We start from the raw sequence: 112,214 nt of genomic DNA on the forward strand, positions 1-112,214 counted from the left end.
ACGACGCGGCCTTGGCGGCGGCCACGGCGCTGTTGAGGTCCTCGACCGAGCCCTGGACGTATTCGCCGACCACGTCGTTGGTGTTGGAGGGATTGATGTTGCGCGAGGCATTGGCCCCGCCGGCCCACTCGCCGGCGATCAGGTTCTTGAAGGGCGCGTTCATCTCGTTCTCCCACGAACAGGTCCGTGGGAGGGTGTTAGCGCCTTTGGGGCGGGAAGGCCAATGCCCGACGGTCGGGGAGCCATCCGCTGACCGCATCGCCGGAGAGGCGGCGGCAGCAACCTCACTTCTCCTTGATCGACAGCCCGTTCTTGCCGACCGAGATTTCGACGCCGTCCGGCTGCTTCTTCTCCTGGTAGAGCGAATAGCCGGTGACAGCGAGGGCAGCGACCAGCACCACGACCAGAACGACCAGAAGATTGCGCGAAGCGAGCATGAGACATCCTTGGAGAAGCGGCCGGAACCGCGGCGCGCTGCCAACGCCCGACGCCCGGTCAAAGTTCCGCGAGGACGGAACGTTCCGCCGCCGACTGCGTTCTCATCGGGCGCGAGCCATGAGATGATCGTGCGAGCTGGAGCAAGTGATGCGCGAGACCGAAGTGCAGGAGCGAATTTGGACCGCGCTGGCCGCGCACCCCGTCTATATGGTCTCGCTGTTAGCCGAAAACACCATCAAGACCCGGCCGATGTCGGGGCATCTCGACCGCGACCATCATCGGCTGCTCTTCATCAGCCATCGCCATACCGGCATTATCGGCGCGGCCCTGCGCTCCCCTTCCGTCTCCCTCGCGATCAGCCTTGAGGACCGGAACTTCTACGCCGCCATCTCCTGCTCGGCCTCGGAAGTGCCGGGCCGGGAGGAGCTGCGCGAGATCTGGACCCCGCTGGCGAGCGCCTGGTTCCCCAATGGACCGGACGATCCCGACGCGACGCTGCTGGAGCTGACACCGATCTCTGCCGAAATCTGGGACGGCCCATCGAGCAGCGTCGTCGTCGCCTTCAAGCTGGCGACGGCGAAGATCCTCGGGCGCACGCCCGATCTCGGCGTCAACGCCACTATCGACATGCGCTGAGCCGGCTCTGAGGCCGGACGCCGACCGAGCCAGCCGGCCTCAGGCCGTGTCGGAGGCCGCCATCCTCCGCCCGAGCCAAGCGATCGCGGTGCTCGACCAGGCAACGCCGAGACACCAGCCGCCGATGACGTCGGTCGGCCAGTGAACGCCGAGATAGACCCGGCTGAGACCGATCAGCACGATCATCACCCAGGCCAGCGAAACGCACAGCCGCTTGATGTCGTCACGCCGCGAGGCGAGGCCGACGAAGCCCGCGATGCTCAGCAGCGTCACCGCCGAGAGGAAGGCATGCCCGCTCGGAAAGCTGGCAGTGAAGGTCAGCGCCGCATGGGCGACGATGTCGGGCCGTGGGCGCCCGATCGCGATCTTCAGCCCATTGCTGACCAGCAGGGCCGCGAGCAGGCTGACGACGAGGCCCACAGCCAGGTGCCGATAACCACAGAACCAGAGCGCCAGCGTCGCGGTCGTCGCCATGAAGAACAGGCCGACAAAACTGCCGAGCGCAGTCATGTCCCGCACCGCCTCCTGAAACCAGGTCGGCCCGACCGGAGCGGCGGGATTGGCAGGGTCGCGGAACAGCTGGACCAGCGTGGTATCGAAGGCGAAGCTGTGACCCGAGGCGATGAAGGCAGCAAGCGTCACAAAGACCAGCGCGGCGGCAACCGGCACGAGAATGCGCGGCTGCCACCAGGGGGCAGACACCTGGCTCAGAGCGTGCCCAGGCTGAGACATGGCGACTTTCAACTCCGGAAGCGGGGCGGGCGAGCGGCGATAACCGTCAAGGCCCTGGGCAGCAAACCATATGCCAACGGCCCGACCTTGCGCTCGACCTCGCCATCGAAAGTGATGTGCCCGCGCCGCTTGTCGCGCCGGGAAAGCGTCACGGCATTGCCTGTGAAGGAACTGAGATTTCGCGACGAGCGCCAGAGGCCGGAAGCGACGGACAGGGCCGCCTTGCTGCGCGAATAGAGGCCGCCCGCATTCAGGACATGGACCTCGAAGACACCGCCATCGAGACAATCGCGCCGCCATTCCGCACCGTTGAAACGATTGACGGTGACCAGCACGGCATCCGCCTCGACGACGCGGCTTTGATTGCCGACGGCAATCTCGACGGTGATCGGGCGCGTGAACAGGATCGAGCGCGTCGCGGCGACACCGAAGGCAGCAACCCGGCTGAAGGGGAAGCGGCGGCGGGCATATTCGCGCTCGCGCGCCATCAGGCTGAAGAACCCCATGCCGGAGATGGAGTGGAACAGCCGATCGTTGACGCGGCCGACATCCATCGCGACGGGCTCGCCATGACAGAGCGCCTCGACCTGCTGTTCGAGCGGGCCGAACAGGCCGAGGTCACGCCCCAGCACGTTCACGGTTCCCATCGGCAGGATGCCGACCGGGCGGTCCGACTGAATCAGGACTGGCAAGGCGCCGTTGATGGTGCCGTCGCCGCCGGCCAGGACCGGTATCGTCCTGTCTTTTTCGATCGCCAGCGACAAGGCGCTGCCGATCTCGCGCGGCGGGACCAGCTTGACTTCCGCGTGGCAGCTATGGGCCTTGAAAGCAGCCTCGATGCGCGTTGCAAAAGCATCGGCACCGGCTTCCAGCACAGCTCCCGCGCGAGCGTTGACGACAACGGTATGGCGCATGTGGAGCCCAAGATAGGTGCACCCCGCAGCGGTGCAAGACCGGCCTCACGCCGCCGCCGGGCGCGCGTCGAACTGCGCAGGCTGCGGCGGGGCCAGCGGCATGGGCGTCTCCGCGACTTCTTCGGTGATCACCTCGAAGCGCTGCAGCGTATGCATGCCGAAGGAACACATCATCGCGGTATCGGTCGCGTCACGTCCGCGGGCGATGACGATGCGGCCGATGCGCGGCTCGTTGTGGCGGGCATCGAAGGTGTACCAGCGGCCGCCCAGGAAAACCTCGAACCAGGCATTGAAGTCCATCGGCGCCGGGTCAGGCGGCACGCCGATGTCGCCGAGATAGCCATTGCAATAGCGTGCCGGGATGTTCATGCAGCGGCACAGGGCGATGGCGAGATGCGCGAAATCGCGGCAGACGCCGATCCGCTCCTCGAAGGCCTCTGCGGCCGTGCGCGTGCTGCGAGCGAAATGATAGCCGAAGGTCAGGTGATTGTGGACGAAGTCGACAATCGCCTGGACGCGCGGCCAGCCCGGCGCCACCTGCCCGAACAGCGACCAGGCCTGATCGAAGAGCTTGTCGGTTTCGCAATAGCGGCTGCCGAGCAGATAGACGAGCGCCTCGTCGGGCAGGCGCGAGGGAGCAACCTCGCGCGCCGTCGGATGGACACGGTCGGGCTCGCCCGAATCGTGCACGACCCCTTCCGATTCAAGGCGGATGCCGCCGGGAGGCGCCACCATGCGCCGGCAGATATTGCCGAAGGCGTCGAGATGCTGTGCGACAGCGATCGGGAGCGACGGATCGGCCAAAGCGCTAACCCGCATCTCGTCGGGCATCGTCAGGTCATGGCGGCGTGAGGGATGGACGTCGAGCAATGTGAAGAGGGGCATGTCACGCGCGCAAACCAACTCGATCCGATAGCCGTAACGGATACGCATCTCGCTTTCTCCTGATGTGAGGGACGGCTGCCTCGCGGCTATGCCGCGGTAGCTCATCGAGTGTCGAATTCCCTCTCGGAGCAGACGCGCGAAGGCGCCCTCCGGTTCCCAAGCGCTGGAGAAAAAGCCCCGCGCTCTTCAGGCCTTCGCCGCCTGCGAGAACACGCAAGCCAGGCTCAAAAAGAAGATGCGGGCCTTTCGGCCCGCATCCCGCCGCCACGGCGGTTCGGCTGGGGGGATAGCAACCGCCGCGACCTGCGTCTGGCAGCCGCTACATCATCCAGTAGGGCATCGTGCCGTAATAGTCGTGGACACGCTTGCCGTAAGCCTTGTCCTCCCAGTCGGGTTCGCCCTCGCTGTCGTACATCGGCGCAGCTTCGAGCTTCTCCTTCGTCAGAGGCACGACGTAGCCGCCGCGTTGCGGGTCGTAATCGAGAACGCTCCACGGAATCGGATGGTACTTCTCGCCGAGGCCGAGGAAGCCGCCGAAGGACATGATGGCGTAGGCGACCTTGCCGGTCTGCTTGTCGAGCATCACGTCGTAGATCTCGCCGAGATGCTCACCAGCTGCGTTGTAGACGTCCGTTCCGGCAACGCGGGCCCCTGCAATCAAGGGATTGGCAGTGCTGGTGGTGGGCGTGGTGGACATCGCCATGTCGGTTCCTCCATGTGTCAGCGGCGCATCGCTGCAGCGCCAGAAACTCGTCTCCTCAACGTCCTGCGGAAGCCAAAGGTTCCAGCTTTTTCAGAGCCTTTTTGTGCAATCTTCCGGCACCACATTTCCGGCCCATCGTCATGTAAATGGAGGTTGCGCTTCGCATCGGAACCTTTGCCGGCACGGCGGGTTTCGGAGTGCGAGCGACATCGCCGTTTTGTGAAGAGGAGAACAGTCGGCATGAAGAAGTTCATGGTCATCGTGGGTCTTGCAGCCGCCTTGGGCGCCTGCACCGCGCGTGAACAGAATGCAGGTACTGGCGCTCTTATCGGCGCGGGCGCGGGTGCGCTTATCGGCGGCGCCGCGACGGGCCGGGCCGGCGGTGCCTTGGCCGGTGCAGCCATCGGCGGTGCCAGCGGCGCCATCATCGGTTCCGCCGCCACGCCGGATCAAGTTTGCTACGGCCGCGACGAGTGGGGCCGGCGCGTGCGTTACGCCTGCTGACGGAAGCTCCAGCGAATTCTTGGGAGGCTCGCCGATCCGGCGGGCCTTTTTTTTTGCAGCCTGGCTTGCCGCGTCAGACCTGGCCGTAGGGGCCGAAACGCCCGACGAAGCGATGGCGAAAGCCGGGATAGAGCAGCCGCACGGCGGTGACCGGCTTCGACTGGTTCCAGGTCCGGCGCTCGACCAGGAGGCAGGGCTCGCCAACCGCGATGTCGAGCAGGCCAGCCTCTTCCTCTCCCGCCCCGACGGCGCTGATCGCGTGCTCGGCCTGCGACCAGAGACTGTGCCTGAGCAGCCAGTCGCCGGGCGGTGTCAGCGCGAAATCCTCCTCGGCGAGACCGGACACGGCGGCAGCGTGGATGACGCGCTCTTCCAGCACATGCGGCTTGCCGTCGGCGCGATGCAGCACGACGAGATGAGCCACCTTGTCCGAACGCTTCAGGCCGAAGCGCTCGGCGACTTCCGGAGCAGGCCGGCCGTCGCTGCGTGAAAGAACGTCATATGCATACGCTTGGCCGAGTTGCTCCACCTCCTCCGGGATCGAGAGAATGTCGAGCATGGCGTGACTGGCCGGAGGGCTCGCGACGATGGTGCCCGAGCGGCGGCGGCGGACGATGAGCCCCTCACGGGCGAGTTGCACGAGCGCGCGATGCACCGTCATCCGCGAGGCGCCGAGCTGTTCCATCAAGGCGTGTTCCGGCGGCACGCCGGTGCCCGGCGGCCATTCCCCGCTGACCACCAGATCGCGGATCGCGCGCCGGATCTGCTCATAGACCGGCCCGGCGCCGTCCAGCTTCACCGCGTCGAGCCGGGTCTCCGTCATCCTGTTCCCTACGCTGCAGCAAGCAGGCGCCGCATCACGCCGGCAAAGCGCGCGCGCACCGAATCGCGGGCGACATGCTGCCCTTCGGCCACCACCCTCCTGCCACCGACGACGACGTCGCGCAAAGGCAGAGCGTTGGCGGCGAAGATCGCGCTGTCGACCGCCTCGGCACCGGCCTTGCCGACGATGGCCGGGTGATCGGCGTCGAGCGTGATGAAATCGGCACGGTGGCCCGGCGCGATCGCGCCGATGGCGCGGCCGCAGGCCTGCGCACCGCCGGCACAAGCTGCCTGCCAGAGCGCCAGGCCAGTCGAGGCCTGCTCCTCGGCGAAGAGGGCGCGGCGGCGATCGCGCAGGCGCTGCGAATATTCGAGCTGGCGCAGTTCGGCACCGGCATCGATCTGGATGTTGGAATCGCTGCCGACACCGAAGGCGCCGCCGGCATCGCGGTAGCGGATGCCGTCGAAGATTCCGTCGCCGAGGTTGGACTCGGTGATCGGGCACAGGCCGGCGACCGCGCCGCTGCGCGCAATGCCGTCGCGCTCTGCATCGCTCAGATGCGTCGCATGGATCAGGCACCAGCGCCGGTCGAGCGGGATCGTGTCCATCAGCAGTTCGACCGGGCGCTTGCCGGTGATCTTCAGACTGGCCTCGACCTCCGGCACCTGCTCGGCGACATGGATATGGACCGGGTTGCCCGGACGCAGGGAGGCCACCCACCCGAGATCGTCGAGCGCGACGGCACGCAGCGAATGTGGGGCCACGCCAAGCCGCGCATCCGGCAGATCGCGGATCGCCACCGCACTGTTCTCCAGCAGACGCTGATAAGCGTCGCGGTCATTGACGAAGCGGCGCTGGCCATGGACCGACGGCGCCTGCCCGAAATTGCCGAAGCGATAGAGCACCGGCAGCAAGGTGAGGCCGAGCCCGGTTTCTCCTGCCGCCGCGGCTATCGCCTGCCCCATGGCCGCGATGTTCGCATAGGGGCGGCCGTCCTTATCGTGATGCAGGTAGTGAAATTCTGCGAGCGCGGTGAAGCCGCCTTCCAGCATCTCGACGAAAGCCTGGGCAGCGATGGCCTGCACATCCTCCGGGTCGAGCCGGTCGAGAAAGCGATACATCACCTCGCGCCAGGTCCAGAAGGAATCCTCCGGCGCGCCGCGCCGCTCGGACAGGCCGGCCATGCCGCGCTGGAAGGCATGGCTGTGCAGGTTCGGCATGCCTGGCAGCGCAATCCCGCCGAAACTCCGGGCTTCCCCCGCCGGCTTCCGCCCTGCTTCGACGGACATGATCACGCCGTCGGCGACGGTCAGTTTCACATCACCGGCAAAGCCCTCGGGCAGAAGAGCCTCGGCCAGATGCAGGGTCTCGGTCACCGTTTCGCTCCCTCGGTCGTTGGCGCCTAATTGCATATGCAAATAGCGCTTGCCATTTGCATATGCAATTAGATATCATGTCCGGAGATCAAAGAGTAGCGGGAGGATGCGCGGTGGCCATAGCGCCAGGTGAAACGCTGGCTTGCGACAAGCTCTGGACGAATGCGCGGCTGGCGACGATGTCACCCATCGTCAACGCAGCTTATGGCGCCATCGAGGACGGCGTCGTCGCATCCCGCGACGGACGCATCATCTTCGCCGGCCAGCGCGCGGAAGCTCCGGCCTTCGCGGCGGCCGAGACCATCGATTGCCAGGGACGCTGGATCACGCCCGGCCTGGTCGATTGCCACACCCATCTCGTCTACGGCGGCGACCGCGCGCATGAGTTCGAACTGCGCCTCCAGGGCGCGACCTATGAGGAGATCGCACGCGCCGGCGGCGGCATCCTCTCCACCGTCAAGGCGACGCGCGAGGCGAGCGAGGACGACCTCCTCGCCTCGGCCGATCGGCGCCTCGCCGCACTGATGGCCGAAGGCGTCACCACCGTCGAGATCAAGTCCGGCTACGGGCTGGAGCAGCAGGCCGAGCTGAAGCAGCTCCGCGTCGCGCGCCGGATCGGCCGTGAGCGACCCGTGACGGTGCGCACCACCTTCCTCGGCGCCCACGCCGTGCCGCCGGAATATAAGGGCCGCTCGGGCGACTACACCGCGCTCGTCGCGGGACCGATCCTCGACGCGGTTGCGGCCGAAGGACTTGCAGATGCCGTTGACGTCTTCTGCGAGGGCATCGCCTTTTCCCCCGAGGAGACGAAGGCTGTCTTCAGCGCCGCCAAGGCGAAGGGCCTCGCGATCAAGGTCCATGCCGAGCAGCTTTCCAACCTGCATGGCGCCAAGCTTGCAGCCGAGATGGGCGCGCTGTCCGCCGACCATCTCGAATATCTCGATGAGATCGGCGTCGAAGCCATGGCCAAGGCTGGCAGCGTCGCGGTCGTGCTGCCCGGCGCTTTCTATTTCCTGCGCGAGACGCAGAAGCCGCCGATCGAGCTGATGCGCAAGCACGGCGTCGCCATCGCACTGGCGACCGACGCCAATCCCGGCTCGTCGCCGCTGACCTCGCCGCTGCTCGTGCTCAACATGGCCTGCACGCTCTTCCGCATGACGCCGGAGGAGGCGCTCGCCGGCCTCACCCGCCACGCCGCCACCGCGCTCGGCCTCCAGGACGAGGTCGGCACGCTCGAAGCCGGAAAGCGCTGCGACCTCGCGATCTGGGACATCGAACGCCCGGCCGAGCTCGCCTATCGCATCGGCTTCAACCCGCTTCACACCCGCATCTGGAACGGACAATGACGACGGTTTCGCTTAACCCGGGCGCAGCCCGCCTCACCGACTGGCGCGCCATCCTCGACGGCGCCGTGGCCTCCCTCGCCGGCGACAGCGCCACCTCCATCGCCTCCGGGCAGAAGATCGTCGAGGAGATCGTCGCCGCCGGCACCGTGACCTATGGCGTCAACACCGGCTTCGGCAAGCTCGCCAGCGTGCGCATCGCCGATGCCGATCTCGCCACGCTCCAGCGCAACCTCATCCTCTCGCATGCCGTCGGCACCGGCCCTGCCCTGCCAGACGGCGTGGTGCGCCTGCTGCTCGCGATGAAGGCGGCGAGCCTGGCGCGCGGCGCCTCCGGCGTGCGGCCGGTGGTGATCGAAGCGCTGACCGGTGCGCTCAAGGCCGATGCCCTGCCGGTCATCCCCGCCAAGGGCTCGGTCGGCGCCTCCGGCGATCTCGCGCCGCTGGCCCATATGACCGCAGCCCTGATGGGCTTCGGCGAGATCCGCCTGAAGGGCGAGACTCTGCCCGCAGCCGAGGCGCTGAAGCGCGCCGGCCTCAGCCCGCTCGCGCTCGGTGCCAAGGAGGGCCTCGCGCTGATCAACGGCACGCAGGTCTCGACCACGCTGGCGCTCACCGGTCTTGCCGCTATCGCCCGCGTCTTCGACGCCGCGCTGGTCGCCGGTGCGCTCTCGGTCGATGCACTGAAGGGTTCCGACACGCCCTTCGACCCGCGTATCCAGACCCTGCGCGGCCAGCCCGGCCAGATCAAGGTCGCCAAGATCCTGCTCGACCTGATCGCCGGCAGCGCCATCCGCGAGAGCCATCGCCATGGCGATACCAAGGTGCAGGACCCCTACTCCCTGCGCTGCCAGCCGCAGGTGATGGGCGCGGTGCGTGACCTCATCGGCAACGTGGCCGCCACGCTTGGCATCGAGGCCAACGCGGTCACCGACAACCCGCTGGTGCTCGGGCCGGGCGAGATCGTCTCGGGCGGCAACTTCCATGCCGAGCCGGTCGCCTTCGCCGCCGACATGCTGGCGATGGGCGTCTGCGAGATCGGCAATCTCTCCGAGCGGCGCATGGCGCTGCTGGTCGACCCCGTCATGAGCGGGCTGCCGCCCTTCCTCGCCCGCGACGCCGGCCTGAACTCCGGCTTCATGATCGCGCAGGTCACGGCCGCGGCGCTGGCTTCCGAGAACAAGCAGAAGGCTTACCCTGCTTCGGTCGACACCATCCCCACTTCAGCCAACCAGGAAGACCACGTCTCCATGGCGACGCATGGCGCCTTCCGCCTGATCGACATGGCGAAGAACGCCGCCAGCATCATCGGCGTCGAGCTGATGGCGGCGGCGGAAGCGATCGAGCATCATCGCCCGCTCAAGACCAGCGCGCGGCTGGAACCGGTGCTGGCGCTGCTGCGCGAGAAGATCGCGCCGCTGACCGAGGATCGCTATCTCGCTCCTGATCTCGCAGCCGCGACCGAGTTCGTGCTGTCCGGAGCGGTCGGCAAGGCAGCGGGCCTCGACAGCTTCGCGGAGTGCGGGGCGTGAGATCGCCTCGCGTCCCGCGAGCCCTCATCCTGAGGAGCGCCGAAGGCGCGTCTCGAAGGATGCTCGCCGAGGCTCCGCCGCACACTGGAACATCCTTCGAGACGGCGCTGACGCGCCTCCTCAGGATGAGGGCAGGAGGAAACGCGCTCAAATGACCATCATCAGCGTCACGCGGGGCTCCTCCCCGTTCATCCTCTCGATGCCGCATCCCGGCACGGGCCTGCCGCCGGAGGTTGCGGCGGCGCTGAACGAGCGCGGCCGGCTGGTCGAGGACACCGACTGGCATATGCGCCGGCTCTACAGCTTCGCCGCGCCGTTCGAGCCGACGATCGTCGAGGCGCAGCTCTCGCGCTTCGTGATCGACCTCAACCGCGATCCGGCCGGCGTCTCGCTCTATCCGGGCCAGGCGACGACCGAACTCGTGCCGACTACGACCTTCGACGGTGCGCCGATCTGGCAGAACGCGCCGGACGCAGCTGAGATCGAGCGGCGCAAAGTTGCCTATTTCCAGCCCTATCATCAGGCGCTCGCGGCCGAGATCGCACGGGTGAAGGCCGAGCACGGCTATTGCGTGCTCTGGGACTGCCACTCGATCAAGTCGGAGATCCCGCGTCTTTTCGATGGGACGCTGCCGACGCTGAACCTCGGCACCAATTCCGGCGAAAGCTGCGCTGATAGCGTCGAGGCGGCAGCTGTCGCCGCCATGGCAGGCCAGCCCTTCACCCAGATCCTCAACGGCCGCTTCAAGGGTGGCTGGATCACGCGCCATTACGGGCGCCCCTTCGAGCGCGTCCATGCGCTCCAGATGGAAATAGCGCTCTCCGCCTATCTGGCTGAAGAATCAGCGCCCTGGGCCTTCGACGAGACTAAGGCCGCCAGCCTGCAGACCGCCTTGTCAGCCACAATCGAAGCCGCGCTTGCCGCAGCCGCAGCCATCGAACGGAGCCGTTCATGACCCGCCTCGACAACACCCGCACGATCCGCGCCGCGACCGGCACCGAGCTCACCGCCAAGAGCTGGCTGACCGAAGCGCCGCTGCGCATGCTGATGAACAATCTCGACCCGGACGTCGCCGAGAACCCGCATGAGCTCGTCGTCTATGGCGGCATCGGCCGGGCCGCGCGCTCCTGGGAGGATTTCGACCGCATCGTCGCGGCCCTGCGCCAGCTCGAGGCCGACGAGACGCTGCTCGTCCAGTCCGGCAAGCCGGTCGGCGTCTTCCGCACCCACAAGGATGCGCCGCGCGTGTTGATCGCCAACTCCAACCTCGTGCCGCACTGGGCGAACTGGGACCATTTCAACGAGCTCGATAAGAAGGGGCTCGCCATGTACGGCCAGATGACGGCCGGCTCCTGGATCTATATCGGCACCCAGGGCATCGTGCAGGGCACCTACGAGACCTTTGTCGAGGCCGGGCGCCAGCACTACAACGGCAGCCTCAAGGGCAAATGGGTGCTGACCGGCGGCTTAGGCGGCATGGGCGGCGCGCAGCCACTTGCAGCGGTGATGGCCGGCGCCTCCTGCCTCGCCGTCGAGTGCAATCCCGACTCGATCGATTTCCGCCTGCGCACCCGCTATCTCGACGAGAAGGCGCAAACCCTCGACGAGGCGCTCGAGATGATCGCCCGCTGGACCAAGAACGGCGAGGCGAAATCGGTCGGCCTGCTCGGCAACTGCGCCGAGATCCTGCCTGAGATGGTCCGTCGCGGCATCCGGCCCGACATGGTCACCGACCAGACCTCGGCCCATGACCCGGTCAACGGCTACCTGCCCAAGGGCTGGACCATGGGCGAGTGGAAACAGCGCCGCGAGGGCGATCCGAAGGCCGTCGAGAAGGCGGCGCGCGCCTCGATGCGCGAGCATGTCGAGGCGATGATCGCCTTCCAGGACATGGGCATCCCAACCTTCGACTACGGCAACAATATCCGCCAGGTCGCCAAGGAAGAGGGGCTGGAGAACGCCTTCGCCTTCCCCGGCTTCGTGCCGGCCTATATCCGCCCGCTGTTCTGCCGCGGCATCGGCCCGTTCCGCTGGGCCGCGCTCTCGGGCGATCCGGAGGATATCTACAAGACCGACGCCAAGGTGAAGGAGCTCACGCCCGGCAACACGCATCTGCACAACTGGCTCGACATGGCGCGCGAGCGCATCTCGTTCCAGGGCCTGCCGGCGCGCATCTGCTGGGTCGGCCTCGGTGATCGCCATCGGCTCGGTCTCGCCTTCAACGAGATGGTCAGGACCGGCGAGCTCAAGGCGCCGGTCGTGATCGGCCGCGACCATCTCGACTCCGGCTCCGTCGCCTCGCCGAACCGCGAGACCGAAGCGATGAAGGACGGCTCGGACGCGGTATCCGACTGGCCGCTGCTCAATGCCCTGCTCAACACTGCGGGCGGCGCGACCTGGGTCTCGCTGCATCATGGCGGCGGCGTCGGCATGGGCTTCTCGCAGCATTCGGGCGTCGTCATCTGCGCTGACGGCACCGATGACGCGGCTGCCCGCCTCTCGCGCGTGCTCTGGAACGACCCGGCGACCGGCGTAATGCGCCATGCCGATGCCGGCTACGACATCGCGCTGGACTGCGCCCGCGAGAAGGGGCTCAACCTGCCGGGGATTCTGGGCTGAACTCCCTGTCATTGCGAGCGAAGCGAAGCAATCCAGTGTCGTAGAGCTCTACGCCCCCTAGATTGCTTCGTCGCTACGCTCCTCGCAATGACGACGCCACCCCGTCCCCCCGTCGAGGACCCATCCCATGCGCATCATCCGCGCCGCCGACTGCAAGGTCATGCCGTGGAAGAACGGCGGCGGCACCACGACCGAGATCGCGGTTTTTCCCGAGGGAGCCCCCCTGAGCGATTTCGAATGGCGCATCTCGATGGCGCATGTCGGGCAGGACGGGCCGTTCTCGTCCTTCCCCGGCATCGACCGGACCCTGTCGGTGCTGACCGGCAACGGCATCCGCCTTGCCTTCGGCGGCGGGGAGACGGTGGCGCTCGCTCGCTCGACCGCCCCCTTCTTCTTCGCCGCCGACCGGGCAGTGGACGGCGTGCTGGTCGACGGGCCGATCGACGATCTCAACGTGATGAGCCGGTGCGGGGCATGGAGCCACGGCGTCGAGCGCCTGGGCGGCGGATGGCATGAGGTCGCGTCGGAGCGTGGATTGCTGGTTCTCGTGGCGTGCCATGGCAATTGGCAGGTGAACGGGACCGCGCTGGCCGCCGGGGACAGCGCCGTGCTCGAAGCTCCCGTCACGGCCGAACTCGCCGCCGGGCGCGACGGCGAGCTGTTTGTCGTGAGGCTGACTCCAGCGTCGTAAAGCACGCTGTGTTGTGACGGAACCACGCCGTCATTCCGGGGCTCGCACAGCGAAGAGCCCGGAACCCATGAACGCGCGGATTGCCGTCATGGTCGGGCTTGTACCGGCCATCCACGCCTTCATCGGTGCAGTGCGGTGTTCAAGACGTGGATGCTCGCCACGAGGGCGAGCATGACGGAACAGGAGCAGCCTCGTGTCCATAAGTTCCGGGCTCGGTCCTACGGCCGGCTCCGGAATGACGGCGCGCTAGGCCGCCTGCCGCGGCTGCGGGCCGACATAGACCGATTGCGGGCGGATCAGCCGGCMGCCGGCGATCTGCTCCTTGGCATGGGCGAGCCAGCCCGTCGTCCGCCCCAGCGCGAAGACGCAGGTGAAGGAATCCGGCGTGAAGCCGAGTGCCTCCAGCAGCAGCGCCGTGTAGAACTCGACATTCGTTTCCAGCGTGCGGTTGGGCTTGCGCTCGCGCAGGATGGCGAGCGCCGCCTGCTCGACCGCCTCGGCCAGCGCGAGACGCCCGCTATCGGCGCCGAGCCGGCGGATCGCGCCCTTCAGCGCATCGGCGCGCGGGTCGCGCACGCGGTAGATGCGGTGGCCGAAACCCATCAGCCGGTCGCCGCGATCGAGCGCGGATTCGAGCCAGCTGCGGGCATTCGCCGGGGTACCGATCGCATCGAGCATCTCGATCACCGGACCGGGAGCGCCGCCATGGAGCGGCCCCTTCAGCGCGCTGATGCCCGCGAGCGTGGCCGAGACCAACCCGGCCCGGGTCGAGGCGACGACGCGGGCGGCGAAGGTCGAGGCGTTGAGGCCGTGATCGGCGACGGTGACGAGATAGGTATCGAGGGCAGTCGCCTGCTGCCTGGTCGGCGCCTTGCCGTGCAGCATGCGCAGCGTATCGGCGGCCTGCGACAGCGCAGGGTCGGGCGCGATCGGTGCAAGTCCCTGCCGCAAGCGCAGGGACGCGGCGGTGAAGACGGCGGGCGCCGCCAGAAGCCGCAGGATCGTGCCGGCGTCCTCGCCGTCCGGGATCAGCGCAGTCATTGCCCTGATCATCTCGACCGGCTCGAGCGTCACCGGCACCGCAGCCCTGGCGACGACCGTCTCGAACAAATCCTGCCGCGCGGCGCCCAGCGCCGCCGGAAGATCCTTCATGGCGGGCAGATCCGGCACGAAGCCGTCCAGCATCAGCGCAGCCATCTCCTCGAAGGAGGTGTGCCCCGCCAGTTCATCGAGGCTATGGCCGCGCATCACCAGCCGGCCAGCCGCTCCATCGACTTCCGAAAGGACAGTGTGCGCGGCAACGACATCTTCAAGGCCATCGGACATGGCGATCTCTCCTCAACATCTGAGGACTTGAGGATCGGTAGCTTCATCGCTAGAATCAATCTTGAACAATATAATCAATGTATTTCGATGACCGACTGGCTGACGGCGCAACAGGTGATGGTGCGGCTCGGGCTGAAGCCGCAGACGCTCTATGCCTATGTCAGCCGCGGGCTGATCGAGGCGCGTGGCGATGCGGGCGATTCGCGCCGGAGGCTCTATCGGGCGGAGGATGTGGCGCGGCTGGAGCGCCGCAAGGCGCGGGGGCGGAAACCGGCGGCCATCGCCGAGGACGCGATCGCCTTCGGCGAGCCGATCCTGGCCTCGGGCATCGCTACGATCCAGCGCGGCAAGCTCTGGTATCGCGGGCAGGATGCCGAGCAGCTCGCCGAGACGGCGAAGCTGGAAGATGTCGCGCGGCTGCTGTGGGATTGCGGTTCGCAACGCTTTCCGCCGCTGTTCACGATCGTGCCGGAGGCGCCGGCCCGGCAGCGCATGTTCGCGGTGATCGCGGCGCGTGCCGCCAGCGATCCCGCCATGGCCGGCCGCACGAAGAAGGCGCTCTATCTCGAGGCGGCGTCCGTCATCGATGCGCTGGTCGATGCGATTGCCGGGCGGCCGGGCCAAGGCCCGATCCACCACCGGCTGGCGCTGGCCTGGGGTTGCGATGCTGATGGCGCCGACCTGATCCGCCGCGCGCTGGTGCTGCTCGCTGACCATGAGCTCAACGCCTCGACCTTCGCGGTGCGGGTCGCCGCCTCGACGCGCGCCTCGCTCGCGGCCTGTGTGCTGGCCGGGCTGGCCACACTCTCCGGCCCGCTGCATGGCGGGATGACACCGCGCGTGCTCGGGCTGATGCGGGAGATCGCGAGCGAGGGCGTGGAGATGGCTGTCTCCGCCCGCCTCGCCACAGGCATGCCCCTGCCCGGCTTCGGCCATCCGCTCTATCCGGATGGCGATGCACGGGCCCTCGCGCTGCTAACCGCGTTCACGCTGCCGCCGGCCTATGAGGAGACGCGCCGGGCCGTCACGGCGCTGACCGGTGAGGAGCCGAATATCGATTTCGTGCTGACGGCGATCGCGAGCGAACTCGGGCTTGCGCCGGATGTGCCGTTCCAACTCTTCGCCGCCGCGCGCTGCGCGGGCTGGATCGCCCACGCGCTGGAGCAGAGCGAGACGGGGCGGCTCATCCGGCCCCGTGCCCGCTATGTCGGCCCGGAGCCGGCCTAAACCGGCTCGGCGACATACATCGTCGATGGCTTTTGCCCGAGCGTGTCTTTGCGCTCCTCGATATAGCCACGCGTGATCGGCAAGCCGTCGAGCTTCTTGGCGAGCTGGAACTGGAACACCACCAGATCATCGTGCCGGAAGCTCGCCTCGGACGCAGCGAGGTAGAACTCCCACATCCGGGCGAAGCGCTCGTCATACATCGCCACCGCCTCGTCGCGCCGGGCGAGGAAGTTCTCGCGCCAGGCCTTCAGCGTCTCGGCATAGTGGATACGCAGCACCTCGACATCCGTGATGACCAGCCCCTCCAGTTCGATCGCGGCCGCCACCTCCGACATGGCGGGGATGTAGCCGCCCGGGAAGATATACTTGGCGATGAAGGGATTGGTCGCGCCCGGCGGCGTCGAGCGGCCGATGGTGTGGATCAGCGCCACGCCATCGTCGTTGAGCAGCTCGCCGACCTTGCGGAAGTAGTCGCGGTAGTAGCCAACGCCGACATGCTCGAACATTCCGATCGAGACGATACGGTCGAAGGGCTCCGTCAGGTGGCGATAATCCTGCAGCCGGAACTCGACCGGCAGGCCTGAATCCGCGCCGCGCTGCTTCGCGATGGCAAGCTGTTCCTCGGAAAGCGTGATGCCAGTGACGGAAGCGCCGGTCTCGCCGGCGATCGACAGGGCCATGCCGCCCCAGCCGCAGCCGATATCGAGCACGCGCAGGCCCGACCGCAGATCGAGCTTGCCCATGATGTGCCGCTTCTTGGCGAGTTGCGCCTCGGCGAGAGTCATGTGCGGCTGCGCGAAATAAGCGCAGGAGTACTGCATGTCCGGGTCGAGGAAGAGCCGGAAGAAATCGCTCTTCAGGTCGTAATGATGCGCGACGTTGCGCTTCGCCAGTGCCGGCGTGTTGTTCTGGTGGAAACGGCGCACCGCGGTGCGCAGACCCTCCAGCGTCTTGCCCCAGCCCTTCGGGCGGGCCTTGTGGACGGCGGCAACCAGCGCGTCGAGCAGATCATAGAGCGAGCCCTGCTCGACCACGACGCGCCCGTCCATGACGGCTTCACCCAGGGCGAGTTCAGGATTGAGCGCGAGTTTCAGTTCGGTCGGCGAATCCACGATACGCATGCGCAACCGCGGCGCAGAGCCCTGTCCGATGGATTGAAGCGTGCCATCGGGAAAAACAACATCGATACGTGGCTCGATCGCGAGCCGAGACAACATCCTGGCAATCAGCGAGTGCATTGGCCCCACCTTCGGCAGCGCCCCTTTCCATCAACATGGCAAGTCGGATCGCTGTCGTAACCGCCCCTCGGCGCAAGGCAGGCACTCGCCTGCGACATGACAACGCAGGCGGCGCGGCTTGGTTCCCCTACGGAAGCATGACTGGTTTTGCCTTTACGCCGCAGCCCCTTTCGTCATTGCGAGCGCAGCGAAGCAATCCAGGGAGACGTAGAGCTCCGCCGGCCCTGGATTGCTTTGTCGCTTCGCTCCTCGCAATGACGAGGATGGTCAATGATCGGCGGCGATCACCTCGGCACGGATCTCCTCAACCAGTCGCTCCTTCAGGGCGACGAATTCCGGGGTCGTCTTGATGGTGTAAGGACGCGGGTGTGGCAGATCCACGGCGATATCGGCCTTGATCCGCCCCGGGCGCGCGCTCATCACGACGACGCGGGAGCCGACGAAGATGGCCTCCTCGATATCATGGGTCACGAAGAGCACGGTCTTCTTCTCGCGCTCCCATATGCCGAGCAGCATCTCCTGCATCAGCGCGCGGGTCTGGTTGTCGAGCGCGCCGAAAGGCTCGTCGAGCAGCAGGATCTTGGGGTCGTTGGCGAGTGCGCGAGCGATCGCCGTGCGCTGCTGCATGCCGCCCGAGAGCTGCTTCGGAAAATGGTCGACGAAGCTGCCGAGCCCGACGCGCACCGCCCAGTCGCGGGCGATCCTCAGCCGCTCGGCCTCGGGCACCCCCTTTTCGCGCAGGCCGAACGCGATGTTCTGCTGCACCGTCAGCCAGGGGAAGAGCGTGTAGCTCTGGAAGACGAAACCCCGATCGGCTCCCGGCCCCGACACAGGCGTGCCGTCGAGCAGGATGCGCCCCTCGCTCGCCGTCTCCAGCCCGCCGATGATGCGCAGCAGGGTCGACTTGCCGCAACCGGACGGGCCGAGGATCGTAATGAAGTCGTTGTCGGCGACGTTGAGCGAGGTCGGCATCAGCGCCCGCGTCGGCTCAGCACCGCGCTGGCCTGCGAAGATCTTGCCGACATTCTCGATGACAAGCTTGCTCATGCGCGCGCCCACGGAAACAGGCGCTGGTTGATCGCCTTGAAGAGGAAATCCGAGACCAGCCCGATGAGGCCGATCACGATGATACCGAAGATGATCTGCCCGGTGTTCAGCAGCGCCTGGCTGTCGGTGATCATGTGGCCGATGCCGGAAGAAGAGCCGATCAGCTCGGCGACGATGACATAGGTCCAGGCCCAGCCGAGGACGAGGCGGAAGATCTCGGCTATCTCGGGCGCGGCGTTCGGCAACATGACGCGGCGCACCACCGACCGGTCGGTGGCGCCCAGCGTATAGGCGGCATCGACCAGATCGCGCCGGATCGAACCGACCGAGACCGCGATCATCAGGATGAGCTGGAAGACCGAGCCGATGAAGATGACGAGCAGCTTCTGCGTCTCGCCGATACCGGCCCAGAGGATCAGCAGCGGAATGAAGGCCGAGGCCGGCAGATAGCGCGCGAAGGAGACGAAGGGCTCCAGGAACGCCTCGATAGGCTTGTAGGCGCCCATCATGATGCCGAGCGGCAGAGCGACGATGACGGCGATGATGAAGCCGCCGACGACGCGCCAGATCGTCATCATGATGTCGAAGCTGAAGCCGTAGCGCACCATCAGATTGTAGCCCTCGCCGACCATGGTCAGCGGGTCGGCCAGGAAGAGACGCTGGACATAGCCGCCGAAGGTCGCGACCGACCAGAGCGCGACGAAGAGCGCGAAGAAGGCCAGGCCATAGCCGATGCGGGCCGTGGCCGAGACGGGTTGCAAGGGTCTCATCGCGATATCGTTCCGGTCACGGCCATGGCCAGTTGCTTCCAGGGTTCGATCGACCAGAAGCCGGCTGCGGCGCCTGAGGTCGAGGGGAGGACATAGATCTCGGCACCGGCCAGCTTCTCAGCCTGCCGCCCGTAGGAAAGCCGTCCCTCGCTGATCCCGAGGACGGCCTGTGCCGCGCGCTTGCCGTTGAAGGCGAGGATATCAGGCGCGCTTGCCGCGATCCGCGCCTCGAAGCCAGCCACATCGAAATGGCTGCCGCGCAGGGCGGAGTCCGGGCCGGAGGTCCGCTTGGCCACGTCGGTCAGGCCGATGCCGTAGCGCGGCAGGCTTCGGAAGTCCTCTGGCACGAGCCTTAGCGGTACGAGCCCGGTCTGATGGAGAACCGGCCAGAACTTGTTGCCCGGGCCGGCATAATAGGCTCCGCGCCGGGCCGAGGCGGCTCCGGCCTGCGTGCCGCAGAAGACGACGCGCAGGCCGGGTTCCAGAACATCCGGGAGGATGTCGCCCCTTGGGCATTCAAGGCCGGCCGTCACCCTCCAGCCCTCATCCTGAGGAGCCGCGCAGCGGCGTCCCGAAGGATGCTCCAGATAGTTCCCGAGCCTTCTGAAACATCCTTCGAGACGCTATCCCTTTCGGGATGGCTCCTCAGAATGAGGGCTCGCGCAGATCTCAAGCAGCCTCCCCGGCGTTCACTTGCCGGCGACGAACTTCGTGTCGACCAGCGCGGCGAGATCGGGCTTGGCCTTGATCAGGCCGATATCAAGCAGGAGATCGGCTGCCTTGGCGGAGAAGGCCTGCCAATCGCCCGCAAAGAACTTCTTGTTGCCGTCGGCATCCGACCAGCGCAGGAAGGCGGCCGACTTGCCGAATTGCTCGCCGGTCTGCTTCACATCCGCGCCCATGATCTCATAGGCCTTGGCCTGGTCCTTCTTGATCATCTCCAGCGCCTCGAAATAGCTCTGGGCGAGCGCGGCAGCCGCCTTCTCGTTGACAAGGAAGGCAGGCGTGCAGCCGAAGGTGTCCATCACCATCGGGTAGTCGAGGGTAGTGGCGATGATCTTGCCCGCATCCGGCTTGTCGCGGACGGTGGAGAGATAGGGCTCATAGGTCATGGCCGCGTCGTTCTGGCCGGCGATGAAAGCCTGCGCGGCCGGGCCGGGCTCCATGTTGACGACGGTCACGTCCTTCATGGACATGCCATTTTCCTTGAGCATCCAGGCGAGCGCGAAATAGGGCGAGGTGCCGGGCGCCGAGGCCGCGACCGTCTTGCCCTTCAGGTCCTTGATCGAGCCGACGGCGTTGCGCACGGCCATGCCGTCGGCGCCGTAGCTCTTGTCGAGCTGGAAGATCTGCTTGGTCTTGATGCCGGCCGCGTCCCAGACGATCCAGGTCTCGACCGTGGTCGCGGCGCACTGGATGTCGCCCGAGGCGATGGCGAGGTGGCGATCCTTCTGCGGAATCTTCTTGATCGTCACGTCCAGGCCGTTCTTGGCGAAGATGCCGGCCTCCTTGGCGAGCACCAGCGGCGCGAAGCCGGTCCAGCCGGAAATACCGATATTGACCTTGGTCTGCGCTTGGGCGCCACCCGCCGCCAGAAGCGCCGCGAGGCCAATGCCCACAGTCGCGCCGATGCGCTTGAAAACTGCCATGGTTGAAACCTTTCCCCTGCTTTTGCGGCTGATGCTCCGCTCAGACGCCTAAACGTCATCCGCGGCGAGGTTCAACCTTCCTTCCGAAGCAGGTTGAATACATATGCAAATCCGTCAAGCGGCCGATCACTGTCGCTTGGGAAAGCGATGACATTCTCTTGTTTGACAGGGCGGGAGGAATTTCCTCCCCTGCGCCCGCCGGCGCAAGGGCGCCTTCTTTCGAGTCGAGGTTTCCCAATGAACGGCGCCGACCGCCTTTGCGACACGCTTCTGATCAACGGCGTCGATACCTGCTTCGCCAATCCCGGCACCTCCGAAATGCATTTCGTCGCAGCCCTCGACCGCAAGCCGCAGATGCGCTGCGTGCTCGGCCTGTTCGAGGGCGTGGTGACCGGTGCCGCCGACGGCTATGCCCGCATGGCCGACAAGCCGGCAGCGACGCTGCTGCATTGCGGGCCGGGCATGGCGAACGCGCTTGCCAACATGCACAACGCCCGGCGCGCCCGCACGCCGATGATCAACGTCGTCGGCGACCACGCCACCTACCACCTCGTCCATGACGCGCCGCTGACCAGCGATATCGAGAGCCTGGCGCATCCGATGTCGCATTTCGTCCGGCGCATCGCGACGGCGGAGGATGTCGGCCCGGCGATCGGGGAAGCCTATGTCGCCTCGCTGACCCTGCCCGGCGTCACCACCGTGATCCTGCCGGCTGACTGCGCCTGGGGGAGTGTCGAGCCCGCCATGCTGAAGCCGACCGAGCTGCCGGCGCTGAAGAGCGTCGAAGCCGCCACGATCCGCGCGGTCGCAGCCGGCCTGCGCAAGCATGGCGCGCGTGCGGCGATCATGCTGACCGGCCTGGCGCTGCGCGAGAAGTCGATGGAGATGGCGGCCCGCATCTGCGCAACGACCGGCGCCAAGATCTTCAGCCAGATGTCGAACGGGCGCATCCAGCGCGGCGCCGGCCGCGTCGCCATGCCCAAGGTGTTCTACCCGATCGACAAGGCGCTCGATCAGCTCAAGGACGTCGATTACCTCGTGCTCGTCGGGGCTCAGACCCCGGTCGGCTTCTTCGCCTATCCGGGCAAGCCCGGCCGCCTGATCCATGACGGCTGCGAGGTCGCGACGCTCGCCAGCCCCGGCGACGATCTGCCTGCATCGATCACCGCGCTCGCGGAGGAGATGGGCGCCACCAAGACCGCCCCCGCCTACATCGCCCCGCCGCGCAAGGAGCAGCCTGCTCTGCCGACCGGCAAGCTCGATGCCGACAAGGCCTGCGCCATCGTCTCGGCGCTGCTGCCGGAGAACTGCATCGTTTGCGATGAGTCGGTCTCGTCGGGCCGGAGCTTCTACTACGACTGCCACAGCGCGCCGCAGCACGACTACATCCAGCTCACCGGCGGCGCGATCGGCGAAGGCATCCCGCTGGCCATCGGCGCGGCCGTGGCCTGCCCCGACCGCAAGGTCATCGGCATGCAGGCCGACGGCTCGGGCATGTACACGGTGCAGGGGCTCTGGACGCAGGCGCGCGAAAACCTCGACATCGTCACCGTCATCTTCGCCAACCGGACCTATCAGATCCTGCATGGCGAGATGCGCGCCGTCGGCGTCAACGACTTCGGCCGCAACGCGACGCTGATGCTCAACATCGACGAGCCGGCGCTCGACTGGGTGTCGATGGCCAAGGGCATGGGCGTGGAGGCTGCGCGCGCCACGACGGCCGAGGAGTTCACCAGCCTGTTCAAGGCGGCGCTGGCCAAGAAGGGGCCGTTCCTGATCGAAGCGGCGATCTGAGAGCCCGTTCGAGACAAATCGCCCTCCGCCTGGGGAACATTTCTCAGGGTGGAGGGCAATCTTTGCGCGAGCGGTGAGGAGAAGCTTTCCTATTCGTCCGGTCACCATCAATCTGTCGCAGGACGCCTGCCAGAGTTGCGGCTGATTTCGAGAAGGAGCGACCAGCATGAACCGGGACGAGATCCTCAAGGCGCCGTCGATGCCCGTCTTCAGCCCCAGCTATCCGCATCCGCCGAACCGCTTCATCAAGCGGGAATATCTGATCATCACCTACGAGACGGACCCCGAAATCATCCGCGCCGCGCTGCCCGAGCCGCTCGAGCCGGCACCCGGCAACCTCGTCTTTTACGAGTGGATGAAGATGCCGGATTCGTCCGGTTTCGGTTCCTATGAGGAGAGCGGGACCGGCATCTACGCCAGCTACAAGGGAGAGCCCTGCAACTTCTCGGTGCAGATGTATCTCGACGACGAGCCGCCCATCACCGGTGGACGCGAGATCTGGGGCTTCCCCAAGAAGTACGGCGTGCCGCGCCTCAGCGTGATGAAGGACACCCTGACCGGCACGCTGCACTATGACGGCGAGCGCGTGGCAATGGGCACGATGACCTACAAGCATCGCAGCCTGCAGGATCAGCTCGACAAGGTGCGCGACGGCATCGCCGGCCTGAACATCAACCTGAAGCTGCTGCCCGATGTCGATGGCTCACCGAAGGTGGCTCAGCTCGTCGGCTACAATCTCACGGACATCACGGTCCATGGCGCCTGGGAGGGAGAGGCGCGGCTGCATCTCATCCCTCATGTCAACTGCCGGGTCGCCGACTTCCCCGTGCGGAGAATCGTGCGGGCGCGTCACCAGCTCGTCGATTTCACGCTGCCTTTCGGCCGGGTGCTGCACGACTACCTCGCCTAGCACCCGCGCGACACCGCCTTCAGACAAACCCGCCCAGGAACGCATCGAGGCAATCGCCGATCGCCTCGATCGCATAGCCGCCCTCCTGCACCACGAGCGTCGGCAGGCCGAACGCCTTCACCTGCCGGCCGATGGTGCCGAAATCGGACGCATCCAGCTTCAGCACGCCGATCGGGTCGTCCTTGTGGGCGTCGTATCCGAGCGCGACGACCAGCACCTCGGCGCCGAAATCGCGTGTCGCCTTGCCGGCGCGATCGACCGCCGCCTGCATCTCGGCTCCGCCCGCGCCATGCGCCAAAGGCAGGTTGAGGTTGAAGCCCTCGCCCGGCCCGTTGCCGCGCTCATCGGCGTAGCCCGTGAAGAAGGGATAGTAGTTCGCCGGGTCGGCATGGACCGAAATCGTCAGCACGTCGTCGCGGCGATAGAAGATCTGCTGGGTGCCGTCGCCATGATGGGCATCGACATCGAGGATCGCGACCTTGCCGAACTTGCTGCGCAGACGCTGAGCGGCAATCGCTGTGTTGTTGAGGTAGCAGAAGCCGGTGGCACGGTCGGCACGGGCGTGGTGGCCCGAGGGGCGGCACAGCGAGTAGACGGCGCGCTCCCCCGCAAGGATCGCATCGGCACCGGAAACCGCGGTTTCCGATGAGCGCAGCGTCGAATGCCAGCAGTGCTCGCCGACCGGCACCGACAGGTCCCCGAGATACCAGCCGAGCTGGCCGATGAAGCCGGTCGGGCGGCAGGGCGGGCGGACATCCTCGTCCGGGCGGCCGCTCCAATAGGGGAAGGTATTGGGCCAGGCTTCCGGCCCGCGCTCGGCCGGCAACTCCTGCCAACGCGCCCAGGCGGTTTCGAGAAACGTGACGAATCCGGCATCGTGAATCGCGAGAACCGGGGCGGTGCCGTGAGCCGCGGGCCGCTCCGGCGCGATGCCATGCTTCGCCAGGGCACCGAGCAGGCGCTCCGTCCGTTCCGGCAGGTCCTTGGGCGCCACGACCTTGCCGAAGCGCATGTATTGCTGCGGGTCGTGGAGGGCTTGGTCGGAATGATAGAAGGCGCGCATCAGGCTCATCGTCCTCGTGGGGCAGCGAGGCGATCGCGGCCCCGCAGGCGGATGCTAGCAACGGCTGCGGCAGCGGTCAGCTACGCCGACGCCGTCCGCCCTTGCGCGGAGGGCGGAGCGACCGGCGCATCATGGCGAGAGAAGCGCCGCGAACTCGCGCGCCAGCGCATCGATCTCGAAGCGTTCGGGTCTGTACCAATCGGTCGAGCCATTGAGCGCGCCGAGCAGGAAGAGGCGCAGCACGTCCGGCGAGCGCTCCGCCGGCAGCGCGCCAGCCTGCTGCAGCTCCGCGATCAGCCGGCGCCAGACCTCCTCATAGGCGCGTCGCACGGCACGCACGCTTTCCGGCACCGGAGCCGCGCCAAAGTTGAAGACCTTGATGCTAGCAGAGGTGTAGTCGCCATGGCCGTGCAGCGCCGCGAGATGGCCCCGGATCGCCGCCTCCAGCCGCTCACGCGGCAGCGCCCCTTCCGTTGCGGCGAGCGCGGCAACGACGCCCTCATGCACGAAGCGGACGCCGTCGTTCACGACCGCCTCGACGATCTCCTCCTTCGAGGCGAAGTGGTAGTAGAGGCTCGCCTTGCGGATGCCGACGGCCTCGGCGATCTCGCGCAGCGTGGTCTGATGGTAGCCGCCGCTACGCAGCAGCCGCGCGGCATGGTCGAGGATCAGGCGGCGCGAGCTGTTCTCGGTGTCGCGCGGGCTGCGGTCGGCGGCGACAGTCATGCGCAGGAGCCCGCGTCATTCTCGGGCGAAGCGAGGCGCAGACCCGAGAATCTCTGGCATGAGATGCTCGGGTCAATCCCGAGCATGACGGCTGAAGGGGCGCGCAACAGCATCACAGCCGCTTCGCCACCTCTTCGAGCATCACCTCGGTGGCGCCGCCGCCGATGGACTGGACGCGAGCGTCGCGGGTCATGCGCTCGATCGCGCTTTCGCGCATGTAGCCCATGCCACCATGGAACTGCAGGCAGTCATACATGACTTCGTTGACCAGCTCGCCGCAGTAGGCCTTGACCATCGAGACCTCGCGGGTGGCGTCGAAGCCCTGCGCATCGAGCCAGGCAGCGTGATAGACGAGTTGGCGGCCGGCCTCGACCTTGCCCGCAAGCTCGGCAAGCCGCTGGCGGATCGCCTGCTTCTCCCAGAGCGGCGCGCCGAAGGCTTTTCGCGTCTTCACATAGTCCAGCGTCAGGTCGATGGCGGCCTGCGACTCCCCGATCGCCATCGCGCCGATCACGGTGCGCTCGTTCTGGAAATTGCTCATGATCGCGTAGAAGCCACGGCCCTCCTGCCCAAGCAGGTTTTCGGCCGGCACGCGACAATCGACGAAGGAAAGCTCGGCAGTATCGGACGAGCGCCAGCCATGCTTGTCGAGCGCGCGGGAGACCGAGAAGCCGGGCGTGCCCTTCTCGACGAGGAAGATCGAGACCGATTGCGAGGGCTTGGCCGCCGGATCGGTCTTGGCGGCAACGCAGTAGAGATCGGCGTAGACGCCGTTGGTGATGAACATCTTGGCGCCGTTGAGGACGTAATGGTCGCCCTCGCGCCGCGCCGTGGTACGGATGCCCTTCACGTCCGAGCCGGCATCGGGCTCGGTCACGGCGACCGCGACGATCTTCTCGCCGGCGATGATGGCCGGCAGATACCGGTCCTTCTGCGCCTTGCTGCCGGCATTGGCGATATGGACCGAGGCCATGTCGGTGTGGACCAGCGCGGTGATGGCAACACCCGAGAAGGTCGAGCGGCCGAGTTCCTCCGCCAGCACGACGGTCGCGAGCGTATCCATCTCCGAGCCGCCATATTCGGCCGGATAACGAATACCGAAGAAGCCGAGCTCGCCCATCCGGCGCAGCACCGCGCGCGGGACGAATCCGTCCTCCTCCCATTTCAGGGCGTGCGGCTTGATCTCGGTCTCGACGAAGCGGCGAACCTGATCGCGCAGCGCCTCATGCTCCTCGGTGAAATAGGGCGAGCGACGCGCGCCCTCGCCTGCAAGCGTCTCGACGGCCGACATGGCTTTCTCCCTGCTTGACCGCGGCGCCGCGATCTGACTACCTACCGGACGGTAGGTGAATGTTACGGCGAGATCAAGTTCCGTCATTTGCCTAAGGAGAACAGGTCATCCCGGACAAGCCGCGTCAGCGGCGCCGATCCGGGATCCATGCCGGAACCGTTCAGGCATGGATCCCGGGTCTCCGCGTCGCTCCGCCCGGGATGACGGCCAGCGGGAGTCGGCATGTCGGAAGCAACCTCTTCAGCGGTCACCGCCCCTCCCCCGCTCTCCGCCATGCTGGAGACGCTGCGCCAGCGCCACGGCCTCATCGCGCAAGGCGGCGGCGAGAAGCTGCGCGCCCGGCATGAATCGCGCGGCAAGATCATGGTGCGCGAGCGCATCGATCTCCTCCTCGATCCGCAGACGCCCTTCCTCGAACTGTCACCGCTTGCAGCCTGGGAACTCTACGGCAACGAGGTGCCGGGCGCCGGCATCGTCACCGGCATCGGCATCGTGCAGGGCCGCGCCTGCATGCTGATCGCCAACGACGCCACGGTGAAGGGCGGCTCCTTCTTCGCCGAAACCGTTCGCAAGCATCTGCGGGCACAGGAGATCGCCGAGGAGCACCGGCTGCCCTGCCTCTACCTCGTCGATTGCGGCGGCGCCTTCCTGCCGGAACAGGACCGCGTCTTCCCGGACCGCGACCATTTCGGCGGCTCCTTCTACAACCAGTGCCGGATGTCGGCCGCGGGCATTCCGCAGATCTCGATCGTCTTCGGCGGCGCGACGGCGGGCGGCGCCTATATCCCGGCGCTTTCCGACCAGGTGATCATGGTGAAGGGGACGGGGCGCATCCATCTCGGCGGCCCGCCGATCGTGAAGGCGGCGATCCACGAGATCGTCGATGGCGAGACGCTGGGCGGGGCGGAAATGCATACGCTGGTCTCCGGCGTCAGCGACCACCTCTTCGAAACCGAGATGGAGGGGCTCGCCAAGCTGCGCGAGATCGTCGGCGCGCTCGGCGAAATCGGCCGGGTCGCGCCGCCGCCGCAAGCACCCGCAGCGCCAAAGCTCGACCCGGCCGAACTCGTCGATATCGTCCCGACCGATCTGCGCCGACCTTATGACGTGCGGGAGGTCATCGCACGCGTGGCCGACGACAGCGCCTTCAGCGCCTTCAAGCCGGATTACGGCGCGACGCTCGTCACCGGCTTCGCCCATATCCACGGCTATCCCGTGGGGATTCTCGCCAATAACGGGGTGCTGTTCTCGGAAAGCGCCATCAAGGGCGCGCATTTCATCGAGCTCTGCGACCAGCGCCAGATTCCGCTGCTCTTCCTGCAGAATATCACCGGCTTCATGGTCGGCACGGAGGCCGAGCGCGGCGGCATCGCCAAGCATTCGGCCAAGCTCGTCTATGCCGTCTCGAATGCGCGCGTGCCGAAATACACCGTGCTGATCGGCGGATCGTATGGCGCGGGCAATTACGGCATGTGCGGGCGCGGCTTCCGGCCACGCTTCCTGTTCTCCTGGCCGAATGCCCGGATCGCGACGATGAGCCCGGAGGTCGCGGCTACCGTGGTGACGGAGCTGCGCCGGCAATCGCTCAGGGGTTCGGGCGACGAAGCGGCCATCGCCGAGCTCGACAAGCGCACCCGCGCCCAGTTCGAGGAGCAGAGCGACCCCTATTACGCCACGGCCCGGCTCTGGGACGACGGCATCATCGAGCCCCAGCAGACGCGCGACGTGCTGGGCCTTTGCCTCGCCCTTTCAGCGGGCGAGACGCGCGATACCGGCCCGCGGCCGGTCTACCGGATGTGAGCGGCGCCATGTTCGACACCCTCCTCATCGCCAATCGCGGCGAGATCGCCTGCCGCATCATCCGCACCTGCCGCAAGCTCGGCATCCGCACCGTCGCGGTCCATTCCGAGGCCGACAGAGACGCCCTGCATGTCCGGCTCGCCGACACGGCCGTGCATATTGGCCCCGCCCCGGCGCGCGATTCCTATCTGCGCGCCGACCGCATCATCGACGCCGCGCTCAAGACCGGCGCACAGGCGATCCATCCGGGTTATGGCTTCCTGTCGGAACGGCTGGATCTGATCGCCGCCTGCGAGGCGAACGGCATCACCTTCGTCGGTCCCTCCGCCCAAGCCATCGAGGCAATGGGCGACAAGATCCGCTCCAAGCAGATCGCGCGGGAGGCCGGGGTTCCCGGCGTGCCCGGCTATGACGGCGCCGATCAGGCACCCGCGACGCTGAAGCGCGCGGCGCTGCGCATCGGTCTGCCCGTCATGGTCAAGGCCTCGGCCGGCGGCGGCGGCAAGGGCATCCGCAAGGTTGAGATCGAAGCCGATCTCGACGCCGCCATCGCGACCGCCAGCCGCGAGGCCGAAGCCGCCTTCGGGGATGGGCGCTTGCTGATCGAGAAATTCGTGACGCGGCCGCGCCATGTCGAGGTGCAGGTCGCCGGCGACAGGCACGGCGACATCGTTCACCTCTTCGAGCGCGACTGCTCGGTGCAGCGCTCAAACCAGAAGTTGCTGGAAGAAGCCCCTGCCCCCAATCTCAAGCCGGAGGTCCGCGCCGCGCTGCATGCGCATGCGCTGAAGCTCGCCCGCGCCATCGCCTACGACAATCTCGGCACCGTCGAATTCCTTGTCGACGCAACGACGCAGGAAGTGTTCTTCCTCGAGATGAACACGCGCCTGCAGGTCGAGCATCCCGTGACGGAAGCGATCACGGGGCTCGATCTGGTCGAATGGCAGATCCGCATCGCCGCCGGCGAGACGCTGCCGCGCCGCCAGGAGGAGATCGCCTGCATCGGCCACGCCATCGAGGCACGGCTGACGGCGGAGCGGGCCGAAGAAGGCTTCCAGCCCGACACCGGCACGATCACGCTCTGGCGCGAGCCGGAGGGGCTGCGCGTAGACAGCGGCGTCGAAACCGGCAGCACCGTCTCGCCCTTCTACGATTCCATGCTCGCCAAGGTCATCGCCCATGGCCCCGACCGGGAGGCTGCGCGGCGGCGCCTCGCCGATGGCTTGGAGCGCATGACGGTATTCGGCCCGGCGACGATCCGGCCCTTCCTCGTCGATGCGCTGAGACAGCCGGTGTTCGCGCGTGGCGAGGCCACAACGTTGTTCATCGGCGAGACCTGGCCTGCCGGCTGGCGGCTGCCCGCCGGCACTGCGCGGGAGCGCGATGCTCTCGCGGCAGCGATCTGGCTCGCCGGGACCAAGCCGATCGCGGCGGGGCCCTGGGGGGCGCTGACCGATTTCCGGCTGCTGGGGACGGCGGGCAAGCCCGCGGAGAGCCATCTCACCCTCAGACATGCGGGCCAGACCAGCCGGATCAGGGTCGAAAGCCGAGGTGGCGCTTTCCACGTCATGGCCGAAGGCGAAGAAACCGAGGTCTCGGTCACAGCAGGAGCCGACCCGACGCGGTGGCGGGCGATGCTCGACGGCCGGCGCCTGACGGTCGATGCGGTGCGCGACAAGACCGGAGTCCATCTGCGCTGGGGCACGTTCGAGGGGCGGATCGAGATCGCGCTTGCGGTCGCAGCGGAGGCGGCGGCGCGCGAAGCCGCGGGCGGCTCCGGCGACGCAGTGCGGGCGGCTATGCCGGGCACCGTCGCCGCCATTCATGTCCAAGAAGGCGATAGCGTCGCTGCCGGACAGGTCGTCGCAGTGCTGGAATCGATGAAGCTTTTCATGGACCTGAAGAGCCCGGCGACCGGCATCGTGACGCGGGTTGCGGCCAAGCAGGGCGCGACGGCAGCGGCGGGCGAGCTCCTGATCGCGATCGAGCCGAACTGATGCCGTCGCCCGCGTGGTGCGTCAGGCGACGTCGTCCAAGGCAGCGATCATGCTGCGGCCCTTGCCTGCGCGTTTGGCGCCGTAGAGGGCCTGATCTGCCGCGCGCTTCAGGGTCTCGGCCGTCCAGCGCTCCGAATCAAGCGCCGGCTTGACCGAGACGCCGACGCTGGCACCCACCGACACGAGCTGCCCCAGCACGATGAACGGGGCCTGCAGAACGGCCAGGGCCCGGTCCGCCACATCAGAGAGCACCGCGATATCGTCGGTTTCCCGGACCACGATGGCGAACTCGTCGCCGCCGAGACGGGCCACAACATCGCCGGGGCGTATGACGCCCTGCAATCGCCCTGCCACCTGCTTGAGCAGATCGTCGCCGCCATGATGGCCGTGCCGGTCGTTGACCTGCTTGAAGCCGTCCAGATCGAGCAGGAGAAGGCCGAGGGCCTCCTCCTTCGCGCAGGCGTCATCGAGGGCTCGATCGAGACCTCGGCGATTGGCGAGGCCGGTGAGCGAATCATGGCTCGCGGCGAAATCGAGTTCCCGCCGCACCATCATCAGTTCCTCGAATTGGCCGATGATGTGATCCGAGCTCTCGAAGATCGAGTACAGATAGACCCCGAGCAGGACGCTGAGCGCCTGATACAGCGCATCGCCCGAGAGCAGGAAGGCAGCGATCTGCGCGCCGATGGCGAGTGAGGAAAGCCCGGCACAAATCCAGTAGCGCAGCGTCCGCAGATAGGAGCCGGCCGTCAGCGCCATGTTGAGGCCAAGGCTGAGCACGAAGCCGCCGGTATGGCCGAGATAGGCCGCGCCGACCGTCAAGGTCGCGATCACGCCGGTGAAGGCGAAGGCCGTATAGGCATACCCCTTCTCCCAGGCCCGCGCCTCTTCCAGAGTCAGCCTGCGGGCCGGATCGCGGCGCTTGAATCCGACGATGTTGATGACGCGTGCGATCGTCGTGATCACGCCCGCGCCGGTGATCCACCAGAAGATCGGCTCGCCGGTCTGTACGGCCATGATCGCGGAGCCGATGATCAGGCCAGCCGCGATGCACAGAATCTGCGGCAAGGCTGCGAAGAGACTCGAGATGATCTCGATCTCGATCTCGGCGGGCAACCGCCTTGCTCGCCTGCGGGGCCTCATCAACAGATGCATGGCATCATGCCCTACGCGCGCGGGCCTAAAATTCCCTCAGCCCGATGCAGGGCATTTTACCAATCGCGGCTTCGGAACCGCTGGCTCAGCTTTTGTTCATCGCGCTCCAGCTAAAATTGCCCAAGCTCGTCTCGCCGCCTCTCGGTCACGGCGAGATTGCGGAAAGGGAAGACCATGACTCGCCACAGGCTCGCTCTATCGGCTTTCGCCGGAGCTATGCTGCTGTCGGCCATTCCAGCAGGCGCGCAGTATTACGACCCCTACCGTCCTCCGCCGCCGCCTTACGGGTACGACCGGCCGCCTCCGCCGCCCTATGGCTATGGCTATGACCGGCCGCGCTATCGGCAGCGCTACAACAACATCTGCGTCACCAGCCGCGGCGATTGCCCCACGCCGCCACTGCCTTCGGGCACCGGCTGCAGCTGCTACATCCCCGGCTTCGGCAACAAGCGTGGCGCCGTGCCCTGATCGCGAGGCCCCCCGGCTTCAGGGCCGGCGGTGGCTCTCGCTGCCGAGATAGCAGATGCCCTCGCCGGGCTTGGCCTTGGGGTTGGGGAAGATGATGAAGCCGTCGCGCGGCATCGTGACGACGGTGCCGTCGGCGCGGCGGGCAATCGGCGTTCCCTTGGCGACGCGGTCGCCGGTCTTCCACGAGCCTTCGACGCGGTCGCCCTCGGCTTCGCAGATCACCAGATCGTCCATATGGACGACGACGCGCTCGGCCGGAGCCGGCGGCGCTTCTTCGGTCAAACCGACATGGGCGAGCGCATTGCGGATCGCCTTGTAGCCGACATCGACGGAAGCCGGGTCGTCGTGGCGACCGCATTCGAGCGTCACGCCATAGCCGCCGGCGAAGCGCATGAACTCGGTCGTGCCGAAGCCCTCGGTGACGGCGAGGCGCGGCAGGTTCAGCCGTTCCCGTGCCGCGATCAGCCGGACATAGATGTCGAGCCAGCCATGGATCATCAGGTCGACGCCGAGGCTGGCGGCGAAGGCGGCTTCGGCCGGGCCATGGCGGAAGGGCTCGAGCTCGCCGCGGTTGTCGTCCGGCCCGAAGAAGACGAAGGGCACGCCCTCCCCGGTGAAGGAATGGACGTCGAGCAGCATGTCGTGCTGGCGCAGGATCGCGGAGAGGCGGTTGCCGATCCGGTCCTCGTTGTCGCTCGGTTGCGGCCGCTCGCGCAGGTCGCGGTTGAGGTTGCGGTCTCCCTCTCGGGTGTTCTGCCGATAGGCCTTGGGATTGGCGACGGGCAGGAAGGTGACCTCGCCGCGCTGGATCGCGACGCGACCAGCCCGGCAATCCTCGATCACGCGGGCGATGGCATTGGGCCCGCAGGTCTCGTTGCCATGGACGGCGCCGAGGACGAGGAGCTTCGGCCCCGCCTTCAGCCCGTGGAAGCGGATGGTTTCGAGCGGAGGATCGATCAGGTGCTGGGTCGTCATCGGTCTACTGTCAGGCTTTGCGAAGCTGCGAATGCGGATCGAGGATATCGCGCAGCCCGTCACCTAGCAGGTTGAGGCCGAGCACGGTCAGGAAAATCGCGAGACCCGGAAAGATCGAGATCCAGGGCGCAGTCGAGATCTGGTCGCGCGCATCCGAGAGCATGCTGCCCCAGCTTGGGAAGGGCGGGCGGATTCCCAGGCCGAGGAAGGAGAGCGAGGCCTCCGCCAGCACGGCACCGCCCATGCCGAGTGTGCCGATGACGATGATCGGGCCGGCGATGTTGGGCAGGATCTGCGTCAGCATGATGCGGAAGGTGCCGTAGCCGAGCGAGCGGGCGGCCTCGACATAACCCAGCTGCCTCACCGAAAGCGTCGCGGCCCGGGTCAACCGGCAGGTGAAGGACCAATTGGTGAGGCCCAGCGCGATCAGCAGGCTGGTGAGGCCGGGGTTGAGGATCGCCATGATCGCCAGCGCGAATATCAGCGAGGGAATGGCGAGCATCATGTTGGTGAGGCCGTTGACAAAATCGTCCCACCAGCCGCCCCAATAGGCGGCGGAGAGGCCGAGCGCGACGCCGATCACCGTGTTGATGAGCTGCGAGACGATGCCGACCGTCAGCGAGATGCGGGCGCCGTAGAGCACGCGGCTGTAGATGTCGCGCCCCTGCGCATCGGTGCCGAACCAGAACTCCGATCCCGGCGGGATCTCGGCGTTCATCAGGTTGGCGTCCATGACGGGATCGGTGTGGGCAAACCAGGGCGCGAAGACACCGCCAGCCACGACGAGCGCGAAGCAGGCCCCCCCGATCCAGAGATTGGCACGAAATTTCATGGGAAGGCCTAGCTGTACTTGATGCGCGGATCGACGACGGCGCAGAGCACGTCGACGGCGATGTTCACGACGAGGAAGAAGAGCACGATCGTCAGGATGCAACCCTGCACGACGGGGATGTCGCGCCAGGTCACGCTGTCGACCAACAGCGAACCCAGGCCAGGCCAGGCGAAGAGCTTTTCGACGACGACCGCCTGGCCAAGCACCGAGCCGAACTGCAGGCCGAGCGTGGTCAGCACGATGACGAGCGCGTTGCGCGCGACATGCCAGCGCATGACGCGGTAGGAACCCGCGCCCTTGGCGCGGGCGGTGCGGACGAAATCGGCGTGCATGACTTCGAGCACCGCTGCGCGCGTCGTGCGCGCCAACAACGCAAGCGGCGAGACGCCGAGCGCGATCGCCGGCAGCACGATGTAGCGCGGATCGCCGTCGCCATAGCCGAAGCTCGGGAACCAGCCGAGCGTCAGCGCGAAGCCGTACATCAGCAGCAGGCCGAGCCAGAACATCGGCAGCGACAGGCCGGAGACGGCGAAGACCATCGAGAGCATGTCGACCCAGCTCCCCGGCTTCAGCGCCGCGAGGAAACCGAGCGGTACGCCGATGACGATGGCGAAGAGCATGGCCCCGAGCGCGAGCTGAAGGCTCGGCCAGAGCCGCTCGCCGATCTGGTTGATCACCGGCTGGCGCGTGCGAAAGGAATTGCCGAGATCGAAGGTGGCGAGGCCGCCGACATATTTCGCGAAGCGCAGCGGCAGCGGGTCGTTGAGACCGAACTGCTCGTTCATGCGCGCGATGGTTTCGGCGTCGATATTGCTGCGCCCGTCAGCCATCTGGCTGGTGGCGAAATTGCCTGGGATGACGCTGAACAGCACGAAGATCAGCGCCGCGACCGCAAGCAGGATCGGGATCGCCTGAAGCAGGCGACGCGCGATATATGGCAACATGGCGAACCCCTGATTGCGGCGATCAACGTGCCGCTATCGGAAAGATCATTCTCCGCCGTCATCCCGGGCGTAGCGACGCGGAGACCCGGGATCCATGCCGGAACGGTTCAGGCATGGATCCCGGATCAGCGCCGCTGACGCGGCTTGTCCGGGATGACCGGGGCGGTCCCTCCATCTGGGCTCCAGGCCCAGATGGAGAAGGCAGACACCGCTTACTTCGCCGCCGGCGAGGAAGCGTCGACCCAGAGGTCCTCGTAGCGCTGCAGTGCGAGCTCAGTCGCGTTCGGCTGGAGGCCGTGCAGCCAGGGCTGATAGGCCATGACCGCCTTGTTGTAGTTGAAGAACCAGACCGGGGCCTCATCCTGCAGCATGGCATTGGCCTTCTTCAGCAGCTCCAGCTGCTTGGCCGGATCGTTCTCGGCCGAGGCGTCGTCGATCAGCTTGTCATAGGCCGCGTTCTTGAAGGTGGTGTAGTTGCAGGACGAGCGCGGCGTCGCGGAGTGGAAGCACTTCAGCGCCGTCAGCGAGTCCGGGCCGGAGGTGTTCGACCAGATGAAGGCCTGGAAGTCGCCGCCCACGACGACACCGCCCAGGGCCGAGGTTTCGACCGGCTTGACCTTCACCTTGATGCCGACCTTGGCGAGCATCGGGATCGTTGCCTCGACGATCGGAATGCCCCAGCTCTCGTTCGGCGTCGCGGTCCATTCGAACTCGAAGCCGTCGGGATAGCCGGCCTCGGTCAGCAACTTCTTGGCCTTTTCGGGATCGTAGGCGTAGGGCTTGGCGTCCTTGTCGAAGACCGGCGAGGACAGCGGCAGCCAGCCCGCGGCGCGATAGGCCTTGTCACGGACCAGGCGCTTGATGATCAGGTCGCTGTCGATGGCGTGGTTGATCGCCTGGCGCACCCGCTTGTCGGAGAAGGGCTTGAAGCTCGGATTCATGCCCATGTTGCGGGTGAAGACCTCGGCGACCTCGAGAATGCCCTTCGAGAGGTTCGCATCGGCCTTGTAGGCGACGTACTGGGTCGAGCCGAGGATCGAGACGTCGATCTCCTTGTTGCGGAAGGCGACGTCGCGCGCAGCCGCCTCGCCCATCGGCGAGATGACGAGCTTGTCGGCATAGGGCTTGCCGGTCTGGTAGTATTTGTCCCAGCGCTCGAAGGCCATGCGCGAACCGGGCACGTGCTCGACGAACTTGAACGGGCCGAGGCCGATCGGCTTGTTGAAGAAGTCGGGAGCCTGCGCTTCCTTGGCCGGAAGGATCGCGGTCATCGCGCTGAACAGGAAATAGCCGGGATCGGCCTTGTCCGTCAGCGTCATTTCGAGCGTGTAATCGTCGATCTTCTTGAGGCCGGAGATCTCCTTGGCCTGGCCCTTCTGGACATCGCTGGCGCCGACGATGCGGGCGATGTAGCGCGCGCCCGGATAGTTCTTCGCCCCGTCCATGAGGCGGGTATAGGACCAGATGATGTCATCGGCCGTCATCTTGCGGCCGTTGTGGAAGAGCGCATCGTCGCGCAGCTTGAAAGTGTAGACCTTCCCGTCCGGCGAGACCGTCACGCTCTTGGCGAGGTCGAGCGCCGGCTTGCCGGCCTTCGCATCCCATTTGTAGAGCATGCTGTGCAGCGCATAGCCGTAGATCTCGTCCTGGATCTGGTTCGAGACATGGCTGTCATTGCTGACGAAGGATGCGCCATAGGGCGCCGTAAAGCGGATCGTCCCGCCACGGCGCGGCTCCTGGGCCTGCGCTTGCGCCTGCACTGCAAAAGCCGCCAGCGTCAGCGCGGTGGCAAAGGCAAATTTCTTCAACAACACGATTATTCCTCCCGTTTTTTTCTCATCGGCTCCGGCTGATCCGGAGTTGTTTGCTTCCAAGTGGAACCATAATGGCTTTGCCGCGCTTGTCTTCCCCTGCGCGGTCGAAGCCGGCCTCACGCCCGCTCGTAGACGACCTCGCCGCCCAGAATGGTGAGATCGCAGCGCGTGTCCTTGAGGATATCCGCCGGATCGGCCGCAAGCAGATTGCGCGAGAACACCGCAACGTCGGCGAGGAAGCCGGGGGCGAGCCGCCCCTTCACGGCTTCCTGCTTCTGAGAGAAGGCGCCGTATTCGGTGTAGGCCTGCAGGGCCTCCTCGATCGAGACGCGCTGGCCTTCGTCCATCACCGTGCCCTTCCAGGTCTGGCGGGTCAGCATGGTGTGGAAGTTCGGGAAGGGGTTGGGGTCGCAGACCGGCGCGTCGCTGCCCGTCGCCGGCTTCAGACCGAGGTCGAACCAGGTGCGGAAGGGGTAGCTCGGCAGCGCGCGCTCCGGGCCGAGCACCTTGACGTAGGCATCGCCGAAATCATGGATGAAGACCTGCTGCGGGCAGGGATAGATCCCGGCCTTGACCATGCGCTCGTGCTGGGCCGGGGTCGAGAAGCCGCAATGCTCGATGCGATGACGGCGATCCGGATCGGGATGGGCCGCGAGCGCCTTTTCATAGGCCGTGATGAGCTGTTCGATCGCAGCGTCGCCAATGGCGTGGCAGGCGAGCTGATAGCCCTTCTTGTGAGCGTCGAGCACCATGCGTTCGAGCTCGGCATCCTCCCACATCCAGACGCCGGTGGTCTTGTCCTCGCCGAGATAGGGCTCGGTCATCCAGGCGGTGCGCCCGCCGGCCGAACCGTCGAGGAAGAGCTTCACGGCACCGATCATCAGCATGTCATCGCCGGTGCCCGAGATCAGCCCCGCGTCGTAGCACTGCGGCACGATCGAGCGGCCGTCGTCGCCGAGCAAGGTCAGCCAGGTGCGCACCGGCAGGCGCCCGTCGCGCTTGGCGCGGTGATACGCGGCAATCTCGCCGAAGCCGCCCTTCTGGCCGACCGCAGCGTCCATGCAGCTGGTGATGCCGAGCGAGAGCAGGTAGCGGCCGCCGCGCTCGATGCCGGCGATGATATCCTCCTCGGTGGCAGCAGGGATCGCGGCCTGCACCGGGGCGCGGGCGTTCTCGGCAAGCAGGCCGGTCAGGCGGCCGTTCTGCTGCTCGATCAGGCCGCCCTGCGGCGTCGGCGACTTCTCGTCGATGCCGCCGAGACGAAGGGCCTCCGAGTTGCAGATCGCGATATGGCCGCAGGTGCGGACCAGCATCACCGGATTGTTCGGCGCGGCGCGATCGAGCTCCTCGCGATAGGGATGGCGGCCGGTGTCAAGCTTGGTCTGGTCGTAGCCGCGGGAGAGAACCCACTCGCCGGGCTTCAGCGTCGCAGCCCGGGCCGAGATCGCGGCGAGCAGCGCCTCCAGCGTCGGCGCGGCCTCGGGCTTGGAATCGACCCAGCCCATGGTCATGCCGAGCGAGACGAGATGCAGGTGCGAATCGTTGAGACCCGGTGTCGCCAGACGGCCCTTCAGATCGATTATCCGCGTCTTCGGCCCGACGAGCGGTGCGATCTCGCCATCGCTGCCGGCCGCGAGCACCCGGCCCTGCCAGATCGCCAGCGCCTCGACGACGCCGTCCTCGCGCCCGCACCAGATCGGCCCGTTGCGCAGCACGATATCGGCATGAACCGCCATGGTTTTCTCCTGCATTTACTGTCTTCGCCGGCGCTTTGCGGCCGGGCTTCAGATGTCGTCGAGGGGGAAGATCGGCCGGCGCACCTTGCGGTAGGGCCGCTCCTTGAAATTGCGCGTCGAGATCGCGCCGGTATCGACTTCCAGCACCTCGCGCGCGATCGGCTCGAAGGCGGCGCGGAAGTGCTGCATCGACTTGACGATCACTGTCGATTTCCGTGTCGGATCGACACCGAGCGAGGTGAACTGGGCGAGATCGGTCGCTTGGCCGTTATGGGTGATGACGATGATCTCGACATCGTCGACGCGCAGCAGGGCCGAGAGCCCGTAATTGCGCCAGACGCCGCCGGCCATAGGGCCGTAGCACATGAAGTATCCGTCGGTCAGCGCGACGACATGGGCGTCGAGATCGAGCGGGCCGCCGCCCATGCTGGGATCGACCTTGCCGCCGAGCTTCAGCCTGACGCGGTTGCCGACGCCGGCCGCCTGTGCCGCGAGCGCCGCTTCGGGGTCGCAGATCGCGTGGAAGCCGACATTCTTCAGCTTCGCGTCAAGGACCGCGCGCAGCAGGTTGGTGGCATCGCCATAGGCGCCGGAGCCGGGATTGTCGGAATAATCCGAGATCACCACAGGCTTGTAGCCGGGCTTTCCGGCGTCGGCCTCGCCAGCCTTGGCGCGGGCCATGGCCTCGGCCAGCGGCGTGAAATGGATCGAGGAGAAGCGGCGCTGCTCCCAGGCATAGTCCATCAGCTCTTCGGCGACGGCCTGCGCCTTGTCGCGATCGTCGGCCGTGACCGCGATCGACGGGCCGATGTCGTGGACGTCGGCCGAGGAGAAGCCAGCCTGAACGCTGACGACCAGCGCATCGCCGGAGGCTTCCAGCGCATCGCCCCTGCGCAGCAATTCCAGGAACGGCGGCGAGGTGGTGCGCCCGCCGTCGAGAGCATAGAGGATCGGGCGGCGGGCGAGCGCGACCTTGGGCCTGATCTCGCCCTTCATTGCGCGTTCGAGCAGTTCCGCCGCCTGCCAGGTCCGCTCATACTGATCGATATGCGGATAGGTGCGGTAGGAGATCAACGCGTTGGCGTTGTCGGCCATGAGCTGCGTAACCGTTGCGTGCAGGTCGAGCACCGCGACGACCGGCACATCCGGGCCGACGCGCTTGCGCAGCCGCGCCAGCAACTCGCCTTCGCCATCATCCGAGCTCTCGGTCGCCATCGCGCCGTGGAGGTGCAGCAGCACGCCGTCGACGCCATCGGCAGCATTGACGATGTGGCCGGCAAAGACGTCGAAGGCGGCATCGGTGACGCGGCCCGAGGGATTGGCACCGGTCACCAGCGGATGGGTCAGGCTCCAGCCGAACTTGTCGGCAGCCTCGAAGGCAGCCCCCATCGAGGTGCGGGTGCCGCGGAAGGCCTCGGGGATTTCATTGCCCAGAAAGGCGCCGTGCGCCCGGAAAGTGGCTTCGTCCGTGAGCTGAACACTGAAGGTGTTCGTCTCATGCATGAACTCGGCAATCAGCACGCGCCGCGTCATTCTCTCCCTCGTCGTCTTGTTCAAATTTTTTAACAGTTTTGGCGAGACGCCTTCGCAATGCCACTGATTTCCACGCATACACCCCCTCGAATGAGGGTGCTTGTCGAAATGTGGTGAGTATGCTGAACTCGGCGGAACCAAGTCGGTGCCGGCGCATTTCCGCAGCAGTGATCTGCGAGCCCACGCCATGCCGGTCTCCCCGCAAGCTAAACGACGCCCCGCCAGGATGCGACTGCGGCGCGTTTCGTCTGACGAACTCACGATCCGCCGCGTCCGTCACGGGCGCTTCTTCGGCTATCGCGATGCGGAGGGCGAGAGAATCACGGATGAGGACACGCTGGCGCGCATCCGCTCCCTCGCGATCCCCCCGGCCTATGAAGATGTCCGGATCGCCACCGATCCGCGGGCGCATCTTCAGGCGATCGGCCATGACGAGGCCGGCCGTCTGCAGCATCGCTACCATCCCGAATGGGAGAAGGTGCGCGAACGCCACAAGCTGAAGCGGCTTGGACGGCTGATCGCCGCTCTGCCGAAGCTGCGTGCCCGCATTGTCGCCGACATGAAGGCCCGCACGCTTTCCCACGACAAGGCCCTCGCCTGCGCCGCCGCCATCATCGACCGCTGCCACCTGCGCGTCGGCAACGAGAGCTATGCGAAGAGCAACGGCAGCCACGGCACGTCGACGCTGCTGAAGCGGCACGTCGCGCTCACGGGCACGCGGGTCGCGCTTCATTTCCGCGGCAAGGGCGGCAAGGAGATCGCCTGCGCGGTGGACGACGCTCCGCTGGCACGCGCGCTCACGCGCATTGCCGCGTTGCCAGGGCGCAGGCTGCTGCAATATCGCCGCGAAGACGGGTCCGTCGCAGCGATCCATGCGGCCGAGATCAACGCTTATCTGAAGCAGGCCTGCGGCCTGCCGGTCAGCAGCAAGGATCTGCGGATGCTCGCCGCCAACGCTGCGGCAGCGGAGTTGCTGCTGGCGGCAGAGGAGGTCGCGAGCGAGGCCGGACGCAAGCGCCAGCTCGCCGACATCATGCGCGCGGTCTCGGAGCGCCTCGTCAACACGCCGGCCGTGGTGCGCAAGAGCTATGTCCACGCCATCGTCATCGATGCCTATGCCAGCGGGCGGCTGCAGCGCAGCTACGCCAGGGCTCGCGCCCGGGCCGGCTGCTCGCGGATCGAGCGCGCGCTCGGGCTGCTGGCGGGCTGAAGCCACCGGGAACAATGCCGCGGCTCGCAGCTTGGTCCAGTATCTGACATGCACCCATGGAGGCCGAGATGCTCAACCGTGTCGGTTCACCAAAGCCGATCGAGACGCCGCAGCCGCCCGCTCAGTCGGTGGCCACCGGAAAGCGCCCCGGGCCGTCGCCGCACTCCGCCCATCCGACAGGCCCCGCCCCGCCCTTCGAGTATGAGGAGGAGCCGCCGCAGACGGATTTCCAGGCAGGCGCGAAGAAGCTACCGTCTGGCGAAGGCTCTGGACGGAATTGATGGAATGAACGGGGATTGGGGCTTCGTTGTGTGGATCGTCGTGATCGCGATTCCACTGGGTATCGCGCTGGCGGCGCGTTGGGCAGGCGCGCGGGGGCCCGGCGCCACCATGCTCGACAAGCCGAGCGCCGAGGATCCGCGAGATCCCATTTAAGATACTGATATCGTTATTTCATTTATTTTCCTGAGATTTTCGGGAACCTGCCTGTTTGCTTCCGCGTTTCGTCGCCGCTGAATCCTGGCGGCGGAGACAGACATGGACGAAGAGAGAATCAAGCGCATTGCCCGCGCGATGTGCAGGGCTGCGCGGCTCGACCCCGACAAGCCGGCCGGCAACAAGGGCCCCTATACGATGTCGATGCACGAACCGGGATACGAAAGCCCGCAGCCTGCCTGGATGCTGTTCTGGAAGGAGGCGGCGCAGTTCGCCGCACGGCATGGCGAGGTCGCCGTCCGGCTCTGACCTCATCCCGAAGCGGCCACTCGCCTGCATGCGACGGTGGCCATGACAAGGCCCGGCACCCCGACAAGGAGCCGGGCCTTGCTGTCTGGTTAGGGTTCTCGCTGAAGCTACAGCGTCTTGAACGTCGGATAGTAGCCGCGGTAGCTCTTCTCGAGGATCGCCCCGCCGCCGCGCGACTTCAGCTCCTCGGCGACGGCGAGGCCGAGTTCCCGCGCCTGCTCGGGCGCGGCGCTGTCGCTGGCTTCGACACGCTCCGCTCCCTCGACGGACGTGACCTGGGCATGCAGGGTCAGGCGGCCATCGGCCCAGCTGGCGCAGGCACCGACCGGCAAGCTGCAGCCGGCACCCAGCGCATGCATCATCTCGCGCTCGGCTTCGACCTCTGCACGAGCCTTGGGGCATTGGATCGCCTGCAGGATCTCGATCACGGCGGCATCGTCGGCGCGGGCTTCCAGGCCCAGCGCCCCCTGCCCGACGGCATAGGGGAAAAGCTCGGATGCCAGCACCTCGGACGATGCAACGTCCAGCCCGAGCCGGCGCAGCCCGGCTTGGGCGAGGATGACGGCATCGAGCGGATCGTCGCCGCCGATCTTGGCGAGGCGCGGGCCGACATTGCCGCGAATCGGCACGACGGTAACGTCGGGTCGCAGGTTGAGGATTTGCGCGCGGCGCCGCAGCGAGCCGGTCCCGATGCGAGCCCCCTCCCGGAGCGAAGCCATCGTCGCACCGCAGAGCGCGTCGCGCGGATCCTCGCGCGGCGGCACGGAGGCAAGGACGAGACCCTCATGCAGAGCGGTCGGCAGGTCCTTCAGGGAATGAACGACGAAATCGACCTCGCGGCGCACGAGCTGCTGCTCGTGCTCGACGGCGAAGACACCGACCATGCCGAACTGATGGAATTCGGAGACGCGGTCACGATCAGCGATGGTGGCGATCTGGCAGAGGGTGAATTCCGTCTCCGGAAACTTCTCCCGGATCAACCCCATGACCTGATTGGTCTGCGCCATCGCCAGCGGGCTGCGGCGCGTGCCGATCCTCAGATGCATGACTTCTTACTTTCGATCCTATCCGGCCGGGCCGGTTGCGGGGGTCTATAACAGGGGGGCAGCTGGCTGACGAGTGGCGCGCAGGCACGCGGGCGCTGCGCCTGATCAACCGCCCTGCCGTAGCTCCTCCATCCCCTGCTGCAATACCTCAAACACACGCGGATCGCGCGACTGGGCGACATTGAAGCGCATGAAGCCGCCCGCGCCCTGCGAGACGCTGAAGACGTTGCCGGGCGCCAGCACGACGTTCCGCGCCACAGCCAGCCGCGCAAGCCCGGCGGAATCGACGCCCTCAGGCAGGCGGCACCAGAGGTAGAAGCCGCCGCGCGGCATCAGCCATGGCACGATGCCGAGCATCTCCAGCCGGGTGGCGGCCTCGCGGCGAGCCTGGGCGAGGCGGCGGCGCACCTCCTCCATATGCTTGCGATAACCTCCCTCGGCGAGCACGCCTGCAACCAGATCGGCCGCGACCGGGCCGGGGCCGCCGAAGTTCGTCGCGACCTGAAGGTCGACCAACCCATCGATCCAATCCGCGCGCGCGGCGATGTAGCCGCAACGCAGGGAGGCCGAGAGCGTCTTCGAGAAGCTGCCGATGCGGATCACCCGGTCGAGCCCGTCGAGCAAAGCGAGGCGCGGCGACCGTTCCGGCTCGAAATCGGCGAAGATCTCGTCCTCGACGATGGTGAGATCCTGAGCGGCGGCGATTTGCAGGACACGGAAGGCCGTCTGCGGCGAGAGGCTGGCCCCGGTCGGGTTGTGCAGCCCGGAATTGGTAAGGTAGAGGCGCGGCCGCTCGGCAGAGACCAGCGCCTCGAAAGCGGAGACGTCCGGCCCCGATGGCGTATAGGGCACGCCGAGCACGCGCAGCTGATGTGCCCGCAGCAACGCCTGGAAGTTGAAATAGCAGGGATCGTCGACAAGGACGGTGTCGCCCGGCCGCAGCAGGAAGCGGCAGACCAGATCGAGCGCCTGCGTTCCCGACCCGGTCAGCAGGAGCTGTTCAGGACCCGCGGCGAGCCCCTCCTCGGCGAAACGCCCGAGCAGATAGCGCCGCAGCGTCGGCGAGCCGCGCGTCCCGCCATATTCGGAGAGAACCGGGTCCTGCGCCCGCGCCAAAGCGCGAAAGCCGCGGCGCAGCGCCTCGCCCGGCATCCAGTCGGCCGGGAGCCAGCCACAACCCGGCTTCAGAGCGGCCTCATCCGCATCGAGCGACTGGCGCGAGACCCAGAAGGGATCCACCGCGCGCTCGTGCGGCGATGCGGCCTGCGTCAATGCCAGGGGCGGCAGGCCATTGCCCGTGACATAGAAGCCGGAGCCCTGGCGGGCGCGGATCAAGCCTTCCGCGGCCAGCCGGTCATAAGCCTCGACAACGGTGGACGGCGAAACCCGCATCGTCGCGGCGAAACGGCGGATCGACGGCAGCCGGTCGCCAGGGGCCAGAGACCGAGCCGCGAGCTTGTCCCGAATGGCGGCCATCACCACCGCCGTCCGCCCCTGCCCGGCGTCGACTGCGCTCGGATCGACAACTGTCATGATGTCCATACCCATACAGTTCTACTCGAATGTATCGGATTGTCACTGTTCCGGCCAGCGCAGACTGCCTAGACCTGCGAGGATGCAGAACAAGGCGGCGACGATGCAGCAGGACGGGGCCGGCAAGGGATGGGGCAGCGGCCTCATCGGCGTGCTGATCTTCAGCGGCTCCCTGCCGGCCACGCGCGTCGCCGTCGCCGGCTTCTCGCCGCTCTTCCTCACTTCCGCCCGCGCAGTGATCGCGGCGCTTCTGGGCGCGTTCTTCCTCGTCCTGCTGCGCCAGAAGCGGCCGGAACGCTCCGATCTCGGCCCGCTCGCCATCGTCGCGCTCGGCGTCGTTCTCGGCTTTCCGCTGCTGACGGCGCTGGCGCTCCAGCACATCACGGCGGCCCGCTCGATCGTGTTCGTCGGGCTGCTGCCGCTGGCGACGGCACTGTTCGGCGTGATGCGCGCCGGCGAGCGGCCGAAGCCGGCCTTCTGGCTTTTCTCCGTGCTCGGCGCTGCGACCGTCGCGGGCTTCGCGCTCGCCCATAGCGAGGGCGGTTCGCTCACCGGCGACCTGCTGATGATCGCCGCCATCCTGCTCTGCGGCCTTGGCTATGCCGAAGGTGCGGCGCTCTCGCGCCGGCTCGGCGGCTGGCAGGTCATCTCCTGGGCGCTGCTGCTGTCACTGCCGGCGATGGCCGTGCTGACGCTGCTGTTCCTGCCGGCATCCTGGCAGGGCATCGGGACGCCCGCCTGGCTCGGCCTGGCCTATGTCTCGGTCTTCAGCATGCTGGTCGGCTTCGTGTTCTGGTACCGCGGGCTGGCTCTCGGCGGCATCGCCGGTGTCGGGCAGCTCCAGCTCCTGCAGCCCTTCTTCGGCCTGCTGCTTGCCGGCCTGCTGCTGCATGAGCCCATCGCCTGGACGATGGTCGCAGTGGCGGGCGTCGTTGTCCTCTGCGTTGCGGGTGCAAAGCGCTTCGCGTGAGCCTCGCAGGCTTCGCCGCGGCACCGAAGCATCAGAAGCGGGCCGCGGCGGAGCGGGTTACCTGGCCATCAGCGCGACCAGGATCGGCCCCCAGGCGGTCAGGAGAATGTTCCCGATCGCATAGGGCACTGTGTAGCCCAGAGCGGGGACGCTACTCTGGGCTTCGTCCTGGATCGCCCTGAGAGCAGCCGTGATCGTGCCCGCTCCGGCACAGGCGCCGAGCACGATGAGGGGATCCATCTTCAGGACATATCGGCCGAAGAGGATGCCCAGCGTGTGCGGAAGCAGCGCGGAGACGAGGCCGACGACCACCAGGCTGAGCCCGGTCGTCTTCAGCCCGGAGATGAAGCTCGGGCCCGCGCCGAGGCCGACGATGCCGATGAACACGCACAGGCCGACCGTATCGAAGATCCAGATCGCCGGTTCGGGTATGCGGCCGAAGTAGGGATAGGCCGACCGCAGCCAGCCGAAGGCCAGCCCCATGATGAGCGCTCCGCCGCTGGCGGTCAGCGTCAGCGGGATCCCGCCGACGACGACGCTCAGGAGCCCGACCAGACCGCCCAGGAAGATGCCGAGACCGACGAACACCATGTCGGTCGCAGAGGTCCGCCTATCGGGGTAGCCGAGTTTCTCCGCAGCGCGTTCGACGGCATGCATCGGTCCGATGATCGAGAGGACATCGCCGCGATTGACCTTGCTTTCCGCCTCGATCGGCATGGCCAAACCGGAGCGCATCAGCCGGGCGAGGAAGACGCCGCGGGCGAAATCCTGATTAGCGAGCTCCGCCAAGCGCTGCCCGTCGAGGGAACGGTTGGTCAGGACCACGTCGAGCGACTCGATGGGGATATCGAGAAGACCGGGATCGCTGACCTCCGGGCCGATGAGGTCGCCGTGATTTGCGTGGACCTCCTGCCGGGCCATGACGGCGACGATGTCGCCCGCGCGGATCACGAGATTGGGCTCGGGCTCGCGCAGGGTATCGCCTGAACGGATGCGCAGCAGGTAGGCACGCGCCACGCGTGGAAGCGCCTCGATCTCGGCGACAGTCCGACCGACGAACTGCTCATTGGTGACGCGATAGGTCCGCGTATCAAACAGGCGCGCGGCCGAGACCACGCCGTCTGCCTCGCTGACCTGCCCCGATGATTGCGAGGCCATTGCGGCCGCGGTCTCCTTCAAATCGATGCCCATCAGCTTCGGGCCGATCTTCGGCAGGAACCAGACCAGCGAGGCGGTGCCGACGAGATAGGTGACGGCGTAGGCGACAGGGATGTTGTTGACCAGTGCCGTCCGTTCGGACTGGGGAAGATCGAGGCGCTGGATCGCCTCGCCCGCGGTTCCGATCACGGTCGACTCCGAAAAGGCGCCGGCGAGCAGGCCGGCAGCAGTCCCGATGTCGTAGCCGAGGAGCTTTGCGAACCCGAATGCCGAGAGGAGGCAGGTCACGCAGAGCACGACCGTCAGCGCGACCTGCGGAATGGCATCGCGCTTGAGGGCGCGAAAGAACTGGGGGCCGACCTTGTAGCCGGTCGTGAACAGGAACAGATCGAAGAAGACCGCCTTCACGGCGGCAGGCACCTTGATGTCGAGCTGGCCGATCACGACGCCGGCCAGCAGGCAGCCGACGACGATGCCGAGGCTGAAGCTGCCGAATTTCAGCCGGCCGACCAGAAAACCGAGGGCGATGGTCAGGAAGATCGCGAGCTCGGGATTGCCACGCAAGGCGTCAACGACGAAACTCATGCCCCCCTCCCCGCAAATGCGCTCTCGCATAGAGCGGAACGACCCGATGGCGCTGATCGGCCATCAGGCCTGCGCGACAGCGCGGCCCTCAGGACTTCTCCTTGAGGGCGAGTTTGTAGGCCTCGAAGGCCTGCCGATAGCCACGAGCGACGGCACGCGTCGCGCGGCCGATCTGGCTGTAGACCTCGTCGTCGAGATTGGCGAAGGAGACGCGCACCGACCAGTCCGGCGCATGGAAGCCGCCACCGTTCAGCAACACGATGCCGTGGTCCTCGGCCAGCCGGAATACGATGTCGAGCGGGTGGATGTGCTGCTTCATATAGGCCACCACCTCGGGGCCGACATATTTGTTGGCCCAGAACTCGAAATCGACCAGGCCGTAATAGCGATCGTGCAGCGGATTGTCGGGCACCTCGATGCCCAACCCCTCGATCATCCTGTCGGCGCGAGACCTGACGATATCCATGCAGGTCTTCTGATAAAGCTTGGCCTCGTCCATCATCTCGGACAGCGAGAACAGCGACATCATCACCTGCTGCGGAAGCGACAAGCCGGCGGTGTGGTTGAGAGCGATGTCGCGGCTGTCCGCGACGATGCGGTCGATCAGCCTCATCTCGCGCGGCTTCAGCGTCAGCGGTCCGTATCGCTTGTCGAGCACCGTCAGGATCTTCTCGGGATGGTTCGCGATCGCCTTGTCGAAGATGTTGTCGCGATGGATGGCGATGACGCCGAGCCGCCAGCCGGTGCAGCCGAAATACTTGGAGTAGGAGTAGACCCCGATCGTATTGCGCGGGAGCGCTCCGAGCAGGCCGCGGAAGCCCTTCACGAAGGTTCCGTAGACATCGTCGGTCAGGAGCAGCAGATCGGGGCGCTTCGTCGTGACCAGCTTGACGATCTTGGCGATCGTCTCCTCGCTCAGCGCGACAGCGGAGGGATTGCCGGGGTTGACCACGAAGAAGGCCTTGACCTTCGGGTCCTCGAGTTTCTTCAGCTCCTCGTCGGTGAACTGGAAGCGGTTCTCCTGCGGCGCCGCCACGGTGACGATGTTGAGGCCGTAGTCCTCGAGATGCGGCATTTCGAGATAGGGGGTGAAGATCGGCGTCGCCAGGGCGATCGTGTCGCCGGGGTTCAGCAGCCGGTTGGCCTTCAGCGACTTGAAGATGTAGCACATCGCCGCCGTGCCGCCCTCGACGGCATAGAGGTCGAACTGGCCGGGGGGGCGCGGCTCGCCGCACATCGCCCACATCAGATACTCGTGCACGATGCGCTCGTTGTGCACCAGCATGCGGTCCGGCACCGGGTAGTTGTCGCCGATGATCGAGTCGACCAGCTCGTGCACGAAGGCATCAGGCTTGAAGTCGAACTTCTTGACGGCGAAGGCGACCATCTCGCGGAGAAAGGCGGCGCCGGGGGAATCTTTGTGCGTGGTCAGCCAATCCTCCAGCCGCGCGGCGATGCCGTCGGCCTTGGGCATGCCGCCGATGCCGGCGGGCTTGTTCATCACGCGGCGGCTTTCTGTGATCGCGAATTGCCCAAGCAGGAAGAAGCCTTCGCGCGGTGTCATCGCCACCCAGTTGGGGTTGCCGCGGCCGGCGTTGAGCATCGCGATCGACGAGTCCTGAGCCGTCAGCTTTGCAAGGCGGATGAGCTCGTCCTTGATCTCGAAGGGGCTGAGTTTCTCGAAGCTCCGCAGAGTGACAGGATCCATGACAAACTCCTGATATGAGCCTGAAATCGAATGGTTTCGTCTGATTTTGTCAGGTCAGCAGAATGATGATCACCATGCCCCAGATAGTCAGAAGCGTGTTCCCGACCGCGTAGGTCACGGTGTAACCGAGCGCCGGAACCTGGCTGCCCGCGGTCTCGCAGATCATTCCGAGCGCGGCCGTCGTGGTGCGCGCGCCGGCGCAGGCGCCAAGCAGGATCGCCGGATCGAACCGGAACACATACTTGCCGGCGAACATCGCCAGGATCAGCGGGACGGCCGTCGCCAGAGCGCCCCAGAGGAAGAGGCCGACGCCCTGCGTCTGCAGCCCCTTGACGAAGCCGGGGCCGGCCGAGATGCCGACGACGGCGATGAACATGTTGAGGCCGACCGAATTCATGAACCAGACGGTCGAGCTCGGGATGCGGCCGAAGACCGGGCGCACCGACCGCAGCCAGCCGAAGACGAGACCGGAGATCAGCGCACCGCCTGCGGTCGACAGCGTCAGCGGAACACCGCCCACCTTGAACACGAGCGCGCCGATGAGCGCGCCGAGCGTGATGGCACCGCCGATGAAGGCGACATCGGCGACATCGCTCGGGCGATCCGCATGGCCGATGGTCTTCGCAACCGCAGCGATGTCCTGGGTGCGGCCGACGACGGTCAGGATGTCGCCGCGATGAATGATCGTATCCGGCAGGATCGGGATGCTGACGGCGGTCGCGCCGCGGACGATCTTGCGCAGGAAGACGCCGCGGGCGGTCGGCATCTGGGAGAGCTCGGTCAGCGTCTTGCCGTCGGCGTCCTTGCTGGTGACGTAGATGTCGACGCCCTCGGCCTTCAGGTCGAGCAGTTCGGGGTCCTCGATCTCATCGGCATTCTGACCGATCAGGTTGACCAGCGTCTCGCGCGGACCGGCGAGAGCGATGACGTCCCCTTCTCGCAGGATCGTGTCGGCGGTCGCGTCCTCGATGACGCCGTTGCGGCGGATGCGCTCGACGAAGACGCGGGCGTCCGGCACCAGGGCCTCGGCTTCCGCGGCGCGCATGCCGGCGACCTTGGCGTCGGTGCGGAGCCGGAAGGCGCGGAGCTCGAAGCGCCGCCAGACGGAGCCCGGACCTCCGATCTCCTTGCCGCCGCCGAGCCGGGCCTCGTAGTCCTTGCAGGCCTTGACGAGATCGATACCGAGCAGCTTCGGGCCGAGCTGGGCGAGAACGACGGCAGACCCGACGGTGCCGAAGATGTAGGTGACCGCATAGGCGACCGGCATCCCATCGAGATATTCCTTGGTTTGTTCGGCCGACAGCCCAAGGCGATTGATGGCGTCGGTCGCCAGCCCCATCGAGGCCGAGATCGTCTGTGATCCGGCATAGAGGCCGGCCGCGTAGCCCGGATGGTAGCCGGCGATCTTCGCGATTGCGACGGGAACCGCCAGGCAGAAGACGGTGACGACGACCGCAAAGATCGCCTGCGGCGCGCCGTCCTTGGCAATGCCGCGAACGAACTGCGGCCCGACGCCGTAGCCGACGGCAAACAGGAAGAGCAGGAAGAAGGTCGATTTCACATTGGGGGAGATCGTGATGCCGAGCTGGCCGATGATGACAGCGGCAATCAGCGTCGAGGTCACCGCGCCGAGGCTGAAGCCCTTATAGGCGAAGCCGCCGACATAGTATCCGATCGCCAGCGAGAGGAAGAGCGAGATCTCCGGGTAGCTTCTCAGGGTGGCAGCGAACCAGTCGAACATTCCATTCCCCCAATTGCTGGCAGTCGGGATCGACGAACAGCTAAGCTGCTCGAGGCTTTTTCTGACTCTTCTCGGCACTCACACCTTGTTTGTCGGACAGCGCGTCCGGCCTCAGCAATTTGAGGCCCTTTGCTTTCTCGTATCCGTGGATTTCCTTCACATCGAGCTTGCGCATGAAGGTGATCGTTTCATGCGTCACGACCTGGCCCGGCACCAGGATCGGGAAGCCCGGCGGGTAGGGAATGACGAAATTGGCCGAGACGAGCGCCGGGCCCTTGTCGATGCGACGGTCGCATTCGGGGCTGTCGATCGGCAGGTATTCGCATTTTTCCTCCGCATAGGCGGAGAAGAACGCCGTGCGGATATCGCCTTCAGGCGTGTTCTTGCCGGCATCGCCGCGAAAGGCTTCGTGGAAGCGGCTGAAATCCGGGAGTTCGGGCACATCCTTCATCAGGCTGCGCACACGGGCCTCGAAGGCCCGTCGTTCGCCTTCGCCGCCCTGACGCAGGCGCGCCTCGATCTCATTGCTGATCTTGAGCAGGACGCCGATCAGCAGCGCCACATCGCTGCGCGTGTTGTTGATGTTGGACTGGAGGAGCACCGAGTTGCGCGACGTCTTGTTGACCTGGATGCCGTACTCGGAGGCCAGAAGTCCCTTGAACGAGGTGCCGTCGAAGCCCGCTGTGCCGCAGACCAGCGTCATGCGCGTCGGGTCGAGGCAGAATTCGTCCTCGCGCATGCTGCGCAACTGGTCGTCCCAGCGCGTCTCGGGCGCAAGGAAATCGACAAAGCCGCTGGTCCGGTACTGCGCCGGCACCATTCCATCGGCTCCGACGATCTTGAAGTACTTGGAGATCAGCGGGTGGATGGCGATCTCCCGCCGGATGTCGAGCGCTACTTCGATGGCGTTCATTACCAGGCCGTAGCCTTCGAGCTCCATCTGCCGGCGTGCGACCTCGAGGCTGGCGATGAGCTGCTGGTTCGGGCTCGTCGAGGCGTGGGTGAAGATCGCTTCGTGGAACTGCGCCTCGACCTTGTGGAAGTCGACATCCTTGACCAGCACCATCGACCCCTGCCGGAATGCCGACATCGATTTATGGGTCGAGTTCGTCTGATAGACGCGCAACCGGACGGCGCGCGGATCGGGGATCAGCCGCGTGTCCAGCAGGGTCTTGGCAGATGGGCTCGCGCCGAGTTCCTTGCGCTGCCGCTCGTAGCTGTCGACGGCTTCCGGCCCCTCCATCCAGGCTTCGATGTCGGCCGCCGCGCCCATCGCCGTTCGCGGCCTCAGGAAGGGTGACCAGCGGGCGAAGCCGAACCATGCTTCGTCCCAGAGGAAGATCAGATCCGGCTTGATGGCGAGGCATTCCTCCATCACGCGCCGGGTGTTGTAGATGTGGCCGTCGAAGGTGCAGTTGGTCAGGTCGACCATCTTGACGCGATCCAGGCGGCCTTCCGCCTTCAGATCAAGCAGCGCCTTCTTGATGGTGCGCAGCGGCACCGCCCCGTACATTGAGTATTCCGTCATCGGGAACGCCTCGACATAGACGGGCTGCGCGCCGCTCAGCACCAGGCCGTAATGATGCGACTTGTGGCAGTTGCGGTCGAGGATGACGATGTCGCCGGGCGCGACCAGCGCCTGCAGAACCATCTTGTTCGAGGTGCTGGTGCCGTTGGTCACGAAGAAGACGTGGTCGGCGCCGAAGGCGCGCGCCGCCATTTCCTGGGCGCGCTTGATGTTGCCGGTGGGCTCCAGCAGGCTGTCCAGGCCGCCCGTGGTGGCGCTGCTCTCGGCAAGGAAGAGGTTGATGCCGTAGAACTGGCCCATGTCGCGGATCCAGGGCGAGTGGAAAACCGATTTGCCGCGTGCGATCGGAAGGGCATGGAAGGTGGCGATCGGCCTCTGCGCATAGAGCTTGAGATTGTCGAAGAAAGGCGTGTCGTAGCGCGCCTTGATGCCCTCCAGCACCGACAGATGCAGCTCCAGCGGCTCCTCGACCTGGTACATCACGCGGCGGATCATCGCGGCGCGCGGATCGCCCGCCAGCTTTTCGACGCGCCGATCGGAGAGCAGATAGATATCGAGCTCGGGCCGGATCGCCTTCAGCCCGGCGGCGAGGCGCAAGGCCATGTCGGCTTCATCAGCCTTGTCGAGGAGCGGCTGCTGCGCGGCGAGGACGCTGCGCAGGATCGGGGCATCGTGCCGGGACCTCAGCACAAAGCCCTCATAGATGGCGACCGCAGCGATGTTGGGATTCAGCACTGCCGCGCAGATCGCATCTTCCAGGCTGCCAACCAGCACCGCTTCGTAGACGAACGCGTCCTCGGGGCGTCTCAGCCGGCGAAACTCGGCCGCGACATGCGGCCAGCGATCGGGGGGAGCGGGCGTCACCAGCAGCGTTTCGAAATAGGGACGGTGCGATGAACCCTCTCCCAGTGACGAGGGCAGAATGTCCACCGGCTCCGCCAGCGACAGGTCGGCCGACTGCCATTCCTTCGGATCATGCTTGTAGTTGCTCGTGATGATGGCCAGCGAGATGCGCTTGGCGAGCGACAGGAAGCCGGTTGCGTCGTCGTTCTGCAGGAGGCCCCGCAGGGCCGCCAGAAGCTCGGCGCCCGGGAATGCATGAAACTCCTCGATGACGCCGAGTTCATTGAGCGCAACCTCGACCGCGCGGCGGCTCTTGCCACCCGTCGACCAGGAGCGCGCGGCGGCATGAAGATCCCGCCAGCGGTCGGCTCGGCCCGAAGGAGCCGAGAAGAAGTGATCGATGCTGCGCGATTCCTGAACAGGAGGGGCCATCGTGAATCCTTCCCTCGGGCTGCAAGATCCGTGTGGCGCCAGCCGGCCGTCGAATTCAGCACAACGAGAGAAGACGGTGTATTGTCCTTGGGGACAGGTTCCGGCCTCTCCAGACGGGAGTATTCCTTAGGCCCGTTGGTGTTTTCAGCGTCCGTGACGAAAAGTCATGGCGCGCATTCAAGCCGTGCGCGGTCACACGCCGACCTGACTGGCCTTAGACGTTTCTCAATGCCTCGGCGCGGAGCCCGTCACATGGATAGAAAAATGCTCATTCTTGCTGGGATAGCGGCGGCCGGTGCGGCAATTTACCTGTCGGTCGGCTCCCAGCCGGCAACGGCCTGCAATCGCACGGCCGGATGCGCCATGGATGTCCTGCAAGAGGGCCGCGACATGATGCAGGACGGGCGCGCAGCCGAGAACATGCGTGCGGGCCAGGAGAACATCGCCGCCTTCAAGCGCCAGCAGGCGGCCGATGAGGCAGCGATCAGAGCGCGTTCGGCGCGGAAATAAGCACCGGCTCAGTGCGATGGCCGGACGAACCGCCAGACGCAAAAAACCGGCCGCTTCGGCCGGTTTTCAACGTCTGCGGAATTGGCGAATATGAGGATGGTGCCGCAAGAGGGATTCGAACCCCCGACCCCCTCATTACGAATGAGGTGCTCTACCAGCTGAGCTATTGCGGCGACGGGTGGCGCTGTAACAGTCACTGCGGAGCTTGGCAAGCCAAACCCGACATCTTGCACAGGGTTGCGTAGCGCCTGCCGCCCCGCAACCGGTGGAGCCGCTACCCGATCAGGCGGCCCCGTGAAGCCACCCCGCTGGATCGCCACGCCTCCCATCGGGTGCGAAACGGCAATCCAGGCCTTTGTTTGCGCATGGGATTTCTCCGAAAAGTGGAAGTCACTTTTCGGTCCGATGCTTCAGTCCTTGCGCAGCTTCTCCGTCTCCGGTTTCTCCTGCCCGAGCGCGACGATGCCGCGGCGGATCGCCCGGGTGCGGGTGAAGTGCTTGTGCAGCGTCTCGCCGTCGCCGTAGCGGATGGCGCGGGTCAGCAGCGCGAGGTCCTCGTTGAAGCGGCCGAGCATCTCCAGCACCGCTTCCTTGTTGTGCAGGAAGACGTCGCGCCACATCGTCGGGTCCGACGCCGCGATGCGGGTGAAGTCGCGGAAACCACCGGCCGAGAACTTGATGACCTCCGACTGCGTCACCGCTTCGAGGTCCTCGGCCGTGCCGACGATGTTGTAGGCGATGAGATGCGGCAGGTGGCTGGTGACAGCGAGCACGAGATCATGATGCTGCGCGCTCATCACCTCGACCAGCGCCCCCATCCCCTCCCAGAACTGGCGGGTTTTCGCGATGGCCGCCGCGTCCGTGCCTTCCGGCGGGGTCAGGATGCACCAGCGGTTGAGGAAGAGGCTCGGGAAGCCGGCATCGGGGCCGGAATTCTCGGTGCCCGCGACCGGATGGGCCGGCACGAAGGCGACGCCCTCCGGCAGATGCGGCGAGACGGCGTCGACGACCGAGCCCTTGACCGAGCCGACATCGGAGACGATCGCGCCGGGCTTCAGCGAGGACGCAATCTCGGCCGCGACCGGCCCGCAGGCCCCGACCGGAACGCAGAGGATGATGTGGTCGGCATCAACAGCCGCTTCCGCTGCCGTCTCTGCCACGGCATGGCCGAGGCCGAGTTCGCGCGCCCGCTGGCGGACGGCTTCGTCGCGGTCCGCCAGCACGATCGTGCCGGCGAGATTCAGCTCCTTCGCCGCGCGCGCGATCGAGGAGCCGATCAGCCCGATGCCGATGATGGCGAGGCGGGCAAAGACCGGCGTGGGCCGGCGCGGCGCGAAGCTTTCCGCCATCTCGCTCATGCCTTGAGGAAATCGGCGAGCGCTGCGACGACGAGGCGGTTCGCCTCCTCGGAGCCGATGGTCATGCGCAGCGCGTCCGGCAGGCCATAGGAGGTGACGGCGCGCAGGATGAGGCCGCGCTGGGTCAGGAAGGCGTCGGCCTCCTTGGCCGTCTTGCCCGGTGTCTTCGGGAAATGAATCAGGATGAAGTTGCCGACCGAGGGCGTCACGGTGAGACCGAGCTTCTCCAGCTCGGCCGTCGTCCAGGCCAGCCACTTCTCGTTGTGCTCCAGCGCGGCGGCGACATGGGCCTCGTCTGCGACGGCGGCGGCGCCCGCCTCGATCGCGGCGCCGTTGACGTTGAAGGGGCCGCGGATACGTTCGAGCGCATCGATGATATGGGCCGGCGCATACATCCAGCCGATGCGCAGATTGGCGAGGCCGTAGATCTTCGAGAAGGTGCGGGTCATCACCACATTCTCGCTCTCGGCGACGAGTTCGAGGCCGGAGGCGTAGTCGTTGCGGCGGACATACTCGGCATAGGCCGCGTCCAGCACCAGCAGGATATGCGGCGGAAGGCCGGCCTGCAGGCGCTTCACCTCGTCGAAGGGCAGATAGGTGCCGGTCGGGTTGTTGGGGTTGGCGAGGAAGACGATCTTCGTCTTCGGTGTCACCGCGGCGAGGATGCCGTCGACATCGGCCGTGTAGTTTTTCTCGGCCACGACGACCGGCTTACCGCCGGCGGCGAGGATCGCGATGCGATAAACCAGGAAGCCGTACTGGCTGTAGATGCCCTCGTCGCCCGCGCCGAGATAGGCCTTGGTGACGAGCTCCAGCAGTTCATCCGAGCCGTTGCCGCAGATGATCCGCGCGGGATCGAGACCGTAGCGGCCGGCGATCGCCTGCTTGAGCTTGGTCGACGTGCCGTCGGGATAGAGCTCCAGCTTGGCGGCAAGGCCCTCGAAGGCCGCGACGGCCTTCGGGCTCGGGCCGAGCGGCGTCTCGTTGGAGGAGAGCTTGTGCAGCTTCACGCCGGCGGGGGCGGCGGACTTGCCGGGGACATAGGCCTCGATGTCGAGGACGCCGGGACGGGGAACGGGGCGGGAGGCGGTCATCTCTTGCTCTTTCGGTATCATATCCGCGCGGTCATCCCGGATGGAGCGAAGCGAAGATCCGGGATCCATGCCGGAGCGTTCACCGGCAGCGCTCAGGCATGGATCCCGGGTCTCCCTATGGTCGCCCGGGATGGCGGCGTTGAGGGGGCATTAGATCAAGTTCATCTATTCACGAACGGGCGGATTTGACGGCGAAGCGGGCGGCATGGCTGCCGACCTCGGAGAAGTCGCTGAGACCGGCGGGCGCGAGGGCGGCACGGATCACCGACTGATCGACCTCGCCGGAGGCCGCGACCAGCAGCGACAGATGCGAGCCATCGGCCGCCGAGGCCGAGACCTCGGCCAGATGCTCGGCGAGACCGTGACGGAGTGCTTCCGACCAGCGCTCGACGCGGGCGGCATAGAGCACGATCTCGCGCACGGCGGCGTCGGTCAGCGGCTTGGCGATGCAGTAGACCGGCGTTCCCGCTGGATGATCCGGCCGCTCGATGAAGGGCAGGCGCGCGATGATCTTGGGCTTGTCGGCCCCGATCAGGTCCCGCCACCAGATGCCGGCGCTGGCGCCCTGGTCCATGCGGAAGATGCCGAGGTCGCCGGCTGACTCGGCCACGGCGCGGATGACCGCGCGGGCATCCTCATGCGGGACGAAGGGAACGGTGAAGCCAAAATGGAAGCGAGCGGAATCGCGCATTGCCGGATCGCCGCCGGAGACATCGGCATGCACCGAATAATTGGCCTGCACATAGGTGAAGGTCGCGATGATGATGCGCCAGATGCTCTCGACCGTATCGAGCGGCAGAAGCCCCTTATGGCGCAGCGCGAGGCGCTTCATCATGTCGGCCTCGCGGCCGGGGCGGAAGGCAGAGCCGGAGGCCTGCGTCTTCTTGACCGAGATCAGCGTCTCGATGATCTGCGAGCGCTCCATCAGCAGCGCATGCATCTCGCTGTCGATGCGATCGATCCCTGCACGCAGGTCGGCGAGGGTCGTGGGGGCGGCTTCGGTCATGGCGGCAGGTTGCGCTTCTCGACGAGGACCCGTGAGCCCTCATCCTGAGCAGCAAGCGAAGCTTGCGTCCCGAAGGATGCTCCAGGAGGTTTCGGAACCCGCTGGATCATCCTTCGAGACGCCACGTTCCGCGGCTCCTCAGGATGAGGGCTTTAGGAGTTGCCACGCTCCTTAGCGCTCCCGCCGCGCCTTGGCAAAGCCGGCTGCGCAGTCCCGCGTTGACAGCGACGCGCCGGCACGGCATCGCTAGAGTTCGATTTTCCGAACGCCTGGACCGGCAAGACAAATCACACTGCCGAAGCGGACGATATGAGCGATCTCTCCCCCAGCCTGGCCGATCCGCAGAAGGAGGCGAACGAGCCTTCGAGCCCGGTTGCGCGTTTCGGCCCCGACACGCCGCTGTTGATGGATTGCGGCGTCGTGCTCGACCGGTGGCAGATCGCCTACCAGACTTACGGCACGCTCAACGCCGACAAAACGAACGCGATCCTGGTCTGCCATGCCCTGACCGGCGACCAATATGTCGCGAGCCGCAATCCCATCACCGGCAAGGGCGGCTGGTGGACCGCGATGATCGGACCGGGCAAGCCGATCGACACCGACCGCTTCTTCGTGATCTGCGCCAACGTGATCGGCGGCTGCACCGGCACGACCGGACCGGCCTCGACCAATCCGGCCACTGGCAAGCCCTGGGGCCTGTCTTTCCCGGTCGTCACCATCCGCGACATGGTGCGGGCGCAGGCAGCGCTGGTCGACTCGCTCGGCATCGAGACGCTGTTCTGCGTCGCGGGCGGCTCGATGGGCGGCATGCAGGTGCTGCAATGGGCGGCGAGCTATCCGGGTCGCGTCTTCTCTGCGCTGCCGCTGGCGACCGGCGCCAAGCACTCGGCCCAGAACATCGCCTTCCACGAAGTCGGCCGTCAGGCAGTGATGGCCGATCCCGACTGGCGGCAGGGGCGCTATCTCGAAGAGGGCACCCGCCCGGCCAAGGGGCTTTCGGTGGCGCGGATGGGCGCGCACATCACCTATCTCTCGGAGCAGGCGCTGCACCGCAAGTTCGGCCGCAAGCTGCAGGACCGGGAGGCGCCGACCTTCTCCTTCGACGCTGACTTCCAGGTGGAGAGCTACCTGCGCTATCAGGGCCTCTCCTTCGTCGAGCGCTTCGACGCCAACTCCTATCTCTATGTGACGCGCGCGATGGATTATTTCGACCTCGCAGCCGACCATGACGGCGTGCTCGCGCGCGCTTTCGTGGGCACAAAGACACGTTTCTGCGTGGCCTCCTTCACCTCGGACTGGCTGTTCCCCACCGCGGATTCCCGCGCGATCGTGCATGCGCTCAACGCCGCCGGCGCCTCGGTCTCCTTCGTCGAACTGGAGAGCGACAAGGGGCACGACGCCTTCCTGCTGGAAGAGCCCAATCTCTTCGCCACGACACGCGGCTTCATCGGCGCAGCGGCACGGGCACGCGGACTCTGAGCATGGCCTTCAGCGACAACCAGACCAACCGCATCGACCTGAAGCTCGTCGCCGAGATGGTGACGCCGGGCACGCGCGTGCTCGATGTCGGCTGCGGCGACGGAGTGCTGCTCGCGCTCCTCGCCGAAACCCGCCGGGTCGATGCGCGCGGCATCGAGCTTTCGCGCGAAGGCGTGGCCGATTGCGTGGCGCGAGGGCTCTCGGTGATCCAGGGTGACGCCGACGCCGATCTTGCCGGCTATCCCGACGATTCGTTCGACTACGTCATCCTGTCCCAGACGATCCAGGCGACGCGCAATCCGCGACTCGTGCTGGAGCACATGCTGCGCATCGGCCGGCACGCGATCGTCTCCTTCCCGAATTTCGGGCATTGGCGGATGCGCAGCCAGGTGTTCTTCCAGGGGCGGATGCCGGTGACCGACGCCCTGCCCTATTCATGGTGGGACACGCCCAACATCCATTTCTGCACGATTCGGGACTTCGTCGTGCTCTGCGACCAGATCGGCGCCAAGAAGGAGCGCGCGGTGGCGCTCGATGCCGCCGGCGGCCGGGTCGGCGTCAACGCGCCCTGGTGGTTCTGGAACCTGTTCGGCGCGCAGGCGGTGTTCCTGCTGAAGCGGGGATGAGCAGCGCTTCGCTACCGAGACAAGAAAGGGCCGCTCGCGCGGCCCTTTCGTTATCTGTCTACTCCGCAGACATCAGTTCAGCGCGACGCCCGCCGGCCGCTTTTCCTTTACGGCCGCGACATCGCCGAGCATCAGCGAGCCCGGCCCGACGGTGACGGGCACCGTCTCGCCGTCGACGATCTCGCCGGCGAGGATGGCTTCCGCCAGCGGGTCCTGCACCGACTTCTGGATCACGCGTTTGAGCGGACGTGCGCCATAGGCGGGGTCGTAACCCTTGTCCGCCAGCCACTCGCGCGCCTCCTTCGAGAGCTCGAGCGTGATCTTGCGGTCGGTCAGCAGCTTCTGCAGCCGGGCCATCTGGATGTCGACGATCGCGCCCATGTCCTCCCGCCGCAGTCGGTGGAACAGGATGATGTCGTCGATCCGGTTCAGGAACTCCGGCCGGAAGGCATGGCGGACCACGCCCATGACCTCGTCGCGGACGGCATCGCTGTCCTGCCCTTCCGGCTGGTTCACCAGGAACTCCGAACCGAGGTTCGAGGTCATGATGATCAGCACGTTGCGGAAGTCGACCGTGCGGCCCTGGCCGTCGGTCAGGCGCCCGTCGTCGAGAACCTGCAGCAGGACGTTGAAGACGTCCGGATGCGCCTTCTCGACTTCGTCGAAGAGCACGACCTGATAGGGCCGGCGACGAACCGCCTCCGTCAGGGCACCGCCCTCCTCATAGCCGACATAGCCGGGAGGCGCGCCGATCAGCCGGGCGACCGAGTGCTTCTCCATGTACTCGGACATGTCGATGCGCACGAGCGCGGTGTCGTCGTCGAACAGGAAGGCGGCGAGCGCCTTGGTCAGCTCCGTCTTGCCGACGCCGGTCGGGCCGAGGAACATGAAGGAACCGATCGGGCGGTTCGGGTCCTGCAGGCCGGCGCGGGCACGGCGGACCGCGGTCGAGACCGCTTCCACGGCCTCGCGCTGCCCGACGACGCGGGAGGCCAGAACCTCCTCCATGCGGAGCAGCTTCTCCTTCTCGCCTTCGAGCATCCGATCGACCGGCACGCCGGTCCAGCGGCTGACAACCTGCGCGACATGGTCCGGCGTCACCGCCTCCTCGACCATGCCGGCATCGTCACCTTTCGCCTCGACCTCGGCCAGCTTCTTCTCGAGCTGCGGGATCTCGCCATAGGCGAGCTCGCCCGCCCGCTGGTACTCACCCTTGCGCTGTGCCTGGGCGAGCTCGTTGCGGGCATTGTCGAGCTTGGTCTTGAGCTCCGCCGCCTGGCCGAGCTTGTCCTTCTCGGCCTTCCACTTGGTCGTGATCGCGTCGGAACGCGCCTCGAGCTCGGCCAGTTCGGATTCGAGCCGCTTCAGCCGCTCCTTCGAGCCAGCGTCGTTCTCCTTCTTGAGCGCCTCCTGTTCGATCTTGAGCCGCACGATCTCGCGGTCGATCGAATCCAGCTCCTCGGGCTTGGAGTCGACCTGCATGCGCAGCCGCGCCGAGGCTTCGTCGACAAGGTCAATCGCCTTGTCGGGCAGGAAGCGGTCAGTGATGTAGCGGTTCGAGAGCGTCGCGGCCGAGACCAGAGCCGAATCGGTGATGCGGACGCGGTGATGCTGCTCGTACTTCTCCTTCAGGCCGCGCAGGATCGAGATGGTGTCCTCGACCGTCGGCTCGTCGACGAAGACGGGCTGGAAGCGCCGCGCCAGCGCCGCGTCCTTCTCGACGTATTTGCGGTACTCATCGAGCGTGGTCGCGCCGATGCAGTGCAACTCGCCGCGCGCGAGCGCCGGCTTCAGCAGGTTCGAGGCATCCATCGCGCCATCTGTCTTGCCGGCGCCGACAAGGGTGTGCATCTCATCGATGAACAGGATGACGCCGCCGTCCGAGGACGAGACCTCGGTCAGCACGGCCTTCAGCCGCTCCTCGAACTCGCCGCGATACTTCGCTCCGGCGATCAGCGAGCCCATGTCTAGGGCGAGCAGCTCCTTGTCCTTCAGGCTCTCGGGCACATCGCCATTGACGATACGCAAAGCGAGGCCCTCGGCGATGGCGGTCTTGCCGACGCCGGGCTCGCCAATGAGGACGGGGTTGTTCTTGGTCCGGCGCGACAGCACCTGGATGGTGCGACGGATCTCCTCGTCACGCCCGATCACCGGGTCGAGCTTGCCCTCGCGCGCCGCTGCGGTGAGGTCGCGGGCGTATTTCTTCAGCGCGTCATAGGCCTGTTCGGCCGAGGCGGAATCGGCCGTACGGCCCTTGCGGATCGCCTCGATCGCGGCGTTGAGCGCCTGCGGCGTCACACCGGCCTTCGACAGAGCCTTGCCCGCCTCGGTGTCCTTCTCGATCGCGAGAGCGAGCAAGAGCCGCTCGACCGTGACGAACGAGTCGCCAGCCTTCTCGGCCGCCTTCTCGGCGGTGTCGAACACGCGCGCCAGGCCCGGCGTCAGGTTGAGACCGCCCGAACCGCCCGAAACCTTCGGAATCTTCGCCAGGGCCTGATCGACGAGTTGCAGCGCGACGCGCGACTGACCGCCGGCCCGGTCGATCAGACCGGCCGCCATGCCCTCATTGTCGTCAAGCAACGCCTTGAGCAGATGCTCCGGCGTGAACTGCTGATGTCCCTCGCGTAGCGCGATCGTCTGCGCCGCCTGAAGAAAGCCCTTCGCTCGATCCGTATATTTTTCAATGTTCATTCAAGTCACTCCGCCCGCAGAACGCGCCCCGTGGCGACGTGTTCCGCTGCCCTTTCATCAAGATGGGGCGCCGCTATGGGCCGCCCCTCGCTCTCCAAGATAGTGTGACATTGGCGCAACGGAAGAGGGGCGCCCCCACAATTGACCTGGCGCAAGCGGCAGGCGCAGATCGGGCATGGCCGGGACCAAGCGACAGCAGGCGATTCGTCGGGCGTTGAGGGCGCTGGCGCCCGGCATTCCGCTCTCCGACGCAGAGGCGGTGATCACGCTGGCGGAGCGGCGCCACATGAAGGACCTGCCGCCCTCGACGGCCCTCTGGCTCGCGCTCGGCAGCCATGTCCGCCATGTCCATACCGACTACGAACGCCTGCTGGCCGAGGGCTATGACCGCGACGCCGCCCGCTTCTTCGTCGCCGACGAGACCGATGCCGTGCTCGCCGGCTGGGGCTGCCAGCGCTCGGTCAGCGACGGCGAGGACGAGGCGGATTGATCGAAACGGATACAAGATTTGATCTGTCAGGATCCGCCGACAAGGCTATGGTCCGCCACCTTTTGCCTGCTCGGGTCGGACCATGCGCATCGAAACGCTCTATCGCTACCCTGTGAAAGGCCTCTCGCCGGAGCCGCTTCAGCGCGCCGATCTGCCGACTGAAGGCTACTTTCCCGGCGACCGGCTGTTCGCCGTCGAGAATGGCCCTTCCGGCTTCGACGCCGCCGAGCCGGTGCATCAGCCGAAGATCAAGTACCTGATGCTGATGCGCAACGAGTCGCTGGCCCGGCTGCACAGCCGCTACGACGATGCGAGCGGAGACCTCGTCATCCATGAGGGAAGCCGGGAGGTATTGCGCGCAGCAACCGCCAGTGACGACGGCAGAGCGGCGATCACGCGCTTCTTCGAAGGTTTCATGCCCGCCGAGTTGCGCGGCGAGCCGAAGCTGCTGACGGCACCCTCGACCTATCGCTTCACCGATTCCCGCTCAGGCTTCGTCTCGATCATCAATCTCGCGAGCGTCGCCGATCTCGAAGAACGGCTCGGAAGACCTGTCGATCCGCTGCGCTTCCGCGGCAACCTGATGGTGAGCGGGCTCGAACCCTGGGCGGAGAACGAGTTGGTCGGCCGCGATCTGGACGGGCCGAATGGCCTGCGGCTGCATGTGATCAAGCGGATCGAGCGCTGCGCGGCGACGAATGTCGACCCGGAGACCGGCGCGCGCGACATGCAGATCCCGAAGGCGCTGATGCAGAACTACGGCCATGTCGATTGCGGCATCTATTGCCGCATCGTCGCGGGCGGGCACCTGCAGGCAGGAGACCTGCTGACACCGGCGGAGGCACCAGCCGAACTCGGCATAGCCTGAGAGCGCAGATAAACAAAAAGGGCCCTCGCGGGCCCTTTTTCAAAGCTGTCGGCGGGTTTCGCGGCTTACTCGGCCGACCCATCCGTCTCGGAGCCGAGAGCGTCCATGACCTCGCGCGGCGAGCGGCGGCGGCGGGTGCGCTTGGGCGCCGGCTCCGCGGCAACGTCGGCAGCCGCCTCAACCGGCTCCGCCGGTGCCGCCTCGACCGGCTCCGGCGCCGATACGCGCACGGGGTTGGTCAGGAAGGACGGCAGAGCGGTGGCGACATCCTCGCCCGCATCCGCCTCGATCTCGCGCTCGCGGCGCGGACGACGCTCGCGCTGGGGACGCTCGCTGCGCTCGAAACGACGCTCGCTCTGAACCTGCTCGGGAGCAGCCTCGGTCGCGTTCTCGGTGCTAACCGGAATATCGGAACGCGGTGCATCGGGACGCGGCGCATAGCCGGGAGCCCCACTCTGGCCGCCTTCGGCATTACGATCAAAGCGACGCTCACCGCGATCCTGACGATCGAAGCGGCGATCGTTGTTGTTACGGTCGTTGTTGTTGAAACGCTCGCGACGGTTCTGGCGGTCGAAACGCTGGCCGCCCTGCGGCTGGCCCTCGCCCCCCTCGCCTTCGGCGCGCAGGCCGCCATGACCGTTGTAGCCATTCTGGCCGGCATGGCCGTTCGGCCCGCGAAAATCGGGCTGCGGCCCGGCGCCGGGCTGGAAAAGCTGCCCCTCCTCTTCGCCCTCCTCGTCACCCTCGTCCGCATCCTCGACGAAGGCGCGATTCGGCGGGAAGGAATGGCCGAACTGCTGGGCCATCTGCTCCTGCGCCGCGAGCAGGATGCGATAGTAGTGCTCCGCGTACTGGAAATAGCTCTCGGCCGCGACCGTATCGCCAGAAGACTGGGCGTCGCGCGCAAGCTGCAGATATTTCTCGGCGACATGCTGCGCCGTGCCCCGGACCTTTACGTCCGGACCGTTGGATTCGTAGCTACGTTGCAGCGGATTAGGAGATTTGCGATTGCCGTTGTTGTTGCCGTTATTGTTACGGCCGCGCATACGCCGGTTCTGACCTGGTCTCATTCGCGTCTGTCTCGCGCTTCTGTGCTCAAAGCAACCGTGGTGCCGTCATACGCGTTGCGACACACAGCGGGTTGCGACGCTGTGCCGGACTGAGTTGACCCGAAGGGGCGATACGCCGTTTCTGGTCTTCACGCGCTCTTTTCCAAAACGGAGCTCCAGCCCCAAAAGGGGGGCTCAACCCCATGAGCCGATCGGCGCCACGCGCCTTCGGGGCTCCACCCGGCTTGTCAGCTGCACCGCTTCAGGAACACGCCTGCAAACGATGCCGAACTCGAGCAAATCCTGTAAGATCGGAAACTGCCCAGAGGCCCGGCTCTGACGCCACCAGCTTCGGCTGAATGCTGCATAGCGGCTTTTGGCGGCTTCTCCAAGCGAAATCAACCAAAAGCCTGTGCATTTCAGGCGAGCGCGAAGATCAACGCCCGCTCGTGCCCCCCCAGATCGTTCCGGCTGCCCCGGAATTCAAGCCCGCCGGCCCGCATCAGCGCGATGACATCGGGTCCCTGCCCGGCACCGATCTCAAAGACGACAAGGCCGCCCGGCGCCAGCAAAGCGGGCAAGGTTCTGGCGAAGATTCGATAGGGCCCCAGCCCATCCTCTCCGCCATCGAGAGCCAGCACCGGGTCATGCTCCCGCACCTCGACGGACAGGCCCGCGATCTCCGCCGAGGGAATATAGGGCGGGTTGGACAGGATCAGGTCAAAGCCGCCCGTCAGTCCCTCGGTCCAGTTGCCTTGCCGGAAGCTCACGCGATCGGTCAACCCGTTCAGCGCAGCGTTGGCAGCGGCCGTCAGGCTGGCCTCCTCCGACAGGTCGATGCCGATGCCCGTCGCCTGCGGCAGCTCGCTCAGCAGCGCGATCAGCAGGCAGCCGGTTCCGGTTCCGAGATCGAGCAGCTTCAGGGCCTCGCCACGGCGATCAGCCAGTTCCTGCAAGGCGGCTTCGACAATGGTCTCGCTGTCCGGCCGTGGCTCCAGCGTCGCGGGCGAGAGCCGGAACGGGAGGCCCCAGAATTCGCGTTCGCCGAGGATGCGCCAGACCGGTTCGCCCGCGACGCGCCGTGCCGCGAAGCCGCGCAGCCTGGCAAGCGCCTCTGCCGGCAAAACCATGTCGGGGTCGGGATTTTCAGCTCCGACACTGCCTTCGATGAGGAGGCGAGCATCGAGCCCGGCGGTTTCCGAACCGGCTTGGATCAGGCGCTGCGCAAGAAGACGCCGCGCCTCCCTGACGGTCGGCACGGCGCCCTCCCCTGACCAATCGATGCCGGCGGGCAAAGCGCTCGCCGGACTTGCGTTCGCTATCAGCTGTTGCCCTGCATTTTCTGATCGATGCACAGCTTCATCTTGGTATTGATCGAGGCCTTGCTTTCGCGAGCGCCCTTCATCTCCATCTGGCAGGCCTTGCGCGCCTGCGCCTGGGTCATCGACCCCTGCAAGGCCGCCGGCGGACCGGATGTGATCTTGCGAAAGGTATTCTCCTGCGCCTGCGAGATTCCGCTCATCGCCAGCGCCATCAGGCCGGCCATTGCAACCGTGGAAACAGTCTTGATCATGGGAGGCTCCCCCCTTTGCTGGTGTCGATACGTCACCAACGTCGGTCGGGCGATTTGGTTTCATCGCCACGGGCTTACGCCGCTCCTTCTTCTGCCAGGAGCCTTGCCTGATGCTCGGCGGTCAGGGCATCGACGATCTCGTCCAGGACGAGCCCCTGCATCATCTCGTCGAGCTTATAGAGCGTCAGGTTGATACGATGGTCGGTCACCCGCCCCTGCGGGAAATTGTAGGTGCGGATACGTTCCGAGCGATCGCCCGAGCCGACCTGCGAACGCCGGTCCGCCGAGCGCTCGGCATCGATGCGCAGGCGCTCCATGTCGTAGAGCTTGGCGCGCAGCAGTTCATAGGCCCTGGCCTTGTTCTTGTGCTGAGAGCGCTCGTCCTGCACCAGCACGACGGTATTGGTCGGAATATGGGTGAGGCGCACAGCCGATTCGGTCTTGTTGACGTGCTGGCCACCTGCACCGCCCGAGCGCAGCGTATCGGTGCGGATGTCGGCATCGTTCAGCACGATGTCGACGTCGCTCGCGAGCGGCAGGGTCGCCACCGTTGCCGCCGAGGTGTGGATGCGCCCGCTCGCCTCCGTATCCGGCACACGCTGGACGCGGTGAACGCCGGATTCAAATTTGAGCCTGGCATAGACTCCGCGGCCGTTGATCTCGGCGATGGCTTCCTTGTAGCCGCCGACGGTCCCCTCGCTTTCCGAAAGCATGTCGACGCTCCAGCCCTTCTGGGCCGCATAGCGCTGATACATGCGCAGCAGATCACCGGCGAAGAGCGAGGCTTCATCGCCCCCCGTTCCCGCCCGGATTTCGATGATGACGCCGCGCTCGTCGGCGGCATCCTTCGGCAGCAGCGCGATCAGGATCTCGCGGCCGCGCAGCTCGATCTCGGCGCGGGCGGCCTCCCGCTCCTCATAGGCAAGATCGCGGAACTCCGGGTCGGTAGCAGGATCCGCGATCAGGCTCTCTGCCTCATCCAGCGAGACCTGCGCCTGGCGCCAGGAAGCGATCGCGGCAACGACCGGATCGAGCTCCGAGAGTTCCTTCGCCAATTCGACGGTCCGTGCCGGATCGCTCGCGTGGTTGATCTCGTCCATCGCGGCGGCATGACGCGCCACGATGCTGTCGAGACGGTCCTGGGGAAGCTGAAGGGACATGGGAGAACTCTGGCAAATGATGAGAGACCGGGCGCGACAATGAGCGTCGCTAGACCGGGACCTTGAATTCAGCCGCGAAAGCAGCGAGCTGCGGGCGCAGGCTGGCGGCGCCTTCCGGCGAGGCAAGCATCCAGTCCATGCGCTCGCGGAGCTTGCGAACGTCGAGCGCACGCAACATCGCCTTGACCGGGCCAACCGAGGCAGCCGACATCGAGAAGCCGCAATAGCCCAGGCCGATCAGGGCCATGGTCTCCAGCGGCTTGCCGCCCATCTCGCCGCAAACGGTCACCGGGCAGCCGGCTTCCGAGGCCGCGTCGACGATCCGGCGCAGCGCCCTCAAGGCACCGACGCCGAGCGGATCGAAACGGTCCGCCACACGCTTGTTCTCGCGGTCGGCCGCGAACAGGAATTGCATCAGGTCGTTCGTCCCGATCGAGAGGAAATCCGCCTCGCGCGAGATTTCCGGCAGCTCGAACAGGAGCGAAGGCACTTCCACCATCACGCCCACGCGCAGATCCCGCGGCGGGGCGACGCCCTGCTTCTCCAGCATCGCCTGCTCGCGGCGGATGATCATGCGGGCGCGACGGAACTCGTCCGTGGTCGCGACCATCGGCAGCATGATCTTGAGATCGCGCCCGGCCCCTGCACGCAGCATCGCGCGCAGCTGCGCCCGGAGCAGGCGCGGCTTGTCGAGCCCGATGCGGATCGCCCGCCAGCCGAGCGCAGGGTTCTCCTCCTCGACCCGCTCCATATAGGGCAACACCTTGTCGCCGCCGATATCTAGGGTGCGGAAGGTCACGGGCCGTTCGCCGGCCGCGTCCAGCACGGCCGCATAGAGCGCCTGCTGCTCGGAGGTGGTGGGCATGTGCTGCGCCACCATGAACTGCAGCTCGGTGCGGAAGAGCCCGATACCCGACGCCGCCGTCGCCTCGATGTTCGGCATGTCGACGATCAGGCCGGCATTGATCTGCAGGGTGATCGCGACACCATCCTTGGTCGCCGCCGGAAGCTCCTTCAGCTTCTCGTACTGCTTCTGCTTGCGGGCGCGCAGCCGAGCCTTGTCCTTGTAGGCGTTCTCGACGTCGGGCTGGGGGCGGATCTGCACCTCGCCGGCCTGGCCATCCACGATGATGGCGTCACCCGCCTGAATGAGCGCGGTCGCATTGGCAACCTCGCCGACTGCGGGAATGCCGAGGGCTCGCGCGACAATGGCGATGTGGCTCGTCGGACCGCCCTCCTCCAGAACGAGGCCGCGCAGATGCGCGCGCTCATAGTCGAGCAGAGCGGCCGGCCCCATGGAGCGAGCGACGAGGATCGCATTCTCGGGCAACTTCTCATGCGCGACGCCATTGGCTTTGCCGAGCAGGGTGCGCTGGAGCCGGTTGGCGAGATCGTCCAGATCGTGCAGCCGCTCCCGCAGATAGGGATCGGTCTGGCGCAGCATCTTCGCACGGGTGTCGGACTGGACGCGCTCGACAGCCGCCTCCGCGGTCAGGCCCGTGAGCACGACCTCGCGCATCCGGCGCAGCCAGCCCTGATCGTGAGCGAACATGCGGAAAGTCTCGAGCACGTCCCGGTGCTCGCCGGTATGGGCGACGTCGCCACGCTCGATCAGCTCGTCGATCGAGGCACGCATCTCGCCGATCGCAGCTTCGAGGCGACTGACCTCGGCAGCCGGGTTTTCAGCGATGAGGTTGCTGATCGCGACGCGCGGTTCGTGCAGCACGGCATGACCGAGACCGACGCCATCAGCCAAGATAACGCCGACGCCATGGATCGGGCGATCGAGACCGATGGATGCGCCGGGTGCCGCCAGCGACTTCAATCCGCCGGCCGCGATCATCTCCGCCATCAGCATGGCGGTGGTCTGGAGGCTCTCGATCTCCTCTTCGGAGTAGATGCGCGAGGCCCGGTTCTGGATGACGAGCACGCCCATCACGGCGCCGCCACGCAGGATCGGCACGCCGAGGAAGGAGCGATAGACCTCTTCGCCCGTCTCGGGCCGGTAGGAGAAGGAGGGATGCGCCTGCGCATCCGAAAGTGCCAGCGGCTCGGCCTCGCTCGCGATCAGGCCGACGAGGCCCTCCCCGGCACGCATGGTCGTGAGGTGAACCGCCTCGCGGTTGAGGCCCTCGGTGGCGTAGAGCTCGAGCGAGCCGTCCTCGCGCAGGACGTAGACGGAACAGACTTCCGCGACGAGATTGCCCGCGATCAGGACGACGAGCCGATCGAGCCGCTCCTGCGGGCTGATCGATGCGGCCATGACCTCGCGGAGGCGGCGCAACAGAACGCCCGGTCCTCCGAGAGCACCTCGCATCGATCTCAGCCCTCCGCCCGCCTCCTCAGCCATCGACGATACGATGCCTGTCCGACCCGAGTCGCCCGCCCCGGCCATGCTGCCTTCTAGCGACCAAAGACCTTATTCGGCAAGGGCTGTGAGCAGGCTGTGAAACATCCCCCCAAGATTTCGACCGTCTTCGTCGCGATTGTGACAAGGTCTCATGGCTGAACCACCGCCAAATGAGACACTGCGCGGGGCCCTTGCTTCCGCGGTGATTCTTTCGAGACCTTGCGGCTCTTCGCATCCTGCGACGGCCGCTTCGCGCTGGCGGCGGCCCGCGCGGGGCGCCGGGTCCCGGTTCTCGGTTTCATGTGCTCAGCTTCGGCGCCCGGCATGGCACCACTGCCCGCCAACGCGTCGAGATATCGCTGCGTCCACCAATCGATGTCCGTCGCGGTGATCGTGGCGTAAAGCGTCTCGAAACGGCGGATACGCTCAGCCTTGGGCATAGCGAGCGCGGTACGGATCGCATCCGCCACCTCATGGGCATCGTAGGGATTAACGATCAGGGCTTCGCGCATCTGCTGGGCAGCGCCAGCGAAGCGCGACAGGACAAGGACACCCGGATCTGCAGGATTCTGCGCCGCGACATATTCCTTGGCGACCAAATTCATCCCGTCCCGCATCGGGGTGACGAGCCCGACCTCCGCGCGGCGATAGAAGCCGGCGAGCGCACTGCGCGAGTATGCCTTTTTGACCACCCGGATCGGCGTCCAGTCGAACTCGCCGAGCTGAGCGTTCAGCCTGCCCGCAACCTCGTCGGAAAGACGGTCGAGCTCGGCATATTCGGGCACGTCGCTGCGCGAAGGCGGGGCGATCTGCAGGAGGCTCACATTGCCGCGGTGCTCGGGATGGCTGCGCAGGAACTCGCCGAAGGCTTCGAGGCGCTGCACGATGCCCTTAGAATAATCGAGCCGATCGACGCCGACGACCAGTTTGCGCTCACCGAGCGATTCCCGCGTGGCCCGCAGCGGTGTCGGCGCCTGACGCGTCGAGGCCGTGGCAAGGCGGCGGAAAGCCTCGACGTCGATGCCGATCGGGAAGGCTTGCACCTCGGTCTCGCGCGTACCGACACGCACGCGCCGCCCGTCGCTGCGGCCGCCGCACAGCGCCTCCAGCCCGCCGATCAGGTTGCGGACATCGAGCTCCGTCTGCATGCCGACCAGATCATAGGCGGCTATGGTGCGGATCAGTGTCCCGCTGAACGGCAAGGCCCCCATCACATCGGCCGAGGGCCACGGGATATGGTGGAAATAGCCGATGCGGTTGCTGACACCGCGCCGGCGCAGTTCCGCTGCCAGCGGGATCAGATGATAATCGTGAATCCAGATGACGTCGTCGGGCTGGATGAGGCTCGCCAGCGCCCGCGCGAAGCGGCGATTGACGCCGAGATAGCCCATATAGTCGCTGCGCTGGAAATCGGTCAGTCCCAGCCGGTAATGCATCAGCGGCCAGAGAGCCCGGTTCGAAAAGCCGAGATAATAGCTCTGCCGTTCGGCCTCGCTGAGGTCGGTCACGGCATAGGTCACGTTGCCGCGCTGGACCTGCCGGACGTCATGGACCGCCGCATCACTGACGCCGCCGCTCCAGCCGAACCAGAGGCCGCCATGCTGCTCGAGCGCCTCGCGCAGCGCCACCGCCAGCCCGCCCGCCGTTGCCTTTTCCTGACGATCGGGGATGGTGACGCGGTTCGAAACGACGATGAGGCGCATAGCGACGAATTTCTCCAGGACGGCCGCCCGATTTTTGCCACCGGCGGCAGGAACAGAACGCCCAGGCAGGCGTAATGTTTCCAGGGTGCAGCGCTGGCCGCATGGCGAAGCGGTGGCAGTGCTGCGGTGAAATCGTGATCGCCACTATCGGGCGAACAGTAGAATGAGACAACCCCGATGACGATTTTTCCGCGCCGATAGCGGCGTGCGGACGATGAGAAAGGATTGTCAGCGAGGACAGCCGTTCTTCTGCCGTCTTCCCTGCCCAAATAGAAAGCGATGACGACATTGATCGAACCGGAAACTGTCCCGAGCACCCGCGATATCGCTGCGGAGGCGGAGCAGATCGCGCTGTTCCTGGATTTCGACGGAACGCTGGTCGAGATCGCGCCCTCACCCGAGGATGTCCAGCTCGACCGGCGCGTCGCCCCGGCGCTGGAAAGCCTGCGCAGCCAGCTTGGCGGCGCGCTGGCCCTGGTGTCGGGACGCCCGATCGCCTTTCTCGACGAGATGCTGGCACCTTACATCTTCGACATCGCCGGTTTGCACGGCGCACAGATTCGGATGGGCGGCGAGCTCCGGTCCCAATCCGCCCCCCCCGAACACATGCGCGAGGCGGTGCGGGACCTCGTGCGCTTCGCCAACAGCCATGTCGGCATCATCGTCGAGGACAAGCGGATATCGACCGCACTGCACTGGCGGCTCGCGCCCGAACTCAAGGACGAGGCGCTGGATCTGATGCGCAAGGCGGCCGCGAAGCTCGGGCCGTCCGTGCGCCTGCAGGAGGGCAAGTCTGTCGCCGAGCTGGTGCCGGCCAACGCGAGCAAGGGCAGCGCCATCGCTATGCTGATGGCGACGCCGGCCTATGCCGGCCGCCGCCCCGTCTTCATCGGCGATGACATCACCGACGAGGACGGCTTCGAGACGGTCAACGCCATGGATGGGCTTTCGATCCGGATCGGCGCAGATCGGGAAAGCCTGGCGACGATCCGCCTCGCCTCGCCGACCGCCTTGCGGCATATCCTTCTCGCAGCCGCCGAGAATGGCGGCCTCGCCGCTTCCAGCTTCTCCCAGGACTAAGGGTCTGGCCATGACCGTAACGACCACGGCCGCGGGGCAACGCTCCGCCTCGCTCGATCTCGGCGTGATCGGCAATTGCTCGATCGCCGCGCTCATCGACCGGCGTGCCCGCATCGTCTGGGGCTGCTTCCCGCGTTTCGACCGCGATCCCGTGTTCTGCTCGCTGATCAACAACAAGGCCGATGACGGCAATGAGGAGCTCGACAAGGGCTTCTTCGCCATCGAGCTCGTCGGCATGACGCGCTGCGAGCAAGGCTATCTCGACAATACCGCCATCCTCTCCTCCGTGCTGTCGGACGATCAGGGCAACGCCATCGAGATCCTCGATTTCGCGCCACGCTTCGTGCGCTACGAGCGCTTCTTCCGGCCGCCGCAGCTCGTACGCCGCGTGCGCCGCATCTCGGGCAGGCCGCGTATCCGCGTCCTCGTCAAGCCCTGCCTCGGCATCGGAGAAGAGCCCGACGAGATCACGCGCGGCTCGAACCATGTGCGCTTCGTCGGCGCCGACCAGACGATCAGGCTGACCACGAACGCACCGATCTCCTATATCGTCGACGGCGTTCCCTTCGCCGTCGACCAGACCTACTCATTCTTCATCGGCACGGATGAGGCACTGCGCGCCGAGATCGAGACGACCTCCCGCGAGTTTCTCGACAAGACCACCGATTTCTGGCGCGACTGGGTGCGCTCCCTGTCGATCCCGTTCGAGTACCAGCGGGAGGTGATCCGCGCGGCGATCACGCTCAAGCTCTGCTCCTTCGAGGAAACCGGCGCGATCGTCGCGGCGCTGACAACCTCAATTCCGGAGGCGCCGGGCACCCAGCGCAACTGGGACTACCGCTATTGCTGGCTGCGCGACGCCTATTTCGTCGTCCATGCGCTCAACCGGCTCGGCACGACGCGGACGATGGAGGACTATCTCGGCTTCATCACCAACATCGTCGACACCTTCTCGGAAAGCGGCGCCGAGCACCTGCCGCCGCTCTATCCGATCACGCGCGGCGGCACGCTGATCGAATTCGAGGCCACGAACCTTTCAGGCTATCGCGGGCATCAGCCCGTGCGCTTCGGCAACGGCGCGGCGGTGCAGATCCAGAACGATGGCTATGGCGCGGTCGTGCTGGCGGCGACGCATTCCTTCTTCGACCGTCGACTGATCCAGCCCGGCAAGGATACGCTGTTCAGCCAGCTCGAGCGCATGGGCGAGCTGGCGATCTCGGTGTTCGACAAGCCCGACGCCGGCCCCTGGGAGTTGCGGGAGAAGGAAGCCGTGCACTCCTTCTCCAGCGTGATGTGCTGGGCGGCCTGCGACCGGCTCGCTCGCATCGCCGGCACGCTCGGGCGAGCAGATCGCAAGGAATATTGGAAGGGCGAGGCGAAGCGGCTCAAGACGACCATCACCGAGCGCATCTGGAACGGCGAGAAGGGCCATTTTGTCTCGACCTTCAACGGCCAGGATCTCGACGCGACGCTGCTGCTCCTCGCCGAGATCGGCTTCGTCACGCCGGATGACGCCCGCTTCATTGCCACCGTCGAGGCGATCGGCCGCGACCTGAGGCGCGGCGACCTGCTGCTGCGCTACGCGACGCAGGACGATTTCGGCTACATGCACACCGGCTTCCTGATCTGTGCCTTCTGGTATGTCGACGCGCTGAACACGATCGGGCGCAGCGAGGAGGCCAAGGAGCTGTTCGAGCGCATCCTGAAGCGGCGCAACAGCTTCGGCCTGCTTTCGGAGGATGCCGATCTCGAAACCGGCGAGCTCTGGGGCAATTTCCCGCAGACCTATTCGATGGTCGGGCTGATCAACTGCGCGATGCGCCTCAGCCGCGACTGGGAAGAGGCGTTCTGAGCGCGCCGCGCATCAGCGGGGCGAACCGAAACGGAACGCGATCGGGATCACCCCGTAGACCATCGCCAGCACCATCGGCGGCACGGCCAGGGCCGTGACGCCGAGCGTCGGCCATCCCTGCGTCAGCGGCGCGAGGAAAGCCAGCAGGAGATTGATGGCGCCATAGGCACCGACAGTCGCAACCGCCAGGAAGCCCAGGCGTGCCGCAAGGCGCGAGAGGGAAGAAGGCGTGCCCATGTGATGGCCTTATTCATAACGAAACGGACCGTTTCGATTGGTTGAACTAAACGGTCCGTTTCGTTATGTCAATGCGAGACCGCGAAGCGACAGGGACGGGAATGCAATGGAACCGCGCATGAAGCGCCGCGCCTCAATCGGCGCGCGGCGCAGCCCCGAGACGGAGGCGGCCGTGAAGGCGGCGGCGCGGGATCTGCTGGCGGAGAAGGGCTATGCCGGCTTCTCGATCGAGGAGGTCGCCCGCCGTGCCGGTGCCGGCAAGCCGACGATCTACCGCTGGTGGCCGAACAAGGCCGATCTGTTCATTGACGTCTACGGCGCGGAAAAGGACGCCGCGATCCCCGTGCCGGACGAGGGCTCATTGCGCGCCGACCTTCTGCGCTACACCAGAGACCTCTGGCGGTTCTGGCGCGAGGATACGGCGGGGCGCGTCTTCCGGGGATTGATCGCCGAGGCTCAGAGCAGCGAAAGCGCGCTCGCCGCGCTGCGCTTCAAGTTCATGCCGGAGAGGCTGGCGGCGCCACGGCAGATGTTCATGCGCGCCGCCGAGCGCGGCGAGTTCGCAGCCGGGGAGATCGACGACCGGCTCGAGCTCTGGGTCGGCTTCAACTGGCTGCATGTGCTGACCGACCGGCTGAGCGAGGACGAGCCCTCGCTCAGCCGCAAGATCGATCTGCTCTGCCGCTGAACCGCTCTCAGCCGACCTTCGCGGCGGCACGCATCACGGCAAGCGCCAGCACCTGCGCCGCCGGCACGAGGCTCTCGACCTCGAGGAACTCGTCCGGCGTATGCGCCATGCCACCGATCGGGCCGACGCTGCACAGCGTCGGCGTGCCCTGCGCGGCGGTGAAGCCGGAATCGGCGCAGCCGCCGGTGAACTCCGCCGTCACGCCGATGCCGAAGGCTGCCGCCGCCTCGCGATAGGTGTCGTACAACGCCGCCGATTCCGGCGAGCGCTCGAGCGGCAGGAACTCGCCCTTGATGGAGAGCACGGCGCTGGTGCCCTGCACTTCCGGCACCTCGACGATCGCCTTGATCCTGCCGACCATCTCGTCGCGCTGGGCGGCGGTGACATAGCGCAGGTCGATCTCGCACCAGGCACTCGGGGCGATGGTGTTGACCGTCTGGCCGCCGCCGATCAGCCCGACATTGACGGTGATGCCCTTCTCCAGATCGGTGAGACCCTGCAGCTTGGGGATCTTGTGGCCGAGATCGACGATGGCCGAGGCGCCCTTCTCGTAATTGGCGCCGGAATGGGCCGGTTTGCCGGTGAATTCGGCCCGCATGAAAACGCCGCCCTTGCGCCCGCTGGTGACCGACTGCTTGTGATCCCTGGCGAAATCGGTCCCGCCCGGCAGGCGGCTGGGCTCGGCATTGAAGACGCAGCGCGACTCACGCGCCGCCTCCTCGATCACCGGCCGGGAGGACGGCGAGCCGATCTCCTCGTCGCTGGTCGTGAGCATCAGCAACGGCGAGGCCAAGCCGCCGCATTCGGAGAAAGCCGCGGCGACGAAGGCCGAGATCACGATGCCGCCCTTCATGTCGGCGACGCCCGGCCCATAGGCGCGCGAGCCCTTGACCGTGAAAGGCCGCCGCGTGGGTTCGCCCTGCGGGAAGACGGTATCGCGATGGCCGAGCAGCAGCACGGGACGCTGGTCGTTGGCCGTCGGATTGCGCAGGCGCGCCTTGACCGCATCGCCGAAGCGGGTGTCGGGCACGATTTCGACATCGAGCCCGTTCGCCTTGTGGAAGCGCGCCACGACCTCCCCTGCCCGGTCGACGCCGGCCTTGTCGTAGGAGCCCGAGTCGGTGTCGACCAGTTCGCGGAGCAGCGCGACCATGCCCTCCTTGCGGCTCGCCAGCCACTCGGTGACCTTCTGTTCCTCGGGGGTCAAAGCGCTCATCGGCTCACTCGCATTCGTTCCGGATGGGACAATGCCGGGCAGCTTATAGGCTGGGCCTTTCGCGGCAACGGGAAACGGCGGCGGAGACCCCATTCACCGCGCGCATACCCAGTCGCAGCGGCGCCCGGGCCGGGCTCAATCGGCCCATTCGGGATCCGTGGTGAAAACGATGGTGAGCCAGCGGTCGGGCGTATCGTCGCCGATCGCCTCGCCGATCTCGTCGCGAATGCGATCCCATTCCTCCAGCTTCTTCGCCGGCTCGTCCTTGGGCACGATGAAATACAGCTCGATCTGCCGTCCGCGGCCGACCCGCGCGACATAGGAGCGGTAGGTAGCAAAGCCGTAGCGACGCACGATGTCTTCCGCGACGTTGTCGGCATGGCGCTTCAAATCGGCAGGCGTCACGAGCAAGATGTCGGCCAGGGCCTGCTTGATCGTGCCGATCGGCATGGGGATCACGACGATGCAGACCAGCGCGAGCGCGACCGGATCGACATAGGGCAGCATCCAGGCGAACCGCGTCCCATGGATCGCGTAACCGAAGACGAAGGCGACGAGCAGGGCACCGCTAAGGCCGCCCGACATCGCCCAGGCCTTCGCATCCAGCGCGACGAAGTTCGAATGAAGATCCCGGTTGGCCCGCTTGCCGTAAACCGCCATGGCGAAGGCGATCAGCATCGTCAGGACCGCATAGACAATCGCATAATCGAAGGCGAGGTGCCGCCCGCCGGCCATGATGCTGCCGATCGCGTTGATCAGCGCATAGACCGCGGCTCCGGTCAGGAGGACGCCGTTGAGCCCGAGGACCATGGGCTCCAGATGCCAGAAACCCATGGTGAAGTGCTTGACCAACCTGCCGCTGACAGCGCCTTCCGCCGTCGAGGACGTGATCAGATTCGCCACCAGCAGCGCGACGATCGTCATCGCCGCATCCGTCAAAGCGTAGACGCCATCGAAGACGATCGCGAAGGAGCCGGAGAGAAGGCCGAAGACGATGCCCGCTGCGGCGAGCAGGAAGGTGACGGCGATCGAGAGACGCAGGACGCTTTGCTCGGTCTGCACGAAAGGCCCCCTCGACCGTGCCGGGCGGCCGATCCTACACATCCGACGGGCGGAGCGCCAATTCGCGACGGGTCCGCCCGGCTCGGGCCACCGAAGCGGTCAGACGAGGCCCGCGTACCAGCCCGCGACATAGATGACCGTCCCGGCAGCCATCGGCACCAGCGGATTCAGCTTGGAGCGATAGGTCACCAAGGTGGTCGCCGCCGTGATCGCGAAGCCGAAAAGGCCGGCATCGGCTGCGAGCGTCGCGACGGCCCCGCTCGCGAGCATCAGGCCGAGCGCGATCGGCACCAGAGCGAGCGTCACAATCCGAACAAGGCGGTTGTCGCTATAGCGCTGCAGTCCGCGGTTGCAGGCGAGCGCGAGCAGCGAGGACGGCAGCAGCATCGCCACCGTGGCGACCAGCAGACCGCTTATCCCGGCGACATGCCAGCCGACGATGCTGCCGAGCATGATATTGGGGCCGGGCGCCGTCTGCGCGATGGCGAAGAGCCGCGCGAAGGTCGGCGCATCCATCCAGCCGAGGATCTCGACGACCTGGCGGTGGATTTCCGGCACCACGGCATTGGCGCCGCCGATCGCCATCAGGGAGATCGTGCCGAAGGTGATGACCAGCTGGCCGAAGATGCCGCGCTCCATCAGACCCGCCGCGCGCCCAGAGAGGCAGCTGCCAGTCCAAGGGGGACGAGCACCAGCAGCGTCGGCAGCATCGGCAGCCGCAGAAGCCCGACCGCGATAAAGGCGGCGGCCGCCATCACCCAGGCCCAGCGGGCGAGGCCGGCTTTCGTGAGCAGCCGTGCGGCCGTGCCGAGGATCAGCCCGGCAGCGCTGGCGGCAGCGCCGGTCAGCGCGACCCGCGCCAGCGGATGATCGGAAACAGCGCCGTAGATGTTTGCGATTGCGACGAGCGAAAGCAGCGGCATCGCCATCAGAGCGAAGACGCAGGTCAAAGCGCCGGCCGCGCCGCGAAAGCGGTCGCCCAGCATAACGGCGGCGTTGACGGTGTTCGCGCCGGGCAGCGCCTGGCAGATGCCCATCAGCTCGGCATAGCCGCGATCGTCGAGCCAGCTGCGCTCGGCGACGATGATATGGCGCGCCACCGGTCCGACGCCGCCGAACCCCATCATCCCGATCTTGAGAAAGCCAGTGAACAGGTTCGGCAGGCTCGGCCGGGGAGCGTCCGTCGCGGGTTCGAGAGCTGACATCCGGGACGGCTAGCGCCGCGCTTCCATGGCCATGCGCAGGGCGAAGCCGGCGAGCACGGTGCCCATCAGCCAGCGCTGCACCAGCGACCAGAACGGGCGCGTCTTCAGGAACAGCGCGATGCTGCCGGCAGCCGTCGCGATCAGGGCGTTGACGCTGCCGCTGATCGCGATCTGGATGAAGCCGAGCACGACCGACTGGGCCAGCACGTCGCCGGCGGCCGGGTCGATGAACTGCGGCAGCAGCGCAAGATAGAACATCGCGATCTTGGGATTGAGCAGGCTGGTCAGGAAGCCCATGGCGAAGAGCTTGCGCGGCCCGTCATGCGGCAGGTCGCGGACATGGAAGGGCGAGCGTCCGCCAGGGCGCACCGCCTGCCAGGCGAGCCAGAGCAGATAGGCCGCACCGCCCAGCCGCAGCGCGTCATAGGCATAGGGAACGGCGAAGAGCAGCGCCGTGATGCCGAAGGCGGCGCAGAACATGTAGACGAAGAAGCCGAGGATCACGCCGCCGAGCGAGATCAGGCCCGCGCCCCTGCCCTGCGCGATCGAGCGCGAGATCAGGTAGATCATGTTTGGGCCGGGCGTCAGCACCATGCCGAGCGCGATCAGGGCGAAGGTGATGAGGGTCGTCGTCTCGGGCATTGGCAAGCGCTCCGGCGGAACTTCGCGCTTGGAGCATGGAACGCGATAGCCGGCAATCGGCTCCGCCGCAGGAGCCGCCATGCATGCTGTCGATACATCGAGACAAGCGCCGCGGGGCGCCGTGACGGAACCCGCCGCTGTGAGGGCGGTTGTCGCCAGCAATCGGATCGGGGGGAAGATATGACGCTGTTCAGCCGGCTGCTCTACACCATCATCGCCTTCGCGCTGCTGGGAGCCTCGATCATCCTGATCGGCGTCGCGGTCTGGCGCACCTCGCACGGTTTCTGGACCGGCGACGGCGCGCTCGACACGATGCTCGACGCGATTGGACTCGTCATCATCGCAGTCGCCGTGGCCGATGTCGGGAAGTTCCTGTTCGAGGAGGAGGTTGTCGCCGATCGCGAGATGCGCCGGCCGGCCGAGGCGCGGGGATCGCTGACCAAGTTCATGTCGATCATGATCGTGGCGCTCTCGCTGGAATCGCTGGTGCTGATCGCCAAGACCTCGCGCGAGACGATGGGGGACGTCGTCTATCCCGGCCTGTTGATGCTGCTCGCCGTGCTGGCGCTGGTCGGGCTCGGCCTGTTTCAGAAGCTCAGCCAGAATGCGACGGCGACGGTGCCGCCGGATCGCGATGAGGAAGACAGCGATCCCGCGAACGTTTAACCGAGGCTCAAAACGCGCAGACCCAAACGCGCGTCATCCCGGCCGGAGCGAAGCAAAGAGCCGGGATCCATGCCTGAACCCACCCGATAAAAGCTCAGGCATGGATCCCGGGTCTCCCTACGGTCGCCCGGGATGACCGCACTTGAATTGCCGGGCGCCCCTCACCGCACCTCGTCGACGCGGAAGAGGTCGGTATCATCCGGCTTTGCTCCGGCCGCCGTGAGCATGGCGTGGATCTGGCCGCGATGATGAGTCTGGTGGTTGAAGAAATGCGCGATCACGAAGCCCCGCTGCCTGCCCATCTCGCGGCCGGCAGCGCCGGAATACCAGATCAGCGTGCCGCGCAGCCAATCGACCTCGACGCTCTCCGCCCAGTCGAGAATGGCCTGGTCACGCTGGCGGCGGCGCGCGCAGAACTGCGCCCAGCCCTCGAAATAGACAGCTGAATCACGACCGCCGACGGACGGCCTCTCGCTGCCGATCAGGCGACTGAGCCAGACCTCGTCGGCCCAGAGGATGTGGTTGAAGGTGCCGTGGATCGACTTGAAAAAGGCGCCGCGGTCGAGCTTGCGGGCCTCGTCGCTCAGCCCGTCGGCCGCCTCCATCAGGCTGCGGTTCTGCCAGGCATTGTAGCGGGCCATGGTCCGGACGAAAGCGGGATCGACCATGGCGGTGCCTCCTCGTCAGATGACGTTGGCCTCCTTGAGCGGCCTGCCCGCAACGATGCGCTCGTGGCCGAGATCGGCAAGGTCGAGCGAGCGATAGCCGCCATGCGCAATATGCTCGGCAAGTCCGCGCCCAACCGCCGGCGACTGCTGCAGGCCATGGCCGGAGAAGCCGTTGGCGAGATAGAGGTTGGGCAAGCCAACCGCAGGGCCGACGATGGCGTTGTGGTCCAGGCCGCACATGTCATAGGGCCCGGCCCAGGCGCGTCCGGGCTTGATCTGCTCGAAGGCCGGGATGCGGTTGGCGAGGGAGGGCCAGACCACCTCCTCGAAGAAGCCCCAGTCGACATCCTCGGCGGAGGGATCGGACTCGATCCATTCCACGTCCTGCTCGGGCGTCAGCGGCGAGCAGCTGCCGATGAAGAGCTGGCCTTCCGCGGTGCGCTTGCCCTCCTGCCGGCACCAGGCGCCGGTGGTGTCGATCAACAGCGGGCAGCCGTCGACATCGCCCTTGCAGGTGAAGGTGAAGACATAGCGCTTCATTGACTTCACCGGGATGGAAATGCCTGCAGTAGCGGCGAGCTTCGCGCCATGGGTGCCGCTGGCGTTGACTACGGCGCCGCAGGCGATGCGGCTGCCGTCTGCAAGCTCGACCGCAGTAACCCGGCCGCCCTCCGTGACGTAGCTGGCGATCTCGCCCTGCCTGTACTCGACGCCGAGGCTGCGCGCCTTCTTGCGGAAGGCCTGGAGCAGCGCCCAGCCGTCGAACCAGCCCTCGCCGCTGACGCCAAAGGTGCCGCAGGCGAGATCCTCGACATTGAGCCAGGGGAAGCGCTGCTTCAGCGCGGCGGGATCGTAGAGGGCGATGTCGGCACCCTCGGCCGCCTGCAGCTTCTGGTTGGCGTGAAGGACGGGCGCCCCTGCCTCGCTCGCGAGATAGAGATAGCCGCCCTCATGCAGGTCGATCGCCGGGACTTCGCCGTCGACGGCGAGGTGCTGGCCGATATTGCGCAGGAAATCGATGCCGAAGAGAGAGATGCGGATGTTCACCGCGCTGGAGAACTGCTGGCGGATCGAGGCGGCCGAGAGCGCAGAGGCGGAGAAGCGATAGGTCGGGTCCTTCTCGAGCACCACGACCTTGCCGGTGAAGCCGGGATCGGCGGCGAGATGATAGGCGACGGAGGAACCGATCGCGGCTCCACCGCAGATCACGACATCGGCGCTTTCGGAGACGGGCGGCATGGCAGGCCTCGCGCGGCCGGCTTCGGGCGGGAAGCCGGGTTGGTGAATTTCGCGCATGAATGACTGAGCACGCCGCGCTTGTCGAGAGGCGCCTCAACTCGTCGGCGCACATTCTCCGAGCAGCCAGTCTCGGAAGGCGACGACCGTCGGCAGATTGGCCTTCTCCTCGGGATAGACGAGGTAATAGCCGTCCTTGCCCGTCACCGGCCGGTCGATAGGGATGACGAGCGAGCCCGAGCGCAGCTCCTCCTCGACCAGAAAGCGCGGCACGATGGCGAGCCCGAGCCCCGCCACCGCCGCCTGTGCGATCATGGCGAACTGCTCGAAGCGCGGCCCCATCAGCGCCCGTTCAGGCGCCAGCCCCTGTTGTTCCAGCCAGTTGGCCCAGGCGCGCGGACGCGTCGATTGCTGGAGCAGCGGCACGCGCAGCATGTCGGCCGGGGCGGCGATACCGGCGCGCACAAGCAGGGACGGCGCAGCGACGGGCACAACCTCCTCGCCCATCAGCCGGTGCAGCCGCGCGCCCGGCCAGCTCTCGGCGCCGAAATGCACGGCGGCGTCGACCTGCTCGCGGGCGAAATCGAACGGCACCAGCCGCGTGGTGAAGTTGATGGTGATGCCGGGATGCGCCTCGATGAAGCGTGGCAGGCGCGGGATCAGCCAGCGCGTGCCGAAGGTCGGCAGCGTCGCGAGGTTCAACACCCCTGCTGCCCCGCGAAAGGCCATGGCCGAGACGGTCGCGGCGGCAAGCCGCGAGAGTCCGTCCCGTATCTCGGCGGCATAGGCGGCGCCGGCCGCGGTCAGACTCACCCGCTTCTTGACGCGCTCGAACAGGCTGACGCCGAGCACCTTCTCCAGATGCGCGACCTGGCGGCTGACCGCGCCCTGCGTCAGGTTGAGCTCCTCCGCCGCACGGGTGAAGCTGCCATGCCGGGCAGCCGCCTCGAAGGCGGCGAGCGCGGAGAGCGAGGGCACCGAGAGGCGGCCGGGAACGAGCGCGTCATCCATGAGAATTTCTCACCAAGTGGTGAGAACATATCGGTTGCTGCCCCCCTATGAAAGAGGGCATTCTCCCGGCCCAAAGCGCGGCGGCTCCGGTTTCCGCGCCATTGCTTCATGCGCCTCGGGGTTATCAGCCCTTTGGCGTCCGCCCGCGACCGCTGGAAGACAACGATGGCCACACCTCTGCCGAAAGACACGCTCGCCCTGCTCAAGCGCCTCGGGGTTTCCGAGGCAGCCTATGCCGATGCCGGCCTGTCGGCGCGCTCGCCGATCACCGGCGAGACCGTCGTGACCCTGCGCGAGACGAACCCTGCCGAGGCCGAGGCCGCGATCGGCCGGGCGCAGTCCGCCTACCTCGCCTGGCGCAAGGTGCCGGCGCCGCGGCGCGGCGAGTTCGTTCGCCTGCTCGGCGAGGAACTGCGCGCCGCCAAGACCGATCTCGGTCTGCTGGTGACGCTCGAAGCCGGCAAGGTCGTCTCCGAGGGCCTCGGCGAGGTTCAGGAGATGATCGACATCTGTGATTTCGCTGTCGGTCTGTCGCGCCAGCTCTACGGCCTGACCATCGCCACCGAGCGCCCGAACCATCGCATGATGGAGACCTGGCATCCGATCGGCGTCGTCGGCGTGATCTCGGCCTTCAACTTCCCGGTCGCGGTCTGGTGCTGGAACGCGGCGCTCGCCTTCGTCTGCGGCGACAGCGTCGTCTGGAAGCCCTCCGAGAAGACCCCGCTGACCGCGCTCGCCGTGCAGGCCATCGTCGAGAAGACCATGAAGCGCTTCGGCCCCGAGGCTCCGGTCGGCCTTTCCGAGGTGCTGATCGGCGCTCGCGAGATCGGCGACATCCTGGTTTCCGACCACCGCGTCCCTGTCGTCTCGGCCACCGGCTCGACCCGCATGGGCAAGGAAGTCGGCCAGAAGCTGGCGTCGCGCTTCGCCCGTGCGATCCTCGAGCTCGGCGGCAACAACGCCGCGATCGTCGCTCCCTCCGCCGATCTCGACATCGCGCTGCGCGGCATCGCTTTCGCCGCGATGGGCACCGCCGGCCAGCGCTGCACCACGCTGCGCCGCCTGATCGTGCATGAAAGCGTCTATGACGCGCTCGTGCCGAAGCTCGCCAAGGTCTACGGCTCGGTGAAGATCGGCGATCCGCGCGAGGCCGGCGTGCTGGTCGGCCCGCTGGTCGACGAGGCCGCCTATCAGGGGATGCAGAAGGCGCTCTCCGAGGCCAAGGCCGAAGGCGGCAAGGTCCATGGCGGCGAGAAGGTCGATGTCGGCGCGGGCGGCTTCTACGTCCGTCCGGCGCTGGTCGAGATGCCCAAGCAGTGCGGCCCGGTCGAGCGCGAGACCTTCGCCCCGATCCTCTATGTGATGAAGTACAACTCCATCGACGAGGCGATCGCGATCCAGAACGCCGTCGGCGCCGGCCTGTCCTCCTCGATCTTCACGCTGAACATGCGCGAGGCCGAGCTCTTCGTCTCGGACGAGGGTTCGGACTGCGGCATCGCCAACGTCAATATCGGCCCCTCGGGCGCCGAGATCGGCGGGGCCTTCGGCGGCGAGAAGGAGACGGGCGGCGGTCGCGAGGCCGGCTCCGACGCCTGGAAGGCTTATATGCGCCGCGCCACCAACACGCTGAACTACGGCACCACGCTGCCGTTGGCGCAGGGCGTCAGCTTCGACGTGGATGCGTGACGGATTGAGCTGAACAGCACCCGTCATTGCGAGCGAAGCGAAGCAATCCAGGAGCGGCAGCGCTCTACGTCCCCCTGGATTGCTTCGTCGCTCCGCTCCTCGCAATGACGGTAAGTGGAAACAGGACGGGAGACGAAGAACATGGCCGGCAGCCACAAGCTCGCGAAGTTCACCTGGGACGACGCCTATCTGCTCGACGAGCAGCTCACGGAAGACGAGCGGCTGATCCGCGACACGGCCCGCGCCTATGCGCAGGAGAAGCTCGCTCCCCGCATCCATGACGCCTATCTCGACGAGAAGACCGATCGCTCGATCTTCAACGAAATGGGCGAGCTCGGCCTGCTCGGCGTCACCGTCCCCGAGGAATATGGCTGCGCCGGCGCGAACTACGTCTCCTACGGGCTGGTCGCCCGCGAGGTCGAGCGCGTCGATTCCGGCTACCGCTCAATGATGTCGGTGCAGTCCTCGCTCGTGATGTATCCCATCTATGCCTATGGCAGCGAGGAGCAGCGCAAGAAGTACCTGCCGAAGCTCGCCAGCGGCGAGTGGGTCGGCTGCTTCGGCCTGACCGAGCCGGATGCCGGCTCCGACCCAGGCGGCATGAAGACCCGCGCCGAGAAGGTCGCCGACGGCTACAAGCTGACGGGATCGAAGATGTGGATCTCGAACTCGCCGATCGCCGACGTCTTCGTCGTCTGGGCGAAATCATCAGCGCATGACAACCAGATCCGCGGGTTCATCCTCGACAAGGGCATGAAGGGCCTCTCCGCGCCGAAGATCGGCGGCAAGCTTTCGCTGCGCGCCTCGATCACCGGCGAAGTCGTCATGGACGGCGTCATCGTGCCGGAAGAGAACCTGCTGCCGAACGTCTCGGGCCTGTCGGGTCCGTTCGGCTGCCTGAACCGCGCGCGCTACGGCATCTCCTGGGGCGTGATGGGCGCCGCCGAGGATTGCTTCCACCGCGCCCGCCAGTATGGGCTCGACCGCAAGCAGTTCAACAAGCCGCTCGCCCAGACCCAGCTTTATCAGAAGAAGCTCGCGGACATGCTGACCGAGATCACACTCGGCCTGCAGGGTTCATTGCGCGTCGGGCGCCTGCTCGACGAGGGCAAGATGGCCCCGGAGATGATCTCGCTGGTCAAGCGCAACAACTGCGGCAAGGCGCTCGACATCGCCCGCCAGGCTCGCGACATGCACGGCGGCAACGGCATCCAGATCGAGTATCAGGTGATGCGCCATGCGGCGAACCTCGAGACGGTGAACACCTATGAGGGCACGCATGACGTCCACGCGCTGATCCTCGGCCGGGCGATTACCGGCCTGCAGGCGTTCTTCTGAGCGCAATCAGGCGTCATGCCCGGGCTTGACCCGGGCATCTCGTCCCACGCGAACCTCCCCGGAGATGGTCGGGCCAAGCCCGACCATGACGCCCGAGTCGAACCCGCCATGACGACCCCTCCCCTCGCCGGCCTGCGCGTCCTCGAACTGGCGCGCATCCTTGCAGGTCCCTGGATCGGCCAGCTCCTGGCCGATCTCGGCGCCGATGTCGTCAAGGTCGAGGCGCCCGAGGGCGACGACACCCGCAAATGGGGCCCGCCCTTCGTCGAGAGCACCGGCGAAGAGCACCTCTCGGCCGCCTATTTCCACGCCGCCAATCGTGGCAAGCGCTCGATCACCGCCGATTTCCGGACGGCCGAAGGCCAGGCGCTGGTCAGGCGACTGGCCGCCCATGCCGATGTCGTCATCGAGAACTTCAAGGTGGGCGGCCTCAGCAAATACGGGCTCGACTCCGCCTCGCTGCGCAAGGAATTCCCCCGCCTGATCTATTGCTCGGTCACCGGCTTCGGCCAGGACGGCCCGTATGCGCCGCGCGCCGGCTACGACTTCCTCGTCCAGGGCATGGGCGGGGCCATGTCGATCACCGGCGAGCCGGCGGGCGCGCCGATGAAGGCCGGCTATGCGGTCGCGGACATCTACACCGGGCTCTATGCCTCGGTCGGCATCCTCTCGGCGCTGCGCCACCGCGATGCGACCGGCGAAGGCGCCACGCTCGATCTCGCCCTGCTCGACTCGCAGGTCGCCGTGCTCGGCAATCAGGCGATGAACTATCTCGTCGGCGGCAACCCGCCGCCCCGGCTCGGCAACGCCCATCCGAACATCGTGCCCTATGACGTGTTCCCGGTCGCCGACGGCCATATCATCATCGCGACCGGCAATGACGGGCAGTGGCGCAAGCTCTGCGACGTGCTGGGCGAGCCGGCACTGGCCGACCATCCCGACTATCTCGACAACAAGTCGCGGGTGAAGAACCGCGTCGCGCTGACGGCGCGGCTGCACGAACTTTGCAAGCGCCAGACCAAGGCCGAGCTTCTGGCCGGGCTGGAGAAGGTCGGCGTACCCGCAGGGCCGATCAACGATATCGGCGAGGTTTTCGCCGATCCGCAGGTGGTAGCGCGCGGCGTCAAAGTCGACCTGCCGAGCGCTGCCGCGAAGGCGGGCAGCATTCCGACCGTCGCCTCGCCCATCGTCATGAACGGCGTACGGCAAGTGGCAAAGCGGCCGAGCCCCCGGCTCGGCGAACATGCAGACGACATTTTGAACGATCCGGCCTGGGGAGGGCCGGCACGATGACATCCGCCGTCATTGCGAGCGCAGCGAAGCAATCCAGGAGGGCTCGCTCGACGTCCCCCTGGATTGCTTCGTCGCTGCGCGCCTCGCAATGACGGCTAGGACAAGGGAACAAGAGCAATGGCTAATCGCACCGGCGGGCAGATCCTCGTCGACCAGCTTCTGATCCATGGCGCCACCGACGCCTTCTGCGTGCCGGGCGAGAGCTATCTCGCCGTGCTCGACGCACTGCACGATGCGTCGATGAAGGTCACCATCTGCCGGGCCGAGGGCGGCGCCTGCATGATGGCCGAGGCTGCCGGCAAGCTCACAGGCAAGCCCGGCATCTGCTTCGTGACTCGCGGCCCCGGCGCCACCAACGCCTCGCCCGGCATCCATATCGCCGACCAGGATTCGACGCCGCTCATCCTCTTCGTCGGTCAGATCGACGGCAGCATGCGCGAGCGCGAGGCCTTCCAGGAGCTCGATTACCGCGCCGTCTTCGGCACGATGACGAAATGGGCGACCGAGATCGACAATGCCGCGCGCATCCCGGAAATCATCAGCCGCGCCTTCCACGTCGCGACCTCGGGCCGGCCTGGCCCGGTCGTAATCGCGCTGCCCGAGGACGTGCTGACCGACCTCGCGGATGTCGCCGACGCCGAGCCCTATCAGGTCACCGAGCAGCATCCCTCGCCGGTGCAGATGCAGGATCTGGCCAAGCGCTTCGCTGCGGCCAAGTCGCCGATCGCAATCCTCGGCGGCTCGCGCTGGAGCCCTGAGACGATCGCGCAGTTCCAGGCCTTCGCCGAGCGTTTCGACCTGCCGGTCGCGGTCTCCTTCCGCCGGCAGATGCTGTTCCCGGCCGATCATCCGAATTTCGCCGGTGATCTCGGCATCGGCCCGAACCCGAAGCTGCTCGCCCGCATCAAGGAGAGCGATCTCGTCCTGCTCGTCGGCGGGCGGCTGTCGGAGATGCCGAGCCAGTCCTACACGCTGTTCGGCATTCCCAATCCGGGCCGGCCGCTGGTGCATGTCCATGCCGATCCGGAGGAGCTGGGTCGCGTCTACCGGCCGACGCTCGCGATCAATGCTTCGCCCGCCGGCTTCTGCGCCGCATTGGCCGCGATCGAGCCCCCCAAGGCTCCGGCCTGGAAAGGCGCCGGCGCCGCCGCGCACGAAGCCTATATCGCCTGGAGCGAGCAGCCGGCGCCCGTGCCCGGCGAGTTCCACCCCGGCGAGATGGTGCGCTGGCTGCGCAGCCAGCTGCCCGACGACGCCATCATGTGCAACGGCGCCGGCAATTACGCGACCTGGGTGCACCGCTTCCACCGCTTCAACAAGTTCGCGACGCAGCTCGCCCCGACCTGCGGCTCGATGGGCTATGGCGTGCCGGCCGCGATCGGCGCCAAGCGGCTCTTCCCGGAGCGCACCGTCATCGCCTTCGCCGGCGATGGCTGCTTCCTGATGAATGGCCAGGACTTCGCGACGGCCGTGCAGTACGACCTGCCGGTGATCGTCGTCGTCGTCGATAACGGCATGTACGGCACGATCCGCATGCATCAGGAGCGCGAATATCCCGGCCGCGTCTCGGCGACGACGCTGAAGAACCCCGATTTCGCCGCCTATGCCAAGGCGTTCGGCGGCCATGGCGAGCGTGTCGAGAAGACCGAAGAGTTCGCCCCGGCCTTCGAGCGCGCGGTGAAGAGCGGCAAGCCCGCGATCATTCACTGCCTGCTCGACCCAGAGGCGATCACCCCGGCGAAGTCGCTCTCGACGATCCGGGCCGAGGCTTTCGCGGCCAAGGGCAAGCACTGATCGCGCCGAAGCAAAAAACTCGCCGTTGCCCCTGAACCGGCGCCGCGCCTTCCGCGACCAAACGTCGTTGAGGACACGACGCTGCGGAGGGCTCGGCGATGAGGCACGGATTTGCGATCCGGTTCGGGATGGCGGCTCTGCTGTCCGCCGCGGCCGCGCCCGGTGCGGAGGCGGCCGGCTTCTTCGACAGTCTGGCGCGGGCGATCTTCGGCGCGCCCCGCCTGCGGGCCTCGCCGATCTATGAGTTCGACGATGACAGGCCCCGGGCGCGGCCACGCCCGCGGGCACCCGAAGCCTCCTCGAAGCCCAAGCTCCCGGTCGCCAAGCTGGACCCGCAGACCGACCGCCACTGGTATTTGAAGGACCCAACGCTGCGACGGGGCGATATTGTCGTCACCGCGAGCGGTGTGCTGGTCTATCAGGGGCGCGACAGCGATGCGGCGCACTCCAGCGATTTCGTCGCGCTCGGCGGCAGCGACCCCAAGGGCTGGAAGCAAAATCTGCAGACCGCAGCCGCGGGCGGCCGCACCATGTTCCAGAGCGCCCCAGGGAGGACGGACACCGCGGCGGCGGAGGCCGACCAAAGCGGCGAGGCGGCGAACGGTCGCTGAAGACGGTTACGACCAGCGCCGACCGAACCACATCCGGCCGAGCAGGCCATCGCGCCAGAGCAGCATATGGACGGCGACCGCCGCCACATGCGCGACGCCGAGCGCGATCAGGATGTTGCCGAGCTGATTGTGCAGCCACAGCATCCGCTGGTAGATGGCAGGGTTAGGACCGACCGGGTGCGGCACCGGGAACAGCCCGAAATAGAGCGTCGGGATCTGGATCGGCGCCGCCGCCGCCATCAGCAGCCCCGTGACCGGCAATGCCAGCAGGCAGAGATAGAGCCCGGCGTGAACGGTGCCGGCCGCGCCCCGCAGCCAGGGATTGCTCTCGAAAGGTCCCGGCTGCGGAATGGCAAGACGCAGCAAGAGCCGCAGCACCACGAAGAGCGCGATCGTCAACCCCACGGATTTATGGCGCTGATAGAGTTCGAAGCGGGAGATGAGGTCGCGGCTCTCGTCGCGCATCGGCCCTGCGATCCAGAACTGGAACAGCACGAGCAGCAGCGTCAGCCAGTGCAGCACGACGCTGGCCGGATGCCAGCGCGCCGGCCGCCCCGCCCCATCGCTCATCGCTTCAGGCGCCCCTTGATGACGATGTCCATCTGGTCGTCGACGATGTTCACGTCCCGGCCGATGCCATAGGCTGGCCGCAGGAAACTGCCGCTGGCCTGGAAGGGCAGCACGTCGCCGCGCCTAGCCCGCTCGATGTCTCCGTCCACGGTCGCCTTCACAGAGAAGGGCTGTGTCACGCCCTTGATCGTCAACCTGCCGCGGATGTCGAGGCTGTGCTCACCAGTGCGCGACACGTTTTCGGAAACGAAGCTCGCCACGGGATAGTGCGCTGCATCGAGCATGCTCTCACCAGCAATGAAGCCGTCGACCAGCGGTGAACCCGCTTTGATCGACGCCGTCTGCAGCGTCACACGGACACGACTTCGCTCCGGGTGGTCGAAATCGATGGCGAAGCTGCCTTCGTATCGCTCGAAGCGGCCGTTCGTGACCACGGCCCCGAAACGGTGCCCGATGAAGCTGATCTCGGTCGCACCCCGATCGAAGCTCCAGGCAGACTGGGCCTGCGCCTGCGATGCGGCCAGCAGGGCTGCGAGGCAGAAGCCAACGATCCTGATCATGATGGCACCCGGAAGCTGCCTGAGAAGCGGCAACCATCCGTCAACTTGAAGGAAATGCCATGGCCGCCAGAGCCGAAACACGAAAAGGTGATTCAAGGCCGACCTATCAAGGTTGACGGCGCCTTCCCGCGGACCCGGTCGATTGACCGGTCGTTAAGCGCGCCCGCGTCCTGTCGTTGAAACTTTGCATCGAGTCGTCAGTTGTTGTCCCGGCAGGGAGGCCGGCGAGATGGCGAGACGGTTGCGCGAGGTCGTATTTATCGCGGCGATGGCGAGCATCGCGGCAACCATGCCTGCGGGTGCCGCCGGCTTCCTCGACAATTTGGCCAATGCCCTGTTCGGACGGCCTCAACCGCGCCCGGTGATCGAGTTCGAGCCCTATGACCCGCTCAGCGTCACCGTTAAGCCTCACCGGAAACGCGCTTCGGCCGAGGCGGCCTCCAAGCCGAAGCCACCAGTGGTCAAGCTCGATCCCCAGCGGGACCCCGATTGGTATCTGAAGGATCCGACATTGCGACGCGGCGATGTGGTCGTCACAGCACGGGGCGTGCTGGTCTATCAGGGCCGCGACAGCGATCACATGATCGAGGGTGACTTTACCGCGCTAGGCGGCAAGCCCGGCGAGAAGAGCTGGAAGGGCCAACTGCAAGCAGCCGCGGCCGGCGGCCGCAGCTTCTTCCGCGATTTCCGCGACGCACCACCCAGCCCGGCCGACATCTCGCTGGCCCAGCCGGTGGCGCAACGCGAATCCGCCCAGCCCTAGCCTTCCTGCGTCAGCCCCCCGGCCGGACACCGTCAAAGGTCGAGCGGATGGCGCGCGCCAGCGCGATCGCCGCCCAGCCCTGGAAGATCAGCTCGATCGCCAGGAAAGTGCCGAGTACCCACAGGCTCGAGCCGGGCCATTGCGCCAGGATCATGCCGCCGAGCAGCAACGACAGCGCGCCGGAGAACGCGACCCAGCCCCAATAGGGCAGCTCCCGGTTCTGGAACGCCATGATGAGGCGCAGCACGCCCGTCGCGACCAGGGCCGCACCGACCAGAAGGGTCAGCGAGGCCGTGGCGACCAGCGGATTGACGAAGGTCATCACGCCGACCGCGACGTAGAGCACGCCGATCAGGATGTGCCACAGGCGGCTTTTCCAGCCCTGATGGCGGAAGGCGTCGATCAGCACGACGATGCCGCCGACGAAGATCATGGCGCCGAACCAGATCGCACTGGCGAGGCTGAGCAGCGCCACGGCGCCGAGACCCAGAACGCCGAGGATGATGAGGACGATCCCCTCCGCCATCAGCCAGCCCCAACTACGCCGGAGCGGAATGAGATGCGTACCGAGAGAGGGAGGGGTGGAGACTCCAGATGGTGTGCTCATGGCGGCAGACTCCATTCCGGGCAGCCGCGACAGCCGGGCCGCCTCGTTCGACGACTCGCATGAGAAACCCACGCAGCGGTTGCGTCAATGATCTGACGCAAGCCGGGCGTCAGTAGGTGGCGCGCCTGCCCGAAAGATCGAAGACCGCACCCGTCGAGAAGCTGCAACACTCGCTCGCGAACCAGGCGACCAGCTCGACCAGCTCCGCGACCGTGCCGAGCCGCTTCAGCGGGCTCTTGGCGACCATGGCCGCGACCGTCTCCGCTCATCTGCTGCAGCAGATCGGTCCCGATGGCGGCCGGCGCTCCGCCATGGCCGCTTTAGCCGAGCTTTTCGGCAACGAGCTTGCGCAGGCTGCGCAGGTCCTTGACGAAGCCGCGGATGCCTTCCGCCAGCTTCTCCGTCGCCATCGCGTCCTCGTTCATGGCGAAGCGGAAGGCCTTCTCGTCGAGCACGAGCTTTTCCGGGGCCTTGCCGGGCGCCTCGCGCTTGAGCTTGCGCGGCAGCTCCCCGGTCGCGCCGGCGAGCTCGTCGAGCAGGCCCGGGCCAATGGTCAGCCGGTCGCAGCCGGCCAGCGCCTCGATCTCGCCGGTGTTGCGGAAGGAGGCGCCCATCACCACCGTGTCGATGCCGTAGGTCTTGTAATAGGCATAGATCGACCGGACCGAAACGACGCCGGGATCGGTCTCGGCGGTGTAGGGGCCGCCGCCGGCCTTGACGTGCCAGTCGAGGATGCGCCCGACGAAGGGCGAGATCAGGAAGGCCCTGGCGTCGGCCGCAGCGACCGCCTGCGGCAGCGCGAAAAGCAGCGTCAGGTTGCAGTCGATCCCCTCGGCCTGCAGCACCTTGGCCGCCTGCAGCCCCTCCCAGGTCGAGGCGACCTTGATCAGGATGCGGTCCTTGCCGACGCCGCGCTCCTTGTAGGCGGCGATGATGGCGCGGGCCTTCTCGATGCTCGCCTGCGTATCGAAGGAGAGATCGGCATCGACCTCGGTCGAGACACGGCCGGGCACGATCTTGGTCAGCTCGGTGCCGAAGCTCACCGCGAGGCGGTCGCAGACGGCATGGACCGCCTTCTCGCCGCCACCCTGCTTCTTGCCCCAGCCGATCGCCTCGTCGACGAGATGGGCATAGGCCGGGGCCTCGACGGCCTTGAGGATCAGGGTCGGATTCGTGGTGCAATCGACCGGCTTCAGCCGGCGCACGGCCTCGATATCGCCGGTGTCGGCGACGACAGTGGTCATTTCGCGGAGCTGGTCGAGCTTGGAGGCGGTCATTGATCTATCCTCGACAATTCTTCTTGTCATAACGCACGCAATGTGACGCCTGTTCGCCGCCATTGCGAGAGCGATGAAGCAGTTCTGCCATGCAGTGGCCGGTCCGCAGGTCATGCCCGGGCTTGCCCCGGGCATCTCGGGAAGGAGGTGCGCTCCTTCCTGCGAGAGATTCTCGGGTCTGCGCTTCGCTGCGCCCGAGAATGACGGGGTTGGCAACCGCCCTCAGCTCTTCACCGCACCCGAGGTCAGGCCGCTGACCATGTTCTTGCGGAAGCCGTAATAGATCACGGCTGGCGGGATGGCATAGAGCAGACCCGCCGCCATCAGCAGGTTCCAGGGCGCATCGTCGGCCGAAAGGAAGAGGCCGAGGCCGACCGCCAGAGGCACCGCCTTCTCCGACGAGAGCAGCAGGAAGGCGTAGAGATACTCGTTCCAGGCGAGCAGCAGCGCGTAGATGCCGATCACCACCATCGAGGGCTTCATCAGCGGCAGATAGACCAGCCGGAAGAGCTGGAGCGAGGTGGCGCCGTCCATCACCGCCGCCTCGTCGAGCTCCTTCGGCAATTTGTCGGAAGCCTGCTTCAGCACCCAGATCGCATAGGGCGAGGCCAGCGCGACCATGGCGAGGATCAGCGAGGCCTGCGTATTGAGCAGCCCGTAGGAGCCCATCGCCTTGTACATGGGGATGGCGAGGAAGGCGGCCGGAATGAGATAGGTCGCGAGCGCGAGATTCATCATCGTGCGCCCGCCCTTCACCTTGAGCCGGGCGATGGCGAAGGCGGCGAGCGTCGCGACGAACAGCGTGATCCCCCCCGTCGCGATCGCGATGAAGAAGCTGTTGAACAGCTGCCGCCAGAAATTATGCAGGTAGTAGTGCTGCTGGTTGAAGACGATCTGGAAATTCTGCAGCGTCGGGTTGTCCGGCCAGAGCTTGCCGGCCAGCATCGACTCCTGGTTCGAGATCGACAGCACGAAGAGGTGGTAGATCGGCAGCAGCGTCCAGATCAGCACGGGAATCGCGATCAGGATCAGCTTGCCTTCGTCGAGGAACTTCCTCATGCGTCCGCTCCCTTCGACAGGCGCTTCACCATCACGAAGACCATCGGCAGGATCAGCGGCATGGCGACGATGATCGAGGCGATGCCGAGATCGAGATTGTTGTTGCGCATGTAGCGGATGCCAAGCGTCGCGAGGACGTGATTGAGGTCGCCGGGACCGCCGCTGTTGAGCAGGTAGACGCTATTGAAGTCGCCCAGCGTCCAGATCATCGAGAGCATGGTCGAGGTGACGTAGAGCGTCGCCAGCGAGGGCCAGGTGATGAAGCGGAACTGCTGCCAGCGATTGGCACCATCGACGCTTGCCGCCTCGTAGAGGTCCTGCGCGATGGCGAGCCGGCCGGTGATCAGGATCAGCGTCCAGAACGGCAGCGACTTCCAGATGTGGACCATGATCGACATGGCGAAGGCGAGCGTCGGATCGGTCAGCCAGCCCGGCCCCTCCATGACGCCGAACCACTGGAAGAGCTGCTGGTTCACCATGCCGTTCTCCGGGTTCAACATCACGCGGAACGACAGGATGGTCGGGATCGAAGGCACCGCCCAGGGCAGGATGAACAGCACCAGCACGAAGCGGATCCAGGCCCGCTGCTGCACGAAGAAGCCGGACAACCCCAGTGCGATGAGGAACTTCAGGTTCACCGCCACGAACAGGAAGATGATCGTATTGACGACGGTGCGCAGGAAGATCGGGTCGGCGAAGAGCGCCTTGTAGGAGTTCCAGTTGAGGCCGAGCCAGAGGCCATAGCCAACCGGGTAGACCACCATCACAGCGAAGACGAGCACATAGGGCGCCAGCATGATCGCACCCCAGGTCGCGCGGTCGCGCGTGAAGCCCGATTTATCCTCACGCGGTGCCGAAATCGGCGCTGTCATGGCGGCAGTGCTCATGGACTCTCCCTGGAATTGTCACCCGGTGAAAGCTCCGCCGCGGCAGGCATTGCCGCGGCGGATCGAGGATGCGAGCGTAACGGACGCGGGGCCCTCAGACCGCCGGGGCGGATACGCCGATCCGCTCCGACGATCGATGTTCTCGTTCCTGCATCGGATTCTGCCGAAAAGCGGCTTCCGCCTTTCGGTCCGACGCTTACCCGGCGATCTGCTTGATGCGGGCGATCATCTCGTCCACGGCCTGCTCGGCCGGGATCTTGTCCTGAACCACGCGGTTCACGGCCTTGGCCCAGACGTTCTCGGCGTTCACGGTCGTGAAGTTGTAGTTGTAGACGAACTGGAACGGCACGGTGCCGTCCTTGTACTGCTTGTAGACGACCGCGCGGTGCGGGTCCTTGCCGTCAGACCAGAACGGCGCCTCGATGCCCTTCAGCGTCGTCGGGACCCAGCGGCCGGCCGAGCCTTCGACGAACGGCCGCAGGTTCTCGTCCTTCATGAAGAAGGCCATGAATTCCTTGGCGCGCTTCTTGTTCTTGGCATCGGCGAAGATCACCGCCGTCTTGACCGCGGCAAGGTTCGTCATCTTGCTGCCGTCGGCCTTGAGCGGGAACTCGGCCGTGCGAATGTTGTCCTCGTAGTTCTTCTTCGCCTGCGCCCGCTGCTCGGCCGTGAGCGAGGGGTTGTTCATGTCGTCCATATGCTTGCCGGCGATCGAGATCGTGGCGTTGTGCGTGGCGACAGTCGTGCGGTTGTGGAAGGCGACGTTGTTGTCCGGGTCTAGCCAGTTGACGGAGGACGGCGGCGTGCAGCCGCGCTGGAAGATGTTGGCGTAGGACTTCACCGCCTCGACCATCGCCTTCTTGTTCTCGGGCTGGTCGAGCACGATCTTGCCGTTCTCGTCGACGACCTTGGCGTTATAGGCGTTGGCGAAAGTCAGGAAGGAGTAGAAGGTGTCGGAGGCGGCGATGCCCATCGGATGGCCGATGCCATAGATGCGCTTGCCCTTGGCGCGCAGCGAACCCTGCACCTTGTCGCACCAGAAGTCCCAGTAGCCGTCCCAGGTCTTCGGGATGTCGGCCTCCTTGAAGCCGGCCTCCTCCAGCATGTCCTTCCAGTAGGTGATGTGCATCATCTGCTGCTCGACCGGGAAGGCATAGTAGGACTTTTTGCCGGCCTTGCCGTTCATCAGGAAGGTGGTCGAGAGCGCCATAGGCTGCAGCTCGGACTTGAGCGGCTCAAGCACGTCCGAGACGTCCTCGAGCTTGCCGTCATAGGCCCATTTTCCGGTCGTTCGGAAATCATAGGTGGTGCAGAAGCCGACATCCGGCGGCGTGCCGGCATCGACGGCGCCGACCGATTTGGTGACGCAGTCCTCGGTCGCATAGAGTGAGAGCTCGACCTTGACGCCGGTTGCCTTCTGGAACTTGTCGACGACGGCCAACAGCGCGTCGTCCTCGCCCTTATAGAAGCCCTTGGTGAACCAGGCGGTGAGGACTTCCTGCGCCGAAGCAGCGCCGGTCCAGCCCGCGAGGACCGCGGCGACGGCGGTGCCCATCGCGAAATTTCGAGCCAATTTCATCAGATAACCTCCCGTTTAAACCGTTTTAATTCGACGTTTTTGATCGCCTTGCCGCGACCCTAGTCGAAAAGCCCCGCACGAAACAAGACGGTCCGGCTCTCAACAAATAGTATTTTTAATTCCAAACTGGACCGCCCCGGGCACAGCTTCCGGCAGCGGTTTCATGGAACCGTCATCTACGCGGTCTACGCGCAGCGCCATCTCGCAATCGCGATTCAGAGACGGAGAGTTCCATGCAGCGCAAGGCCTTGAACGCCTTCATCATTGCGGCCGGCCTTGCCGCCGCGTCCGGCGCGCTCGCGGCCGAAGGCAAGCTCGTACTCTACACCAGCCAGCCGAACACCGACGCCCAGCAAACGATCGACGCCTTCAAGGCGAAATACCCAAAGGTCGACGTCTCCTTCGTCCGCGACGGAACGCCGCGCATCATGGCGAAGCTCAAGGCGGAATTCGAGGCCGGCGCCCCGCAGGCCGACGTACTCCTGATCGCCGATTCGGTGACGATGGAAGGCCTCAAGAAGGACGACAGGCTGCTCGCCCACGACAAGGCCGATGTCGCCGCCTACCCGGCCGGCGTCCATGATCCCAAGAAGATGTGGTTCGCGACCAAGCTGATCACCACCGGAATCGTCTACAACACCAAGGCGGCGATGAAGCCGGCGAGCTGGACCGATCTCACCAGACCGGAAGCCAAGAACCAGCTGGCCATGCCGAGCCCGCTGAACTCGGGCGCCGCGCTGATCCACACGATCACGCTGACCGGGAATCTGAAGGACGGCTGGGACTTCTACGAGAAGCTCAAGGAGAACGGCACGCTGGCTGCCGGCGCCAATGGCGACATCCTGCGCCAGGTCGCCACGGGCGAGAAGCTCTACGGCATGATCGTCGACTTCATGCCGATCCGCGAGAAGGCCAAGGGCGCGCCGGTCGAGTTCGTCTTCCCGAGCGAGGGCGTCTCCGCCGTCAGCGAGCCCGTGGCGATCCTGAAGAGCACGAAGAACCCGGAGGCCGCGAAGGCCTTCATCGACTTCCTGCTGTCGAAGGAGGGCCAGGAACTCGCGCTGAAGCAGGGCTATGTCGCGGCCCATCCCGATGTCGCCCTGCCCGCGGGCTACCCGGCGCGCAGCGCGATCAAGCTGATGTCGTTCGACGCCGCCAAGGCGCTCGCCGACGAGGCTGCGGCGCGCAAGCGCTTCAGCTCGATCTTCGAGTAAGGTCGCTTCCATGCTAGGGGCGCCGGCGCCATGACGCTGGCCATCGACCAGAACACGAAGCGGGAGCCCGCGCTCGCGGCCCCGCCTCTGCTGCCTCTGCGGCTGCCGGACGGCCTCGGCCTGCCGGCGCTCGTCGTCGCGGTCGCGCTGCTGCTCGGCGGGCTGCCCTTCTTCCGGCTCGTCGCCGCGGCCTTCGCTCCCGGCTGGCAGTTCGCGCCGGATGCCGCCTTCGCCGAGATGGCGAGCCGTTCCGCCGTCGCCGCGACCTGGCATACGCTGGAAACCGCCTGCATTTCCGCGCTCGGTGCTCTCATTGTCGGCGGCATCGTCGCTCTGGCTCTCGGCGTCACCGATGTGCGCGGGAAACGCCCCCTCGCCTTCTTCTTCGTCTTCTCGATGATGATCGCGCCGCAGGTCGCGGCGCTCGCCTTCCTCAGCCTGCTCGCGCCGAATTCGCAGATCCTTTCGCTCATCGGCCTGGCGCCGGCGCCGGGCACCCCCAATCCATTGCTGGGCCGCGGCGGCATCATCCTGGTGATGGCGCTGCACCACGCGCCGCTGGTCGCGATCACCCTCTGGACCGGCCTGCGCAGCATACCGCAATCGCTGGTCGAGGCGGCGCAGATGGAGGGCGCGTCGAACGCCACCATCACCGCGCGCATCATCGTCCCGGTGCTGCGACCGCAGATCGTCGCAGCCGGCCTCATCGCCTTCGTTGCGGGCGTCGGCAATTTCGGCATCCCGGCCCTGCTCGGCCTGCCGGTGAACTATCTCACGCTGCCGACGCTGATCTATCGCCGGCTGTCGAGCTTCGGCCCGTCGAGCCTTGGCGAGACGGCGGCGCTTGCCGTGCTCGTCGCCATCGTGGCGGCGCTCGGCATCGTCGCGGGCACGCTGGTCGCCCGGCGCCAACGCGGCAAGGTCGAGATCGAGCGGCCGCTCGAACCCTACTGGCTGCTGGGCTCTGCCCGCCCCTTCGTCGCGGCCGGGCTCTGGCTGCTGCTGGCACTGAAACTCGGATTGCCCTTGCTGGCGCTGCTGAGCGAGGCGCTGACGCCCGCGCTCGGCGTCGCTCTATCCTGGCAAACGCTGACCTTCGACAAGTTCACTGAAGTTCTGCTCAGGCAAGCCGTGACCATGCGCGCCTTCCGCAACTCGCTGCTCTTCGCCGGCGCCGCCGCCGTGATCCTGGCCTTCCTCGCGATCGCTTTCGCCTATGGGCTGGAGCGGCGAATGGGCAAGCTGAGGCGTCCGATCGAGCTCATGATCGAGCTGCCCTATGCCCTGCCCGGCGTGGTCCTCGCCATCGCCTGCATCCTGATCTTCCTGAAGCCGCTGCCGCTGATCGGCGTCAGCATCTACGGCACGCCCTTCATCATCCTCTTCGCCTATCTCGCCCGATTCCTGCCGCTGGCGCTGAAGGCCCCCGTCGCGGCCATGGCCCAGATCGAGGCGCATCACGAAGAGGCGGCAAAGCTCGACGGCGCCAGCCTCTGGCAGATGCTGCGCTTCATCGTCGCGCCGATCCTGGCGCCGGCTGCCGCCGTCTCGGCGCTGATGGTCTTCCTCGTCGCGTTCAACGAGCTGACAGTCTCGGCGCTGCTGTGGTCCTCCGGCACCGAAACGCTGGGCGTCGTGCTGTTCAGCCTGAAGGAAGCCGGCCTCGCCGGCGAGGCCGCGGCCGTCGCCATCAGCGCCTCGGCCATCATCCTGGTCGCGATGCTGATCCTCGACCTGCTCGGCCGGCACCTGCCGCAGAACATCCTGCCCTGGCGCATCTAGGATGCCGCGCCGGCGGCGGCACAGTCGCAGCGCCGCCGTGACGAAAAATTAAGCTTGGGAGCGCCCTAGATGAAGCATGGGTGCTCTTACGATGCTTCAGACAAGACAAGATCCGATTGCCGATGACCGCAAGATTCTCGTCATCGAGGACTCCCGAACCTTCTCGCTGGCGTTACGGCAGTTCCTCGAAGCTGAGACCGGGCTGCCCGTCACGACCTGCGGTTCGCTCAAGGACCTGAGCGAGATCATCGTCGCAGCGCCGGGCGCCTACGCGATCGCGGTCGTCGATCTCAACCTGCCCGACGCGCCCCGCGGCGAGGCGCTGGACTGGACCGTGACCCACGGCATCCCCTCCGTCGTCTTCACCGCCACCTTCGATCTCGCCACGCGCGGGCGGATCATGGAACGGGAGGTGATCGACTACGTCCTGAAAGACAACGAGTTTGCGCTGCCCAACCTCGTCAACACTGTCAAACGGGCGCTGGACAACCGCAACACCCGCATCCTCGTCGTCGACGACACCCGGACCACTCGCAAGGTGCTCGCCCGCATGCTCTCGATCCAGCAATATGCCGTGGTCGAGGCCGGCTCCGGGCAGGAGGCGCTGACGGTCCTGGAGGGCAATCCCGACATCCAGCTCGTCGTCAGCGACTACTACATGCCCGACATGGATGGTTTCGAGCTGGCGCGCCGTATCAGGCGTCTCCATCCGCATGTCCGGCTTCTCGGCATCTCGTCTTCGACCGACCGCAAGACTTCGGCGGGCTTCCTCAAGGCCGGCGCGCACGACTTCGTCTCGCGCCCCTTCGTGCTCGAGGAACTGCAGTGCCGCATCGCGTCCAACGTCGAGACGCTGACGCAACTCAAACAACTGCAGGACCTCGCCGCGCGCGACTTCCTCACCGGCCTGTTCAATCGCCGCCACTTCTTCGAACGCGGCCAGAAGCTGGTGGGCGAAGCCCGCGAGATGGGGTTGCCCGTTTCGATCGCCATCCTCGACGTCGACCACTTCAAGCGCCTGAACGACCGCTACGGCCATGACGGGGGCGACAAGGCTCTGGCAGCCGTCGCACGCGGCCTGAGCGCTGCCGCCGAGCGCGGCTTCAACCTGCTGGCGCGCGTCGGCGGCGAGGAATTCGCCATCCTCTTTCCGGGCGCGGACCTCGCCGAGGCGACCCGGCTTTGCGACGACATCCGGGAGGCGATTGCCCGGGAACCACTGGTCCTGGACAACGAAACGCTCGCCCTCACGGTTTCACTGGGCGTAGCCCAGATCGGCTCCGAGGACGAGCTGGACGCCTGTCTCGGCCACGCGGACCGCGCGCTCTACGTCGCCAAGCAAAGCGGCCGGAACCGGGTCTGCGCCGACGCACTCTGAGCCCGGGCAGGCCATCTCACAACGGGGCGGCCTGCGGAGGGATGGTTCGCTTCAGGCGGCGTAACGCGGCGCCGGCTTCCGGGTCTGCGACGCTGTGACGATCGCCGTGCGGGCATCGTCGAACGCTGTCCACAGCGCTTCATCCGCGACCGAAGGCCAGGTGATCGCCTCGTCGCGATCGAGCCCGGCAAGCGCGGCATCGACCAGATCTTCCGTGGTCATCACCTTCTCCGGGTCGAAGTTCTCCAGGGACACGCCCGCCAGTTCCCAGATATCGGTCGCCGTCGCCGGCGGATGCACGCTCTGGACCTTCACCGCCGTCCCCTCAAGTTCAGACTGCAGACCGCGCGAGAATGCGAGGACATAGGCCTTCGTACCGCTATAGACCGCGCTATAGGGCAGTGTGTGCAAGCTGAGGATCGAGGCGATATTGACGATCGTCCCGCGGTTCCGCGCGACGAAGCCCGGCAGGACGGCATGGGTGAGCCGCGTCAGCGCGCCGATATTCAGGGCGATCTGCGCGGCGGAGTCGGAAGCAGGCGCCTTCGCGATCGGCGCGAAGCGGGCGATGCCGGCATTGTTGACGATAAGCTCGATGTCTCCGCGCGCCGCGAGATCGCGCTCGACACCTGCGATGTCGGCCTCTTCGGCGAGATCGGCAACCAGAATCTCGGCCTCGCGGCCATGGACGGCCGCGATACGGCGGGCCACCTCCTCCAGCCGGTCGCGCCGGCGCGCAATCAGCAGAAGATCGTATCCGCGCGCGGCCAGCCGGTCGGCATAAACGGCACCGATGCCGGCGGAAGCGCCGGTGACGACAGCGAGCTTGCGGTGGGAAGGCGTGCTCATGATGAAACGTCCTATTAAATTGAGTACTCAACTTTTTTGTTGAGCACTCAATAAAATGGGAGCACCCGAGCCCTTTTCAATAGTGCGGTGCTCAACCATTTTAGGGGTATGAACATGACATCCGATCAGAGGGCGCCGGAGGCCTGCGAGGGACAGGAGGATGCGCCGGAGGCATTCTTCGCGCTTGCCTGCACCAATACTGCCTTGCGACGCGCCACGCGGCGGCTGGGCCAGCTCTATGACGATGCGATCGCACCGCTCGGCCTGAAGGCGACACAGTTCGGACTGCTCGCTGCTATCGATGGCCTGACCGAAGACGGCAGTGGCCCGACACTGAACGAAGTTGCGGCACGCCAGCTCATCCAGATCTCGGCACTCACCCATGCTCTGCGCCCGTTGGTCCGGGACGGGCTGGTCGAACTGCATCCCGATCTGGAGGACAGGCGCAGCAAGCGGGCAAGCCTGACGGCAGCAGGCCGGGATCGCCTCCGGCAGGCCGTTTCGCGCTGGGCAGCGGCCAATGGGCGGGTCGAGACCACGCTCGGCTCCGATGTCGCAAAGGGTCTGCGGGCCCTTGCCGACCTGATCGCGTCCGATCGCTTCCTCGACGCCTATCGCAGCGGCCGTGCGCTCGATCCGCGGGACGAGCGCTGAAAGATCCTCGCGGCCTCGCCGCTCGCGCTATTCGGCGGCTGCGCGATGCTCCACCCTCCCCTCGCCCATCAGCAAGGTCCGAGACGTTTTCGCCTCGCGCACGATGAAGTCGACGATGGCGCGCACCCGCGCAACGTCCTTCAGATCGGCATGGACCAACAGCCAGAAGGAGCGCGTGATCTGCACCGTCTCCGGCAGAACGGGGACGAGGCGCGGCTCGCCCTCCGCCATGAAATGATGGATCACGCCGATGCCGGCGCCCGCCACCACAGCATTCATCTGCGCGATGACGCTGGAGCTCTGGACATGGGCGCGCAGCCCCTTGGCGACCTCGTCGAGATAGTCGAGCTCCGGCGAGAAGATGAGGTCGTCGATATAGCCGATGATGCGGTGCTCGAAGAGATCCTCCGGCTGCGTCACCGGCGGCATCGACGCGAGGTACTCCGGCGAGGCGTAGAGACCCAGGCGGTAGTCGGAGAGCTTGCGCGCGACGACCTTGCCCTCCTTGGGCGGGGCCAGCGTGATCGCGACATCGGCCTCGCGCTTCGACAGTGACAAGAGCCGCGGCATCGCGATGAGCTGGATTTCGAGACCGGGATAGGATCTCGCAAAGGTTGCGAGCCGCGGCGCCAGGAAGGCGGTACCGAAGCCGTCCGGCGCACCGATCCTGACCGTGCCGGACAAGGCCATGTCAGCGCCGCCGATGTCACTCTGGATCGCGAGAGCCTCGGTCTCCATGCTCTCCGCCTTGGCGAGCAGCCGCTCGCCATGCGCGGTCAGCGTGTAGCCCTGCGGCCGGCGCTCGAAGAGCTTGGCCTTGAGCGCCTCCTCCAGCGAGGTGATGCGACGCGAGACGGTGGCGTGGTCGGCTCCGAGCCTGCGGGCCGCAGCCGTCAGGCGCCCGGAGCGCGCCACGGCGAGAAAGAAGCGCAGATCGTCCCAATCGAATCGCTCCAAGGCTCCCCTCCTCGTATTTGTTTTTTCGCACGACCAACGTTCTACTCTCGCTATATCCGTGCGCAAACGAGAATGGTAGGGTCTTGGCAAGATCAACACACCAGCAATTCGTAGGGAGGGCGCCATGCGTCAGGTTGGACATTTCATCGGCGGCAAGCAGGTCGCCGGCACGTCGGGGCGCAGCTCCGACATCTTCCAGCCGATGGACGGCAGCGTGATCGGCAAGGTCGCGCTCGCCTCCGCCGCCGAACTCGACGCCGCCGTGCAGAACGCCGCCGAGGCGCAGCCGAAATGGGCCGCGGTCAACCCGCAGCGCCGCGCCCGCGTGCTGATGAAGTTCCTCGACCTCATCGCCCAGAACAACGAGGAGCTCGCCGAGCTGCTCGCCCGCGAGCACGGCAAGACCATTCCCGACGCCAAGGGCGACATCCAGCGCGGCGTCGAGGTGATCGAGTATTCCCTCGGCGTGCCCGGCCTGATGAAGGGCGAGTTCACCGACGGCGCCGGCCCGGGCATCGACATCTATTCGCTGCGCCAGCCGCTCGGCGTCGTCGCCGGCATTACCCCGTTCAACTTCCCGGCGATGATCCCGCTCTGGAAGCTCGGCCCCGCGATCGCCTGCGGCAACGCCTTCATCCTGAAGCCGTCCGAGCGCGATCCGGGCGTACCGATGCGTCTCGCCGAGCTCTTCGTCGAGGCAGGCGGCCCTCCCGGCATCCTCAACGTCGTCAACGGCGACAAGGAAGCCGTCGACGCCATCCTCGACCATCCCGAGATCAAGGCCGTCGGCTTCGTGGGTTCGACCCCGATCGCCGAATACATCTACGCTCGCGGCTGCGCGAACGGTAAGCGCGTGCAGTGCTTCGGCGGCGCCAAGAACCACATGGTCATCATGCCCGACGCCGATATGGATCAGGCCGTCGATGCGCTGATCGGAGCCGGCTACGGCTCGGCCGGCGAGCGCTGCATGGCGATCTCGGTCGCGGTCCCGGTCGGCCAGAAGACGGCCGACGAACTGGTCAAGCGGCTGATCCCGCGCGTCGAGAGCCTCAAGGTCGGACCCTCGACCGACCTCACCGCCGATTACGGCCCCGTCGTCACCAAGGCGGCGATGGAGAAGATCAAGCACTACGTCGATGTCGGCGTGGAGGAAGGCGCCAAGCTCGTGGTCGACGGCCGCGGCTTCAAGATGCAGGGCTATGAGAACGGCTTCTATGTCGGCGGCTGCCTGTTCGACAACGTCACCAAGGACATGCGGATCTACAAGGAAGAGATCTTCGGGCCGGTGCTCTCGGTCGTCCGCGCCGACAGCTATGACGAGGCGCTGAAGCTCACCAACGACCACGAATACGGCAACGGCACCGCGATCTACACCCGCGACGGCGACGCCGCGCGCGACTTCGCGTCGAAGGTGCAGGTCGGCATGGTCGGCATCAACGTGCCGATTCCCGTGCCGCTGGCCTATTACACCTTCGGCGGCTGGAAGCGGTCCGCCTTCGGCGATCTCAACCAGCACGGCCCGGATTCGATCCGCTTCTACACCAAGACCAAAACGGTGACGGCGCGCTGGCCGAGCGGCATCAAGGACGGCGCCAGCTTCGTCATCCCGACGATGAACTGACGCGGAAACGCCGGAGGACGCCATGGAGCGAGCGCTGCGGATCATCGCAATGCCGCTTCCGGCCTTCCTCCGCGCGGCCCGACCTGCCATGAATGCTGCCGGCGCATCACGATGTGCCGGCCACCCTTCCCCATTCCGATCCGACGACGCGAACAGGCCCTGCCTTTCGTCGCGATTGCGCGCGACTGCGCGACGGGACTATCTCATTGATCAGGAGGGCCAGCCTTGAACGCCTTCGCTCTCACCGAAGACCAGATCGCCATCCGCGACATGGCGCAGGATTTCGCTGCCGAAACGCTCGCGCCCCATGCCGCGCGCTGGGACGAGGAGAAGCATTTCCCGGTCGAGGAGATGCGCGCTGCCGCTGCGCTCGGCATGGGCGGCATCTACATCCAGGAGGATGTCGGCGGCTCCGGCCTCACGCGGCTCGACGCGGCGCTGATCTTCGAGGCGCTCTCGACCGGCTGCCCAACGGTGGCAGCCTATATCTCGATCCACAACATGTGCGCCTGGATGATCGACCGCTACGGTGATGGCGAGCAGCGCCAGCGCTTCCTGCCGAAGCTGTGCACCATGGAGCACCTCGCCAGCTATTGCCTGACCGAGCCCGGCGCCGGCTCCGACGCAGCCGCGCTGAAGACGAAGGCCGTGCTCGACGGCGACCATTACGTCCTCGACGGCCAGAAGCAGTTCATCTCGGGCGCCGGCGTCTCCGACGTCTATGTCGTGATGGCGCGCACCGGCGAGCCCGGCCCCTCCGGCATCTCGACCATCGTCGTCGAGAAGGACACGCCCGGCCTCTCCTTCGGCGCCAACGAGAAGAAGATGGGCTGGAACGCCCAGCCGACGCGCGCCGTGATCTTCGAGAACTGCCGCGTGCCGGTGGCGAACCGCCTCGGCCCGGAGGGCATCGGCTTCAAGATCGCCATGGCCGGCCTCGACGGCGGGCGGCTCAACATCGGCGCCTGCTCGATCGGCGGGGCGCAGGGCGCACTCGACAAGGCGCTAGCCTATGCCAAAGAGCGCAAGGCTTTCGGCAGCCCTATCGCCGATTTCCAGGCCATGCAGTTCAAGCTCGCCGATATGGCGACGGAGCTCGAGGCGGCCCGCACCTTTCTGTGGCGTGCGGCCGCCGCGCTCGACGCCAAGACGCCGGACGCGACCAAGCTCTGTGCCATGGCCAAGCGCGTCGCCACCGACACCGGCTTCGAGGTCGCGAACGATGCCCTGCAGATCCATGGCGGCTACGGCTATCTCGCCGATTACGGCATCGAGAAGATCGTCCGCGACCTGCGCGTCCACCAGATCCTCGAAGGCACCAACGAAGTGATGCGGATGATCGTCGCGCGCGGGCTGGTGGGACGCGCGAAGGGGAATTGAGCCTATGCGGCGAGCGGCCTCACCCGGCTCTCGATCTCGCGGCCCGATGCCTGTCGCGCGATGCGCAGGTCGTAATCGCTCTGCAGGGTCATCCACATCTCCGGCGAGGTCGCGAAGAACTGCGCGAGACGCAACGCCGTGTCGGCCGTGATCGCCCGATCGCCCTTGACCACGCCGGCGATGCGGCTGACCGGCACATCGATGTCCCGCGCCAGGCGGTTCTGGGTGATGCCGAGCGGCTTCATGAACTCCTCCAGCAGAATTTCACCGGGTGGAAGCGGAGCGAGCGCCGCCTCATCGGCATGGTCCTGCGGATCAGTGATAGTCGACGATTTCGACATCATGCGCCTCTCCGTCCTTCCAGATGAAACAGACCCGCCATTGATCGTTGACGCGGATCGAATGCTGCCCCGCCCGATCGCCGCGCAAGGCCTCCAGCCTGTTGCCCGGCGGAATGCGCAGATCGTCCAGCCTGGCGGCTGCATGAAGCAGCAGAAGCTTGCGGCGAATGATACGTTCGATCGCCGCGAAGCGCCGGACCGGCCTGTCGTTGAAGAGCAGCTCGGCATCGCGCTGCGCGAAGGATCGTATCATCGGTCGCCAAGATATTCCGCAAAGAGTATTCCGTCAAGAAGAATGGAAGGAAGCGCAGCATGACCAACATCGCCTTCATCGGCCTCGGCAATATGGGCGGCCCGATGGCCGGCAACCTCGTCAAGGCCGGGCACAGCGTCAAAGCCTTCGATCTGGTCGAGGCCTCGCGCAACGCTGCCGCAGAACTCGGCGTCGGCATTGCGGCTTCCGCCCGGGACGCGGTCGCGGATTCCGAGATCGTCGTGACCATGCTGCCGGCCGGCAAGCATGTGCTCGCGGTCTGGGCCGATATCCTGCCGGCGGTGAAGCCCGGCACGCTGCTGATCGATTCCTCGACCATCGACGTCGAGAGCGCCCGCAAGGCGCATGCGCTGGCGGCCGAGCGCAGCTGCCTCTCGCTCGATGCCCCGGTCTCGGGCGGCACCGGCGGCGCCAAGGGCGCGACGCTGACCTTCATGGTCGGCGGTGCGACCGACGCCTTCGACAAGGGCGAGCCGATCCTCGCCAAGATGGGCCGCAAGATCGTGCATTGCGGCGGCGCCGGGAACGGGCAGGCCGCCAAGATCTGCAACAACATGATCCTCGGCATCTCGATGATCGGCGTCTCCGAGGCCTTCGTGCTCGCCGAGAAGCTCGGCCTCTCGCACCAGGCGCTGTTCGACGTCGCCTCGACGTCCTCCGGCCAGTGCTGGTCGCTGACGACCTACTGCCCGGTGCCGGGGCCGGTGCCGACCTCGCCCGCCAACAACGACTACAAGCCGGGATTCGCCTCGGCGCTGATGCTGAAGGACCTGAAGCTGGCGCAGGAAGCGGCGCAGACGGCCGGGGCCTCGACCCCGCTCGGCGCGGCGGCGGCGCAACTCTTCGGGCTGCACAATGCCTGGGGCGAAGGCGGCACCGATTTCTCCGGCATCATCCATCTGCTGCGCGGTCGCGGAGAGGCCTGAGAGGCGCTTGCGCGGCAGGGTGTCGCGGGTCTAGACCCAAGGCATGAACGACGCCCCGCTCCGCCGCGAACGCTCCTCCCTCACCGGGTTCGCGATCAATCGGCTCGACCGGCGCGAGGATCTGCGCAGTAAACCCGACGCGGTGACGGCGCTCCGCCACCGCTCGGACACCCGGATCGTCGCGGTGGCCGGCGAAACGCCGGTCCTGAAGCGGCTCGACGGCGATGCGTTTTCGGTCTGGTTCACCCATGGCGAGACCGAGATGCTCGGCCCCGCCGCCGAGGAAATCTTCCTCGGCATGGCCGAGGACGGCACGCCGCGCTTCGCGCGCCTGCTCGACAAGGCGCTGATCGAGCCGCTGAAGGAGAGATCCGAGCTTTTCCTGACCGATCTGCGCTCCGTCGCGCTCAAGCGCATCGTGCCGGAGGACGAGGTCGGGCCGCTCGGCGAGGCCAAGGCCGTGCTGGACTGGCATGCCCGTCACCGTTTCTGCGCGCAGTGCGGCGGGCCGACCGTTGCCGGGGCCTCGGGCTGGCGACGCGAATGCACCGCCTGCGGTGCGATGCATTTCCCGCGTACCGACCCGGTCGTGATTATGCTGGTGACGCGCGGCGAGAACTGCCTGCTGGCGCGCCAGGCCCGCTTCGCGCCCGGCATGTATTCCTGCATCGCCGGCTTCGTCGAGCCGGGCGAGACGCTGGAGGACGCGGTGCGCCGCGAGAGCTGGGAAGAGGCCGGTCTGCGCGTCGGTGCAGTGCGCTACGTCGCCTCGCAGCCCTGGCCCTTCCCCTCCTCGATCATGGTCGGCTGCATCGCCGAGGCGCTCGGCGACGAGATCACTCTCGACATGACCGAGCTCGAGGCCGGACGCTGGTTCCCGCGCGAGGAGGTGCTGCAGATGCTCGACGGCGCCCACCCGGACGGCCTCGCCTGCCCCCAGCATATCGCCATCGCCAACACGCTGGTGCGGGCCTGGGCGCTCGAGGGCGAGCGGATCTGACGCAGCCCTGCGCACGATCTCACTGACGAACTGCCTTTGCGGAGCCTGCCATGACGGACCCGGTCAACGCCTTCGTACCCGGGCCCCGCGCCCGCATTGCCGGCAATCCCGCTGGGCCGCTTTCCGGGCTGACCTTCGCGGTCAAGGACCTGTTCGACGTCGCCGACCTGCCGACCGGTGGCGGCAACCACGACTGGGCCAAGGCGAACCCCATCCCGACGCGCAATGCCTGGGCGGTGCAGGCACTGCTGGACGCAGGAGCGGATTTCGTCGGCAAGACGATCACGGACGAGGTCTCGCTCGGCATCCTCGGTGAAAACGCATTCGACGGCACGCCGACCAATACTGCTGCGCCCGAGCGCGTGCCCGGCGGCTCGTCCTCGGGCTCGGCCGCCGCGGTCGCCGCTGGCCTGTGCGACACCGCGCTGGGCACCGACACCGGCGGCTCGGTGAGGGTGCCGTCGAGTTTCTGCGGCCTCTACGGCATCCGGCCGACGCATGGCCGGCTCGACCTGACCGGGCTGATGCCGCAAGCTCCAAGCTCGGACACGGCGGGCTGGTTCGCGCGGGATGCAGAGACCTTCGCGCGAGTGAGCAGCGTCATGCTGGGCGAGGCCCCTGGACCGCTCCCGACGAAGCTCCTGCTCGCCGTCGACGCCTTCGGCTTCGCCGATCCGGAAGTCGCCGATGCGTTGCTTCCGATGGTCCGCAAGCTCGAACGGATCGTCGGGCCGGCGCGTGAGGAGATCATGGCGCCTCAGGGGCTTTCGGTCTGGGCACGGGCACAGCGCAGCCTGCAGCCGGTCGAGGCCTGGCAGACCTTCAAGCCCTGGATCGAGGGGCACAATCCGCGCATGGCCTTCAGCGTCGCCGCCGGGCTGATCGCCGGTTCCCAGGTCCCGCCGAACGAGCGCAACTGGGCAGCGCTGATGCGCGAGGAGGCACGAGCACGACTGCGCTACCTGCTGCCGCCCGGCACGATCCTGTGCCTGCCGACCACGCCCTTCCCGGCGCCTCTGCGCGGCCTGCCGATCCCTGAGCTGCAGCCGATGCGCGACCGCATCACCTGCCTCTGCGCTCAGGGCGGCCTCACCGGCTCACCACAGGCCAGCATTCCCGGCGCGACGGTGGAGGGCGCGCCGGTCGGCCTCTCGATCATCGGCGGGCGCGGCACCGATGCCAGCCTGATCGCCGTCGCCCAAGCCATGGAGGCCCTCGCGTGACCGACCTGACCCCGAACCTGCCCGACGTTGTTGCCGAAATCAGCGCCCTGTTCGAGGCTTATGAGCAGGCTCTGGTCGACAAGGATGTCGACGTGCTCGACGCCTCGTTCTGGAACAGCCCGCATACCATCCGCTATGCGCTGGGCGAAAACGGCTACGGTTTCTCCGAGATCCATGCGCACCGCGTCGCGCGCCCACCGGGGCCGGGCATCAAGGAGAAGCGGATCCGCCTGGAGATCCTGACGCTCGGCCGCGATCTCGCCACGGTGAATCTCGAGTTCAAGGTGCGCGGACGCGAGATCATCGGCCGCCAGAGCCAGACCTGGGTGCGTTTCCCCGATCTCGGCTGGAAGGTCGTCTCGGCCCATGTCTCGACGATGGAGGGTCCGCGCCCCTGGTGAGGGCGAAAGAGCGGTATTGACGCCTGTCGCCGCAAGCGAAGCGGCGCGCGACGGCGGTCGACGCCTAGTCCGATGCCCCTCGTCTTTACCACTCCTTAACCATCGAGGGCGTCCCCTTGCAGGGTCGATGGGGCTTCCGGGGGCTCGGAAAGGACCGCGACCATGCACGACCTCGATCCCGAACAGGCCATCGTGGAGCAACTCGTCGGCCTGCCTGTCGCCGACGTCGAACGCGACCTGATTCTCGCCACGCTGCGGGAAACCGGTGGCAACCGCACGCATGCCGCCAATCTGCTTGGCATCGCCATCCGCACGCTGCGCAACAAGATCAACAGTTATACCGCAGAGGGATACGACGTGCCCGAGCCGCTGCAGAGCCCGGTGACGTGAGCGCCCGCAGAGGATGGGGCGCTCACGGGGCGGCCCATCCTACTCCGCCGGCTCCTCGATGGTGGAACGGAACTCGCTCGCGGGATAGACGCCCATGATCTTCATCTCCTTGGAGAAGTAGGAGAGCTCGTCGAGCGCGCGCCGGAGCGCCGGATCATCGGGATGGCCCTCGACATCGGCGTAGAACATCGTCGCCGAGAACAGGCCGTCGACCATGTAGCTTTCTAGCTTGGTCATGTTGATGCCGTTGGTGGCGAAGCCGCCCATCGCCTTGTAGAGCGCCGCCGGGATGTTGCGGACGCGGAACATCAGTGTCGTGACGGTCTTGGCCCCACCCTGGCGGGCATATTCCGGATATTTAGAGAGCACGACGAAGCGCGTGGTGTTGTGCTTCTCGTCCTCGATATCCTCCATCAGGATGTTGAGGCCGTAGACATCCGCCGCGATACGCGGGGCAATCGCCGCGCGGGTCACGTCGCCGGCCTCGGCGACCTGCCGGGCGGAGCCGGCCGTATCGGCCGCAACCTCGGCCTTGAGGCCGAGCTTGCGGATGATCTTGCGGCACTGGCCGAGCGCATGGATGTGGCTCTGCACGGTCTTCACCGTCGCCAGCGTCGCGCCCGCGACACCCATCAGGTGGAAGCGGATCGGCAGGAAATGCTCGCCGATGATGTGTAGGCCCGAGCGCGGCAGCAGATGGTGGATGTCGGCGACGCGGCCGGCGATCGAGTTGTCGATCGGGATCATGCCGTAGCGCGCCTTGCCGTCGCTGACGGCGGCGAGCGCATCCTCGAAGGTGGGGCAGGGCAGCAGCTCGCAGTCCGGAAACACCTGGAGAGCCGCCTGCGAAGAGAAAGCGCCGGGCTCACCCTGGTAGGACACGACGAAGGACATGGGGATTCTCAGGCTCCTCAGCTTCTTGTTTTAACGCAGCTCCGAACGCAAAGCCGCCATGCCGCTTTGCGTTCGGAGCTGCTTAGCGGGACTTCAGGATCGCGCGGGCGCGATCGAGATCGGGGGGCGTGTCGACGCCACGCGGCACATGGTCGATGACCATGACGTCGATGCGCATGCCGTCTTCGAGCGCGCGCAGCTGCTCCAGCTTCTCACGCAGCTCCAGCGGCGACTGCGGCAGGCTGACGAAGCGATCGAGCGCGGCACGGCGATAAGCGTAGAGGCCGACATGGTGATAGAGCGGCCCCTCGCCCGCCGGTGCCGTCGCGCGCGTAAAATAGAGCGCACGCATATGGCCGGGCGCGATCTCGCTCCCGACAAGCTTCACGACGCTCGG

Annotated in this window: 105 protein-coding genes, 1 tRNA gene and 1 pseudogene (1 of these 107 running past the window's edge); 43 read left to right on the top strand and 64 right to left on the bottom strand. The window is 66.4% G+C overall.

Annotated features, from left to right (window positions below; translation table 11 throughout):
- Both AC1DNE_RS16000 and AC1DNE_RS16005 read right to left on the bottom strand, forming a co-directional pair.
- Positions 1-163: pseudogene (locus AC1DNE_RS16000) on the bottom strand (aldehyde dehydrogenase family protein); the annotation flags it as partial.
- 121 nt (positions 164-284) lie between these two features.
- Positions 285-437, bottom strand: coding sequence for a hypothetical protein (locus AC1DNE_RS16005; RefSeq protein ID WP_265052127.1), 153 nt, complete (start codon positions 435-437; stop codon positions 285-287).
- Positions 438-585: 148 nt separating this feature from the next.
- Here AC1DNE_RS16005 and AC1DNE_RS16010 point away from each other — a divergent pair, with 148 nt between their 5' ends.
- Positions 586-1,074, top strand: a complete 489-nt coding sequence (locus tag AC1DNE_RS16010) for a pyridoxamine 5'-phosphate oxidase family protein (RefSeq protein ID WP_441471355.1) — start codon at positions 586-588, stop codon at positions 1,072-1,074.
- A gap of 39 nt (positions 1,075-1,113) precedes the next feature.
- Here AC1DNE_RS16010 and AC1DNE_RS16015 read toward each other — a convergent pair whose 3' ends face one another.
- From AC1DNE_RS16015 to AC1DNE_RS16030, 4 genes are all read right to left on the bottom strand, one after another.
- Positions 1,114-1,806 carry a phosphatase PAP2 family protein gene (locus AC1DNE_RS16015; RefSeq protein WP_441471356.1) on the bottom strand — a complete coding sequence of 231 codons (693 nt, stop codon included), beginning with the start codon at positions 1,804-1,806 and terminating at the stop codon, positions 1,114-1,116.
- A gap of 8 nt (positions 1,807-1,814) precedes the next feature.
- Positions 1,815-2,720: a diacylglycerol/lipid kinase family protein gene (locus tag AC1DNE_RS16020; protein ID WP_441471357.1), complete on the bottom strand. Its 906-nt coding sequence runs from the start codon at positions 2,718-2,720 to the stop codon at positions 1,815-1,817.
- Between the two features lie 45 nt (positions 2,721-2,765).
- Entirely contained in the window at positions 2,766-3,653 is an 888-nt protein-coding gene (locus AC1DNE_RS16025) for a transglutaminase-like domain-containing protein (protein WP_441471358.1), read from the bottom strand.
- 271 nt (positions 3,654-3,924) lie between these two features.
- Positions 3,925-4,308 carry a PRC-barrel domain-containing protein gene (locus AC1DNE_RS16030; protein WP_441471359.1) on the bottom strand — a complete coding sequence of 128 codons (384 nt, stop codon included), beginning with the start codon at positions 4,306-4,308 and terminating at the stop codon, positions 3,925-3,927.
- 240 nt (positions 4,309-4,548) lie between these two features.
- Between AC1DNE_RS16030 and AC1DNE_RS16035 the strand changes: the two genes are divergently transcribed.
- Positions 4,549-4,812 carry a glycine zipper domain-containing protein gene (locus AC1DNE_RS16035; RefSeq protein WP_441471360.1) on the top strand — a complete coding sequence of 88 codons (264 nt, stop codon included), beginning with the start codon at positions 4,549-4,551 and terminating at the stop codon, positions 4,810-4,812.
- A 73-nt stretch (positions 4,813-4,885) separates the two neighbouring features.
- Here the strand turns inward: AC1DNE_RS16035 and AC1DNE_RS16040 are convergent, their stop codons facing one another.
- On the bottom strand, positions 4,886-5,635 hold the full coding sequence (locus AC1DNE_RS16040; RefSeq protein ID WP_441471361.1) for a UTRA domain-containing protein: 750 nt from the start codon (positions 5,633-5,635) through the stop codon (positions 4,886-4,888).
- 8 nt (positions 5,636-5,643) lie between these two features.
- The gene (locus AC1DNE_RS16045; RefSeq protein WP_441471362.1) at positions 5,644-7,047 is read right to left on the bottom strand and encodes a formimidoylglutamate deiminase; all 1,404 of its coding nucleotides are present in this window, start codon (positions 7,045-7,047) and stop codon (positions 5,644-5,646) included.
- Positions 7,048-7,148: 101 nt separating this feature from the next.
- Between AC1DNE_RS16045 and hutI the strand changes: the two genes are divergently transcribed.
- The 5 genes from hutI (at position 7,149) to AC1DNE_RS16070 (ending at position 13,196) form a co-directional block, all read left to right on the top strand.
- Positions 7,149-8,357 carry an imidazolonepropionase gene (hutI, locus tag AC1DNE_RS16050; protein ID WP_441471582.1) on the top strand — a complete coding sequence of 403 codons (1,209 nt, stop codon included), beginning with the start codon at positions 7,149-7,151 and terminating at the stop codon, positions 8,355-8,357.
- Positions 8,354-9,886: a histidine ammonia-lyase gene (gene hutH / locus AC1DNE_RS16055; RefSeq protein WP_441471363.1), complete on the top strand. Its 1,533-nt coding sequence runs from the start codon at positions 8,354-8,356 to the stop codon at positions 9,884-9,886. Before hutI ends, hutH begins: the two co-directional genes overlap by 4 nt.
- Positions 9,887-10,037: 151 nt before the next feature.
- Entirely contained in the window at positions 10,038-10,841 is an 804-nt protein-coding gene (hutG, locus tag AC1DNE_RS16060; RefSeq protein ID WP_476767180.1) for an N-formylglutamate deformylase, read from the top strand.
- Positions 10,838-12,505: a urocanate hydratase gene (gene hutU / locus AC1DNE_RS16065; RefSeq protein ID WP_441471365.1), complete on the top strand. Its 1,668-nt coding sequence runs from the start codon at positions 10,838-10,840 to the stop codon at positions 12,503-12,505. The genes hutG and hutU overlap by 4 nt, the downstream gene beginning before the upstream one ends.
- Before the next feature lie 127 nt (positions 12,506-12,632).
- Entirely contained in the window at positions 12,633-13,196 is a 564-nt protein-coding gene (locus AC1DNE_RS16070) for a HutD/Ves family protein (protein ID WP_441471366.1), read from the top strand.
- A 246-nt stretch (positions 13,197-13,442) separates the two neighbouring features.
- On the opposite strand, the gene AC1DNE_RS16075 is transcribed toward AC1DNE_RS16070, so the two are convergent.
- Complete coding sequence (locus tag AC1DNE_RS16075; RefSeq protein ID WP_476841120.1) at positions 13,443-14,522, bottom strand: citrate synthase/methylcitrate synthase; 1,080 nt, start codon at positions 14,520-14,522, stop codon at positions 13,443-13,445.
- Positions 14,523-14,609: 87 nt separating this feature from the next.
- On the opposite strand from AC1DNE_RS16075, the gene AC1DNE_RS16080 reads away from it, so the two are divergent.
- On the top strand, positions 14,610-15,749 hold the full coding sequence (locus AC1DNE_RS16080; protein WP_441471368.1) for a citrate/2-methylcitrate synthase: 1,140 nt from the start codon (positions 14,610-14,612) through the stop codon (positions 15,747-15,749).
- Here AC1DNE_RS16080 and AC1DNE_RS16085 read toward each other — a convergent pair.
- From AC1DNE_RS16085 to AC1DNE_RS16105, 5 genes are all read right to left on the bottom strand, one after another.
- Positions 15,746-16,987 (bottom strand): class I SAM-dependent methyltransferase, encoded by a 1,242-nt coding sequence (locus AC1DNE_RS16085; protein WP_441471369.1) that lies wholly within the window; start codon positions 16,985-16,987, stop codon positions 15,746-15,748. The two genes, AC1DNE_RS16080 and AC1DNE_RS16085, sit on opposite strands and share 4 nt — an antisense overlap.
- Before the next feature lie 267 nt (positions 16,988-17,254).
- Positions 17,255-18,034: an ABC transporter ATP-binding protein gene (locus AC1DNE_RS16090; protein ID WP_441471370.1), complete on the bottom strand. Its 780-nt coding sequence runs from the start codon at positions 18,032-18,034 to the stop codon at positions 17,255-17,257.
- The gene (locus tag AC1DNE_RS16095) at positions 18,031-18,804 is read right to left on the bottom strand and encodes an ABC transporter permease (protein ID WP_441471371.1); all 774 of its coding nucleotides are present in this window, start codon (positions 18,802-18,804) and stop codon (positions 18,031-18,033) included. The genes AC1DNE_RS16090 and AC1DNE_RS16095 overlap by 4 nt, the downstream gene beginning before the upstream one ends.
- The gene (locus AC1DNE_RS16100; RefSeq protein WP_441471372.1) at positions 18,801-19,337 is read right to left on the bottom strand and encodes a mismatch-specific DNA-glycosylase; all 537 of its coding nucleotides are present in this window, start codon (positions 19,335-19,337) and stop codon (positions 18,801-18,803) included. The genes AC1DNE_RS16095 and AC1DNE_RS16100 overlap by 4 nt, the downstream gene beginning before the upstream one ends.
- Positions 19,338-19,493: 156 nt before the next feature.
- Positions 19,494-20,453 (bottom strand): ABC transporter substrate-binding protein, encoded by a 960-nt coding sequence (locus AC1DNE_RS16105; protein WP_441471373.1) that lies wholly within the window; start codon positions 20,451-20,453, stop codon positions 19,494-19,496.
- Positions 20,454-20,690: 237 nt separating this feature from the next.
- On the opposite strand from AC1DNE_RS16105, the gene AC1DNE_RS16110 reads away from it, so the two are divergent.
- A complete protein-coding gene (locus AC1DNE_RS16110; protein WP_441471374.1) occupies positions 20,691-22,247 on the top strand; it encodes an acetolactate synthase large subunit in 1,557 nt (518 codons plus the stop codon).
- 166 nt (positions 22,248-22,413) lie between these two features.
- Positions 22,414-23,157 (top strand): acetoacetate decarboxylase, encoded by a 744-nt coding sequence (locus AC1DNE_RS16115; RefSeq protein ID WP_441471375.1) that lies wholly within the window; start codon positions 22,414-22,416, stop codon positions 23,155-23,157.
- A gap of 19 nt (positions 23,158-23,176) precedes the next feature.
- Here AC1DNE_RS16115 and AC1DNE_RS16120 read toward each other — a convergent pair whose 3' ends face one another.
- The 3 genes from AC1DNE_RS16120 to AC1DNE_RS16130 all read right to left on the bottom strand — a co-directional run bounded on the left by AC1DNE_RS16120 (position 23,177) and on the right by AC1DNE_RS16130 (position 26,237).
- Positions 23,177-24,229, bottom strand: coding sequence for a histone deacetylase family protein (locus AC1DNE_RS16120; protein WP_476841121.1), 1,053 nt, complete (start codon positions 24,227-24,229; stop codon positions 23,177-23,179).
- Positions 24,230-24,349: 120 nt separating this feature from the next.
- Complete coding sequence (locus AC1DNE_RS16125) at positions 24,350-24,946, bottom strand: TetR/AcrR family transcriptional regulator (RefSeq protein WP_441471377.1); 597 nt, start codon at positions 24,944-24,946, stop codon at positions 24,350-24,352.
- Positions 24,947-25,058: 112 nt separating this feature from the next.
- Positions 25,059-26,237 (bottom strand): acyl-CoA dehydrogenase family protein, encoded by a 1,179-nt coding sequence (locus tag AC1DNE_RS16130; protein ID WP_441471378.1) that lies wholly within the window; start codon positions 26,235-26,237, stop codon positions 25,059-25,061.
- A gap of 222 nt (positions 26,238-26,459) precedes the next feature.
- On the opposite strand from AC1DNE_RS16130, the gene AC1DNE_RS16135 reads away from it, so the two are divergent.
- Together AC1DNE_RS16135 and AC1DNE_RS16140 are read left to right on the top strand one after the other, a co-directional pair.
- Complete coding sequence (locus AC1DNE_RS16135) at positions 26,460-28,037, top strand: acyl-CoA carboxylase subunit beta (RefSeq protein WP_441471379.1); 1,578 nt, start codon at positions 26,460-26,462, stop codon at positions 28,035-28,037.
- Between the two features lie 8 nt (positions 28,038-28,045).
- On the top strand, positions 28,046-30,034 hold the full coding sequence (locus tag AC1DNE_RS16140) for an acetyl/propionyl/methylcrotonyl-CoA carboxylase subunit alpha (protein ID WP_441471380.1): 1,989 nt from the start codon (positions 28,046-28,048) through the stop codon (positions 30,032-30,034).
- Between the two features lie 21 nt (positions 30,035-30,055).
- Here the strand turns inward: AC1DNE_RS16140 and AC1DNE_RS16145 are convergent, their stop codons facing one another.
- Positions 30,056-31,150 carry a diguanylate cyclase domain-containing protein gene (locus AC1DNE_RS16145; protein WP_441471381.1) on the bottom strand — a complete coding sequence of 365 codons (1,095 nt, stop codon included), beginning with the start codon at positions 31,148-31,150 and terminating at the stop codon, positions 30,056-30,058.
- A 213-nt stretch (positions 31,151-31,363) separates the two neighbouring features.
- Here AC1DNE_RS16145 and AC1DNE_RS16150 point away from each other — a divergent pair, with 213 nt between their 5' ends.
- Positions 31,364-31,657 (top strand): hypothetical protein, encoded by a 294-nt coding sequence (locus AC1DNE_RS16150; RefSeq protein ID WP_441471382.1) that lies wholly within the window; start codon positions 31,364-31,366, stop codon positions 31,655-31,657.
- 18 nt (positions 31,658-31,675) lie between these two features.
- On the opposite strand, the gene AC1DNE_RS16155 is transcribed toward AC1DNE_RS16150, so the two are convergent.
- The 6 genes from AC1DNE_RS16155 to AC1DNE_RS16180 all read right to left on the bottom strand — a co-directional run bounded on the left by AC1DNE_RS16155 (position 31,676) and on the right by AC1DNE_RS16180 (position 39,491).
- Positions 31,676-32,632: a succinylglutamate desuccinylase/aspartoacylase family protein gene (locus AC1DNE_RS16155; RefSeq protein ID WP_441471383.1), complete on the bottom strand. Its 957-nt coding sequence runs from the start codon at positions 32,630-32,632 to the stop codon at positions 31,676-31,678.
- A gap of 10 nt (positions 32,633-32,642) precedes the next feature.
- Entirely contained in the window at positions 32,643-33,464 is an 822-nt protein-coding gene (locus AC1DNE_RS16160; RefSeq protein WP_441471384.1) for an ABC transporter permease, read from the bottom strand.
- Positions 33,465-33,472: 8 nt separating this feature from the next.
- On the bottom strand, positions 33,473-34,408 hold the full coding sequence (locus AC1DNE_RS16165; protein ID WP_441471385.1) for an ABC transporter permease: 936 nt from the start codon (positions 34,406-34,408) through the stop codon (positions 33,473-33,475).
- Between the two features lie 212 nt (positions 34,409-34,620).
- Complete coding sequence (locus tag AC1DNE_RS16170) at positions 34,621-36,216, bottom strand: ABC transporter substrate-binding protein (protein WP_476803965.1); 1,596 nt, start codon at positions 36,214-36,216, stop codon at positions 34,621-34,623.
- A gap of 122 nt (positions 36,217-36,338) precedes the next feature.
- Positions 36,339-37,958 carry an amidohydrolase gene (locus AC1DNE_RS16175; RefSeq protein WP_441471386.1) on the bottom strand — a complete coding sequence of 540 codons (1,620 nt, stop codon included), beginning with the start codon at positions 37,956-37,958 and terminating at the stop codon, positions 36,339-36,341.
- Between the two features lie 48 nt (positions 37,959-38,006).
- Positions 38,007-39,491, bottom strand: a complete 1,485-nt coding sequence (locus AC1DNE_RS16180) for a M81 family metallopeptidase (RefSeq protein ID WP_441471387.1) — start codon at positions 39,489-39,491, stop codon at positions 38,007-38,009.
- 226 nt (positions 39,492-39,717) lie between these two features.
- On the opposite strand from AC1DNE_RS16180, the gene AC1DNE_RS16185 reads away from it, so the two are divergent.
- The 3 genes from AC1DNE_RS16185 to AC1DNE_RS16195 all read left to right on the top strand — a co-directional run bounded on the left by AC1DNE_RS16185 (position 39,718) and on the right by AC1DNE_RS16195 (position 41,445).
- Positions 39,718-40,701 carry a DNA topoisomerase IB gene (locus AC1DNE_RS16185; protein ID WP_441471388.1) on the top strand — a complete coding sequence of 328 codons (984 nt, stop codon included), beginning with the start codon at positions 39,718-39,720 and terminating at the stop codon, positions 40,699-40,701.
- 285 nt (positions 40,702-40,986) lie between these two features.
- A complete protein-coding gene (locus tag AC1DNE_RS16190) occupies positions 40,987-41,136 on the top strand; it encodes a hypothetical protein (protein WP_441471389.1) in 150 nt (49 codons plus the stop codon).
- Between the two features lie 102 nt (positions 41,137-41,238).
- Positions 41,239-41,445 (top strand): hypothetical protein, encoded by a 207-nt coding sequence (locus AC1DNE_RS16195; RefSeq protein WP_441471390.1) that lies wholly within the window; start codon positions 41,239-41,241, stop codon positions 41,443-41,445.
- Between the two features lie 107 nt (positions 41,446-41,552).
- Here AC1DNE_RS16195 and hemC read toward each other — a convergent pair whose 3' ends face one another.
- Both hemC and AC1DNE_RS16205 read right to left on the bottom strand, forming a co-directional pair.
- Positions 41,553-42,491, bottom strand: a complete 939-nt coding sequence (gene hemC / locus AC1DNE_RS16200) for a hydroxymethylbilane synthase (RefSeq protein ID WP_441471391.1) — start codon at positions 42,489-42,491, stop codon at positions 41,553-41,555.
- Positions 42,492-42,596: 105 nt separating this feature from the next.
- On the bottom strand, positions 42,597-44,024 hold the full coding sequence (locus AC1DNE_RS16205) for an aminotransferase-like domain-containing protein (protein WP_441471392.1): 1,428 nt from the start codon (positions 44,022-44,024) through the stop codon (positions 42,597-42,599).
- A gap of 82 nt (positions 44,025-44,106) precedes the next feature.
- Between AC1DNE_RS16205 and AC1DNE_RS16210 the strand changes: the two genes are divergently transcribed.
- The gene (locus tag AC1DNE_RS16210) at positions 44,107-44,994 is read left to right on the top strand and encodes a DMT family transporter (protein WP_441471393.1); all 888 of its coding nucleotides are present in this window, start codon (positions 44,107-44,109) and stop codon (positions 44,992-44,994) included.
- A 57-nt stretch (positions 44,995-45,051) separates the two neighbouring features.
- Here AC1DNE_RS16210 and aspT (AC1DNE_RS16215) read toward each other — a convergent pair whose 3' ends face one another.
- The 4 genes from aspT (AC1DNE_RS16215) to AC1DNE_RS16230 all read right to left on the bottom strand — a co-directional run bounded on the left by aspT (AC1DNE_RS16215) (position 45,052) and on the right by AC1DNE_RS16230 (position 52,989).
- Positions 45,052-46,737, bottom strand: a complete 1,686-nt coding sequence (gene aspT, locus AC1DNE_RS16215; protein WP_476766096.1) for an aspartate-alanine antiporter — start codon at positions 46,735-46,737, stop codon at positions 45,052-45,054.
- A gap of 88 nt (positions 46,738-46,825) precedes the next feature.
- Entirely contained in the window at positions 46,826-48,445 is a 1,620-nt protein-coding gene (locus AC1DNE_RS16220) for a bifunctional aspartate transaminase/aspartate 4-decarboxylase (protein ID WP_476766097.1), read from the bottom strand.
- Between the two features lie 49 nt (positions 48,446-48,494).
- Positions 48,495-50,186, bottom strand: a complete 1,692-nt coding sequence (gene aspT, locus AC1DNE_RS16225; RefSeq protein ID WP_476766098.1) for an aspartate-alanine antiporter — start codon at positions 50,184-50,186, stop codon at positions 48,495-48,497.
- 40 nt (positions 50,187-50,226) lie between these two features.
- Positions 50,227-52,989 (bottom strand): decarboxylase, encoded by a 2,763-nt coding sequence (locus tag AC1DNE_RS16230; protein WP_476841122.1) that lies wholly within the window; start codon positions 52,987-52,989, stop codon positions 50,227-50,229.
- A 363-nt stretch (positions 52,990-53,352) separates the two neighbouring features.
- Between AC1DNE_RS16230 and AC1DNE_RS16235 the strand changes: the two genes are divergently transcribed.
- Complete coding sequence (locus tag AC1DNE_RS16235; RefSeq protein ID WP_441471398.1) at positions 53,353-53,499, top strand: hypothetical protein; 147 nt, start codon at positions 53,353-53,355, stop codon at positions 53,497-53,499.
- A 97-nt stretch (positions 53,500-53,596) separates the two neighbouring features.
- Here AC1DNE_RS16235 and AC1DNE_RS16240 read toward each other — a convergent pair.
- The 4 genes from AC1DNE_RS16240 to AC1DNE_RS16255 form a co-directional block, all read right to left on the bottom strand.
- A tRNA-Thr gene (locus AC1DNE_RS16240) sits at positions 53,597-53,672 on the bottom strand.
- A gap of 237 nt (positions 53,673-53,909) precedes the next feature.
- Positions 53,910-54,848 carry a prephenate/arogenate dehydrogenase family protein gene (locus AC1DNE_RS16245; RefSeq protein ID WP_441471584.1) on the bottom strand — a complete coding sequence of 313 codons (939 nt, stop codon included), beginning with the start codon at positions 54,846-54,848 and terminating at the stop codon, positions 53,910-53,912.
- A 5-nt stretch (positions 54,849-54,853) separates the two neighbouring features.
- Positions 54,854-55,951, bottom strand: coding sequence for a histidinol-phosphate transaminase (hisC, locus tag AC1DNE_RS16250; RefSeq protein WP_441471399.1), 1,098 nt, complete (start codon positions 55,949-55,951; stop codon positions 54,854-54,856).
- A gap of 169 nt (positions 55,952-56,120) precedes the next feature.
- A complete protein-coding gene (locus AC1DNE_RS16255; RefSeq protein ID WP_441471400.1) occupies positions 56,121-56,957 on the bottom strand; it encodes a chorismate mutase in 837 nt (278 codons plus the stop codon).
- Between the two features lie 309 nt (positions 56,958-57,266).
- Here AC1DNE_RS16255 and metX point away from each other — a divergent pair, with 309 nt between their 5' ends.
- Both metX and metW read left to right on the top strand, forming a co-directional pair.
- Positions 57,267-58,436: a homoserine O-acetyltransferase MetX gene (metX, locus tag AC1DNE_RS16260; RefSeq protein ID WP_441471401.1), complete on the top strand. Its 1,170-nt coding sequence runs from the start codon at positions 57,267-57,269 to the stop codon at positions 58,434-58,436.
- Positions 58,437-58,438: 2 nt separating this feature from the next.
- On the top strand, positions 58,439-59,062 hold the full coding sequence (gene metW, locus AC1DNE_RS16265) for a methionine biosynthesis protein MetW (RefSeq protein ID WP_441471402.1): 624 nt from the start codon (positions 58,439-58,441) through the stop codon (positions 59,060-59,062).
- A 72-nt stretch (positions 59,063-59,134) separates the two neighbouring features.
- Here the strand turns inward: metW and clpB are convergent, their stop codons facing one another.
- Positions 59,135-61,753 (bottom strand): ATP-dependent chaperone ClpB, encoded by a 2,619-nt coding sequence (gene clpB, locus AC1DNE_RS16270; protein ID WP_476766100.1) that lies wholly within the window; start codon positions 61,751-61,753, stop codon positions 59,135-59,137.
- 175 nt (positions 61,754-61,928) lie between these two features.
- Between clpB and AC1DNE_RS16275 the strand changes: the two genes are divergently transcribed.
- Entirely contained in the window at positions 61,929-62,243 is a 315-nt protein-coding gene (locus AC1DNE_RS16275; RefSeq protein WP_441471404.1) for a DUF2293 domain-containing protein, read from the top strand.
- An 82-nt stretch (positions 62,244-62,325) separates the two neighbouring features.
- Positions 62,326-63,111, top strand: coding sequence for an MOSC domain-containing protein (locus tag AC1DNE_RS16280; RefSeq protein ID WP_441471405.1), 786 nt, complete (start codon positions 62,326-62,328; stop codon positions 63,109-63,111).
- Positions 63,112-63,176: 65 nt separating this feature from the next.
- Here AC1DNE_RS16280 and AC1DNE_RS16285 read toward each other — a convergent pair whose 3' ends face one another.
- The 6 genes from AC1DNE_RS16285 to otsA form a co-directional block, all read right to left on the bottom strand.
- The gene (locus AC1DNE_RS16285; RefSeq protein WP_441471406.1) at positions 63,177-64,157 is read right to left on the bottom strand and encodes a DUF4167 domain-containing protein; all 981 of its coding nucleotides are present in this window, start codon (positions 64,155-64,157) and stop codon (positions 63,177-63,179) included.
- Positions 64,158-64,579: 422 nt separating this feature from the next.
- Positions 64,580-65,419, bottom strand: coding sequence for a peptide chain release factor N(5)-glutamine methyltransferase (gene prmC / locus AC1DNE_RS16290; RefSeq protein ID WP_441471407.1), 840 nt, complete (start codon positions 65,417-65,419; stop codon positions 64,580-64,582).
- 62 nt (positions 65,420-65,481) lie between these two features.
- Positions 65,482-65,733, bottom strand: a complete 252-nt coding sequence (locus tag AC1DNE_RS16295; RefSeq protein ID WP_441471408.1) for a hypothetical protein — start codon at positions 65,731-65,733, stop codon at positions 65,482-65,484.
- Between the two features lie 74 nt (positions 65,734-65,807).
- The gene (prfA, locus tag AC1DNE_RS16300) at positions 65,808-66,893 is read right to left on the bottom strand and encodes a peptide chain release factor 1 (protein ID WP_441471409.1); all 1,086 of its coding nucleotides are present in this window, start codon (positions 66,891-66,893) and stop codon (positions 65,808-65,810) included.
- 49 nt (positions 66,894-66,942) lie between these two features.
- Positions 66,943-69,210, bottom strand: a complete 2,268-nt coding sequence (gene ptsP, locus AC1DNE_RS16305) for a phosphoenolpyruvate--protein phosphotransferase (RefSeq protein WP_441471410.1) — start codon at positions 69,208-69,210, stop codon at positions 66,943-66,945.
- Between the two features lie 182 nt (positions 69,211-69,392).
- Positions 69,393-70,946: an alpha,alpha-trehalose-phosphate synthase (UDP-forming) gene (otsA, locus tag AC1DNE_RS16310; RefSeq protein WP_441471411.1), complete on the bottom strand. Its 1,554-nt coding sequence runs from the start codon at positions 70,944-70,946 to the stop codon at positions 69,393-69,395.
- 279 nt (positions 70,947-71,225) lie between these two features.
- Between otsA and otsB the strand changes: the two genes are divergently transcribed.
- Positions 71,226-72,026 carry a trehalose-phosphatase gene (gene otsB / locus AC1DNE_RS16315; RefSeq protein WP_441471412.1) on the top strand — a complete coding sequence of 267 codons (801 nt, stop codon included), beginning with the start codon at positions 71,226-71,228 and terminating at the stop codon, positions 72,024-72,026.
- 10 nt (positions 72,027-72,036) lie between these two features.
- On the top strand, positions 72,037-73,878 hold the full coding sequence (locus tag AC1DNE_RS16320) for a glycoside hydrolase family 15 protein (RefSeq protein WP_441471413.1): 1,842 nt from the start codon (positions 72,037-72,039) through the stop codon (positions 73,876-73,878).
- A 12-nt stretch (positions 73,879-73,890) separates the two neighbouring features.
- Here the strand turns inward: AC1DNE_RS16320 and AC1DNE_RS16325 are convergent, their stop codons facing one another.
- Positions 73,891-74,115: a putative antibiotic biosynthesis monooxygenase gene (locus tag AC1DNE_RS16325; protein WP_441471414.1), complete on the bottom strand. Its 225-nt coding sequence runs from the start codon at positions 74,113-74,115 to the stop codon at positions 73,891-73,893.
- A 118-nt stretch (positions 74,116-74,233) separates the two neighbouring features.
- On the opposite strand from AC1DNE_RS16325, the gene AC1DNE_RS16330 reads away from it, so the two are divergent.
- Entirely contained in the window at positions 74,234-74,803 is a 570-nt protein-coding gene (locus tag AC1DNE_RS16330; protein ID WP_441471415.1) for a TetR/AcrR family transcriptional regulator, read from the top strand.
- A gap of 7 nt (positions 74,804-74,810) precedes the next feature.
- Here AC1DNE_RS16330 and AC1DNE_RS16335 read toward each other — a convergent pair whose 3' ends face one another.
- The 5 genes from AC1DNE_RS16335 to AC1DNE_RS16355 all read right to left on the bottom strand — a co-directional run bounded on the left by AC1DNE_RS16335 (position 74,811) and on the right by AC1DNE_RS16355 (position 78,928).
- A complete protein-coding gene (locus AC1DNE_RS16335; protein WP_441471416.1) occupies positions 74,811-76,019 on the bottom strand; it encodes a M20 family metallopeptidase in 1,209 nt (402 codons plus the stop codon).
- Between the two features lie 135 nt (positions 76,020-76,154).
- Positions 76,155-77,081, bottom strand: a complete 927-nt coding sequence (locus tag AC1DNE_RS16340; RefSeq protein ID WP_476841123.1) for a cation diffusion facilitator family transporter — start codon at positions 77,079-77,081, stop codon at positions 76,155-76,157.
- Between the two features lie 99 nt (positions 77,082-77,180).
- Positions 77,181-77,720, bottom strand: coding sequence for a chromate transporter (locus AC1DNE_RS16345; protein ID WP_476766104.1), 540 nt, complete (start codon positions 77,718-77,720; stop codon positions 77,181-77,183).
- The gene (locus tag AC1DNE_RS16350; protein ID WP_476766105.1) at positions 77,720-78,286 is read right to left on the bottom strand and encodes a chromate transporter; all 567 of its coding nucleotides are present in this window, start codon (positions 78,284-78,286) and stop codon (positions 77,720-77,722) included. Before AC1DNE_RS16350 ends, AC1DNE_RS16345 begins: the two co-directional genes overlap by 1 nt.
- Positions 78,287-78,295: 9 nt before the next feature.
- The gene (locus AC1DNE_RS16355; RefSeq protein ID WP_476766106.1) at positions 78,296-78,928 is read right to left on the bottom strand and encodes a LysE family translocator; all 633 of its coding nucleotides are present in this window, start codon (positions 78,926-78,928) and stop codon (positions 78,296-78,298) included.
- Positions 78,929-79,108: 180 nt separating this feature from the next.
- On the opposite strand from AC1DNE_RS16355, the gene AC1DNE_RS16360 reads away from it, so the two are divergent.
- The gene (locus AC1DNE_RS16360; RefSeq protein WP_476766107.1) at positions 79,109-79,594 is read left to right on the top strand and encodes a GNAT family acetyltransferase; all 486 of its coding nucleotides are present in this window, start codon (positions 79,109-79,111) and stop codon (positions 79,592-79,594) included.
- Between the two features lie 161 nt (positions 79,595-79,755).
- Here AC1DNE_RS16360 and AC1DNE_RS16365 read toward each other — a convergent pair whose 3' ends face one another.
- The 3 genes from AC1DNE_RS16365 to AC1DNE_RS16375 form a co-directional block, all read right to left on the bottom strand.
- Complete coding sequence (locus AC1DNE_RS16365) at positions 79,756-80,262, bottom strand: DinB family protein (RefSeq protein ID WP_476766108.1); 507 nt, start codon at positions 80,260-80,262, stop codon at positions 79,756-79,758.
- Positions 80,263-80,277: 15 nt separating this feature from the next.
- Positions 80,278-81,501 carry an NAD(P)/FAD-dependent oxidoreductase gene (locus tag AC1DNE_RS16370; RefSeq protein ID WP_476766109.1) on the bottom strand — a complete coding sequence of 408 codons (1,224 nt, stop codon included), beginning with the start codon at positions 81,499-81,501 and terminating at the stop codon, positions 80,278-80,280.
- A gap of 93 nt (positions 81,502-81,594) precedes the next feature.
- Positions 81,595-82,509 (bottom strand): LysR family transcriptional regulator, encoded by a 915-nt coding sequence (locus AC1DNE_RS16375; protein ID WP_441471424.1) that lies wholly within the window; start codon positions 82,507-82,509, stop codon positions 81,595-81,597.
- Positions 82,510-82,674: 165 nt separating this feature from the next.
- Here AC1DNE_RS16375 and amaB point away from each other — a divergent pair, with 165 nt between their 5' ends.
- The 5 genes from amaB to AC1DNE_RS16400 all read left to right on the top strand — a co-directional run bounded on the left by amaB (position 82,675) and on the right by AC1DNE_RS16400 (position 89,231).
- The gene (amaB, locus tag AC1DNE_RS16380) at positions 82,675-84,195 is read left to right on the top strand and encodes an L-piperidine-6-carboxylate dehydrogenase (protein ID WP_476803954.1); all 1,521 of its coding nucleotides are present in this window, start codon (positions 82,675-82,677) and stop codon (positions 84,193-84,195) included.
- A gap of 141 nt (positions 84,196-84,336) precedes the next feature.
- Positions 84,337-85,533 (top strand): acyl-CoA dehydrogenase, encoded by a 1,197-nt coding sequence (locus AC1DNE_RS16385; protein ID WP_441471426.1) that lies wholly within the window; start codon positions 84,337-84,339, stop codon positions 85,531-85,533.
- A gap of 108 nt (positions 85,534-85,641) precedes the next feature.
- The gene (locus AC1DNE_RS16390; protein ID WP_441471427.1) at positions 85,642-86,826 is read left to right on the top strand and encodes a CaiB/BaiF CoA transferase family protein; all 1,185 of its coding nucleotides are present in this window, start codon (positions 85,642-85,644) and stop codon (positions 86,824-86,826) included.
- Positions 86,827-86,943: 117 nt separating this feature from the next.
- Positions 86,944-88,620: a thiamine pyrophosphate-binding protein gene (locus tag AC1DNE_RS16395; protein WP_441471428.1), complete on the top strand. Its 1,677-nt coding sequence runs from the start codon at positions 86,944-86,946 to the stop codon at positions 88,618-88,620.
- A gap of 128 nt (positions 88,621-88,748) precedes the next feature.
- The gene (locus AC1DNE_RS16400; protein ID WP_441471429.1) at positions 88,749-89,231 is read left to right on the top strand and encodes a hypothetical protein; all 483 of its coding nucleotides are present in this window, start codon (positions 88,749-88,751) and stop codon (positions 89,229-89,231) included.
- Between the two features lie 6 nt (positions 89,232-89,237).
- Here the strand turns inward: AC1DNE_RS16400 and AC1DNE_RS16405 are convergent, their stop codons facing one another.
- Both AC1DNE_RS16405 and AC1DNE_RS16410 read right to left on the bottom strand, forming a co-directional pair.
- The gene (locus tag AC1DNE_RS16405; RefSeq protein ID WP_441471430.1) at positions 89,238-89,801 is read right to left on the bottom strand and encodes a cytochrome b; all 564 of its coding nucleotides are present in this window, start codon (positions 89,799-89,801) and stop codon (positions 89,238-89,240) included.
- On the bottom strand, positions 89,798-90,361 hold the full coding sequence (locus tag AC1DNE_RS16410; RefSeq protein WP_441471431.1) for a YceI family protein: 564 nt from the start codon (positions 90,359-90,361) through the stop codon (positions 89,798-89,800). The genes AC1DNE_RS16405 and AC1DNE_RS16410 overlap by 4 nt, the downstream gene beginning before the upstream one ends.
- A 229-nt stretch (positions 90,362-90,590) precedes the next feature.
- Here AC1DNE_RS16410 and AC1DNE_RS16415 point away from each other — a divergent pair, with 229 nt between their 5' ends.
- Positions 90,591-91,124: a hypothetical protein gene (locus tag AC1DNE_RS16415; RefSeq protein WP_441471432.1), complete on the top strand. Its 534-nt coding sequence runs from the start codon at positions 90,591-90,593 to the stop codon at positions 91,122-91,124.
- A gap of 10 nt (positions 91,125-91,134) precedes the next feature.
- Here AC1DNE_RS16415 and AC1DNE_RS16420 read toward each other — a convergent pair whose 3' ends face one another.
- The 6 genes from AC1DNE_RS16420 to AC1DNE_RS16445 all read right to left on the bottom strand — a co-directional run bounded on the left by AC1DNE_RS16420 (position 91,135) and on the right by AC1DNE_RS16445 (position 96,533).
- Positions 91,135-91,731 (bottom strand): HdeD family acid-resistance protein, encoded by a 597-nt coding sequence (locus AC1DNE_RS16420; protein WP_441471433.1) that lies wholly within the window; start codon positions 91,729-91,731, stop codon positions 91,135-91,137.
- A gap of 109 nt (positions 91,732-91,840) precedes the next feature.
- Entirely contained in the window at positions 91,841-91,978 is a 138-nt protein-coding gene (locus AC1DNE_RS16425) for a hypothetical protein (protein WP_441471434.1), read from the bottom strand.
- Positions 91,979-92,051: 73 nt separating this feature from the next.
- Entirely contained in the window at positions 92,052-93,008 is a 957-nt protein-coding gene (tal, locus tag AC1DNE_RS16430) for a transaldolase (protein ID WP_441471435.1), read from the bottom strand.
- Between the two features lie 222 nt (positions 93,009-93,230).
- Positions 93,231-94,067, bottom strand: a complete 837-nt coding sequence (locus tag AC1DNE_RS16435) for a carbohydrate ABC transporter permease (protein WP_441471436.1) — start codon at positions 94,065-94,067, stop codon at positions 93,231-93,233.
- Complete coding sequence (locus AC1DNE_RS16440) at positions 94,064-94,864, bottom strand: carbohydrate ABC transporter permease (RefSeq protein ID WP_441471585.1); 801 nt, start codon at positions 94,862-94,864, stop codon at positions 94,064-94,066. Before AC1DNE_RS16440 ends, AC1DNE_RS16435 begins: the two co-directional genes overlap by 4 nt.
- Positions 94,865-95,150: 286 nt before the next feature.
- Complete coding sequence (locus AC1DNE_RS16445; RefSeq protein ID WP_441471437.1) at positions 95,151-96,533, bottom strand: ABC transporter substrate-binding protein; 1,383 nt, start codon at positions 96,531-96,533, stop codon at positions 95,151-95,153.
- A 233-nt stretch (positions 96,534-96,766) separates the two neighbouring features.
- Between AC1DNE_RS16445 and AC1DNE_RS16450 the strand changes: the two genes are divergently transcribed.
- From AC1DNE_RS16450 to AC1DNE_RS16460, 3 genes are all read left to right on the top strand, one after another.
- Positions 96,767-97,747 (top strand): ABC transporter substrate-binding protein, encoded by a 981-nt coding sequence (locus tag AC1DNE_RS16450; protein WP_441471438.1) that lies wholly within the window; start codon positions 96,767-96,769, stop codon positions 97,745-97,747.
- A gap of 30 nt (positions 97,748-97,777) precedes the next feature.
- Positions 97,778-99,529: an ABC transporter permease gene (locus AC1DNE_RS16455; RefSeq protein ID WP_476766112.1), complete on the top strand. Its 1,752-nt coding sequence runs from the start codon at positions 97,778-97,780 to the stop codon at positions 99,527-99,529.
- Between the two features lie 91 nt (positions 99,530-99,620).
- The gene (locus AC1DNE_RS16460) at positions 99,621-100,907 is read left to right on the top strand and encodes a GGDEF domain-containing response regulator (RefSeq protein WP_441471440.1); all 1,287 of its coding nucleotides are present in this window, start codon (positions 99,621-99,623) and stop codon (positions 100,905-100,907) included.
- Between the two features lie 51 nt (positions 100,908-100,958).
- Here AC1DNE_RS16460 and AC1DNE_RS16465 read toward each other — a convergent pair whose 3' ends face one another.
- Complete coding sequence (locus AC1DNE_RS16465) at positions 100,959-101,756, bottom strand: SDR family NAD(P)-dependent oxidoreductase (protein ID WP_441471441.1); 798 nt, start codon at positions 101,754-101,756, stop codon at positions 100,959-100,961.
- 114 nt (positions 101,757-101,870) lie between these two features.
- Here AC1DNE_RS16465 and AC1DNE_RS16470 point away from each other — a divergent pair, with 114 nt between their 5' ends.
- Positions 101,871-102,410 (top strand): MarR family winged helix-turn-helix transcriptional regulator, encoded by a 540-nt coding sequence (locus tag AC1DNE_RS16470; protein ID WP_476841124.1) that lies wholly within the window; start codon positions 101,871-101,873, stop codon positions 102,408-102,410.
- 27 nt (positions 102,411-102,437) lie between these two features.
- Here the strand turns inward: AC1DNE_RS16470 and AC1DNE_RS16475 are convergent, their stop codons facing one another.
- Positions 102,438-103,367 carry a LysR family transcriptional regulator gene (locus AC1DNE_RS16475; RefSeq protein WP_441471443.1) on the bottom strand — a complete coding sequence of 310 codons (930 nt, stop codon included), beginning with the start codon at positions 103,365-103,367 and terminating at the stop codon, positions 102,438-102,440.
- A 124-nt stretch (positions 103,368-103,491) separates the two neighbouring features.
- On the opposite strand from AC1DNE_RS16475, the gene AC1DNE_RS16480 reads away from it, so the two are divergent.
- Together AC1DNE_RS16480 and AC1DNE_RS16485 are read left to right on the top strand one after the other, a co-directional pair.
- Positions 103,492-104,988, top strand: a complete 1,497-nt coding sequence (locus AC1DNE_RS16480) for a CoA-acylating methylmalonate-semialdehyde dehydrogenase (protein ID WP_441471444.1) — start codon at positions 103,492-103,494, stop codon at positions 104,986-104,988.
- A 225-nt stretch (positions 104,989-105,213) separates the two neighbouring features.
- Positions 105,214-106,368, top strand: a complete 1,155-nt coding sequence (locus AC1DNE_RS16485) for an isobutyryl-CoA dehydrogenase (RefSeq protein WP_441471445.1) — start codon at positions 105,214-105,216, stop codon at positions 106,366-106,368.
- Between the two features lie 2 nt (positions 106,369-106,370).
- On the opposite strand, the gene AC1DNE_RS16490 is transcribed toward AC1DNE_RS16485, so the two are convergent.
- Both AC1DNE_RS16490 and AC1DNE_RS16495 read right to left on the bottom strand, forming a co-directional pair.
- On the bottom strand, positions 106,371-106,709 hold the full coding sequence (locus AC1DNE_RS16490) for a HigA family addiction module antitoxin (protein WP_441471586.1): 339 nt from the start codon (positions 106,707-106,709) through the stop codon (positions 106,371-106,373).
- A complete protein-coding gene (locus tag AC1DNE_RS16495) occupies positions 106,684-106,962 on the bottom strand; it encodes a type II toxin-antitoxin system RelE/ParE family toxin (RefSeq protein WP_441471446.1) in 279 nt (92 codons plus the stop codon). The genes AC1DNE_RS16490 and AC1DNE_RS16495 overlap by 26 nt, the downstream gene beginning before the upstream one ends.
- A gap of 59 nt (positions 106,963-107,021) precedes the next feature.
- Here AC1DNE_RS16495 and mmsB point away from each other — a divergent pair, with 59 nt between their 5' ends.
- The 5 genes from mmsB to AC1DNE_RS16520 all read left to right on the top strand — a co-directional run bounded on the left by mmsB (position 107,022) and on the right by AC1DNE_RS16520 (position 110,923).
- Positions 107,022-107,909, top strand: a complete 888-nt coding sequence (mmsB, locus tag AC1DNE_RS16500; RefSeq protein ID WP_441471447.1) for a 3-hydroxyisobutyrate dehydrogenase — start codon at positions 107,022-107,024, stop codon at positions 107,907-107,909.
- Positions 107,910-107,952: 43 nt separating this feature from the next.
- Positions 107,953-108,909, top strand: coding sequence for an NAD(+) diphosphatase (nudC, locus tag AC1DNE_RS16505; protein WP_441471448.1), 957 nt, complete (start codon positions 107,953-107,955; stop codon positions 108,907-108,909).
- A 50-nt stretch (positions 108,910-108,959) separates the two neighbouring features.
- Positions 108,960-110,132: an amidase gene (locus tag AC1DNE_RS16510; protein WP_476766115.1), complete on the top strand. Its 1,173-nt coding sequence runs from the start codon at positions 108,960-108,962 to the stop codon at positions 110,130-110,132.
- Positions 110,129-110,533, top strand: coding sequence for an oxalurate catabolism protein HpxZ (gene hpxZ, locus AC1DNE_RS16515; RefSeq protein ID WP_476766116.1), 405 nt, complete (start codon positions 110,129-110,131; stop codon positions 110,531-110,533). The genes AC1DNE_RS16510 and hpxZ overlap by 4 nt, the downstream gene beginning before the upstream one ends.
- A gap of 162 nt (positions 110,534-110,695) precedes the next feature.
- Entirely contained in the window at positions 110,696-110,923 is a 228-nt protein-coding gene (locus AC1DNE_RS16520; RefSeq protein WP_441471451.1) for a helix-turn-helix domain-containing protein, read from the top strand.
- A gap of 39 nt (positions 110,924-110,962) precedes the next feature.
- On the opposite strand, the gene AC1DNE_RS16525 is transcribed toward AC1DNE_RS16520, so the two are convergent.
- Positions 110,963-111,817, bottom strand: a complete 855-nt coding sequence (locus AC1DNE_RS16525; protein ID WP_441471452.1) for a prephenate dehydratase — start codon at positions 111,815-111,817, stop codon at positions 110,963-110,965.
- A gap of 82 nt (positions 111,818-111,899) precedes the next feature.
- Positions 111,900-112,214 carry the end of a 3-deoxy-manno-octulosonate cytidylyltransferase gene (locus AC1DNE_RS16530; protein ID WP_441471453.1) on the bottom strand. It continues 420 nt past the right edge of the window, so the window shows 315 of its 735 coding nt (coding positions 421-735); the start codon falls outside the window, past its right edge — the gene reads right to left on this strand; its stop codon occupies positions 111,900-111,902.

Source organism: Allobosea sp. 05L423 (genome assembly GCF_056397745.1).

Coding starts and splice junctions, on each gene's coding strand:
- AC1DNE_RS16090 (WP_441471370.1), bottom strand. CDS start 18,034: ATGAGCAAGCTTGTCATCGAGAATGTCGGCAAGATCTTCGCAGGCCAG.
- AC1DNE_RS16015 (WP_441471356.1), bottom strand. CDS start 1,806: ATGTCTCAGCCTGGGCACGCTCTGAGCCAGGTGTCTGCCCCCTGGTGG.
- AC1DNE_RS16345 (WP_476766104.1), bottom strand. CDS start 77,720: ATGGAGCGCGGCATCTTCGGCCAGCTGGTCATCACCTTCGGCACGATC.
- AC1DNE_RS16295 (WP_441471408.1), bottom strand. CDS start 65,733: ATGATCAAGACTGTTTCCACGGTTGCAATGGCCGGCCTGATGGCGCTG.
- AC1DNE_RS16155 (WP_441471383.1), bottom strand. CDS start 32,632: ATGACGACCCAGCACCTGATCGATCCTCCGCTCGAAACCATCCGCTTC.
- aspT (WP_476766098.1), bottom strand. CDS start 50,186: ATGTTCGACTGGTTCGCTGCCACCCTGAGAAGCTACCCGGAGATCTCG.
- hutH (WP_441471363.1), top strand. CDS start 8,354: ATGACGACGGTTTCGCTTAACCCGGGCGCAGCCCGCCTCACCGACTGG.
- AC1DNE_RS16415 (WP_441471432.1), top strand. CDS start 90,591: ATGGCGAGACGGTTGCGCGAGGTCGTATTTATCGCGGCGATGGCGAGC.
- AC1DNE_RS16370 (WP_476766109.1), bottom strand. CDS start 81,501: ATGCCGCCCGTCTCCGAAAGCGCCGATGTCGTGATCTGCGGTGGAGCC.
- AC1DNE_RS16230 (WP_476841122.1), bottom strand. CDS start 52,989: ATGGCCCCTCCTGTTCAGGAATCGCGCAGCATCGATCACTTCTTCTCG.
- metW (WP_441471402.1), top strand. CDS start 58,439: ATGGCCTTCAGCGACAACCAGACCAACCGCATCGACCTGAAGCTCGTC.
- AC1DNE_RS16365 (WP_476766108.1), bottom strand. CDS start 80,262: ATGGTCGATCCCGCTTTCGTCCGGACCATGGCCCGCTACAATGCCTGG.
- AC1DNE_RS16400 (WP_441471429.1), top strand. CDS start 88,749: ATGGCGGCTCTGCTGTCCGCCGCGGCCGCGCCCGGTGCGGAGGCGGCC.
- AC1DNE_RS16220 (WP_476766097.1), bottom strand. CDS start 48,445: ATGGATCCTGTCACTCTGCGGAGCTTCGAGAAACTCAGCCCCTTCGAG.
- AC1DNE_RS16110 (WP_441471374.1), top strand. CDS start 20,691: ATGAACGGCGCCGACCGCCTTTGCGACACGCTTCTGATCAACGGCGTC.
- AC1DNE_RS16180 (WP_441471387.1), bottom strand. CDS start 39,491: ATGACGCGGCGCGTGCTGATTGCCGAGTTCATGCATGAGACGAACACC.
- metX (WP_441471401.1), top strand. CDS start 57,267: ATGAGCGATCTCTCCCCCAGCCTGGCCGATCCGCAGAAGGAGGCGAAC.
- prfA (WP_441471409.1), bottom strand. CDS start 66,893: ATGTCCCTTCAGCTTCCCCAGGACCGTCTCGACAGCATCGTGGCGCGT.
- AC1DNE_RS16455 (WP_476766112.1), top strand. CDS start 97,778: ATGACGCTGGCCATCGACCAGAACACGAAGCGGGAGCCCGCGCTCGCG.
- AC1DNE_RS16095 (WP_441471371.1), bottom strand. CDS start 18,804: ATGAGACCCTTGCAACCCGTCTCGGCCACGGCCCGCATCGGCTATGGC.
- AC1DNE_RS16070 (WP_441471366.1), top strand. CDS start 12,633: ATGCGCATCATCCGCGCCGCCGACTGCAAGGTCATGCCGTGGAAGAAC.
- AC1DNE_RS16020 (WP_441471357.1), bottom strand. CDS start 2,720: ATGCGCCATACCGTTGTCGTCAACGCTCGCGCGGGAGCTGTGCTGGAA.
- AC1DNE_RS16420 (WP_441471433.1), bottom strand. CDS start 91,731: ATGAGCACACCATCTGGAGTCTCCACCCCTCCCTCTCTCGGTACGCAT.
- AC1DNE_RS16405 (WP_441471430.1), bottom strand. CDS start 89,801: ATGAGCGATGGGGCGGGGCGGCCGGCGCGCTGGCATCCGGCCAGCGTC.
- AC1DNE_RS16355 (WP_476766106.1), bottom strand. CDS start 78,928: ATGCCCGAGACGACGACCCTCATCACCTTCGCCCTGATCGCGCTCGGC.
- AC1DNE_RS16330 (WP_441471415.1), top strand. CDS start 74,234: ATGAAGCGCCGCGCCTCAATCGGCGCGCGGCGCAGCCCCGAGACGGAG.
- AC1DNE_RS16480 (WP_441471444.1), top strand. CDS start 103,492: ATGCGTCAGGTTGGACATTTCATCGGCGGCAAGCAGGTCGCCGGCACG.
- AC1DNE_RS16190 (WP_441471389.1), top strand. CDS start 40,987: ATGAACGGGGATTGGGGCTTCGTTGTGTGGATCGTCGTGATCGCGATT.
- AC1DNE_RS16375 (WP_441471424.1), bottom strand. CDS start 82,509: ATGGATGACGCGCTCGTTCCCGGCCGCCTCTCGGTGCCCTCGCTCTCC.
- AC1DNE_RS16080 (WP_441471368.1), top strand. CDS start 14,610: ATGACCGACTGGCTGACGGCGCAACAGGTGATGGTGCGGCTCGGGCTG.
- AC1DNE_RS16235 (WP_441471398.1), top strand. CDS start 53,353: ATGGATGTCCTGCAAGAGGGCCGCGACATGATGCAGGACGGGCGCGCA.
- AC1DNE_RS16010 (WP_441471355.1), top strand. CDS start 586: ATGCGCGAGACCGAAGTGCAGGAGCGAATTTGGACCGCGCTGGCCGCG.
- AC1DNE_RS16165 (WP_441471385.1), bottom strand. CDS start 34,408: ATGTTGCCATATATCGCGCGTCGCCTGCTTCAGGCGATCCCGATCCTG.
- AC1DNE_RS16130 (WP_441471378.1), bottom strand. CDS start 26,237: ATGTCGGCCGTCGAGACGCTTGCAGGCGAGGGCGCGCGTCGCTCGCCC.
- AC1DNE_RS16175 (WP_441471386.1), bottom strand. CDS start 37,958: ATGGCGGTTCATGCCGATATCGTGCTGCGCAACGGGCCGATCTGGTGC.
- AC1DNE_RS16255 (WP_441471400.1), bottom strand. CDS start 56,957: ATGACCGAAGCCGCCCCCACGACCCTCGCCGACCTGCGTGCAGGGATC.
- nudC (WP_441471448.1), top strand. CDS start 107,953: ATGAACGACGCCCCGCTCCGCCGCGAACGCTCCTCCCTCACCGGGTTC.
- AC1DNE_RS16125 (WP_441471377.1), bottom strand. CDS start 24,946: ATGACTGTCGCCGCCGACCGCAGCCCGCGCGACACCGAGAACAGCTCG.
- AC1DNE_RS16025 (WP_441471358.1), bottom strand. CDS start 3,653: ATGCGTATCCGTTACGGCTATCGGATCGAGTTGGTTTGCGCGCGTGAC.
- AC1DNE_RS16105 (WP_441471373.1), bottom strand. CDS start 20,453: ATGGCAGTTTTCAAGCGCATCGGCGCGACTGTGGGCATTGGCCTCGCG.
- aspT (WP_476766096.1), bottom strand. CDS start 46,737: ATGAGTTTCGTCGTTGACGCCTTGCGTGGCAATCCCGAGCTCGCGATC.
- AC1DNE_RS16385 (WP_441471426.1), top strand. CDS start 84,337: ATGGCCGGCAGCCACAAGCTCGCGAAGTTCACCTGGGACGACGCCTAT.
- hutG (WP_476767180.1), top strand. CDS start 10,038: ATGACCATCATCAGCGTCACGCGGGGCTCCTCCCCGTTCATCCTCTCG.
- AC1DNE_RS16185 (WP_441471388.1), top strand. CDS start 39,718: ATGCGACTGCGGCGCGTTTCGTCTGACGAACTCACGATCCGCCGCGTC.
- AC1DNE_RS16195 (WP_441471390.1), top strand. CDS start 41,239: ATGGACGAAGAGAGAATCAAGCGCATTGCCCGCGCGATGTGCAGGGCT.
- AC1DNE_RS16005 (WP_265052127.1), bottom strand. CDS start 437: ATGCTCGCTTCGCGCAATCTTCTGGTCGTTCTGGTCGTGGTGCTGGTC.
- AC1DNE_RS16210 (WP_441471393.1), top strand. CDS start 44,107: ATGCAGAACAAGGCGGCGACGATGCAGCAGGACGGGGCCGGCAAGGGA.
- AC1DNE_RS16150 (WP_441471382.1), top strand. CDS start 31,364: ATGACTCGCCACAGGCTCGCTCTATCGGCTTTCGCCGGAGCTATGCTG.
- AC1DNE_RS16035 (WP_441471360.1), top strand. CDS start 4,549: ATGAAGAAGTTCATGGTCATCGTGGGTCTTGCAGCCGCCTTGGGCGCC.
- AC1DNE_RS16030 (WP_441471359.1), bottom strand. CDS start 4,308: ATGGCGATGTCCACCACGCCCACCACCAGCACTGCCAATCCCTTGATT.
- AC1DNE_RS16115 (WP_441471375.1), top strand. CDS start 22,414: ATGAACCGGGACGAGATCCTCAAGGCGCCGTCGATGCCCGTCTTCAGC.
- AC1DNE_RS16135 (WP_441471379.1), top strand. CDS start 26,460: ATGTCGGAAGCAACCTCTTCAGCGGTCACCGCCCCTCCCCCGCTCTCC.
- AC1DNE_RS16040 (WP_441471361.1), bottom strand. CDS start 5,635: ATGACGGAGACCCGGCTCGACGCGGTGAAGCTGGACGGCGCCGGGCCG.
- otsA (WP_441471411.1), bottom strand. CDS start 70,946: ATGCGCCTCATCGTCGTTTCGAACCGCGTCACCATCCCCGATCGTCAG.
- AC1DNE_RS16140 (WP_441471380.1), top strand. CDS start 28,046: ATGTTCGACACCCTCCTCATCGCCAATCGCGGCGAGATCGCCTGCCGC.
- AC1DNE_RS16395 (WP_441471428.1), top strand. CDS start 86,944: ATGGCTAATCGCACCGGCGGGCAGATCCTCGTCGACCAGCTTCTGATC.
- AC1DNE_RS16245 (WP_441471584.1), bottom strand. CDS start 54,848: ATGGCGGAAAGCTTCGCGCCGCGCCGGCCCACGCCGGTCTTTGCCCGC.
- AC1DNE_RS16120 (WP_476841121.1), bottom strand. CDS start 24,229: ATGAGCCTGATGCGCGCCTTCTATCATTCCGACCAAGCCCTCCACGAC.
- AC1DNE_RS16285 (WP_441471406.1), bottom strand. CDS start 64,157: ATGCGCGGCCGTAACAATAACGGCAACAACAACGGCAATCGCAAATCT.
- hutU (WP_441471365.1), top strand. CDS start 10,838: ATGACCCGCCTCGACAACACCCGCACGATCCGCGCCGCGACCGGCACC.
- AC1DNE_RS16440 (WP_441471585.1), bottom strand. CDS start 94,864: ATGCTGGCGCCCTATGTGCTCGTCTTCGCTGTGATGGTGGTCTACCCG.
- AC1DNE_RS16445 (WP_441471437.1), bottom strand. CDS start 96,533: ATGAAATTGGCTCGAAATTTCGCGATGGGCACCGCCGTCGCCGCGGTC.
- AC1DNE_RS16360 (WP_476766107.1), top strand. CDS start 79,109: ATGACGCTGTTCAGCCGGCTGCTCTACACCATCATCGCCTTCGCGCTG.
- mmsB (WP_441471447.1), top strand. CDS start 107,022: ATGACCAACATCGCCTTCATCGGCCTCGGCAATATGGGCGGCCCGATG.
- AC1DNE_RS16205 (WP_441471392.1), bottom strand. CDS start 44,024: ATGACAGTTGTCGATCCGAGCGCAGTCGACGCCGGGCAGGGGCGGACG.
- AC1DNE_RS16160 (WP_441471384.1), bottom strand. CDS start 33,464: ATGAAATTTCGTGCCAATCTCTGGATCGGGGGGGCCTGCTTCGCGCTC.
- AC1DNE_RS16520 (WP_441471451.1), top strand. CDS start 110,696: ATGCACGACCTCGATCCCGAACAGGCCATCGTGGAGCAACTCGTCGGC.
- AC1DNE_RS16495 (WP_441471446.1), bottom strand. CDS start 106,962: ATGATACGATCCTTCGCGCAGCGCGATGCCGAGCTGCTCTTCAACGAC.
- clpB (WP_476766100.1), bottom strand. CDS start 61,753: ATGAACATTGAAAAATATACGGATCGAGCGAAGGGCTTTCTTCAGGCG.
- AC1DNE_RS16525 (WP_441471452.1), bottom strand. CDS start 111,817: ATGTCCTTCGTCGTGTCCTACCAGGGTGAGCCCGGCGCTTTCTCTTCG.
- AC1DNE_RS16435 (WP_441471436.1), bottom strand. CDS start 94,067: ATGAGGAAGTTCCTCGACGAAGGCAAGCTGATCCTGATCGCGATTCCC.
- AC1DNE_RS16470 (WP_476841124.1), top strand. CDS start 101,871: ATGACATCCGATCAGAGGGCGCCGGAGGCCTGCGAGGGACAGGAGGAT.
- AC1DNE_RS16425 (WP_441471434.1), bottom strand. CDS start 91,978: ATGGTCGCCAAGAGCCCGCTGAAGCGGCTCGGCACGGTCGCGGAGCTG.
- AC1DNE_RS16390 (WP_441471427.1), top strand. CDS start 85,642: ATGACGACCCCTCCCCTCGCCGGCCTGCGCGTCCTCGAACTGGCGCGC.
- AC1DNE_RS16320 (WP_441471413.1), top strand. CDS start 72,037: ATGACCGTAACGACCACGGCCGCGGGGCAACGCTCCGCCTCGCTCGAT.
- AC1DNE_RS16350 (WP_476766105.1), bottom strand. CDS start 78,286: ATGTCAGCTCTCGAACCCGCGACGGACGCTCCCCGGCCGAGCCTGCCG.
- AC1DNE_RS16460 (WP_441471440.1), top strand. CDS start 99,621: ATGCTTCAGACAAGACAAGATCCGATTGCCGATGACCGCAAGATTCTC.
- AC1DNE_RS16450 (WP_441471438.1), top strand. CDS start 96,767: ATGCAGCGCAAGGCCTTGAACGCCTTCATCATTGCGGCCGGCCTTGCC.
- otsB (WP_441471412.1), top strand. CDS start 71,226: ATGACGACATTGATCGAACCGGAAACTGTCCCGAGCACCCGCGATATC.
- hemC (WP_441471391.1), bottom strand. CDS start 42,491: ATGCATCTGAGGATCGGCACGCGCCGCAGCCCGCTGGCGATGGCGCAG.
- AC1DNE_RS16280 (WP_441471405.1), top strand. CDS start 62,326: ATGCGCATCGAAACGCTCTATCGCTACCCTGTGAAAGGCCTCTCGCCG.
- hisC (WP_441471399.1), bottom strand. CDS start 55,951: ATGACCGCCTCCCGCCCCGTTCCCCGTCCCGGCGTCCTCGACATCGAG.
- AC1DNE_RS16085 (WP_441471369.1), bottom strand. CDS start 16,987: ATGCACTCGCTGATTGCCAGGATGTTGTCTCGGCTCGCGATCGAGCCA.
- AC1DNE_RS16410 (WP_441471431.1), bottom strand. CDS start 90,361: ATGATCAGGATCGTTGGCTTCTGCCTCGCAGCCCTGCTGGCCGCATCG.
- AC1DNE_RS16335 (WP_441471416.1), bottom strand. CDS start 76,019: ATGAGCGCTTTGACCCCCGAGGAACAGAAGGTCACCGAGTGGCTGGCG.
- AC1DNE_RS16490 (WP_441471586.1), bottom strand. CDS start 106,709: ATGTCGAAATCGTCGACTATCACTGATCCGCAGGACCATGCCGATGAG.
- amaB (WP_476803954.1), top strand. CDS start 82,675: ATGGCCACACCTCTGCCGAAAGACACGCTCGCCCTGCTCAAGCGCCTC.
- AC1DNE_RS16465 (WP_441471441.1), bottom strand. CDS start 101,756: ATGAGCACGCCTTCCCACCGCAAGCTCGCTGTCGTCACCGGCGCTTCC.
- ptsP (WP_441471410.1), bottom strand. CDS start 69,210: ATGCGAGGTGCTCTCGGAGGACCGGGCGTTCTGTTGCGCCGCCTCCGC.
- tal (WP_441471435.1), bottom strand. CDS start 93,008: ATGACCGCCTCCAAGCTCGACCAGCTCCGCGAAATGACCACTGTCGTC.
- AC1DNE_RS16275 (WP_441471404.1), top strand. CDS start 61,929: ATGGCCGGGACCAAGCGACAGCAGGCGATTCGTCGGGCGTTGAGGGCG.
- AC1DNE_RS16045 (WP_441471362.1), bottom strand. CDS start 7,047: ATGCAATTAGGCGCCAACGACCGAGGGAGCGAAACGGTGACCGAGACC.
- AC1DNE_RS16325 (WP_441471414.1), bottom strand. CDS start 74,115: ATGGGCACGCCTTCTTCCCTCTCGCGCCTTGCGGCACGCCTGGGCTTC.
- AC1DNE_RS16510 (WP_476766115.1), top strand. CDS start 108,960: ATGACGGACCCGGTCAACGCCTTCGTACCCGGGCCCCGCGCCCGCATT.